This window comes from Micromonospora sp. NPDC023737, from assembly GCF_040639715.1.
Taxonomy (GTDB): domain Bacteria; phylum Actinomycetota; class Actinomycetes; order Mycobacteriales; family Micromonosporaceae; genus Micromonospora.
The window spans coordinates 341625-454063 of record NZ_JBFAAL010000002.1 but is presented as its reverse complement, the minus strand read 5'-3'; the positions used below and the strand labels follow the sequence as shown (position 1 = coordinate 454063).

At 72.4% G+C, this 112439-nt stretch carries 106 protein-coding genes, 2 tRNA genes and 2 pseudogenes (1 of these 110 only partly in view); 47 read left to right on the top strand and 63 right to left on the bottom strand.

Going from position 1 to position 112439, the window contains the following annotated elements; genetic code table 11:
* Nucleotides 1-353 (bottom strand): annotated as a pseudogene (locus AB0F98_RS07505) (hypothetical protein); the annotation flags it as partial.
* Nucleotides 354-586: 233 nt separating this feature from the next.
* Between AB0F98_RS07505 and pta the strand changes: the two are divergent.
* Together pta and AB0F98_RS07495 are read left to right on the top strand one after the other, a co-directional pair.
* Nucleotides 587-2662, top strand: a complete 2076-nt coding sequence (pta, locus tag AB0F98_RS07500) for a phosphate acetyltransferase (RefSeq protein WP_357730166.1) — start codon at nt 587-589, stop codon at nt 2660-2662.
* Complete coding sequence (locus AB0F98_RS07495) at nt 2659-3774, top strand: acetate kinase (RefSeq protein WP_357730163.1); 1116 nt, start codon at nt 2659-2661, stop codon at nt 3772-3774. Before pta ends, AB0F98_RS07495 begins: the two co-directional genes overlap by 4 nt.
* 4 nt (nt 3775-3778) lie before the next feature.
* On the opposite strand, the gene AB0F98_RS07490 is transcribed toward AB0F98_RS07495, so the two are convergent.
* Nucleotides 3779-3952 (bottom strand): hypothetical protein, encoded by a 174-nt coding sequence (locus tag AB0F98_RS07490; protein ID WP_357730160.1) that lies wholly within the window; start codon nt 3950-3952, stop codon nt 3779-3781.
* A 153-nt stretch (nt 3953-4105) separates the two neighbouring features.
* Here AB0F98_RS07490 and AB0F98_RS07485 point away from each other — a divergent pair, with 153 nt between their 5' ends.
* The 3 genes from AB0F98_RS07485 to AB0F98_RS07475 all read left to right on the top strand — a co-directional run bounded on the left by AB0F98_RS07485 (nt 4106) and on the right by AB0F98_RS07475 (nt 6835).
* Nucleotides 4106-4981: an alpha/beta hydrolase gene (locus AB0F98_RS07485; RefSeq protein WP_357730157.1), complete on the top strand. Its 876-nt coding sequence runs from the start codon at nt 4106-4108 to the stop codon at nt 4979-4981.
* A 37-nt stretch (nt 4982-5018) separates the two neighbouring features.
* On the top strand, nt 5019-5540 hold the full coding sequence (locus AB0F98_RS07480) for an aminoglycoside adenylyltransferase (protein ID WP_357730153.1): 522 nt from the start codon (nt 5019-5021) through the stop codon (nt 5538-5540).
* A 326-nt stretch (nt 5541-5866) separates the two neighbouring features.
* The gene (locus tag AB0F98_RS07475) at nt 5867-6835 is read left to right on the top strand and encodes a chlorophyllase (RefSeq protein WP_357730150.1); all 969 of its coding nucleotides are present in this window, start codon (nt 5867-5869) and stop codon (nt 6833-6835) included.
* A gap of 25 nt (nt 6836-6860) precedes the next feature.
* Here AB0F98_RS07475 and AB0F98_RS07470 read toward each other — a convergent pair whose 3' ends face one another.
* From AB0F98_RS07470 to AB0F98_RS07460, 3 genes are all read right to left on the bottom strand, one after another.
* Nucleotides 6861-7823: a zinc-binding dehydrogenase gene (locus tag AB0F98_RS07470; protein ID WP_357730147.1), complete on the bottom strand. Its 963-nt coding sequence runs from the start codon at nt 7821-7823 to the stop codon at nt 6861-6863.
* Nucleotides 7824-7920: 97 nt separating this feature from the next.
* Nucleotides 7921-9099, bottom strand: coding sequence for an NADP-dependent malic enzyme (locus AB0F98_RS07465; protein WP_357730144.1), 1179 nt, complete (start codon nt 9097-9099; stop codon nt 7921-7923).
* A gap of 143 nt (nt 9100-9242) precedes the next feature.
* Nucleotides 9243-9593: a S24/S26 family peptidase gene (locus tag AB0F98_RS07460; protein WP_357730141.1), complete on the bottom strand. Its 351-nt coding sequence runs from the start codon at nt 9591-9593 to the stop codon at nt 9243-9245.
* A gap of 82 nt (nt 9594-9675) precedes the next feature.
* Between AB0F98_RS07460 and sodN the strand changes: the two genes are divergently transcribed.
* The 3 genes from sodN (at nt 9676) to AB0F98_RS07445 (ending at nt 11041) form a co-directional block, all read left to right on the top strand.
* Nucleotides 9676-10080 (top strand): superoxide dismutase, Ni, encoded by a 405-nt coding sequence (sodN, locus tag AB0F98_RS07455; protein WP_357730138.1) that lies wholly within the window; start codon nt 9676-9678, stop codon nt 10078-10080.
* Between the two features lie 65 nt (nt 10081-10145).
* Nucleotides 10146-10601, top strand: coding sequence for a GNAT family N-acetyltransferase (locus AB0F98_RS07450; RefSeq protein WP_357730909.1), 456 nt, complete (start codon nt 10146-10148; stop codon nt 10599-10601).
* A gap of 32 nt (nt 10602-10633) precedes the next feature.
* Entirely contained in the window at nt 10634-11041 is a 408-nt protein-coding gene (locus AB0F98_RS07445; protein WP_357730135.1) for an ATP-binding protein, read from the top strand.
* A 16-nt stretch (nt 11042-11057) separates the two neighbouring features.
* Here AB0F98_RS07445 and AB0F98_RS07440 read toward each other — a convergent pair whose 3' ends face one another.
* On the bottom strand, nt 11058-11450 hold the full coding sequence (locus AB0F98_RS07440; RefSeq protein WP_357730132.1) for a hypothetical protein: 393 nt from the start codon (nt 11448-11450) through the stop codon (nt 11058-11060).
* Nucleotides 11451-11493: 43 nt separating this feature from the next.
* Here AB0F98_RS07440 and AB0F98_RS07435 point away from each other — a divergent pair, with 43 nt between their 5' ends.
* Together AB0F98_RS07435 and AB0F98_RS07430 are read left to right on the top strand one after the other, a co-directional pair.
* Nucleotides 11494-12444: a diacylglycerol kinase family protein gene (locus AB0F98_RS07435; RefSeq protein WP_357730129.1), complete on the top strand. Its 951-nt coding sequence runs from the start codon at nt 11494-11496 to the stop codon at nt 12442-12444.
* Between the two features lie 443 nt (nt 12445-12887).
* Nucleotides 12888-13145: a WhiB family transcriptional regulator gene (locus tag AB0F98_RS07430; protein ID WP_076472094.1), complete on the top strand. Its 258-nt coding sequence runs from the start codon at nt 12888-12890 to the stop codon at nt 13143-13145.
* Between the two features lie 134 nt (nt 13146-13279).
* Here AB0F98_RS07430 and AB0F98_RS07425 read toward each other — a convergent pair whose 3' ends face one another.
* Genes AB0F98_RS07425 through AB0F98_RS07410 form a run of 4 tightly spaced genes read right to left on the bottom strand, consistent with a single transcriptional unit; the run spans nt 13280 to nt 16756 of the window.
* A complete protein-coding gene (locus tag AB0F98_RS07425) occupies nt 13280-14119 on the bottom strand; it encodes a CbiX/SirB N-terminal domain-containing protein (protein ID WP_357730125.1) in 840 nt (279 codons plus the stop codon).
* Nucleotides 14101-14889 carry a phosphoadenylyl-sulfate reductase gene (locus AB0F98_RS07420; RefSeq protein WP_357730122.1) on the bottom strand — a complete coding sequence of 263 codons (789 nt, stop codon included), beginning with the start codon at nt 14887-14889 and terminating at the stop codon, nt 14101-14103. Before AB0F98_RS07420 ends, AB0F98_RS07425 begins: the two co-directional genes overlap by 19 nt.
* A complete protein-coding gene (locus AB0F98_RS07415) occupies nt 14886-15047 on the bottom strand; it encodes a hypothetical protein (protein ID WP_355141034.1) in 162 nt (53 codons plus the stop codon). The genes AB0F98_RS07420 and AB0F98_RS07415 overlap by 4 nt, the downstream gene beginning before the upstream one ends.
* On the bottom strand, nt 15044-16756 hold the full coding sequence (locus AB0F98_RS07410) for a nitrite/sulfite reductase (protein WP_357730119.1): 1713 nt from the start codon (nt 16754-16756) through the stop codon (nt 15044-15046). Before AB0F98_RS07410 ends, AB0F98_RS07415 begins: the two co-directional genes overlap by 4 nt.
* Nucleotides 16757-17130: 374 nt before the next feature.
* On the opposite strand from AB0F98_RS07410, the gene AB0F98_RS07405 reads away from it, so the two are divergent.
* On the top strand, nt 17131-18579 hold the full coding sequence (locus AB0F98_RS07405) for a glycosyltransferase family 39 protein (protein ID WP_357730906.1): 1449 nt from the start codon (nt 17131-17133) through the stop codon (nt 18577-18579).
* A 109-nt stretch (nt 18580-18688) separates the two neighbouring features.
* Here AB0F98_RS07405 and AB0F98_RS07400 read toward each other — a convergent pair whose 3' ends face one another.
* Both AB0F98_RS07400 and AB0F98_RS07395 read right to left on the bottom strand, forming a co-directional pair.
* A complete protein-coding gene (locus AB0F98_RS07400; protein ID WP_357730116.1) occupies nt 18689-20284 on the bottom strand; it encodes a histidine kinase N-terminal domain-containing protein in 1596 nt (531 codons plus the stop codon).
* A gap of 25 nt (nt 20285-20309) precedes the next feature.
* Nucleotides 20310-21341, bottom strand: coding sequence for an SIS domain-containing protein (locus AB0F98_RS07395; RefSeq protein WP_357730903.1), 1032 nt, complete (start codon nt 21339-21341; stop codon nt 20310-20312).
* 189 nt (nt 21342-21530) lie between these two features.
* On the opposite strand from AB0F98_RS07395, the gene AB0F98_RS07390 reads away from it, so the two are divergent.
* A complete protein-coding gene (locus AB0F98_RS07390) occupies nt 21531-23354 on the top strand; it encodes a tetratricopeptide repeat protein (protein WP_357730112.1) in 1824 nt (607 codons plus the stop codon).
* 169 nt (nt 23355-23523) lie between these two features.
* Here the strand turns inward: AB0F98_RS07390 and AB0F98_RS07385 are convergent, their stop codons facing one another.
* From AB0F98_RS07385 to AB0F98_RS07355, 7 genes are all read right to left on the bottom strand, one after another.
* Complete coding sequence (locus AB0F98_RS07385) at nt 23524-24030, bottom strand: GNAT family N-acetyltransferase (RefSeq protein ID WP_357730110.1); 507 nt, start codon at nt 24028-24030, stop codon at nt 23524-23526.
* Nucleotides 24027-24248: a biotin/lipoyl-binding carrier protein gene (locus tag AB0F98_RS07380; RefSeq protein WP_357730901.1), complete on the bottom strand. Its 222-nt coding sequence runs from the start codon at nt 24246-24248 to the stop codon at nt 24027-24029. Before AB0F98_RS07380 ends, AB0F98_RS07385 begins: the two co-directional genes overlap by 4 nt.
* 432 nt (nt 24249-24680) lie before the next feature.
* The gene (gene rsrA, locus AB0F98_RS07375; RefSeq protein ID WP_357730107.1) at nt 24681-24968 is read right to left on the bottom strand and encodes a mycothiol system anti-sigma-R factor; all 288 of its coding nucleotides are present in this window, start codon (nt 24966-24968) and stop codon (nt 24681-24683) included.
* 1 nt (nt 24969) lies between these two features.
* Nucleotides 24970-25782, bottom strand: coding sequence for a sigma-70 family RNA polymerase sigma factor (locus AB0F98_RS07370; protein ID WP_357730103.1), 813 nt, complete (start codon nt 25780-25782; stop codon nt 24970-24972).
* A 438-nt stretch (nt 25783-26220) separates the two neighbouring features.
* The gene (locus AB0F98_RS07365; protein ID WP_357730100.1) at nt 26221-26835 is read right to left on the bottom strand and encodes an alpha/beta family hydrolase; all 615 of its coding nucleotides are present in this window, start codon (nt 26833-26835) and stop codon (nt 26221-26223) included.
* Between the two features lie 157 nt (nt 26836-26992).
* On the bottom strand, nt 26993-27385 hold the full coding sequence (locus tag AB0F98_RS07360; RefSeq protein ID WP_357730097.1) for a WhiB family transcriptional regulator: 393 nt from the start codon (nt 27383-27385) through the stop codon (nt 26993-26995).
* Nucleotides 27386-27583: 198 nt separating this feature from the next.
* Nucleotides 27584-28291 carry an SOS response-associated peptidase gene (locus AB0F98_RS07355; protein ID WP_357730094.1) on the bottom strand — a complete coding sequence of 236 codons (708 nt, stop codon included), beginning with the start codon at nt 28289-28291 and terminating at the stop codon, nt 27584-27586.
* 92 nt (nt 28292-28383) lie between these two features.
* Here AB0F98_RS07355 and aroA point away from each other — a divergent pair, with 92 nt between their 5' ends.
* The 4 genes from aroA to AB0F98_RS07335 all read left to right on the top strand — a co-directional run bounded on the left by aroA (nt 28384) and on the right by AB0F98_RS07335 (nt 32544).
* On the top strand, nt 28384-29685 hold the full coding sequence (aroA, locus tag AB0F98_RS07350; protein WP_357730091.1) for a 3-phosphoshikimate 1-carboxyvinyltransferase: 1302 nt from the start codon (nt 28384-28386) through the stop codon (nt 29683-29685).
* 120 nt (nt 29686-29805) lie between these two features.
* Nucleotides 29806-30783, top strand: a complete 978-nt coding sequence (gene rsgA, locus AB0F98_RS07345) for a ribosome small subunit-dependent GTPase A (RefSeq protein ID WP_357730088.1) — start codon at nt 29806-29808, stop codon at nt 30781-30783.
* Between the two features lie 28 nt (nt 30784-30811).
* Entirely contained in the window at nt 30812-31630 is an 819-nt protein-coding gene (gene hisN, locus AB0F98_RS07340) for a histidinol-phosphatase (protein ID WP_357730084.1), read from the top strand.
* A 26-nt stretch (nt 31631-31656) separates the two neighbouring features.
* Nucleotides 31657-32544, top strand: coding sequence for a hypothetical protein (locus AB0F98_RS07335; protein WP_357730081.1), 888 nt, complete (start codon nt 31657-31659; stop codon nt 32542-32544).
* 63 nt (nt 32545-32607) lie between these two features.
* On the opposite strand, the gene AB0F98_RS07330 is transcribed toward AB0F98_RS07335, so the two are convergent.
* Nucleotides 32608-33807 carry a glycosyltransferase gene (locus AB0F98_RS07330; protein ID WP_357730078.1) on the bottom strand — a complete coding sequence of 400 codons (1200 nt, stop codon included), beginning with the start codon at nt 33805-33807 and terminating at the stop codon, nt 32608-32610.
* 231 nt (nt 33808-34038) lie between these two features.
* Here AB0F98_RS07330 and AB0F98_RS07325 point away from each other — a divergent pair, with 231 nt between their 5' ends.
* The 4 genes from AB0F98_RS07325 (at nt 34039) to AB0F98_RS07310 (ending at nt 37179) form a co-directional block, all read left to right on the top strand.
* Nucleotides 34039-35040 carry an SDR family oxidoreductase gene (locus AB0F98_RS07325; protein ID WP_357730074.1) on the top strand — a complete coding sequence of 334 codons (1002 nt, stop codon included), beginning with the start codon at nt 34039-34041 and terminating at the stop codon, nt 35038-35040.
* Nucleotides 35037-35804 carry an ATP-binding protein gene (locus tag AB0F98_RS07320; RefSeq protein WP_357730071.1) on the top strand — a complete coding sequence of 256 codons (768 nt, stop codon included), beginning with the start codon at nt 35037-35039 and terminating at the stop codon, nt 35802-35804. Before AB0F98_RS07325 ends, AB0F98_RS07320 begins: the two co-directional genes overlap by 4 nt.
* A 103-nt stretch (nt 35805-35907) precedes the next feature.
* Entirely contained in the window at nt 35908-36480 is a 573-nt protein-coding gene (locus AB0F98_RS07315; protein ID WP_357730068.1) for a DUF5709 domain-containing protein, read from the top strand.
* A gap of 237 nt (nt 36481-36717) precedes the next feature.
* Nucleotides 36718-37179, top strand: a complete 462-nt coding sequence (locus AB0F98_RS07310; protein WP_357730065.1) for an ATP-binding protein — start codon at nt 36718-36720, stop codon at nt 37177-37179.
* A 14-nt stretch (nt 37180-37193) separates the two neighbouring features.
* On the opposite strand, the gene AB0F98_RS07305 is transcribed toward AB0F98_RS07310, so the two are convergent.
* Nucleotides 37194-38132, bottom strand: a complete 939-nt coding sequence (locus AB0F98_RS07305) for a ribose-phosphate pyrophosphokinase (RefSeq protein ID WP_357730062.1) — start codon at nt 38130-38132, stop codon at nt 37194-37196.
* A 124-nt stretch (nt 38133-38256) separates the two neighbouring features.
* On the opposite strand from AB0F98_RS07305, the gene glpK reads away from it, so the two are divergent.
* Nucleotides 38257-39741 (top strand): glycerol kinase GlpK, encoded by a 1485-nt coding sequence (gene glpK / locus AB0F98_RS07300; RefSeq protein WP_357730059.1) that lies wholly within the window; start codon nt 38257-38259, stop codon nt 39739-39741.
* A 44-nt stretch (nt 39742-39785) separates the two neighbouring features.
* Nucleotides 39786-39941: a hypothetical protein gene (locus AB0F98_RS07295; RefSeq protein ID WP_357730056.1), complete on the top strand. Its 156-nt coding sequence runs from the start codon at nt 39786-39788 to the stop codon at nt 39939-39941.
* 75 nt (nt 39942-40016) lie between these two features.
* On the opposite strand, the gene AB0F98_RS07290 is transcribed toward AB0F98_RS07295, so the two are convergent.
* Nucleotides 40017-40577, bottom strand: coding sequence for a hypothetical protein (locus tag AB0F98_RS07290; protein WP_357730052.1), 561 nt, complete (start codon nt 40575-40577; stop codon nt 40017-40019).
* Between the two features lie 115 nt (nt 40578-40692).
* Nucleotides 40693-41526, bottom strand: a complete 834-nt coding sequence (locus AB0F98_RS07285) for a phosphoribosylaminoimidazolesuccinocarboxamide synthase (protein WP_357730049.1) — start codon at nt 41524-41526, stop codon at nt 40693-40695.
* A gap of 168 nt (nt 41527-41694) precedes the next feature.
* Here AB0F98_RS07285 and AB0F98_RS07280 point away from each other — a divergent pair, with 168 nt between their 5' ends.
* Nucleotides 41695-43023 (top strand): extracellular solute-binding protein, encoded by a 1329-nt coding sequence (locus tag AB0F98_RS07280; protein ID WP_357730046.1) that lies wholly within the window; start codon nt 41695-41697, stop codon nt 43021-43023.
* Nucleotides 43024-43063: 40 nt separating this feature from the next.
* Here the strand turns inward: AB0F98_RS07280 and AB0F98_RS07275 are convergent, their stop codons facing one another.
* The 5 genes from AB0F98_RS07275 to AB0F98_RS07255 form a co-directional block, all read right to left on the bottom strand.
* A complete protein-coding gene (locus AB0F98_RS07275) occupies nt 43064-43312 on the bottom strand; it encodes a hypothetical protein (protein WP_076472205.1) in 249 nt (82 codons plus the stop codon).
* Nucleotides 43313-43407: 95 nt separating this feature from the next.
* The gene (locus AB0F98_RS07270) at nt 43408-43971 is read right to left on the bottom strand and encodes a hypothetical protein (protein ID WP_357730041.1); all 564 of its coding nucleotides are present in this window, start codon (nt 43969-43971) and stop codon (nt 43408-43410) included.
* 120 nt (nt 43972-44091) lie between these two features.
* Nucleotides 44092-44165, bottom strand: a tRNA-Met gene (locus tag AB0F98_RS07265).
* Between the two features lie 344 nt (nt 44166-44509).
* A tRNA-Met gene (locus AB0F98_RS07260) sits at nt 44510-44583 on the bottom strand.
* A gap of 96 nt (nt 44584-44679) precedes the next feature.
* A complete protein-coding gene (locus AB0F98_RS07255) occupies nt 44680-45114 on the bottom strand; it encodes a hypothetical protein (protein ID WP_357730038.1) in 435 nt (144 codons plus the stop codon).
* A gap of 94 nt (nt 45115-45208) precedes the next feature.
* Between AB0F98_RS07255 and AB0F98_RS07250 the strand changes: the two genes are divergently transcribed.
* Nucleotides 45209-45421: a hypothetical protein gene (locus tag AB0F98_RS07250; protein ID WP_357730035.1), complete on the top strand. Its 213-nt coding sequence runs from the start codon at nt 45209-45211 to the stop codon at nt 45419-45421.
* 180 nt (nt 45422-45601) lie between these two features.
* On the opposite strand, the gene AB0F98_RS07245 is transcribed toward AB0F98_RS07250, so the two are convergent.
* From AB0F98_RS07245 to AB0F98_RS07235, 3 genes are all read right to left on the bottom strand, one after another.
* On the bottom strand, nt 45602-46111 hold the full coding sequence (locus AB0F98_RS07245) for a SigE family RNA polymerase sigma factor (protein WP_357730032.1): 510 nt from the start codon (nt 46109-46111) through the stop codon (nt 45602-45604).
* Between the two features lie 167 nt (nt 46112-46278).
* A complete protein-coding gene (locus AB0F98_RS07240) occupies nt 46279-49296 on the bottom strand; it encodes a UPF0182 family protein (protein WP_357730029.1) in 3018 nt (1005 codons plus the stop codon).
* A gap of 237 nt (nt 49297-49533) precedes the next feature.
* Complete coding sequence (locus AB0F98_RS07235; RefSeq protein ID WP_357730026.1) at nt 49534-50547, bottom strand: PDZ domain-containing protein; 1014 nt, start codon at nt 50545-50547, stop codon at nt 49534-49536.
* A 113-nt stretch (nt 50548-50660) separates the two neighbouring features.
* Between AB0F98_RS07235 and AB0F98_RS07230 the strand changes: the two genes are divergently transcribed.
* Nucleotides 50661-51959: a zinc-dependent metalloprotease gene (locus AB0F98_RS07230; RefSeq protein ID WP_357730023.1), complete on the top strand. Its 1299-nt coding sequence runs from the start codon at nt 50661-50663 to the stop codon at nt 51957-51959.
* Between the two features lie 120 nt (nt 51960-52079).
* Here the strand turns inward: AB0F98_RS07230 and AB0F98_RS07225 are convergent, their stop codons facing one another.
* Nucleotides 52080-52685 (bottom strand): hypothetical protein, encoded by a 606-nt coding sequence (locus tag AB0F98_RS07225; protein WP_357730020.1) that lies wholly within the window; start codon nt 52683-52685, stop codon nt 52080-52082.
* A gap of 228 nt (nt 52686-52913) precedes the next feature.
* On the bottom strand, nt 52914-53441 hold the full coding sequence (locus AB0F98_RS07220; protein ID WP_357730017.1) for a M48 family metallopeptidase: 528 nt from the start codon (nt 53439-53441) through the stop codon (nt 52914-52916).
* 524 nt (nt 53442-53965) lie between these two features.
* On the opposite strand from AB0F98_RS07220, the gene AB0F98_RS07215 reads away from it, so the two are divergent.
* The 3 genes from AB0F98_RS07215 (at nt 53966) to AB0F98_RS07205 (ending at nt 56995) form a co-directional block, all read left to right on the top strand.
* Nucleotides 53966-54133, top strand: a complete 168-nt coding sequence (locus AB0F98_RS07215) for a DUF5679 domain-containing protein (RefSeq protein ID WP_007072829.1) — start codon at nt 53966-53968, stop codon at nt 54131-54133.
* Between the two features lie 239 nt (nt 54134-54372).
* A complete protein-coding gene (locus tag AB0F98_RS07210) occupies nt 54373-55425 on the top strand; it encodes a hypothetical protein (RefSeq protein WP_357730014.1) in 1053 nt (350 codons plus the stop codon).
* A 223-nt stretch (nt 55426-55648) separates the two neighbouring features.
* Entirely contained in the window at nt 55649-56995 is a 1347-nt protein-coding gene (locus AB0F98_RS07205; protein ID WP_357730011.1) for an AarF/ABC1/UbiB kinase family protein, read from the top strand.
* Between the two features lie 364 nt (nt 56996-57359).
* On the opposite strand, the gene AB0F98_RS07200 is transcribed toward AB0F98_RS07205, so the two are convergent.
* The 3 genes from AB0F98_RS07200 to AB0F98_RS07190 all read right to left on the bottom strand — a co-directional run bounded on the left by AB0F98_RS07200 (nt 57360) and on the right by AB0F98_RS07190 (nt 60401).
* Nucleotides 57360-57725, bottom strand: a complete 366-nt coding sequence (locus AB0F98_RS07200) for a WhiB family transcriptional regulator (RefSeq protein WP_357730008.1) — start codon at nt 57723-57725, stop codon at nt 57360-57362.
* A 133-nt stretch (nt 57726-57858) separates the two neighbouring features.
* Nucleotides 57859-58113, bottom strand: coding sequence for a hypothetical protein (locus AB0F98_RS07195; protein ID WP_355141150.1), 255 nt, complete (start codon nt 58111-58113; stop codon nt 57859-57861).
* 122 nt (nt 58114-58235) lie between these two features.
* Nucleotides 58236-60401 (bottom strand): ATP-dependent DNA helicase UvrD2, encoded by a 2166-nt coding sequence (locus tag AB0F98_RS07190; RefSeq protein ID WP_357730004.1) that lies wholly within the window; start codon nt 60399-60401, stop codon nt 58236-58238.
* 92 nt (nt 60402-60493) lie between these two features.
* Here AB0F98_RS07190 and AB0F98_RS07185 point away from each other — a divergent pair, with 92 nt between their 5' ends.
* Complete coding sequence (locus tag AB0F98_RS07185; protein ID WP_076467261.1) at nt 60494-60739, top strand: mycoredoxin; 246 nt, start codon at nt 60494-60496, stop codon at nt 60737-60739.
* Nucleotides 60740-60793: 54 nt separating this feature from the next.
* Here AB0F98_RS07185 and AB0F98_RS07180 read toward each other — a convergent pair whose 3' ends face one another.
* The gene (locus AB0F98_RS07180) at nt 60794-62176 is read right to left on the bottom strand and encodes an MFS transporter (RefSeq protein ID WP_357730898.1); all 1383 of its coding nucleotides are present in this window, start codon (nt 62174-62176) and stop codon (nt 60794-60796) included.
* A 191-nt stretch (nt 62177-62367) separates the two neighbouring features.
* Here AB0F98_RS07180 and AB0F98_RS07175 point away from each other — a divergent pair, with 191 nt between their 5' ends.
* From AB0F98_RS07175 to AB0F98_RS07165, 3 genes are all read left to right on the top strand, one after another.
* The gene (locus AB0F98_RS07175; protein ID WP_357730001.1) at nt 62368-63348 is read left to right on the top strand and encodes a helix-turn-helix transcriptional regulator; all 981 of its coding nucleotides are present in this window, start codon (nt 62368-62370) and stop codon (nt 63346-63348) included.
* A gap of 72 nt (nt 63349-63420) precedes the next feature.
* Nucleotides 63421-63660: a DUF397 domain-containing protein gene (locus AB0F98_RS07170; RefSeq protein ID WP_076466497.1), complete on the top strand. Its 240-nt coding sequence runs from the start codon at nt 63421-63423 to the stop codon at nt 63658-63660.
* Nucleotides 63661-63872: 212 nt separating this feature from the next.
* The gene (locus tag AB0F98_RS07165; protein WP_076466498.1) at nt 63873-64136 is read left to right on the top strand and encodes a hypothetical protein; all 264 of its coding nucleotides are present in this window, start codon (nt 63873-63875) and stop codon (nt 64134-64136) included.
* Between the two features lie 147 nt (nt 64137-64283).
* Here the strand turns inward: AB0F98_RS07165 and nudC are convergent, their stop codons facing one another.
* The 9 genes and pseudogenes from nudC to AB0F98_RS07120 form a co-directional block, all read right to left on the bottom strand.
* On the bottom strand, nt 64284-65246 hold the full coding sequence (nudC, locus tag AB0F98_RS07160) for an NAD(+) diphosphatase (RefSeq protein WP_357729996.1): 963 nt from the start codon (nt 65244-65246) through the stop codon (nt 64284-64286).
* 55 nt (nt 65247-65301) lie between these two features.
* On the bottom strand, nt 65302-66633 hold the full coding sequence (locus AB0F98_RS07155) for a pitrilysin family protein (protein WP_357730895.1): 1332 nt from the start codon (nt 66631-66633) through the stop codon (nt 65302-65304).
* Between the two features lie 94 nt (nt 66634-66727).
* Nucleotides 66728-68038: a pitrilysin family protein gene (locus AB0F98_RS07150; protein ID WP_357729993.1), complete on the bottom strand. Its 1311-nt coding sequence runs from the start codon at nt 68036-68038 to the stop codon at nt 66728-66730.
* A gap of 210 nt (nt 68039-68248) precedes the next feature.
* Nucleotides 68249-69580 (bottom strand): DEAD/DEAH box helicase, encoded by a 1332-nt coding sequence (locus tag AB0F98_RS07145; RefSeq protein ID WP_357729990.1) that lies wholly within the window; start codon nt 69578-69580, stop codon nt 68249-68251.
* Between the two features lie 193 nt (nt 69581-69773).
* Nucleotides 69774-69977: a cold-shock protein gene (locus AB0F98_RS07140; RefSeq protein ID WP_076466503.1), complete on the bottom strand. Its 204-nt coding sequence runs from the start codon at nt 69975-69977 to the stop codon at nt 69774-69776.
* Nucleotides 69978-70174: 197 nt separating this feature from the next.
* Complete coding sequence (locus AB0F98_RS07135; protein ID WP_357730893.1) at nt 70175-73558, bottom strand: ATP-dependent DNA helicase; 3384 nt, start codon at nt 73556-73558, stop codon at nt 70175-70177.
* Nucleotides 73559-73596: 38 nt separating this feature from the next.
* The gene (locus AB0F98_RS07130) at nt 73597-77013 is read right to left on the bottom strand and encodes an ATP-dependent DNA helicase (protein WP_357729986.1); all 3417 of its coding nucleotides are present in this window, start codon (nt 77011-77013) and stop codon (nt 73597-73599) included.
* A gap of 471 nt (nt 77014-77484) precedes the next feature.
* Complete coding sequence (locus AB0F98_RS07125; protein ID WP_357729983.1) at nt 77485-78030, bottom strand: TIGR00730 family Rossman fold protein; 546 nt, start codon at nt 78028-78030, stop codon at nt 77485-77487.
* A gap of 117 nt (nt 78031-78147) precedes the next feature.
* Nucleotides 78148-78966: pseudogene (locus AB0F98_RS07120) on the bottom strand (TIGR00730 family Rossman fold protein); the annotation flags it as partial.
* Nucleotides 78967-79142: 176 nt separating this feature from the next.
* Between AB0F98_RS07120 and AB0F98_RS07115 the strand changes: the two are divergent.
* Nucleotides 79143-79310, top strand: a complete 168-nt coding sequence (locus AB0F98_RS07115; RefSeq protein ID WP_357729980.1) for a hypothetical protein — start codon at nt 79143-79145, stop codon at nt 79308-79310.
* A gap of 73 nt (nt 79311-79383) precedes the next feature.
* Here AB0F98_RS07115 and dapE read toward each other — a convergent pair whose 3' ends face one another.
* The gene (dapE, locus tag AB0F98_RS07110; RefSeq protein ID WP_357729977.1) at nt 79384-80457 is read right to left on the bottom strand and encodes a succinyl-diaminopimelate desuccinylase; all 1074 of its coding nucleotides are present in this window, start codon (nt 80455-80457) and stop codon (nt 79384-79386) included.
* A 78-nt stretch (nt 80458-80535) separates the two neighbouring features.
* On the opposite strand from dapE, the gene dapD reads away from it, so the two are divergent.
* Nucleotides 80536-81495 carry a 2,3,4,5-tetrahydropyridine-2,6-dicarboxylate N-succinyltransferase gene (gene dapD, locus AB0F98_RS07105; RefSeq protein ID WP_357729972.1) on the top strand — a complete coding sequence of 320 codons (960 nt, stop codon included), beginning with the start codon at nt 80536-80538 and terminating at the stop codon, nt 81493-81495.
* 53 nt (nt 81496-81548) lie between these two features.
* Here dapD and AB0F98_RS07100 read toward each other — a convergent pair whose 3' ends face one another.
* Complete coding sequence (locus tag AB0F98_RS07100) at nt 81549-84881, bottom strand: S8 family serine peptidase (RefSeq protein ID WP_357729969.1); 3333 nt, start codon at nt 84879-84881, stop codon at nt 81549-81551.
* 137 nt (nt 84882-85018) lie between these two features.
* On the opposite strand from AB0F98_RS07100, the gene AB0F98_RS07095 reads away from it, so the two are divergent.
* On the top strand, nt 85019-85576 hold the full coding sequence (locus AB0F98_RS07095; protein WP_357729966.1) for a sugar O-acetyltransferase: 558 nt from the start codon (nt 85019-85021) through the stop codon (nt 85574-85576).
* A gap of 22 nt (nt 85577-85598) precedes the next feature.
* On the opposite strand, the gene AB0F98_RS07090 is transcribed toward AB0F98_RS07095, so the two are convergent.
* Genes AB0F98_RS07090 through fdxA form a run of 5 tightly spaced genes read right to left on the bottom strand, consistent with a single transcriptional unit; the run spans nt 85599 to nt 89436 of the window.
* A complete protein-coding gene (locus AB0F98_RS07090) occupies nt 85599-86246 on the bottom strand; it encodes a nucleoside/nucleotide kinase family protein (RefSeq protein WP_357729962.1) in 648 nt (215 codons plus the stop codon).
* A complete protein-coding gene (locus AB0F98_RS07085) occupies nt 86246-86887 on the bottom strand; it encodes an SIMPL domain-containing protein (RefSeq protein ID WP_357729959.1) in 642 nt (213 codons plus the stop codon). Before AB0F98_RS07085 ends, AB0F98_RS07090 begins: the two co-directional genes overlap by 1 nt.
* Nucleotides 86888-86941: 54 nt before the next feature.
* Nucleotides 86942-87955 carry a prephenate dehydrogenase/arogenate dehydrogenase family protein gene (locus AB0F98_RS07080; protein WP_357729956.1) on the bottom strand — a complete coding sequence of 338 codons (1014 nt, stop codon included), beginning with the start codon at nt 87953-87955 and terminating at the stop codon, nt 86942-86944.
* A 48-nt stretch (nt 87956-88003) separates the two neighbouring features.
* Nucleotides 88004-89113, bottom strand: coding sequence for a succinyldiaminopimelate transaminase (dapC, locus tag AB0F98_RS07075; protein WP_357730890.1), 1110 nt, complete (start codon nt 89111-89113; stop codon nt 88004-88006).
* Complete coding sequence (gene fdxA / locus AB0F98_RS07070) at nt 89110-89436, bottom strand: ferredoxin (protein WP_076466513.1); 327 nt, start codon at nt 89434-89436, stop codon at nt 89110-89112. Before fdxA ends, dapC begins: the two co-directional genes overlap by 4 nt.
* A 79-nt stretch (nt 89437-89515) precedes the next feature.
* Between fdxA and AB0F98_RS07065 the strand changes: the two genes are divergently transcribed.
* Nucleotides 89516-90619, top strand: coding sequence for a GNAT family N-acetyltransferase (locus AB0F98_RS07065; protein WP_357729952.1), 1104 nt, complete (start codon nt 89516-89518; stop codon nt 90617-90619).
* 63 nt (nt 90620-90682) lie between these two features.
* On the opposite strand, the gene AB0F98_RS07060 is transcribed toward AB0F98_RS07065, so the two are convergent.
* The 3 genes from AB0F98_RS07060 to mshB form a co-directional block, all read right to left on the bottom strand.
* A complete protein-coding gene (locus AB0F98_RS07060; RefSeq protein WP_357729949.1) occupies nt 90683-91147 on the bottom strand; it encodes a hypothetical protein in 465 nt (154 codons plus the stop codon).
* A gap of 78 nt (nt 91148-91225) precedes the next feature.
* Nucleotides 91226-91660 carry a hypothetical protein gene (locus tag AB0F98_RS07055; RefSeq protein WP_357730887.1) on the bottom strand — a complete coding sequence of 145 codons (435 nt, stop codon included), beginning with the start codon at nt 91658-91660 and terminating at the stop codon, nt 91226-91228.
* Between the two features lie 17 nt (nt 91661-91677).
* Nucleotides 91678-92601 carry an N-acetyl-1-D-myo-inositol-2-amino-2-deoxy-alpha-D-glucopyranoside deacetylase gene (gene mshB / locus AB0F98_RS07050; protein WP_357729946.1) on the bottom strand — a complete coding sequence of 308 codons (924 nt, stop codon included), beginning with the start codon at nt 92599-92601 and terminating at the stop codon, nt 91678-91680.
* A gap of 85 nt (nt 92602-92686) precedes the next feature.
* Between mshB and AB0F98_RS07045 the strand changes: the two genes are divergently transcribed.
* Nucleotides 92687-94834, top strand: coding sequence for a prolyl oligopeptidase family serine peptidase (locus AB0F98_RS07045; protein ID WP_357729943.1), 2148 nt, complete (start codon nt 92687-92689; stop codon nt 94832-94834).
* A gap of 103 nt (nt 94835-94937) precedes the next feature.
* Here AB0F98_RS07045 and AB0F98_RS07040 read toward each other — a convergent pair whose 3' ends face one another.
* The 5 genes from AB0F98_RS07040 to AB0F98_RS07020 form a co-directional block, all read right to left on the bottom strand.
* A complete protein-coding gene (locus AB0F98_RS07040; RefSeq protein ID WP_357729940.1) occupies nt 94938-96680 on the bottom strand; it encodes an ABC transporter substrate-binding protein in 1743 nt (580 codons plus the stop codon).
* A gap of 167 nt (nt 96681-96847) precedes the next feature.
* The gene (locus tag AB0F98_RS07035; RefSeq protein ID WP_357729937.1) at nt 96848-97834 is read right to left on the bottom strand and encodes an ABC transporter permease; all 987 of its coding nucleotides are present in this window, start codon (nt 97832-97834) and stop codon (nt 96848-96850) included.
* Between the two features lie 69 nt (nt 97835-97903).
* Complete coding sequence (locus AB0F98_RS07030; protein WP_357729935.1) at nt 97904-98908, bottom strand: ABC transporter permease; 1005 nt, start codon at nt 98906-98908, stop codon at nt 97904-97906.
* Nucleotides 98905-99957, bottom strand: coding sequence for a dipeptide ABC transporter ATP-binding protein (locus AB0F98_RS07025; RefSeq protein ID WP_357729931.1), 1053 nt, complete (start codon nt 99955-99957; stop codon nt 98905-98907). The genes AB0F98_RS07030 and AB0F98_RS07025 overlap by 4 nt, the downstream gene beginning before the upstream one ends.
* Before the next feature lie 169 nt (nt 99958-100126).
* Nucleotides 100127-101233 carry an ABC transporter ATP-binding protein gene (locus tag AB0F98_RS07020; RefSeq protein WP_357729928.1) on the bottom strand — a complete coding sequence of 369 codons (1107 nt, stop codon included), beginning with the start codon at nt 101231-101233 and terminating at the stop codon, nt 100127-100129.
* A gap of 238 nt (nt 101234-101471) precedes the next feature.
* On the opposite strand from AB0F98_RS07020, the gene AB0F98_RS07015 reads away from it, so the two are divergent.
* The 6 genes from AB0F98_RS07015 (at nt 101472) to AB0F98_RS06990 (ending at nt 109119) form a co-directional block, all read left to right on the top strand.
* Nucleotides 101472-102020, top strand: coding sequence for a Uma2 family endonuclease (locus AB0F98_RS07015; protein ID WP_357729925.1), 549 nt, complete (start codon nt 101472-101474; stop codon nt 102018-102020).
* A gap of 62 nt (nt 102021-102082) precedes the next feature.
* Complete coding sequence (locus AB0F98_RS07010) at nt 102083-103519, top strand: TldD/PmbA family protein (RefSeq protein ID WP_357729922.1); 1437 nt, start codon at nt 102083-102085, stop codon at nt 103517-103519.
* 58 nt (nt 103520-103577) lie between these two features.
* On the top strand, nt 103578-104972 hold the full coding sequence (locus AB0F98_RS07005; RefSeq protein ID WP_357729919.1) for a metallopeptidase TldD-related protein: 1395 nt from the start codon (nt 103578-103580) through the stop codon (nt 104970-104972).
* A 317-nt stretch (nt 104973-105289) separates the two neighbouring features.
* Nucleotides 105290-106096 (top strand): hypothetical protein, encoded by an 807-nt coding sequence (locus tag AB0F98_RS07000; protein WP_357729916.1) that lies wholly within the window; start codon nt 105290-105292, stop codon nt 106094-106096.
* Nucleotides 106097-106107: 11 nt separating this feature from the next.
* The gene (locus tag AB0F98_RS06995; protein ID WP_357729913.1) at nt 106108-108021 is read left to right on the top strand and encodes a fumarate reductase/succinate dehydrogenase flavoprotein subunit; all 1914 of its coding nucleotides are present in this window, start codon (nt 106108-106110) and stop codon (nt 108019-108021) included.
* A gap of 3 nt (nt 108022-108024) precedes the next feature.
* Nucleotides 108025-109119, top strand: coding sequence for a succinate dehydrogenase/fumarate reductase iron-sulfur subunit (locus AB0F98_RS06990; RefSeq protein WP_357729910.1), 1095 nt, complete (start codon nt 108025-108027; stop codon nt 109117-109119).
* Nucleotides 109120-109282: 163 nt separating this feature from the next.
* Here the strand turns inward: AB0F98_RS06990 and AB0F98_RS06985 are convergent, their stop codons facing one another.
* The gene (locus AB0F98_RS06985; protein WP_357729906.1) at nt 109283-109723 is read right to left on the bottom strand and encodes a (deoxy)nucleoside triphosphate pyrophosphohydrolase; all 441 of its coding nucleotides are present in this window, start codon (nt 109721-109723) and stop codon (nt 109283-109285) included.
* A gap of 183 nt (nt 109724-109906) precedes the next feature.
* On the opposite strand from AB0F98_RS06985, the gene AB0F98_RS06980 reads away from it, so the two are divergent.
* The 4 genes from AB0F98_RS06980 to AB0F98_RS06965 all read left to right on the top strand — a co-directional run bounded on the left by AB0F98_RS06980 (nt 109907) and on the right by AB0F98_RS06965 (nt 112030).
* Nucleotides 109907-110212, top strand: a complete 306-nt coding sequence (locus AB0F98_RS06980; protein WP_357729903.1) for a 4a-hydroxytetrahydrobiopterin dehydratase — start codon at nt 109907-109909, stop codon at nt 110210-110212.
* Between the two features lie 147 nt (nt 110213-110359).
* The gene (locus AB0F98_RS06975; RefSeq protein WP_076466532.1) at nt 110360-110722 is read left to right on the top strand and encodes a PH domain-containing protein; all 363 of its coding nucleotides are present in this window, start codon (nt 110360-110362) and stop codon (nt 110720-110722) included.
* A gap of 66 nt (nt 110723-110788) precedes the next feature.
* The gene (locus AB0F98_RS06970; RefSeq protein WP_357729900.1) at nt 110789-111538 is read left to right on the top strand and encodes a class I SAM-dependent methyltransferase; all 750 of its coding nucleotides are present in this window, start codon (nt 110789-110791) and stop codon (nt 111536-111538) included.
* Between the two features lie 114 nt (nt 111539-111652).
* Complete coding sequence (locus AB0F98_RS06965) at nt 111653-112030, top strand: carboxymuconolactone decarboxylase family protein (protein WP_357729896.1); 378 nt, start codon at nt 111653-111655, stop codon at nt 112028-112030.
* 40 nt (nt 112031-112070) lie between these two features.
* On the opposite strand, the gene AB0F98_RS06960 is transcribed toward AB0F98_RS06965, so the two are convergent.
* Nucleotides 112071-112439, bottom strand: the final stretch of a protein-coding gene (locus tag AB0F98_RS06960; protein ID WP_357729893.1) for a beta-eliminating lyase-related protein. 735 nt of this gene lie beyond the right edge of the window; only the last 369 of its 1104 coding nucleotides appear in the window; its start codon lies off the right edge, out of view — the gene reads right to left on this strand; it ends in the stop codon at nt 112071-112073.

Genomic DNA, 112439 nt, shown 5'->3' with positions numbered 1-112439 from the left:
ACTGTCGCGTCGTCGGAGACCGACGGCACGACCACCGGAGTCCGCACCGACGACGACACCACGGGCTTGATGATGACTGTCGCGTCGTCGGAGACCGACGGCACGACCACCGGAGTCCGCACCGACGACGACACCACGGGCTTGATGATGACTGTCGCGTCGTCGGAGACGGACGGTTCGGCCGGCGTCCGGGCCAGGGCAGGTACGGCGGGCGGGGGCTGTCCGGGGGCGGAATCTCCGGCCGCCTCCCCGGTCGAACTCTCCGGCGTGCCCTGCACCACCTTCGAACTCTCGGCCGCGGCCTCGATCGGATTCCGGGTCACGGCCTGGACGAGGGCGGGGCGGTCGGTCACAGGTCGCGAGTCTAGCGAGGGGCCTTCACGTCTCTGCCGGCGTACCGCCCCCGTTCGTCGATCCCGCCGCCGCGGCTTCGCGGCCCGCACCGGATCGGCCCGCCGCCGCCCCCCGGCGTTCACCGTCGGTCCGCATGGTTCCCCCTCCGACCAGCGCGGATGCGCATGCGCCCGCCGGAGCCGACCCGGGACACGAACCGACGGGCGACACCGCGATCTTGTAGCGTGAGGTCGTGGCGCAGAGCGTGTATTTGACCAGCGTGGGGTCCGGCGGCGGGAAGTCGACCATCGCGCTCGGGCTGGCCGAGCTGCTCTCTCGCCAGGTCGGCCGGATCGGCGTGTTCCGACCACTGATCGCCGGCACCGGCCCGGACCCGATCCTCGCTCTGCTCAGCGAGCGCTACCGCGTCGACCGGCCGCTGGCGGACCTGGCCGGGGCGACGTACGCCGAGGCCACCGCCCTGGTCTCCGACGGCCGCCGCGAGGAGCTGATCTCCCTCATCGTGGAGCGGTACCGGGCCGTCGAGCGGCACTGCTCGGCGATGGTCGTGGTGGGTAGCGACTTCGACGACACGGGGGACCCCGCCCGCCCACGAGAGTTGGCGTTCAACGCCCGGCTGGCCACCGAGTTCGGCAGCGTCGTGGTGCCCGTGGTGGACGGTTTCGGCCAGGAACCCGCCGCCATCGCGGCGGCCGCCCGTGGCGCGTACCACGACCTCGCGGACCTGGGCGCCACCGTGCTCGCCGTGATCGCCAACCGGGTGCCCGAACCGATGGCGCTGCCCGAGTTGCCCGTGCCCGCGTACGCCATCCCGGAGGTGCCGAGCGTCTCGGCGCCGACGGTGGCCGAGGTGGCGGCGGCGCTCGACGGCACCGTGCTCGCCGGTGACGAGGCCGCGCTCAGCCGGGACGTGCTCGACTTCGTGGTGGGGGCGGCGCAGGTGCCGATCCTCCTCGACCACCTGACTCCCGGAGCCCTGATGATCACCCCGGGTGATCGGGCCGACCTGCTCGTCGCGGCGAGCGCCGCGCACGTGGCCGGGCAGGTCTCCCTGGCCGGCCTGGTGCTCACCCTCGGCGAGCGGCCGGACCCACGGGCGATGCGGTTGGTGGAGCAGCTGAACACCGGCCTCGCGGTGCTCTCCGTGCGGACCGACAGCTACGACACGGTCGCCGCGTCGAGCCGGATCGAGGGGCGGCCGAGCACGGACAACCCGCGAAAGGTGGAGGCGGCGCTCGGCGCGTTCGAAGCGAACGTGGACACCGCCGACCTGGCCAGCCGGCTACGGGTCAGCCGGTCCGAGCGGGTCACCCCGCTGATGTTCGAGAACGAGCTGATCGACCGGGCCCGCACCCGGCGCCGTCACCTGGTGCTGCCGGAGGGCAGCGAGGAACGCATCCTGCGCGCGGCGGAGATCCTGCTGCGCCGGGGCGTCGCCGAGCTGACCCTGCTGGGCCGCCCGGACGAGATCGCCCGGCGTGCCCGGGAACTGGGCGTCGACGTCGGCGACGCGCACATCGTGGACCCGACCGCGAGCGAATGGCGGGACGAGTTCGCCACCGAGTACGCGCGGCTGCGTGCCCACCGGGGTGTGACCGCGGAGCTGGCGCACGACATCGTGGCCCAGCCCAACTACTTCGGCACGCTCATGGTGCGGGCCGGCTTCGCCGACGGCATGGTTTCCGGGGCGACCCACACCACCGCCGCCACCATCCGCCCCGCCTTCGAGATCATCCGGACCGTGCCCGCCGTCTCGGTCGCCTCAAGCGTGTTCTTCATGCTGCTCGCCGACCGGGTGCTGGTCTACGGCGACTGCGCGGTGAACCGCGACCCGGACGCCGCTCAGCTCGCCGACATCGCGATCTCGTCGGCGGACACCGCGGCCCGGTTCGGCATCGAGCCCCGGGTGGCCATGCTGTCCTACTCGACCGGCAGCTCGGGCGCTGGCGAGGACGTGGAGAAGGTCGCCGCAGCCACCGAACTGGTCCGGGCGCGCCGCCCGGAGCTGCTGGTGGAGGGCCCCATCCAGTACGACGCGGCCATCGATCCCGCGGTGGCCGCCACGAAGCTGCCGGGCAGTCCGGTCGCCGGCCGGGCGACGGTGTTCATCTTCCCCGACCTGAACACCGGCAACAACACGTACAAGGCGGTGCAGCGCTCCGCCGGTGCGGTGGCCGTCGGGCCGGTCATGCAGGGTCTGCGCCGCCCCGTAAACGACCTTTCCCGGGGAGCCACCGTGCCCGACATCGTCAACACGGTGGCGATCACCGCGATCCAGGCCGCCGCGTCGGCCGAGGAGGCCGAATGAGCCGGGTGCTGGTGCTCAACTGCGGGTCGTCGTCGGTGAAGTACCGGCTGTACGACGGTGACGAGGTGCGGGACAACGGCACGGTCGAGCGGATCGGCGAGCCGGGCGGTGGACCTGCGGACCACGAGACCGCCGTCCGGCAGATCCTCGCCGGTCTGGACCTGACCGAGCTGACCGCTGTGGGGCACCGGGTGGTGCACGGCGGCACACGCTTCGGCGAACCCGTACGGATCGACGAGGCGGTGCTCGCCGCGATCCGTGACCTGGTGCCGCTGGCACCGCTGCACAACCCGCCGAACCTGGCCGGCATCGAGGTGGCCCGCGAGGCGCTACCGGGCGTGCCGCAGGTCGCGGTCTTCGACACGGCGTTCCATCGCACGATGCCGGAGGCCGCCGCGACGTACGCCATCGAACGCGACACCGCGAAGCGGTACGGCATACGACGGTACGGCTTCCACGGCACCTCGCACGCGTACGTGTCCCGGCGCACCGCCGAACTGCTCGACCGCCCGTACGACGAACTGAACACGATCACCCTGCACCTGGGTAACGGGGCGAGCGCCTGCGCGGTCGCCGGCGGCCGTAGCGTGGCGACCTCGATGGGCATGTCACCGCTGGAGGGCCTGGTCATGGGCACCCGCAGCGGCGACCTCGACCCGGCGGTCGTCTTCCACCTGCGACGCGAGGGCGGGCTCTCGGTGGACGAGATCGACGACCTGCTCAACCACCGCAGCGGCCTGCTGGGGCTGGCCGGCGCCAACGACATGCGGGAGGTGCTGGCGCGCCGGGCGGCCGGCGACGAGGCCGCGGCCCTCGCCTTCGACGTCTACTGCCGCCGTATCACCAGCTACGTGGGGGCGTACTACGCGCTGCTCGGCCGGGTCGACGCGATCACCTTCACCGCCGGTGTCGGTGAGCACGCCGCACCGGTGCGCGAGTCGGCCCTGGCCGGCCTGGACCGGCTCGGCATCGCCGTCGACCCGGCACGGAACGCCGGGTCGGGTGACCGGGTCATCTCACCGGACGGGGCCGAGGTCACGGTCTGCGTGGTCGCCACCGACGAGGAGCGCGAGATCGCTCGCGCTGCCCGTCAGGTGGCCGAGGCGGCCTGAGCGCTCAGGCGACCGCGAGCCAGACGGCCACCGCGACCAGCACCACGGCGACCACGGCCGCGCCGACGATCATCGGCAGCCGGCTGGGGGTCGCCGCCGGCACCGCCGGCTCGGGCGTGTGGGCGAAGGCGCGGAAGGCTTCGGTGTTGCCGCTCGGATCTGTGTAGTTCTCAGGCATGCGGTGACCCTAGCTAAGCCGGTCCAGGCCGGCCGGTCCGCCATGGCCGGCGGCTGGGGCGGACCGCGCGGTGGACGTCATCCGGCCGAGGGTCGTCCGGCGGAAGCCGGACGACTGGGACGATGGCCGGGCCCGGCCCCCTACCGTGGAACCGTGGGGACGAGGCGTCTGCTGGGAGCGGTGCTGACGATGCTGCTCGCCGGCTGCGCGCCGGCCGGCGCCGTGACCGAGGCGGCGGCTCCGGCGGGCCGGGCCCCCGAGGGCACGTACGCCGTCGGCGTGCGTACGTTCACCCTCGACGCGGGCTCGGCGCGTCCCCTGCCGGTGACCGTCTGGTACCCGGCGAAGGGCGGGGCGGTGGCCATCGGGCGGTTCCCGGTGGTGATCTACAGCCACGGGCTGGACAGCCTGCCCGAGTTCCACACCGGGCTGACGAGCCGCTTGGCCGCCACGGGCTTCGTGGTGGCCGCCCCCGCCTTCCCGCACACGCGACGCGGCGCGGCCCGGTTCGACAGGGCGGACGTACGGAACCAGCCAGCCGACTGCTGGCGGCTCATCCGGCACCTGGTCCGGTCGGACGCGCGTCAGGGCGACCCGCTGGCCGGGCACCTCGACGTCGCCCGGTTCGCGGCGGCGGGCCATTCGGCGGGCGGCTACACCACCGCTGGAATGTTCACCTCGGGCCATGCGTCCCGGCTGCGCGCAGGTGTGATCCTCGCGGGCGGCGGGATGGCGGGCGGCCTCGCGGGGCAGCCCGCCCCGCTGCTCTTCGTGCACGGCACCGCCGATCCGATCGTGCCGCTGAAGGTGGGCCGCGCGGCGTACGACCGAGCTCCCGGCCCGGCCGCTTTCGTCAGCGTGCTCGGGCAGGGCCACGGCGAATACCTGATCCCTGGGAAGCCCGGCTTCGAGCAGGTCTTCGCCACCATGGCGGACTTCCTGCGGTGGACCCTCTACGGTGACCGGCAGGCCCGGGACCGCCTCGGCACCGACGCACGATCGCCGCTGACCCGCTACGAGTCCCGCTAGGCCCGCACAGGGGCGGACGGGCGGGTACGGTCGGCGAGTGGACGGGCTCGCGGAGCGGCAGTTGCAGAGCGTGGACGAGGTGGTCGCGACGGCCGGTGCGGCCGGTATCGAGGTGTGGCTGCGCGGCGGCTGGGCGATGGACTTCCACCTCGGGCGGGTGACCCGGCCGCACGTCGACGTCGACTGGTACTGCTGGCGCGCGGACGTGGACCGCCTGGCCGCGTCGCTGACGGGTCGTGGCTGGCGGCCCGACCCCCGGATGCCGGCCGAGTTACAGCTGGACCTGTTCCGAGGGGACGTCGAGGTGAGCTTCGCCTACCTGGCGCGCGACGCCAGCGGCCAGGTCACGGTGGGCGCGGGCCCATGGGCGGGCACGCAACTGCCGACGGGAATGTTGGACGGCCCGGCCGGAAGGATCGGCTCGCACACCGCACCGGTCATCTCGGTGGCCGCACAGATCGAGTTCAAGGAGATGTTCCCGGTCTGGATGCCGGAGCGCCCCCGCCGGCCGAAGGACGCCGACGATCTCGCTCGGCTGCGCGCGTCCTTCATCGCTTAGCGCACCGCCCGGCGACGAGCCGTCGCGGATCAGTTCTTCCGTACCGCGAGGGCGGCGCGGTCGGATGGCGCGGCCGGCAAGGTTTCAACTGAGCTTGATGACTGTGAGGCATTTTTATACCTCACAGTCATCAAGCTCGGCGACGTCGGCCGTCCCCGCGGGCAGTGCCGGCGTTGTCCTCGTCGGGGCGGGTCTGTCCGCCGGACCGTACAAGGCCGATGGCCGTGTCGAGCCGGACCGAACCGACGGCGACCGCGACGGCGGACGGCGGACGGCGGTCGGTTGTTGGCCAGCCCACACACCAGCGGTCGGGCACAATCGGACTCATGTCCCGTCGTCGGCGCGCCGCCCTGCTCGCCGCCGCCCTGTTCGCGGCCGGAACGGCGGGTTGTTCCGGCAAGGCGCCGATTCCCGAGCGGCCGACCACCCCGGTGGACCGTTCGGCGAGCGCCACGCCGGCGCCCCGGGTACCCGAATCCACGGCACCCACGCGGGACTTCGGGGTCGGCGTACGACAACTGGAGCTGAACCGCGACGGCGACCGCCGCCTCCCGGTGACCCTCTGGTACCCGGCGGCCGGGCCGCCCGGGGCCGAGCCGGAACACGCGGCCGCGGCGGCCGACGGAAGGTTCCCGGTCGTGATGTTCAGCCACGGCCTGGGTGGCCGGCCGGACGACTACGAGGCCCTGTTGACCCGCTGGGCGGCGGCGGGCTTCGTGGTGGCCGCGCCGACCTTCCCGCACACCTCCCGGGACGCCGACGGAAACGTTCTCGACGTGCTCAACCAGCCCGCCGACGTGTCGTACGCGCTGACGGAGGTGCTCGCGCTCGACCGCAGGGCCGGTGACCAGCTGCGCGGCCGGCTCGCCACCGATCGGGTGGCGGCAGCCGGGCACTCGGCGGGCGGGGTGACCACGATCGGCCTCTTCACCGCCGGGCGGGACGAGCGGTTGGACGCAGGCGTGGTCTTCGCCGGCACGTCGCTCGGCGTGGGCACGGCGTTCGCCGGAACGGCCGCCCCACAGCTCTTCGTGCACGGCGAGCTGGATGAGGTGGTCGAGTACGCGGCGGGCAAGGCCGTCTACGACGCCGTGCCCTGGCCGAAGGCCATGCTCAGCCTCACCAGGGGCGACCACGGAAGGGCGCTGCTCTCCGACGGGGCGGCGATGCGGGTCGTCGCGGACACCACTGTCGAGTTCCTCCGCTGGTCCCTGTACGGCGATTCAGCCGCCAAGAAACGCATCCCCACCGACGCCACCCGCGGCAACCTGGCCACCCTGGACAACCACCTCTAACTCCCGCGCGACCCCCCGAGGGGGGTCAGGCGGTGTGGGTGATGACGATCTTGCCGAAGGCGTCACCGGACTGCAGGCGGGCGAAGGCGTCCTCGACCTTGCTGAACGGCACCACGCTGTCCACCACCGGGCGGACCTGCCGTTCGGCGCAGAAGGTCAGCAGGTCGTAGAGCTCCCCCGGGGTGCCCATCGAGGTGCCGAGGATCTCCAGCTGCATGGCGAAGACCCGGCGCAGGTTGACCTTCGGCTCGTGCCCCGCGGTGGCCCCGGAGACCACGATCCGGGCACCCGGGGCCGCGGACTTCAGCGAGTGGTCGAAGGTGGCCGCGCCGACCGTCTCGATCACCACGTTCACCCGCTCCGGCAGCCGGGCCCCCGGTTCGACCCCGGTCGCGCCCAGCGCCGCGATCCGCTCGCGTTTGCCGGCGTCCCGACTGGTCGCGTACACCCGCTTGCCCATCGCCACGGCGAGCACGACGGCCGCGGTCGACACCCCGCCGCCGGCGCCCTGCACCAGCACCGAGTCGGCCTCGTCCAACCGGCCCTTCGTGGTCAGCATCCGCCACGCGGTGAGCCAGGCGGTGGGCAGGCAGGCGGCGTCGGCCAGGGACAGCCCGTCGGGCAGGGGCACCAGGTTCGCCCGCGGTACGGCCACCCGCTCGGCGAGGGTGCCCGGGAAGTACTCGGAGAGGATGGAGGATCCGCGCGGGTCGCCCGGGGTCGGCACGACCGGGTAGACGACCACCTCCCTACCCTCGGGGTCCACGCCCGCCGCGTCGCAGCCGAGCACCATCGGCAGCTGCGCCTCAGTGAGGCCGACACCACGCAGCGACCAGAGGTCGTGGTGGTTGAGCGAGGTGGCCCGCACTTCCACGGTCACCCAGTCGTCGGCCGGGTGGGTCGGCTCCGGCCGCTCCCCGACGGCGAGCGCGGCGAGCGGGTCGGTGTCATCGAAACGGGAGGCGAAGGCGGCACGCATGGTCGGCACCGTAACAAGCTGAGCGGCCGTTAAGAAGGCCCCTACCTGTGCCGAACACGACAGAAAGGGACTCCTCCGCACCGCGTGGGCGGGCCGGGCGGTGCGTTCAGGCGCGGGCGACGCCGTCCCGGCGGGCCGCCTCGGCGACCGCTTCCGCTACCGCGGGCGCGACCCGCGGGTCCAGCGGTGACGGCACGATCGCGTCGGCGGTGAGCGTCTCGGCGACCACTCCGGCGATGGCGTCGGCGGCGGCCACCTTCATCCCGTCGGTGATCCGGGTCGCCCGGGCGTCGAGCGCCCCCCGGAACACTCCGGGGAAGGCGAGCACGTTGTTGATCTGGTTGGGGTAGTCACTGCGTCCGGTGGCGACCACGGCGACGTGCCGGGCAGCCACCGCCGGGTGCACCTCGGGGGTGGGGTTGGCCAGGGCGAAGACGATGCCGTCCGCCGCCATGCCGGCCACCGCCGCCTCCGGGATCTGCCCGCCGGAGACACCGATCAGCACGTCCGCGTCACGCAGCGCCTCGGTGATGTCGCCCGTACGAGCGTCGGCGTTGGTCGTCGCGGCCAGCTCGGCCTTCGTACCGGTCAGGTCGGTGCGGTGCCGGCCGATGATCCCCTTGGAGTCGCAGACCACCACCTGGTCGGGGTTCACCCCGCCCGCGATCAGCATCTTCGTGACGGCGACGCCGGCCGCGCCGGCCCCGCTGACGGCCACCCGCAGGTCGCCGAGCTTGCGGGTGAGCAGCGTCGCCGCGTTGCGCAGCGCGGCCAGCACCACGATGGCGGTGCCGTGCTGGTCGTCGTGGAAGACCGGGATGTCCAGCGCCTCGTCGAGCCGGCGTTCCACCTCGAAGCAGCGCGGCGCGCTGATGTCCTCCAGGTTGATTCCGCCGAACGAGGGCGCGAGCGCCCGCACGGCCGCCACGATCTCGTCCACGTCCTGGGTGTCCAGGCAGACGGGGACCGCGTCCACGCCGGCGAACTGCTTGAACAGCACCGCCTTGCCCTCCATCACGGGCAGCGCCGCTCGTGGACCGATGTTGCCGAGCCCGAGCACCGCCGAGCCGTCGGTGACCACCGCGACGGTGTGCGCGGTCCAGGTGTAGTCGGCGGCCAGGCCCGGGTCGGCGGCGATCGCCTCGCACACCCGGGCGACCCCCGGGGTGTACGCGAGGGAGAGGTCCTCCCGGCTGGTGAGCGGCACCGTCGAGGCGATGGCCATCTTGCCGCCGCGGTGCAGCTGGAAGACGGGGTCAGCGGGGTCCACGGGGGACGTAGGCATTGGTGACTCCAGAACTCTGTCGAGCAGACGGGGCGGCCCGCTCGGTGCGCGAGGTGGGCGGCGAGCGGCGACGCGCGGTGCGGGGGGTCACCCGGGCACTTTTCGAGCATAGTGTCGGAGGCGCTCTCCGGACGGGCGCAGGGTCATAACGGTCGCGCGCCGACCCGGCCGGGCCGGGGCCAGTAGCGGACCAGCACCCGACCCCGCACGTCGGCCACGCCGTACGCCCGAGAGTCGTCGGTGATCAGGTCGTTGTCCCCGCGCAGCCACCAGCCGCCGTCCTGTTGCCGTACCGCGCGCTTGACCACCAGGAGGTCCGGGCGGCTGCGGAAGACCGCCACCACGACGTCGCCGGGGCGTACCGGTCGGCCGCCCCGGCGCACCAGCAGCGCGTCGCCGTGGCGCAGCGTGGGCGCCATGGACGGGCCGGTCACCAGGACCGCGGTAAGCGGCCAGCGGAGCCGGTGCGGCTCCGCCGGGTGACTGGGCGGCATGGTTTCACCTCCACCGGGTCGGGGAGCCGGTCCAGGAGTAATGTCGTCTTGGATCATCGCAAACTTCCCATGGAGGATCCCGATGCGACTTCCACGCATCCTTACGCCCCGCGTCACGGCGAGCGCCCACTGCGACCTGCCCTGCGGCGTCTACGACCCGGCGCAGGCCCGCATCGAGGCCGAGTCGGTGAAAATGATCTGCGAGAAGTACCAGGCGAACACCGACCCGGAGTACCGCACTCGCGCGATCATCATCAAGGAGCAGCGCGCCGAGCTGGTCAAGCACCACCTCTGGGTGCTCTGGACGGACTACTTCAAGGCCACCCACTTCGAGAAGTACCCGCAGCTGCACCAGCTCTTCAACGAGGCCACCAAGCTCGCCGGCTCCGGCGGCGTCAAGGGCAGCCTCGACCCGGCCACCGCCGACCAGCTGCTGCAGAAGATCGACGAGATCGCCAAGATCTTCTGGGAGACCAAGAAGGCGTGACCCTCGGGGCTCAGGCACCGACGATCCGGCCGGTACGTCCCGAGGACGTACCGGCCGTCGTCGCGATGGTGCACGAACTAGCGGCGTACGAACGCGCTCCCGACCAGTGCCACCTCACCGACGAGCAGCTGACCACCGCGCTGTTCGGCCCGGCGCCCGCGCTCTTCGGCCACGTTGCCGTGGACGCGCAGGACGAGCCGATCGGGTTCGCGCTCTGGTTCCTCAACTTCTCCACCTGGGCCGGCGTGCACGGCATCTACCTGGAGGACCTCTACGTCCGTCCGGCGGCCCGGGGCAGCGGTGCGGGCCGGCTCCTGCTGGCCACCCTCGCATCGATCTGCGTCGAGCGGGGCTACCGCCGGCTCGAGTGGTGGATGATCAACTGGAACCCGGCGGCCGGCCTCTACGCGGCGATCGGCGCGGAGAAGATGGACGAGTGGGTTCCGTACCGGCTCAGCGGCGAGGCTCTGCACGGACTGGCCGCCCAGGCGGTGGCGGCCCCCACGCGCACGACCGTCTGAGCGGGTAGAGTCCCCGACCGGGGGGATGAGTGGTGACTCAACTGACCGGCCAGGCGGCCACCGGCGACGATATCGTGCACCTCACCGTGCCCGCTGACGGCGGTTACCTGGGTGTGCTCCGCACCGCCACCGCCGGCCTCGCGGCCCGGCTGCAGTTCGCCCTCGACGAAATCGAGGATCTGCGGATCGCCGTCGACGAGGCCTGCGCGATGCTGTTGGCCGTCGCCACGTCCGACGCCGAGTTGGAGTGCCGGTTCTCGGTGACCGAGGACGCCCTGACCGTCGAGGTGACCGTCCCGACCGTCCGCGGCGCGGTGCTCCCCGCCGAGTCGTCCTTCGCCTGGAAGGTGCTCACCGCGCTGACCACGTCCGCCAGCGCCACCGCCAGCGACGGGCGGGCCACCATCTCGCTGCTCACGCGACGGTCCACCGGCTACTGAGCTGCCGCCGGCCGGCTCAGGAGAAGCCCAGGGCCCGGTTGCTCGCGGGCGCGACCAGCAGCACGCTCACCCCGACCCCGAGCGCCATCAGCGGTACGCCCAGCCAGCCCATCCCGCCCTGGATCATGTACCAGCCGATCGGCAGGAGCATCAGCTGGAGCACGATCGCCGGGGCGCGCGCGCCGGCGCGGCGACGGTGCAGCGCCGCGCCGAGCGCCCAGAGGGCGACGGCTCCGGCGACCGCGAACGCCGTCACCAGCAGCGCCGAGGTCAGGCCGACGGTGGTTTCCGCGGTCAGGTCGGCCCACACCAGCCAGAGGGCGATCAGTCCCACGGCGACCGCTTCGCCGCGCAGCAGCCACACGGCCCAGCGGAGCGTGACGGGAATCGGGTCGGAGTCGGTGGTCACGGGCGCCACGATACCTGGGCTACCGAGAGGTACAGTGCCGCCCATGCGGGCCGTCCTGGTGGTCAATCCGAAGGCCACCACCACCAGCGAACGCAGCCGGGACGTCCTGGTCCGGGCTCTGCGCAGCGAGGTCGACCTCACCGTGCGCTACACCCGTCGGCGGGGACACGCGACCACGTTGGCTCGGGAGGCGGCCGAGGAGGGCGTCGACGTCGTCGTCACGCTGGGTGGCGACGGCACGGTGAACGAGGTGGTCAACGGCCTCATGACGGCGCAGCCGCCGACCGTGCCCGGCGCGGTGTCGTCGGCCGAGCGGCTGCCCGCGCTGGCCACCGTGCCGGGCGGGTCGACGAACGTCTTCGCGCGAGCACTGGGCCTGCCCCGGGAGTGGCCGGAGGGCACCAGCATGATCCTCGAAGGGCTGCGTCTCGGCCGCTACCGGACCATCGGTCTGGGCCGGGCGGACGACCGCTACTTCACCTTCTGCGCCGGTTTCGGGCTGGACGCGGCGGTCATCCACCGGGTGGAGCAGGCGCGTCGCCGGGGACGGGTCTCCAGCCCCGGCCTCTACCTGCGCGCGATTCTGAGCCAGTACTTCTTCGCCTCGGACCGGCGGCGTCCGGCCATCCGACTGGAGCGGCCGGGCGAACTGGTGGAGGGCGGCCTGTCGACCGCGATCATCCAGAACACGGCGCCGTGGACGTACCTGGGCGACCGGGAGGTCAACCCCAATCCGAAGGCGTCCTTCGACCTCGACCTCGACGTGCTCGCGCTGCGCCAACTTCGAGTGCCCAGCACGACACGGACGGTCACCCAGTTCTTCTCTTCGCGGCCGGATCCGACCGGGCGGCAGGTGCTGCGCCTGCACGACGTGGCGGAGTTCACGCTGGTCTCCAGCCGCCCGCAGGCCTTCCAACTCGACGGGGACTACCTGGGCGAACGGGAGAAAGTCAGATTCACATCCGTTCCTGCCGCACTGAGAGTAATCTGCTAGGTCTCGGGTACCACCGCAGGTTGACGCGGCGCTCACACCAGGACGAGCCGCCGCCACGCCGAAGGAAGGGTGCCGGAAATGTCAGCGTTGACACAAGATCCGTACTATATTGATCCTCGACTGTGGCACTCCGGGTAACCAGAGCGCTTAAGAATCCGGACAAATGGGTTGTGGGCTTGCTCACCGCACGGAGTTTTTCCGAGCGTCACCCTTGACATTGCGTGAGTTCGTGAAAGTATTCACAAGCGAACTTGAGTTACCGGGACATCGCCTGGACATGCTCACCATGTTGAGCCGTTCCAGCAGGTCCGCGGGGCCAGCAGCCTGCTCACGCAGTGCCGAATAGTCGAACGCGAACCGTTACGACCGGCAGTGCGGACGCATATAGGAAAAGCACCAAAAGCGTTATCTGCCACCCATCCAGAATGAGGAGTGTTGCCGCCATGGACTGGCGTCACCATGCTGTCTGCCGCGACGAGGACCCGGAGCTGTTCTTCCCGATCGGGACGTCTGGCCCGGCTCTCCTGCAGGTCGAGCAGGCCAAGGCCGTCTGCCGGCGCTGCTCCGTGACCGACCAGTGCCTGCAGTGGGCGCTCGAGTCCGGTCAGGACGCCGGCGTCTGGGGCGGGATGAGCGAGGAGGAGCGGCGCGCCCTCAAGCGTCGCGGTGGCCTCCGGGTGCTGCGCGCCCACTCCGCCTGACCAACGACACAGCAGAACGCCCCGCGGGTCACCCCGCGGGGCGTTCTGCCGTCCAGGCCCGAGCGCCCGGGCGTCGTCACGCACCGGCATCGTCCGGTCACGCCGACCCTGTCGGAGAGTGACGGCGCTCGCCATCACGCAGCGTCAACTCGCGGCCCCGCGGCGGGCACATCCAGTCCGCCGATCAGGCGCCGGGTCGAAGCGGCGCACGCGGCGTCGACCCGACGCAACACCAGACCCGCCAGCTCCGGCGCGTCGGTGAGCGGGGCCGAGACCGCCGCCGCTCCCGCGTCGCGCGCGGCCGCCGTGACCGCGTCATGGAAGAGCCCCGGTGCCAGGAAGTACGCCGACACCGCGACCCGGCGGGCCCCCTTCGCACGCAGCCGCGCCACCGCCGCACCGACCGAGGGCGGGGCCGCCGAGGCGTACGACACTCGGACCGGCACCCCCAGTTCACGGCCGAGCGCGGCCGCCACGCGACCCACCGAGCCACGGGCCCGCGCGTCACGGGTGCCTGCCGCCGCCAGCACCAGCGCGTCGAGCCGCCCCGGATCCGCCTCGGCCAGCCGGCGCAGCAGGGCGGCCAGGAGTGCCCCGTCCACCTCCGCCCCGGTCGGCCCCAGCACGTCGGTCACCCGTACCGCGAGTTCCGGCTCGGCGGCCCGGGCCGCGGCCACCGCCGCCGGAATGTCGACCCGACGGTGGTACGCGGCGGTGAGCAGCAGCGGTACCAGCACCGCCCGGTGCCGGCCGGCGCCGGCCAGCGCCCGCAACGCCTCGGTCGGCCCCGGCTCCGTGTGGTCCAGCCAGCTCGCAGAGACCGGAACGCCGGGCCGGGCGGCGCGTACCGCCCGGACCAGTGCCCGGGTCGCCGCGCCGGCTCGCGGGTCACGGCTGCCGTGCGCGACCAGGACCACGGGGTCGGCTCGCGCCACCACCGCCCGGACCGGCCGGGTCAGGTGTGCAGCCCGCATTCGGTCTTCTCGAACATCGCCCACCGGCCGGCGCGGGGGTCCTCCCCCGCCCTCGTCCGGCGGGTGCACGGCCAGCAGCCGATCGAGCCGTACCCCTGCTTGAACAGTTCGTTGACCGGCACGTTCCAGCGGGCGATGTAGTTGTCCACATCCGTCTGGGTCCAGGTGGCGATCGGGTTCACCTTCACCTTGCCGCGACGGGCGTCGAACGCGACCACCGGCGTGTTCGCCCGCGTCGGCGACTCGTCCCGGCGCAGCCCCGCGGCCCACGCGTCGTACCCGCTGAGCGCCCGCTCCAACGGTTCGACCTTGCGGAGCCGGCAGCAGTCGTCCGGGGACCGGTTGAACAGCCGCGGACCGTACTGGCCGTCCTGCTGCCCCACGGTCAGCCGAGGCCGCACGGACCGAACGTTCACCGGCAGCGTCCGGGCCACCTCGTCGCGTACGCGCAGCGTCTCCGGGAAGTGCAAACCGGTGTCGAGGAAGACCACGTCCACCCCCGGCGCCGCCCGGGACACCAGGTGGGCCAGGACCGCGTCGGCCATCGAGCTGGTGACGCAGAACCGGTCGCCGAAGGTCTCCGCGGCCCAGCGGGCGATCTCCAGCGCCGGAGCGTCCTCCAGCTCCCGACCGGCCGTCTCGGCGAGCGCCCGCAACTCCTCCGGGTCACGCCGGGCAGGGTCCACCGGCGCGGACGCGCCGGCACTCACCAGGGCGAGGTCCACCGCCGACACGAGAGACGTCGCCGCCGGCGCGACCTCGGCGCTCACCGGGTCACCGCCCGGCCGAGCAGGCCGGTGAACCTGACCGTGAAGACCCGCGCGCAGGCGTGGCACTCCCAGGCGCCGTGGCTCGCCTCGTTCGGCCGCAGGTCCTCCTCTCCGCAGTACGGGCAGTACAGAGGTGCCGCTCGGTTCGCGCTGCTCATCGCAGTTCCTCCTCGTCGACTCTGATCACCCACTGGGCGAACGCCTCGCCCTCGCGCCGACCGGCCAGATAGCGGCGCGCCAGCCGTTCCACGTACGCCGGAAGCTCCTCCGCGGTGGTCTTCAGGCCGCGTAGCTTGCGGCCGAAGCCGGCGGTCTGCCCCGCCGCCATGCCGAGGCCGCCGCCGAGGTGCACCTGGAAACCCTCCACCTGCCGGCCGTCCGGGCCGACCACGAGCTGGCCCTTGAGCCCGATGTCGGCCACCTGGGTGCGCGCGCAGGCGTTCGGGCAGCCGTTGAGGTGGATGGAGATGTCCGCGTCGAAGTCGCGCAGCCGCTCCTCGAGTCGGGTCACCAGTTCCTCGCCGCGGGCCTTGGTCTCGACGATGGCGAGCTTGCAGTACTCGATGCCGGTACAGGCCATCGTGCCGCGCCGCCAGGCCGAGGGCCGGGCCTCCAGCCCGATCTGGCGCAGGGCGGCGACCAGGGACTCCGCCCGATCCGGCGCCACATCCAGCACCAGCAGCTTCTGGTACGGGGTGAGCCGCACCCGGTCGCTGCCGTGTGACTCGACCACGTCGGCGAGGCGGGCGAGCTGCCCGCCGGAGACCCGACCGACGATCGGCGCGGCGCCCACGTAGCTGAGCCCGTCGCGCTGGGTGTGTACGCCGATGTGGTCGATCGGCTTCTCGGGCAGTTCCGGGGCGGGGCCGTCGAGCAGCGTCCGGCCCAGGTACTCCTTCTCCAGCACCTCCCGGAAGCGCGCCACGCCCCAGTCGGCGACGAGGAACTTCAGCCGGGCCCGGTTGCGCAGCCGGCGGTAGCCGTAGTCGCGGAAGATCCCGACCACGCCGGCCCAGACGTCGGGCACCTCGGCCAGCGGCACCCAGACGCCCAGCCGCTGCGCCAGCATCGGGTTGGTGGAGAGGCCGCCACCGACCCAGAGGTCGAAGCCGGGGCCGTGCTCGGGGTGCTCCACGCCGAGGAACGCGACGTCGTTGGCCTCGTACGGGGTGTCCACGAGCCAGGAGATCGAGGTCTTGAACTTGCGCGGCAGGTTGGAGAACTCGGGGTTGCCCACGTACCGGCGGACGATCTCGTCGATCGCCGGGGTCGGGTCGATCACCTCGGCCTCGGCCACCCCGGCGACCGGGCTGCCCAACACGATCCGGGGGCAGTCGCCGCACGCCTCGGTGGTCTGCAGGCCGACCGACTCCAGCCGCCGCCAGATCTCCGGCACGTCCTCGATCCGGATCCAGTGGAACTGCACGTTCTGCCGGTCGGTGATGTCGGCGGTGTCCCGGGCGAACTCCTGCGAGATGGTGGCGATCGTCCGCAGCTGGGCCAGGGAGAGCTGGCCGCCGTCGATCCGCACCCGGAGCATGAAGTGCTCGTCCTCCAGCTCGTGCGGTTCCAGGACGGCCGTACGCCCGCCGTCGATGCCGGGCTTGCGCTGGGTGTAGAGGCCCCACCAGCGCAACCGCCCGCGCAGGTCGGCGGGGTCGATGGAGGCGAAGCCGCGGTGCGCGTAGATGTTCTCGATCCGCGCGCGGACGTTCAGCGGATCGTCGTCCTTCTTGGTCCGTTCGTTGGCGTTGAGCGGCTCGCGGTGACCGAGCGCCCACTGCCCCTCCCCGCGCGGGCGGCGCGGGGCTCGGGCGGGGCGGGTCGGCGGATCCTCGGGCCGGGTGGAGATGCTGCTGACCGCCATCGCGGCCTCCTCCGTCGTCTGCTGGACCTCGGTGGGAGCGCGTACGCGACGGCGACCCGTCAGGACGGGTTGAGGACAGCGATGTCAGGAGAGCCGGCGCGGAACGCGCCCGAGATGAATGAGTCGGGCGTCGTCAGTGGGCCGGACAGATCGCGCTGCGCACGCGGCCGTAGTCGACGTGGCGGCGGGCCACGAATCGACGCACGACGGCGGCAGTCATGCCCGTCATGCTGCCATACCCGACCGGGCCCGGCCAACGAGCGCGTGCCTGATCCCACATGACGGGCCGACCCCGTCGATAGGCTCGACCCGTGGGCGAAGAGTCCGATAAGCGGCATCGGGCGACCCCGGCCGCGAGCGACGCGGCGACGCCCGTGGCCCGGCGTGGCCTGCCCGGAACCGCGATCTGGCTGGCACCGGCGCTGCTGACCCTCGGGGTGACGCTCTCCGGGCTCACCGGCGCACAGTTGTGGCGCGACGAGCTGGCGACATGGAGCGCCGCCACCCGCTCGGTACCGGACCTGGTGCGGCTGGCGGGCAACATCGATGCGGCGACCGGGCCGTACTACCTGCTCATGCACGGCTGGGTCGCGCTGGCCGGCGACTCGATCGTCGCGCTACGGCTTCCGTCGGTGCTGGCGATGACCGGGGCGGCGGCGCTGACCGCGCTGCTCGGCCGGCGCCTCGCCGGAGCCCGGGCCGGTTTGCTCGCCGGGCTGCTCTTCGCGCTCCTGCCCAGCACGTCGCGGTACGCCCAGGAGGCCCGCCCCTACGCGCTGGCCACCCTGCTCGCCGTACTCGCCTCGCTGCTCCTGGTCGACGCCCTGCGCCGGCCGGGCTGGGGACGTTGGGCCGGGTACGCCGTGGCCCTCGCCGCGCTCGGGCTGACCCACCTGATCGCGCTCACCCTGCTCGCCGCGCACGCGGTCGCCGTGCTCGTGGCACCCCGGGTCGGGCTCACCGACGACGGCGGGGGCACCCGGGACCGGCGGCGCTGGTTCTGGCTGCCGGCCGTGCTGCCGGCGGTGCTGCTGGTGGCCCCGCTCGCACTGGTCGCCCGCAGCCAGCGTGGACGCCAGTTGCAGTGGGTGGACATCGTCCGGCCGACCGATCTCACCACGTTGCCGGTTGGGGTCGCGCAGAGCAGCGTGGTGGGCGGGCTGCTGGTGGGGCTCGCCGTGCTCGGTGCCGCCCGGCTCGGCCGGCGTGCCCTGCTGCCCGGCGCCGCGGTGCTGCTGCCGGTGTCGCTGCTCTTCGTCGCCGGGTTGGCCGTCCCGCTCTGGGTGCCCCGTTACCTGTTCTTCGTCGTACCGTTCGCGTGCCTGCTGGCCGGCGCGGCGCTGGCCGCGGTGGCGCTGCCCGGCGGGCTCGCCGTGGTGGTGCTGGCCGGGCTGCTCGGCCTGCCGGACCAGACCGCGCTGCGGTACACGCACGAGTGGCCGCGCAGCGCGCCGATCGACTATCGGGCGGTGGCCGAGGTGATCGGGGCCGGTCAGCGTCCCGGCGACGCGATCGTCTACTCGCCCCGGCACAGCTGGCTCTTCCTCGACTTCGGGATCGAGTACCAGCTCGGTGACCGGCGTCCCCGGGACGCGCTGCTCATCGAGAGCGCGGCCCGGCGCGGCGACCTCTGGGCCGCCGAGTGCGGCCGGCCCGCCGACTGCCTGGCCGGAGTATCCCGGGTCTGGCTGGTGCTCTCCGGTCGGCACACCGATCCGCTGGCCGCGGTGTCCGGCGCGAAGGGCGCCGCCCTGCGGGACGGCTTCACCGTCACGCAGGTCTGGCAGCGTCCGGGTCTCACGCTCGCCCTGCTCACCCGTTGACCCGGCAGCGCGCGAGCGCAGGCAGCGCAGCGGGACGCAGGTGGCGCAGGTGGCGCGCGGCGCACAGGCCGCACGTGGCGCGTCGGCGCGGTGGCCGGAAGCGCGACGGTCAGGCCGAGCGGCCGTCCGCGCCGCCGCGCGCCAGCGGTACGACCAGCACGGCCTCGGTGCCCCCACCGGAGGCGTCGCGCAGCTCGATGCTGCCCCGCAGCTCGCCGGTGACCAGGGCCCGGACGATCTGCAGCCCGAGGTTGCCCCCGCTGTCGGCGTCGAACCCGGCGGGCAGCCCGCGCCCGTTGTCGGTCACCGTGACGTGCAACTGCTTCCGGAACCGGTGCGCCGACACCACCACCTCCGGCTTCGCCGGCGGATCGCCGTCCTCGGTCGCGGCGCTCACCAACGCCGGCGCGGTGAATCCGGCCCCGCCCGCGTCGTCGCCCGCGTCGGCCGAGGCGAAGCCGTGCTCGACGGCGTTGAGGAGCAGCTCGTTGAGGACCATCACCAGGGACGTGGCGATCTCGGCGGGCAGCACACCGAAGCTTCCCGTGCGACGCATGCCGACCGGCACCTCGGTCGCCGCCACCTCGGTCGCCGCGCTGGCCACCCGATCGACGATCGTGTCGAACTCGACCGCCTCGTCGCTGGACATGGAGAGCGTCTCGTGCACCAACGCGATCGAGGCGACCCGGCGTACCGAGTCCTCCAGGGCGACCCGAGCTTCCGGCATGGCGACCCGGCGGGCCTGGAGGCGCAGCAGCGCGGCGACGGTCTGCAGGTTGTTCTTCACCCGGTGGTGGATCTCCCGGATGGTGGCGTCCTTCGTGATCAGGGCGCGGTCCCGGCGACGTACCTCGGTGATGTCGCGGACGAGCACCAGCGCGCCGATCGGCACGCCGGCGGGCATCAACGGCAGCGCCCGGGTCAGCACGGTGGCGCCGCGGGCGTCGATCTCCCGGCGCGGTGGCGCGTCGCCCCGCAGCGCGGCCAGCACCGCGTTGGCCGCGTCGGTCCCCTCCAGCGGGTCGTTGGCGAGCCGGCGGTGCAGCGCCGCCAGGTCCTCGCCCACCAGGTGCGAGGCGTAACCCAGCCGCCGGTACGCGGACTGGGCGTTCGGGCTCGCATAGGTGACCTTGCCGTTCGCGTCCAACCGGACGAGGCCGTCGCCGACGCGGGGCGCGGAGGTCGTCTCGCCCGGGTGCCGGGGCGGCGGGAAGGTGCCGTCGGCGATCATCTGGGCCAGGTCGTCGGCGGTGGTCAGGTAGTTGAGCTCCAGTTGGCTGGGCGTACGCGCGGTGGAGAGGTTGGTGTCCCGGCCGACCACGGCCACGACCTCACCCGCCTCGCCGTCGGCGGTACGCAGCCGGACCGGGATCGCCTCGTGCCGGGCAGGCACGTCGCCATACCAGACGGGGTCGCCCTCCCGCCAGATCCGGCCCTGCCGGTAGGCGACCTCCAGGTGCGCAACCTCCGGCCCGCCGACGATCCGGCCCACCTGGTCGTCCTGGTAGGCGGTGGGCGCGGTGGTCGGGCGTACCTGGGCGACGCAGAGGAACGTGCCGTCGGCGTCCACCGGCGCCCAGAGCAGCAGGTCGGCGAAGGACATGTCGGAGAGCAGCTGCCAGTCTCCGGCGATCCGGTGCAGGTGGTCGATGTCCGCCGGGCGGAGCTGGGTGTGCTCCTCGGCGAGGTCGCGCAGCGTGGACACGCTCACCAGCGTGCCACGCGCCTCCTCACATCGTCGCGGTGACCTTCTTGAGTCCGCGCGGGGCGTCCGGATCCTCGCCCCGGGTCAGGGCCAGCGCCAGGGCGAGCCGCTGCAGCGGCAGGATGTCCAGCAGCGGGGCGTACCGCTCATCGACCTCGGGAACGGCGATCCGCGTGGCACCTTCGACGTCGGCCGAGCCGACGACGACCACGTCCGCGCGGCGCTCACCGAGCCGGGGCAGCACCTCGCCCATCGAGCGCCCGCCGGGCCCGGAACCGACCACGGCGAGCACCGGCACGTCCGGGTCGGTCATCGCGAGCGGGCCGTGCAGCAGGTCGGCGCCGGAGAAGGCGAGCGCCGGCAGGTACGACGTCTCCATCAGCTTGAGCGCGGCCTCCCGCGCGGTCGGATAGGCGTACCCGCGGCCGGTGGTGACGAGCTGGGCGGCGAACCGGTAGCGCGGTGCCAACTGCGCCGGGGTGGGGTCGGCGAGGGTACGGGCGGCCAGCTCCGGCAGCGCCGCGATGGCGGCCCGCTCCTCGGCCGGCAGCACCCCGTCGCCGGCCCGGATCCCCTCCACGAGCAGGAGGAGGGCGAGCAGCTCGGAGGTGTACGTCTTGGTGGCCGCCACCGCGCGCTCGTGACCCGCGGCGATGTCCACGCTGAGCTCCGCGGCGTCGGCGAGCGCCGAGTCGGGCGCGTTGGTGACCGCGACGGTGAGCGCGCCGGCGGCTCGGGCCTCCCGCAGCACCTCGGTGAGGTCCGGCGAGCCGCCGCTCTGGCTCACCCCGACCACCAGCGCGTCGGAGAGGTCCGGTCGGCCGCCGTAGAGCGTGACGACGCTGGGTGAGGCGAGCCCGGCCGGCAGGCCGAGCCGGATCTCGGCGAGGTACGCCCCGTAGAGCGCCGCGTGGTCCGAGGTGCCCCGTGCGGTGAAGACGACGTGCCGTGGCCGACGCTCGGCGATCGCGGCTGCGACCCGGGCGATCGCCCGGGCGTGCTCGGTGGAGAGCAACCGCTCGTAGCCGGCCGGCTGCTCGTCGATGTCGGCCGCCATGCCAGCCCCTGCACGCGTCACGGAAACTCCTCCCACTGCGCGATTGCCGCGCGTTTCTTGCTCAGTCTTGCATCTTTGATCTGACATGAGCAATTGAACGAGCAGTAGTGCGCAGATGATCACCATGTCGCTCCAACATCACCTAGGCTGTCCCGGCTCGATTCCGCCACCGGACGACGAGAGGACGACGTGCCCGAGGACGACGCCGCGCTCTCCGCCGCGGAGGAACTCGCCCTGGCCCGGCTGGCGTTGGAGGAGGGCGACCTGCAGCACGCGGCCGGGCACGTGGCCGGCGCGCTCGCGCAGGCGCCGACCCTGCCCGAGGTGCACGAGACATTGGCCCGGCTCGCCGCGGTGAGCGGCGGCGGGGTGGAACTGTTCCCCCTCGACCAGCACACCTACGTCGGCGCCGCGGTCGCCCGCGCCCACCTGCTCGCCGCCACCGGGCACCCGGGCGACGGGCTGGATCTGCTCGCCGCGGCGACCGGCTACGCACCGCAGACCGACTGGGCCGGGGTGCCCTGGGTGACCGCGCCCGAACTGACCGAGCGGATCACGCCGGAGCACGTGGCCCGGATTCTCATGCAGGTCTGCGCGGCGGTTCCCGACCCGGTGCCGCGCGCCGGGCGGCCGGCGCTGGCCGCGTACCTCACGCTGGCCCGCAACGCGGTCACCACCCATCCCGAGCACGCGCTGCTGCTCGGCGCGGCGTCCGCGCTGGCCCGGCGCCTCGGCGAACCGGCGCTGGCGATCGACTGGGCGGGGCGAGGCGTACGTGCCGAACCGACGAAACTCGGTGAGGTCTGGCTCGGGTACGCGTACCGCAGCGCCGGCCGTACCCGGGAGGCGCTCGCGGCGCTCGGCCGGGCGGTCGAGCACGATCCCGACGACCTCGCCGTCTACGCCGACATCGCCGGCACCCTGGCCGACACGGGCCGGCTGGACGAGGCCCTGGACTGGATCGATCGGGCCCTGGATCGGGACCCGACCTTCGACTGCGCGGTGCACACGGCGCATCGACTGCGCTACCTGCGGGACGGCGACGTCGCGCACCTGGTCGCGCTCGCCGACTTCGCCCGGGATCACCCAGACGACACGCACGAGCACGGCGACCTCGCCGAGTGCTGCCGCGGCCGACCCTGGCTCGGGCAGTTGACCCCTGCCGGCGGGCCGGTGGCCGACGCGCTGCGCCAAGCGGTCGCGGCGGAGCACCCCGGTATCGGCGCCACCGTACGGTCACCGACGCCTCCCCCGCCAAGCGCGCTGCGGGCGGGCACGGCGACGGGAATGCGGGTCGAGGTGACCGGAGGCGGCTCGCCGGACGCGCGCGAGCCCCGGCGGGCCGGCACCCGGCGGCTCTGGCGCTACGACGGCACGATCCCGGTGCCCACGGTGCCGGCCCCCTCGGCGGGGGCCGCCGACCGGCTGCGCCAGCTCGCGCACCCGGCCTGGCCGCACCCGCCGGCCGCGTACGACGCGGCGGTGGGCCTGGCCACCCTGGAGCTGGCGGACCTGGTCAGGCTGCTGGTCCACCCGCCGGAACCGCCGGCCACCGCGGTCGGTCGGGTGCTGGCCGGTCAGGATCCGACGATGTGGGTGCGCTGCGTGCAGGTCTGGGCCTGCCTGGGGTTGCTGCACCATCGCACCGACGAGCCGTGGATCGAATCCACCCGTCGCCAGGTGCTGCTCGACCTGGTCTGGGGCGTAGAGGACTGGATCACCGAGGCGGCCCTGTTCGCGATGGTCACCGCCGCCTGGGTCGACCCGGCCGTACGCCCCGACGTGGCCCGGGTGGTCGCCGAGCGGCTCGCCGACGCGGCGGCCGTGGCTCGGACCCGCCCGGTGCCCATCGCCACGTCACTGGCCCACCTGGCGCTGACCACCCCGGCGCTGGACGCGGAGACTCGCGGGCTCGCCACCGTCCTGCTCCGTGCCGCCGCTGCGGTCCCACGCCCCCGCAACCCGCTCACCCGCCTCTGGCGCCGCCTCACGGCCACCCTCCGCCGCCCCTGACCCCACCCCACCAGAGGGTTGATCATGAAGTTGTTGCCGCGCGCCTCGGCGTGTCACGACAACAACTTCATGATCACCGGGTCAGGTCAGTGGTCGAGGCGAGCTGCTCGACCGAATCGGCCAGCCGGACCGCGCGGACGGGGAGCCGGGGGCGTGGCGGCCGGGCGCGTCAGGCCCGGGCCAGCTCGAGGCGAAGAGCCAGCAGTCGGACCCCGGGTAGTGGCGACCAGTCCTTCTCCGGGGTACGGACGAAGCCGAGCCGCTCGTAGAGACGCTGCGCCTTCTCGGCCATCCCGTCACGGACGCAGATCACCACGGCCGAGCAGCCGAGTTCAGCGGCACGGTCGATGCACGCCCGGGCCAACGCGACTCCGGCGCCGAGCCCCTGCGCCGCAGGATCGACGGCCAGCATGCGGAACTCCGCCTCGCCGGGATCGGCGAGTTCGGCGTACCGGGTGCCGGGCAGCACGAAGGTGACCGAGCCGAGCACCCGGCCGGCCGCGTCCTCGACGACCAGCACCGTGCCGTTCTCCGCTCGGGCCGGTACGTCCGCCAGCACCACGCCGTAGCCGTTCTCGCCCTTGAGCTGCCCGTCCGCCTCGTACGCGGCAACCGTCAGCCGGGCGATCGCGGGGAAGTCGGCGGGCGTGGCGGGCCGGACTTTCAGCCCGGTCAAGCGATCACGGCGATGAGGTCGCCGTCCTGCACCACGTCGCCCTCGTTGACGGCGAGCTGCTGCAGGATCCCGTCGGACTCGGCGACGACCGGGATCTCCATCTTCATCGACTCGAGGATCACCAGGGTGTCCCCCTCCGACACCGAGTCGCCCTGCGACGCGACGACCTTCCAGACGTTCGCCACCATCTCGGCGCGGATCTCCTCGGCCATCTCCAGGCCCCTCCCTCTCGTGGTTGCCTGACGACGTATCCAATCATGCGGCCGCGCGGGCGTGATCGCCGAGCGCTCGGGTAGGCAGCCCTACGCGGACGGTCACCACGCACTCGCCGGGTGGCCGACGCCCCGGCGCGGCGTGGGCGACGCGGGCCGCACTAGCATCAGCGGGTCGGACCCGGTGCCGGGCGGCCGGTGACTGCACCGGCGCCGAGGTCGTCAAGCCGGATCCGACCATCACAAGGAGGTCACCATGGCGAAGAAGGCCCGTAAGAAGAAGGCTCGTAAGAAGAGCGGCGCCAACCACGGCAAGCGCCCCAACTCCTGACCTCGCGGCGGGTGACCCCGCCGACGACCAGTCAGCTGACCCGGCCCCGGCCGGGACGCCGGTGGCCCGGGTCGAACATCGACCCGGGCCACCGTGCGTATTGGTTCTCAGTCGGCCAGTTCGCGCGACTCGGTGCTCTCGAAGACGACCAACTCGGTGAGCTTGAGGCGGAGCCGCTCACGCAGCTGCTCCGGCGCGGTCTCGTTGCCGCAGCAACGCGCCACCAGCGCCTTGACCTCCTGCTCGATGCCGTACTCCTGCAGGCAGTGCCCGCATTCGTCGAGATGGTGCCGGATCAGCGTGCGCCGCTCATCGGCGCACTCGAGGTCCAGGTAGAGGTAGACCTCCGCGAGGACCTCACGGCAATCCGTTTCGTGCGGCTCTCCACAGCTCACGTCACACCTCCCGACCGGCAGGAGCGGTCGAGCCCTTGGTCGCGGCGCTGAAGCCGCGCTCCTTGGCGTACTGCTCCAGCAGCTTGCGCAGATTACGCCGACCGCGGTGCAGACGCGACATCACCGTGCCGATCGGCGTACCCATGATGTCGGCGACCTCCTTGTAGGAGAAGCCCTCGACATCCGTCAGGTAGACCGCCAGGCGGAACTCCTCCGGCAACTGCTGGAGGGCCTCCTTGACGTCGCTGTCCGGCAGCCGGTCCAGCGCCTCGGTCTCCGCCGAACGCAGCCCACTGGACGTGTGCGACTCGGCCTCGGCAAGCTGCCAGTCGGTGATCTCATCGGTCGGCGCCTGCACCGGCTGGCGCTGCCGCCGCCGGTAGGAGTTGATGTAGGTGTTCGTCAGGATCCGATAGAGCCAAGCCTTGAGGTTGGTGCCCTGCTCGAACTGGTGGAAGGCGGCGTACGCCTTCAGGTAGGTCTCCTGGACCAGGTCCTCGGCATCCGCCGGGTTACGCGTCATCCGCAACCCAGCAGCGTAGAGCTGATCGACGAATGGCATCGCGTCCCGCTCGAAGCGGGCCCTGCGCTCGTCCGTCTTCTCGGTGGTCAACCGCACATCCCCTCGCGTCGGATGCTTTCCCGCCGAGGATACGCGTACGGACCTGCCCGCAGATTCACTTCCGGCCGGTGTGCTCGTGCTCACCACTGACGTTGAGCCCGATGTGACGGGCCACTCGGGTCCGGCGAGCAGCTGGCGTAGCTGCCGCACGTCCCGATCGTCCCGCTCCCGGCGCCGTGTCTCGATCGGCACCCCGGTCCCCCCTCCGCGAAGAAAAGTCGTCCCGGGGTTAGTAACGCGGGTGTGCGGTGGGGCATTCCGGGAGCCTCAGCTGATCGCCTCGGGTCCGGCGGAGTCCGGCCGTCCCGTCGGGTCGGCACCGCGATCCGGCGAGGTCGGGTCGGTCATCGTTCGCCACCCGCCCCCTTTCCTGGTCCCGGCGTCGGCGCGACCGGCGCTGGGACCAGGAAGGGCCTGGGAGGATGGTTCCGCCGTCCGAACCGGGCGTCGGCACCATCCGATGCAACGACCCTCCTCGGCCGCCGGAAACGGCTCCTTCCGGACACGGCGCCCTCTCCGCAGCTCTGCCCCTGGGTGGTCGGACAGCCGGTCCGACCTCGCTGATCCGCGGCGCCGTCAGGTGGCCGACGTGCCGTCGCGGCCGCCGGCCGTCCCGGCCGGCCGCACCGGTCAGCCCTTCGCCCAGCCCTGCCCGCGCAGCCAGTCCCGCACCACGGCGGCCACGCCCGACGGGTCCTTCCGCAGGTCGTGCACTTCTCCGGGACGGGTCACCACGGTTACGCCCGGGCTCGCCTCGGGCACGCCGAAGGGGTCCCGGTCGCCGTTGACCACCAGGGTCGGCAGACCGGTCAGCAGCTCTGCCGCTCGGGACCGCTCCGGCCGACCCGGCGGGTGCAGTGGAAAGGCCAGGGCCACGATCCCGGCCGCGCCGACCGTGCCGGCCGTCCGGCAGGCCACCCGGGCGCCACTGGACCGCCCGCCCACGAGCACGGGCACGCCCTGGTGCCGCTCCCGCAGTACGGCGAGCACCGCGGTCCACGCCTCGTCGAGGTGCCCGGCGGGCGCGGGCGCGCGTCGACCGGCCACCCGGTACGGCTGGGTCACCCGGGCCACCGTCACGCCGGCGGCCACCGCCTCGTCCCGTACCGCGAGCAGGTCCGGGGCGTCGACGTCGCCACCGGCGCCGTGGCCGAGTACGAGCAGGGACGCGACGGGGCCGGCGGGCAGGTCGGTGTCGACCCGCGCCGGCCCGCGGGGCGTGCTGATCTCGTCGTGCTGTGTCACCGGCCCATTCTCGTCCCTGACGACCGGTGTGACGCCCGGATCGGACCCGACGGAGCCGACGATCGGTTCGATTCACCTGGCCCCGGGGGGTGTGTGGGCGATCAACCCGACGGCGGGGTATCCGGTCCGAGCACGGCGAGAGCCCCGTCCCGGTGGCTCAGCTGAGCGGGACGAGAGTGAGCAGGCGGTCGCGGACCGGCGGCCCGGCCTCCTCGGCGGCATCCGGATCCGGTTGGACCTCGCCACGCCAGGCGACCAGCATGGCTCGGCGTTCCCGGGGCGTCGTCCCGCCCCACACGCCGTGGCAGTCGCCCACCTCGAGCGCCCAGGCGAGGCACGAACCCTGCACCTCGCAGCTGCGGCAGAGCGCGACCGCCGCGTCGGCGGGCTCGTTCGGCGCGGGAAAGAACGTCTCCGGATCGACAGTCTGGCAGGTGCCTCTGGTCCGCCACGCCTCGTCCTCACGTCGCTCGCGCAGCGCGCGGAGCAGACGCGGATCTCGTCGTGCGGCAGCAACCTCGTGCGGGCGGGGCATACGCGCCCGGGTCATCCACCCACCTCCCCCGTGGGACCGGCAAGATCGATGAATGTCGTCCGCCCCCTGCGGATCGACACTCACCACCGGCGCTGTGTTCTACCGCACTTGTGGAGGGGGTCACAAGGGGCTATCGGGAAGATGGCTGAACGGCCGGGAGACGTTTCCCCCCGAATACCGGCAAATCGGTGCACGACAATGCGCAAGCCGCTATCAGAACAGGGTCGGCTCCGCCACGTCGACGCCGCGGGCGAGCGGTACCCGCGCGGTCAGCTGCGGGCCGTCGTTGCGTACGTCACCCACCGCGGCGCCGACCGGACGGATCTCCAGCCCGGCGAGCCACTCGGGTGTCGGTGGGGCGAGCAGCTCGGTCGGATCCTCCGCGGAAGCCAGCCACGACGCCCAGCGCTCCCGCGGCAGCAACAGCGGCATCCGGTCGTGCACCTCGGCCAGCTCGCCGAGCGCGGCGGTGGTGAGCACACTGAACGTGAGCCGCTCCCCGGCACCGGAACCCCAGGTCGACCAGATGCCGGCGAAGGCCAGCACCGAGCCGTCCGCGGGGGTCATGTAGTAGGCCTGCCGGCCCTCGGGGGAGCGCACCCACTCGTACCACCCGTCGGCCGGCACCAGGCAGCGGCGCCGGGCGAAGGCGCCGGCGTACGCCCGGCTGGTCGCCACCGTCTCGGCGCGGGCGTTGATCATCCGTGCGGCCCCGGCGGCGTTGCGGGCCCAGTGCGGCAGGAAGCCCCAGCGGCCCACGCAGAGGGCACGATGCCCCTCCGGGCTCAACCGCACCAGCGGGACCGGGTCGGTGGGCGCCACGTTGTAATCCGGGCCCACCTCTCCGGCGGTGTCGTCGGACGACTCGAAGATGGCGCTCAGCTCGCCCGAGCTCCGAGTCGTCGCGTACCTGCCGCACATGTCGCACACGCTAACCCGCCGGACACCACTTCGGCTGTCCCGACTGCCGGGCGGCCGGCGTCACCGGCCGGCGGACACGGCAGAATGTAACCGTGGGGAATCCGACCGCGACCCGGCCGCTGCAGCCGTGGACCGCACCGACCGCCTCCGACCCGGTCGCGGCCACGCTGCGCCTGCCCGGATCCAAGTCGATGACCGCCCGCGCGCTGGTGCTCAGCGCGCTGGCCGGCGGTCCGTCGACGCTGGCCGGGCCGTTGCGCGCGCGGGACACCGAACTGATGGCCGCCGGCCTGCGCGGCATGGGCGCACACGTGTCGATCAGTGACGACGAGCGCTGGCTCGTCCGACCGCACCGGCTCGTCGGCCCCGCGCACGTCGACGTCGGCCTGGCCGGCACGGTGATGCGCTTCGCGCCGCCGGTCGCCGGACTGGCCGACGGACGGATCACCTTCGACGGCGACCCGCACGCCCGGACCCGCCCGCTCGGCCCGCTGATCGGGGCGCTGCGCTCGCTCGGCGTCCGGATCGACGTCGAAGGCCCCGAGAGCCTTCCGCTCACCGTGCTCGGCGCCGGCCGGGTCGTCGGCGGCGAGGTCGTCATCGACGCCTCCGCCTCCAGCCAGCTGGTCTCCGGCCTGCTGCTGGCCGCACCCCGCTTCGACCGCGGGGTGGTGGTCCGGCACGTCGGCCCGCCGGTGCCCTCCGCGCCGCACCTACGGATGACCGTGCAGATGCTGCGCGCCGCGGGCGCCGCGGTCGACGACACCGTCGCCGACGTCTGGGCGGTCGAGCCGGGGCCGCTCGCCGGCCGTGGCTGGCAGATCGAGCCCGATCTGTCCGGTGCCGTGCCGTTCTTCGCCGCCGCTCTGGTCACCGGCGGTGAGGTCACCCTCCAGGGGTGGCCGCACAGCAGCGCCCAACCGGTCGAGCGGCTGCGGGAGCTGCTGCAGCGGATGGGCGGCGAGGTGACCCTCTCCACCGACGGACTGACGGTACGCGGCACCGGCTCGGTGCACGGCCTGGAGGCGGATCTCTCCGACGTCAGCGAGCTGACCCCGGCGCTGACCGCGCTGGCCATGCTGGCCGACTCGCCGTCCCGGTTCACCGGGGTGGCGCACATCCGCGGCCACGAGACCGACCGGATCGCCGCGCTGGCACGGGAGTTCACCGCGCTGGGCGCCGACCTCACCGAGTCCCACGACGGGCTGCGGATCCGGCCCCGCCCGCTGCGCGGCGGTACGTTCCGCACCTACGCCGACCACCGGATGGCGCACGCCGCCGCGGTGGCCGGGCTCGCCGTGCCCGGCATCGAAGTCGACGACGTCGCCTGTACCTCGAAGACCATGCCCGAATTCCCGGCACTATGGTCAGCGATGGTAACGGGCAAGAGCTGACGCGACGGAGGGGCGGTCCTGGCGACCAAACGGCGAGAGTACGACGAGGACGACGTACGGGTCCGACCCGGCAGGTCCTCGCGCCCGCGTACCCGCACCCGGCCCCGGCACGCCGACGCCGTGGAGGGCTTCGTCGTCGCCGTGGACCGGGGGCGCTACACCTGCGTGCTCGACGACGCCGAAGTGGAGGCGGTCACCGTCACCGCGATGCGCGCCCGCGAGCTGGGCCGCAAGTCGGTGGTGGTCGGCGACCGGGTGGCCCTGGTCGGCGACACCTCCGGCGTACCCGGCGCCCTGGCCCGGATCGTCCGGATCGCCGAGCGGTCGTCCGTGCTGCGGCGTACCGCCGACGACGACGAGACCACCGCCGAGGGACGGCTGGAACGGGTGGTGGTGGCCAACGCCGACCAGTTGGTGATCGTCAGCGCGCTGGCCGACCCGCCGCCGCGCACCGGGTTCATCGACCGCTGCCTGGTGGCCGCCTACGACGCGGACATCGAACCACTGCTCTGCCTCACCAAGGCAGACCTGGCCGGGCCGGAGGCCGTGCTCGACTACTACGCCGAGCTGGAGTTGCCGTACGTGCTGATCCGGCCCGATTCGGAGCTGGACGCACTGCGGGCGCTGCTCGCCGGGCGGATCTCGGTGCTCGTGGGGCACTCCGGGGTGGGCAAGTCGACGCTGGTCAACCGGCTGGTCCCGGAGGCGGCCCGGGCGGTCGGCACGGTCAGCGCGATCGGCCGCGGCCGGCACACCTCGTCCAGCGCCGTCGCGCTGCGTCTGCCGCAGAGCGAGGATGGTGACGGTGACGGCTGGATCATCGACACGCCGGGCGTACGCAGCTTCGGGCTGGCGCACGTCTCCGCCGACAGCCTGCTGCACGGCTTCCCCGACCTGGTCGAGGGGACGGTCGACTGCCCGGCCAACTGCCCGCACACGGCCGACGCGCCGGAGTGCGGGCTGGACGCGTGGGTGGCCGCCGGCAAGGCCGATCCGCGGCGGCTCGCGTCGTACCGCCGGCTGCTCGCCTCCCGGGCCGGCGACGGCGACGCGCGCGGTGAACCGGAGCCCCGCGGCGAGCCGCCCGCCCTCGGATGATCCGCGCCTGGTCGGCTAGGTTGCCCGCATGACCGGGTACGCCGACGATCTCGCCCTCGCCCACCGGCTCGCCGACGCCGCGGACGCCATCTCGAGCGCCCGGTTCCGGGCGCTCGACCTGCGAGTCGAGTCGAAGCCGGACCTGACGCCGGTCTCCGACGCGGACACCGCCGTCGAACGGGCGATCCGCGCTCTGCTGGCCGAGCACCGCCCGGCCGACGGACTGCTCGGCGAGGAGTACGGCGACACGCCCCCCGCCGGGCCGGATGGGCGGCGCTGGGTGATCGACCCGATCGACGGCACCAAGAACTTCGTCCGGGGCGTGCCGGTATGGGGCACCCTGATCGCCCTGCTCGAGCAGGACCGGCCGGTGCTGGGGCTGGTCTCCGCCCCGGCGCTGGGACGCCGCTGGTGGGCCGCGGCCGGCGCGGGCGCCTGGGCCGGACCGGACCGGGACAGCGGCGAGCCGATCCGCGTCTCCGCGGTGCGGAAATTGGCCGACGCCAGTTTCTGCTACTCCTCCTTGACGGGGTGGGAGGCCGCCGGCCGGCTGGACGCGATGCTCGACCTCATGCGTGACTGCTGGCGCAGCCGCGCGTACGGCGACTTCTACGGCTACGTGCTGCTGGCCGAGGGGGCGCTGGACGTGATGGTGGAACCGGAGCTGTCGCTCTGGGACGTCGCGGCGCTGGTGCCGATCGTGCTCGAGGCGGGCGGAGCCATCACCGACCTGGCGGGCGCGCCGGCCCCCGGGGGTGGTCCCGGCACCGAGCACAGCGTGGTGGCGAGCAACGGCGCCCTGCACCCCGACATCCTCGCCCGGCTCGGTCGACCAGCCGAGCGCTGACCCTCGTCAGCCTCTATCCTCGCCAGGTGGTCTCCTCCGGCTGGTGCTTCCTCGCCGCCATGATCGTCGCGTACGGCGTGGCCAACCTGCTCCAGTCGGTAGCCGCGGTGCGTACGACGGTGCACCACACCTTCGATCCCGGGCTGCTGTTGCGACTGGCCGGGCACCGCACCTACCTGGTCGGCGTGGCCTGCCAGCTCGGCGGCTTCCTGCTGGCCTTCCTGGCCCGCCGCGACCTGCCGCTCTTCCTGGTGCAGTCGAGCGTGGCCGCCGGGCTCGGCGTGACCGCCATCCTCGGCGTGTCGGTGCTGAAGTGGCGACTACCGGTCGCCGAGGTGGTGCTGCTGGCGCTGCTCTTCGCCGGGATCAGCGCGCTGGTGCTGGCCGCCCGCCCGGCGCCGTCGCGGCAGCTCGGTCCCGGTGCCCTGCTCGGCCTGCTGCTGGTGCTCGGGCTCATCGCCGTCCTCGGCTTCTTCGCGGTCCGGCTGCACGGGTCGCCCGGCTCGGTGGCCCTCGGGTCGCTGGCCGGGCTGGCGTTCTCCGCCGCCGCGGTGGCCGCCCGGCCGCTCGCCTCCACGCCGTCGGCCGAGGCGTTCGTCCGCAACCCGCTGCTCTACCTCCTGGTCGCGCACTCGATCGTCGGGCAGCTGCTGCTCGGCCTGGCGATGCAGCGCGGCTCCACGACCGCGGCGGTGGCGGCAATGGACGCGGCCGGCGCGGTACCCGCGGCGATCGTCGGGTTGTTGCTGCTCAACGACAAGATCTGGCCGGGCCGGGAGTGGCTGGCCGGCGTCGGTTTCCTGATCACCCTCGGCGCGGTGATCGGCCTGACCCGGTACGCCGAGCCGCAGCACCACCCCGCGTCGGCCCGGGCCGACGAGCCTGCCATGGCCGGCGTCGCACGCCCCCGCTGAAGCCACCGGCCGGGAAGCCGAGCCCGACCGGCCGCAGCCGCCGCGCGGGTGTCTGACGGGTTCTCAGGCCTCGACCGGCTTGCGCCGGCTCATCACCCGCTCGTAGAGGCGCTCGAGTGCGCCGGCGGTCCGCTCCCAGGTGTAGCTGCACCGCACCCGGTCCACGGCCGCGTGACCGTACGCGAATCGGCCCGCGTTGTCGGTGAGCAGCCGCCGGAGCGTCACCCCGAGGGTGCGTACGTCGCCCGGCGGCACGAGCCGCCCGGTCACCTCGTCGACCACCGCGTCGGCGATCCCGCCCATCGCGTAGCCGACCACGGGCACACCGCAGGCCATCGCCTCCAGCGAGACCCGCCCCGCCGAGGAGTAGTGCGGGGTGCAGGCCACCACGTCCGCCGACCGGTACCAGGTGGCCATCTGGTCGTGCGGTACCGCCCCCACCAGGCGTACCTGCTCGCCCACTCCGTTGCGCTCGGCCAGTTCGCGCAGCCGGCGCGCCTCGGCGTGGTTGTCCAGCTCTTCGAGCGGCGGCCCGCCGGCGATCACCAGCTCGGCGTCGCCGACCAGCCGCATGGCCTGGATCAGGTCGTCCTGACCGTGTCCGGGGGCGAGCCCGCCGACGGAGAGGATCCGAGCCCGCTGGTCGCGGGGAGCCGCCTCGCCGTCGGGATGGAACTGTTCGACGTCCACCCCGGTCGGCACCATCGCGACCGCAGTGCGTTGCAGTCCCATCCGGGTCAGCTCGTCGACCTCGTCGTTGCACTGGGCGACCGCCACGTCCACCGCCCGGGTCAGCGCCCGCTCCAGGGGGATCCGTTCGCCCGGGCCGTCGTACGCCCGGCCGAGGTGGCGCAGCTGCTCGATGCCGAGCGAGTGGAAGGTCTGCACGACCGGGATGTCCGTCTCGCGCACCGCGTGCGCCGCGGCCAGCCCACCGACCCAGTAGTGACCGTGCACCACCTCCGGGGATCGTTCGCCGGTCCAACGGTCGGTCAGCCAGCCGCCGAACTCCGCCACGTAGGGGATCAGTTCGGCCGTGGGCAGCGGTTCGGCCGGCCCGACGGGGACCCGCTCCACCTGGTAGCCGTCGAGGTCGAGGGTCGCCGGCAGCGCCGGGTCGTCCCGGCGTTCGTAGACCCGGACGTCATGGCCTCGTTTGGCGAGTTCGGCGGCGACCCGTGCGATGTGTTGATGGGTGCCGACGGTCGGGCCGTCGGTCGTCCTGGACGGGCCGGCGTGCGCGCAGACGAGGCCGACGCGCATGGGTCACCTCCATGCGATGTATCCAACGGTGGTCCTCCCGGTCAGAGGGTCCCATTAACCACGGCCCCAGAAGCCGAAACCTGGCAGATCAGGAAGAGCCCGACGAGTCACCCGGACACTTGCGCCACGAGGCCACCAAACGTCCCGGTCATCGTCCTGTTGATCAATCTCGGTGGTGATCCGACGGCCTTCGTCGGCATGACCCACCCCGGGCGGGGGTACGGGCGTGAAATGCCACTCACGCGCAGCCTCGACGCCGCCACCGTCGTGATAACTGGCGCCTCCAGCGGCATCGGCACCGCCACCGCGTACGCGCTGGCTCGCCAGCGGGCCGCGGTGGTGCTGGCGGCGCGGAGTGAGGGCGCCCTGGTCCGGGTCGCCGAGCGGTGCCGGGAACTCGGTGGCCGTGCGCTGGTCGTACCGACCGACGTCACCGACGCGGCCTCGGTCGAGCGGCTGGCCGACCGGGCGGCGGCGGAGTTCGGTCGGATCGACGCGTGGATCAACAACGCGGCGGTGAGTGCCGTCGGTCTCTTCGACGAGATCCCGGTGGCCGAGTTCCGCCGGGTACTGGAGGTCAACCTGCTCGGTGCGGTGCACGGCATCCGCGCCGCGCTGCCCCACCTCGGTGCCGCCGGGGGCGGGGTGGTGGTCAACAACGCCTCGGTGCTGGCCGAGGTGGCGATGCCCTACCAGTCGGCGTACAACGCCACCAAGCACGGCCTGCGCGGCCTGGCCGACACGGTCCGCCAGGAGCTGCGGGTCACCGGGCGGGCCGCCATCTCGATCTGCACGGTCCTGCCGGCCAGCATCGACACCCCGTTCTTCCGGCACGTCGCCAACCACAGCGGGCGGGAGGTGACGCCGCCGCCGCCGGTCTACCCACCGGAGACGGTGGCGACGACGATCGTGCGCCTGCTGCGCCGGCCGCGCCGCGAGGTGTACGCCGGCAGCGCGGCACGGCTGATCGGCCTCCAGTGGCGGCTGGCGCCGGCGCTCGCCGAGCGCACGCTCGGCTGGTACGCGCACAAGACGCAGTTCGGGCCGGGTGCCCGACCGGAGACCGTGGGGAACGTGTTCCGGGCCGACGCGGACGGCCGGCGTGACGGCGGCTGGCACGGCCGGCGCCGGCAGCTGATCCGGATGACCGCCGCCTTCGGTCTCGCGGCGGCCGGTACGGCCGTCGGCACGATGGCCGCCCGGACCCGGCGCTCGCGGACGGACCGCTCATGACGCGGATCGAGCGGCCGACGGCCGGGCACGAGACGACGATCGACTCGGCCGGAGCGTCCTGGCGCCTGACGGCCGACGAGTCCTCGGCGGTGGTCCGGCTCACCGGGGTGCTCGAACCGGCCGGCGTTCCCGCCGTACGCGACGCGCTGCTCATCCGGCTCTGCGAGCGTCCTGGCCCGGTGGTGGCCGACCTGACCGAGCTGCGGGTCGCCGATCCGGCCAGCCGTTCCGTCTTCGCCGAGGTGCAACGCCAGGTCGCCGACTGGCCCGCGGCGGGTCTGCTGGTCTGCGACCCCGGGGCCGACCGGCTGGATCCGGCTCTGGCCGGGGTACCGGTCCTGCCCGACCTGGATGCGGCCATGGACGCGCTCGCCCGGTCACCGATGGCTGCGGTGCTCAGTGCCGACCTCGCCCCGGCGGTCGGCTCGGCGCGGCAGGCCCGTGAGCTGGTGACCGACGGTTGCGTACGGTGGGGCGTGCCGGCGCTCGCCGAGCCCGGCGGCATCGCGGTCACCGAACTGGTCAACAACGTGGTCGCGCACGCCGGTACGCCGATGACGGTGCGGGTCGCCCCGGACGGCGAGGCGCTGCACCTGGCCGTGCGTGACCACTCGACGCATCCGCCCGCCTTCGCCGGGCCGGCCTCGCCGACCTCGATCGGCGGCCGGGGTCTACTGCTGGTGGACGCCCTCGCCGACCGTTGGGGGAGCACTCCCCTCCCCGGCGGCAAGCTGGTCTGGTGCGTCCTCGCACCCTCGGCCTGAGCCTGCGGCCCGGCAGTTCCCGGTGGGGGCTATAGCCGGTTACGCGGCCTTTGAGGGGCAGCCCAACTGCATGATCGACGGATCGAGTGGGTAGAGATCCGTCATGCGCGACGACGAGTACCCGACCCCCGTGTCCGACCCGGAGGCCAACGGCCTGCCGGGGACCGCCGACGACGACTCGACCGCGAACGACGACGTGCTGACCGGTCGCGAGGCGGACGGCCCGGACCCGGCCCAGTTGCCCGCCGACCGGACCCCGGTCGCCGTGGACGACTACGGGACCACCGCCGACGAGCAGCTCGACGGCGAGTCGCTCGACTACAAGCTCCAGCGTGAGCAGTACGAACGACCCGTCGACGACCCGCTGGCCGGTCCGGTGGACCCGGACATCGCGGCCGAGGCGGACAGCGAGGAGGCCGCGGCACAGGCCCAGCTCGACGCCGACGTGATGGATCCGGGCCCGAGTTCGGACCCGAAGTCGCCGGTCTCGCTCTACGACCACGGCCAGCTCGGCACCGTCGCCGACGCCCAGGTGGGCCGGATCGTCGAACCGGACGAGGGGTCGCACACCGACCAGGAGACCGACAACGTGGCGTACGACGCGGGCTCGGCCGGCGGCGGGGCCACCGCCGAGGAACTGGCCGTGCACGAGACGCGACCACCGCACTCGGTCTGACCGTCCGGGTCGACACGGCACGGTCACGCAGGCCCACGACGCTCACCGGCGAGGCCACCCGGAGAAACGCGACGGCGGGCCACAGCGGCAGCACGAACCTTCCCGGCGACGACAGCCACGGCGGCTTGCGCGGCCACGGCCGTCGCACCGCGCACGGGGTGCTGATGCACGTCAGCAAACCCTGACGTACGGTGGAAATGCCGCGAAAAACTCCGAGATCCGCTGCCGGGACGGGCCATGACGAACGTCGACCCTCGCGTACCGCGTACCGTTGGGCCCATCGAACCTGCCCTCCTCATCGCCGAAGCCTTCGACCGGGGCCGGGTGACCGAGTTGCGTCACTCGGTCACGTCCTGTGCCCACGAGGCGGGCCTGCGCGACCAGCGGCTCGACGACTTCATTCTCGCGGTCAACGAGCTGATCACGAATGCGGTGCGGCACGGCGGCGGCCACGGCTCGCTCCGACTCTGGCGACGGGACGGAAGGCTGATCTGCGAGGTCGCCGATCAGGGGCTCGGCATCAGCACCCAGCGGCTGGACGACCGGAGCCGGCCCGCACCGGACACCGCCGGCGGCTGGGGCCTCTGGCTCGCCCGCAAACTCAGCGACAGCATGGAGGTGGTCAGCGGCGACACCGGCACGGTCGTCCGGATCACCACCGCCGTCCCCGCGCACACCCCGGCCAGCCGGCCCGACTGACCGTACGAGGCAGCTCAACCGAAGAGCGCACTGACCGACTCGCCGTTGTGGATCCGCCGCATCGCCTCGGCCAGCGCCGGCGCCACCGACAGCACCTTCAGCTTCGGCCCCCGCTTCCCGGCCGGGATCGGCACGGTGTTCGTGCAGACGATCTCCAACACCCCCGGCTGCTCGCTGAGCCGGGCCAGCGCATCGCCCGAGAAGAGCCCGTGCGTGCAGGCCAGCCTGATCGACCCGACCTCCAGCTCGCGCAGGTGGTCCATCAGCTCGATCATCGTGCTGCCCTTGGCGATCTCGTCGTCCAGCACGATCACGTCCCGGCCCGCCACGTCACCGATCACCGCGCTGATGGTGACCTTGTCGTCGCTGAACCGCTGCTTCGCGCCCGCCGCGACCGGCGTGCCGAGCATCCGGGCGAAGGCCGCCGCCTGCTTGGCGTTGCCCAGGTCGGGTGAGACCACCACGGTGTTGGTCAGGTCGTAGCGCTTGAAGTGACCGGCCAGCTCACGCAACGCGTGCAGGTGGTCGACGGGGACGCTGAAGAAGCCGTGCACCTGCGGCGAGTGCAGCGTCATCGCCAGTACCCGGTGCGCCCCGGCGGAGGTGAGCAGGTCGGCGACGAGCCGACCACCTATCGAGATGCGCGGGGCGTCCTTCTTGTCCGACCGGGCGTACGCGTAGTGCGGCAGCACCACGGTGATCCGGCCGGCCGAGGCACCCCGGGCGGCGTCGATCATCAGCAGCAGCTCGACCAGGTGCTCCTGCACCGGAGGCACCAGCGGCTGGATCAGGAAGACGTCCCGCTCCCGGCAGTTGGCCTGTAGCTGCACCTCGAGGCAGTCGTTGGCGAACCGGGACACCCGCGCCGGACGCAGTGGCACGCCCAGCTGGGCACAGATCTCGGCGGCGAGTTCCGGATGGGCGGATCCGCTGAAGACGGCGATGTCACGCACGTCTGCACATCGTACGGCCGTGCCCGGCACGCGTGGTGCGACGGGCCGTGACGGGTCGTCGCACCCGAGACGCCGGAGTCGATGGTGGTCGGCGCGAACGCGCCGCTGCGGGTACGGTGCTGCCGTGACCGGAGAGTACGTCGCCGCCATCGATCAGGGCACCACCTCCTCGAGGTGCATCGTCTTCGACCGGGCCGGGGAGATCGTCTCCGTGGCACAGCGCGAGCACCGGCAGATCCTGCCGCGCCCCGGCTGGGTCGAACACGACGCCGAGGAGATCTGGGCGAACGTCGAACACGTCGTCCGCGAGGCGTTGCGGCAAGCCGGCACGGACCCGACCGCCCTCGCCGCCGTCGGCATCACCAACCAGCGGGAGACCACAGTCGTCTGGGACCGGGTCACCGGCCGCCCGGTGGCGAACGCGATCGTCTGGCAGGACACCAGGACCGCACCGCTGCTGCGCGAGCTCGACCAGGCGTACGGCGAGCAGCGGTTCCGCGAGCGCACCGGGCTGCCGCTGGCGACCTACTTCGCCGGACCGAAGCTGCGCTGGCTGCTGGAGAACGTCGACGGGCTGCGCGCCCGCGCCGAGGCCGGCGAGGTGCTCTTCGGCACCATGGACAGTTGGCTGATCTGGAAACTGACCGGCCGCCACGTCACCGACGTGACCAACGCGAGCCGCACGATGCTGATGGACCTCTCCACTCTCGACTGGGATGCCGAGCTGCTCACCGCGATGGGCGTACCGGCGGCGATGCTGCCGGAGATCCGCAGTTCCGCCGAGGTCTACGGGACGGCCGGCGGGGTGCTCGCCGGGGTGCCGGTGGCCAGTGCCCTCGGCGACCAGCAGGCCGCGCTGTTCGGACAGACCTGCTTCCAGCCGGGCGAGGCCAAGTGCACGTACGGCACCGGCAGCTTCCTGCTGATGAACACCGGGGCGAGCGCGGTCGCCTCGGCGCACGGTCTGCTCACCACTGTCGCCTACCGGATCGACGGACAGCCGGCCGCGTACGCCCTGGAGGGGGCGATCGCGGTGACCGGGTCACTGGTCCAGTGGCTGCGGGACAACCTGGGCCTGATCTCCAGCGCGTCGGAGGTGGAGGAGTTGGCCGGCACGGTCGAGGACAACGGCGGCTGCTACGTGGTGCCGGCCTTCTCCGGGCTCTTCGCCCCGCACTGGCGCAGCGACGCGCGCGGGGTGATCGCCGGGCTGACCGGCTACATCACCAAGGGGCACCTGGCCCGGGCGGTGCTGGAGGCCACCGCCTGGCAGACCCGCGAGGTGGTCGACGCGATGAACGCCGACTCGGACGTGGCCCTGCGACGGCTGCGCGTGGACGGCGGCATGACCGCCAACACCCTGCTCATGCAGTTCCTCGCCGACGTGCTCGACGTTCCGGTGGTCCGTTCCCGGATCACCGAGACCACCTGCCTCGGCGCCGCGTACGCGGCCGGCCTCGCGGTCGGGTTCTGGCCCGATCTGGCCGCGTTGCGCGCCCACTGGCGCTCTGACGCCGAGTGGGTGCCGCGGATGGATGGGGCGCACCGCGACCGCGAGCTGCGCAACTGGCGTAAGGCCGTGCAGCGCACTCTCGACTGGGTCGACTGACCGGTAGCCTCCTGCCGAGCTTCCCGCACTGTCGGGCCCGAGCCGTGGACGACCGGCTGGCCTTCGTCAATGGTCAACCGTCGGTCGAGTGCCGGCTGCGCGTCAACGGCCAGGTCGTCGAGACGGAGACCAGCGCCTCCCCGCAGTGCGACTTCAACCTCTCCGCGACCCCGCCGGCCCCGAGCACCAGTGCCGGCTGACGTCTCCCGGGAGCGTCAGCCCGGACGCCGCAACACCGTGTCATAAGGCGGCGGCGGTACGGGCCGCGAGCGCGGTCACGACGGACTCCAGGGCATGTTGTTCAGGTAGAAGTCGCGAATCGCCTCGAGCCGTCGCCGGCGGAAGCGGCCCGGGTCACGCTGGTAGACCGTACGACCCCGGGTCGACCAGAACGCCGACTCGGGCACCACGTCGCCCTCGGCCGGGACGAACTTGCGGACCTCCTCCATGGCCGCCACCGCGGTCCAGCGCAGATCCGCCGCCTCGGCGTCGTCGCCCTGCCGTTCGGCCACCTCCGACGCCTCCCCGCACCAGTCGGCGACCAGCAGCCACTCGCCCGGGTCGAGCAGCGCCGAGGGCTGCGGCCCACCGAAGCGGGTGGTGGGATGTGGGCCGGGAGAGGCGGGGGCGCGCTGCCCCTCCGGCAGCGCGAAGACGAACTCGCGCCGGTCACCGCAGTCCGCGCAGTGGCCGCTGTACCGATACGCGGGCCGGGTTCCCTGCGTGGCGGGCGTCTCCTCCCAAGCGGCCTCCATCGACCCGCACCGCGGGCACGGATGCAGCTCCAGGTAGAGGTCCGCCTCGTCCCGACTGCGTACCGCGGGCAGCAGCGTCATCATGCCTCCCGGTGGTGCCCGGCGTCCGGCCGAGTTCCATGATCTCCCGTGCCCGGCGCGTGTATTCGCGCCCGGCCCACGGCGAGGGTGGTCGACGGTGTCGGCCGGGAAGACATCACTCCCAGCTGTTGCCGGTGAGCTTCTCGTAGACCTCGACGTAGCGGGCCCGGGTGGCCTCGACCACCTCGGTCGGCACTTCCGGCGCGGGCGCCTGCTTGTTCCAGCCGCCGCTGGTGGCCCAGTCCCGCACGTACTGCTTGTCGTAGGAGAACTGCACCCGGCCCGGCTGGTACGACTCGGCCGGCCAGAACCGGGAGGAGTCCGAGGTGAGCAGCTCGTCGCCGAGGAGCAGGCTGCCGTCCGGCGCCCAGCCCAACTCGAGCTTGGTGTCGGCGATCAGGATCCCCCGGTCGGCGGCGATCTCGGCGCCGCGCCGGTAGACGTCGATGGTGATCTGGCGCAGCCGCTCGGCGGTCGCCTCGCCGACCTTGGCCACCACATCGGCGTACGTGATCGGCTCGTCGTGCTCGCCGAGCGGCGCCTTGCTCGACGGCGTGAAGATCGGCTCGGGCAGGATCGACGCCTCGCCCAGGCCCCGGGGCAGCGGGACACCGGAGACCGCGCCGGTGCGCTCGTACTCCCTCAGCCCGCCGCCGGTGAGGTATCCGCGGGCGACGCACTCGACCAGCACCATCTCCAGCCGTCGGCAGCGGATCGCCCGGCCGGCGAACTCGGCCGGTACGTCGGTGGCCGAGATGACGTGGTTCGGCACCAGGTCCGACAGCTGCTCGAACCACCAGAGCGAGAGCGCGGTGAGCAGCTTGCCCTTGTCCGGGATGGGCGTCGGCAGCGCGACGTCGTAGATCGAGATCCGGTCGGAGGCGACCAGGATCAGGTCGTCGCCGTCGGCGTAGACGTCCCGAACCTTGCCTGAGTGCAGAAGTTCCACGCGGCCTAGTACATCACGCGGCCCGTGTACGGCGGTAAGGGTGGCCGCGCGCACCGATCCGTACGTCCGTGGCGTGGGCGTGCTGTGCCCGGACGGACGTTGACAGCTTCGGGCGGTCCCTGCGTGAATGGGCCGACTGTCCGCAACGCCTCGTCCCGGGAGTCCCGTGTGCCCGTTTCCGGACCGCCGCCACCCGTAGCCGACCCCGGTCGGCGTCGCGTGCTCGCCGCGCTACTGGGTGCGCCGCTGCTCGCGGCCGGCGGCCTCACCGGCTGCAGCTCCGGGTCGACCGCCGCGCCGACCCGGGAGGGGCCGGTCGAGTTGTCGGTCTTCTGGTGGGGCGGGCCCGAGCGGGCGAAGCTGACCGAGCAGGCGCTGCGCCGCTACAGCGAGCGCAATCCCCGGGTGAGTTTCCGGGTCACCTGGCAGGGCCTGGACGGCTACTACGGGCGGCTGGCCACCCAGGCCGGCGGCGGCAACGTGCCCGACCTGATCCAGCTCGACGACAGCGTGCTGACCGAGTACGCCGAACGGGAGATCATCCTCGACCTCACCGACCACGTCGCGGACAACCGGCTCGATCTGCGCGACCTCCCCGAAGGACTGGCCCGGTACGGCCAGGTGGAAGGCCGGACCATGGCGGTGGCCGCCGGGCAGACGGCCGCGGCTGTGATCTTCAATCGGGACCTGCTGCGCGACCTGCGGATCCCCGAGCCGCGCGCGGGTATGACCTGGGAGGAGTACGTCGACTGGGCCGAGCAGGTCACGGATGCGAGCGGCGGCCGGGTGGCCGGCACCATGGACCCGTCCGGCGACCACCGGGCGCTGTGGCTGTGGCTACGGGGACGGGGCGGGGAGTTCTACCGCGGCCGGCAGCTCGCCTTCGGCGTGGACGAGCTGATCGGCTGGTTCGAGCTGTGGCGCCGGGCACGCGCCGCGCGAGCCACCCCGAGCGCCGCACTGGTGGAGCAGGCCGACAGCGGTGAGCCGGCCCAACAGCTCGTCGTGTCGGGGCTGACCGCCGCGTCCTTCGCCTGGTCGCACCAGCTGCCCGAGCTGCAACGCCTCACCCGGGCCGAGCTGGGACTGACCACCTTCCCCGGTTCCCTCACCAGCCAGTGGCCACGGGCCTCGATGTACTGGGCGGTCTTTCGCGGCAGCCGGGACCCGGAGACGGCGACAGACGTGATCAACTTTCTGACCACCGATGTCGCGGCCGGTGCCATCCTCGGGCACGAGCGCGGCCTCACACCGAGCCAGGCCGTCCGGCGGGCCATCGAGGGCAGCATCACCGATCCGGGGCAGCGGCGAGCCGCGGCCCTCGGTGACCTCCTGGGCTCCAGCCCCGGCTCCGCCCCGCCCCCACCCCCGAGGGGACACGCCCGGGTCCGTTCCCTTCTGGTCGCGGCCGCCGAGAGCGTCCGTGTCGGTGACAGCGGCGTCCGCGCGGCCGCGAGCCGCTTCCTGGCGCAGGCCAACGCCGCGCTGACCAGCTGACCCGGCGCGCCGTGCCGTCAGCGTCGTCGCGACGTCACCGTCAGCGCGGCGGGCCGCCGCGACGGTTGCGGGTCAGGCGCAGCAGCAGAAGGACGATCACCACGACGACCACGAGACAGCAGAGCAGGCCCAGGAAGCCGAAGCCGCCCCGGGAGCGCCGCCGTGCGGCCTCCACCACCAGCTCGCCCGTCCCGGTCGACGCCCACGCCGCCACCGGCACGAACACCGAGAGCACCACCGCACCGAGGACCGCGCCGAGGCGGCCCCACCACTTGCCGAAAGAAGACATGCTGACATCCTCGCCGAGGACCGCAACCACGGCAGATTCGGCATCCGACGAGCCCCCGGTCGTGGCGCGGCTTCGACAGGGCCCGTCCCGCACCGTCAACGGCAGGAGAGCCCGTCGAAGTCCTCCTCGTCGGCGCGAGTCATCTCGAACGTCACCGGCGGCGAGTCGGACCCGGTGGCCGCGCCTTCGCCGTTCAGCACGATCAGAGAGGTGCTGATCCGCACCAGATCGCCGTCCCACTCTCCGTGGAGTTCGTTCAGGCGCGGACCGGGGCCGTCGGCTCCGGAACGGGTGTGCAGAGCGAATCGGGTCCCGCGATAGTTGCGGGCGTCTCCCCACAGTTCGTAGGTCTCGATCTGCCCCGCGTCGCAGACCTTGGCGGCACCTTCCATGCCCGGACAGTTGCCGCAGCGGTCGGTGGCGCTCGGGGGGTCGTCGGCCAGGTGCAGCACGATCCTCCGGTCGTCGCTCGGACCGTACGGCACCGTCCCCTGCCAGTAGCCGGTCAGGGCCGGCCGGCCCGGCAGGGAGAGAGCCCACGGATTCGCGGCCCAGTGCAGGCCGTACACGACGCCGACACCGACGACGATCAGCGCGATGAACAGGGCGAAGAAGCGCGGCTTGCTGACCTTGCGACGCCCCTGCGGTCGGACTGCCATCCGGATCTCCCTGAGGTTGCTCACACCGTACGCGCGCCGTCCTCATCGCGCCGCCCCGCACGCGGCCCGGATACGAAACAACCCGGTGCCCCTGCCGGGACACCGGGTTGTTCGTTCTCGTAGCGGGGACAGGATTTGAACCTGCGACCTCTGGGTTATGAGCCCAGCGAGCTACCGAGCTGCTCCACCCCGCGTCGGTAAACAGAACTCTACCCCATGCTCCTTGGGCCTGTTCGACGGGCCCACGATTCGCTCGAAGGGCCGCAGCAACGGCCCGCCACCTGCGGAAACACGCCTGAGGCACACCGAGGGCCGGGTCGACCCACCTGTCGCGCCCACCCGTCGGGTCGGCCTGGCCGTCACGTCAGCCCGACCACCGCCCTCGCCGACGGAGCTTCGACGCCCACATCTCAGGGCGGCCAGGTCGACCGCATCCGCCATCGCCTGCACACCCTTGTCGTTGGTACAGCGCCGCGCGCCCAACGCAATCGAGCCCGCCCCCGAGAACGGGGACGGGCTCGATCTGATGTTTCTCTCGTAGCGGGGACAGGATTTGAACCTGCGACCTCTGGGTTATGAGCCCAGCGAGCTACCGAGCTGCTCCACCCCGCGTCGGCTCGATAACCGTAGCGCACGGCACCCGTCTGTCGCAAAACGACGCGGTCCAGTCAGGCGGGCCGGTGCCGAAGCACCGGCCCGAGCGGCTGATCAGTCCAGCCAGTTCGAGATGGCCCGCTCCGCACGTCGGCTGTAGTCGTCCACCTGCCGCTGGTCGCTGGACGTACCCTCCCAGCCCATCTCCCAGAGCACCGTCACCACGTCGCCGATCCGAATCACCCGGATCAGCCGCAGGACCTCGCCCTGCGCCGGTTCGCCCGCCTCCCAGGCCGGTTCGCGTACCTCGACGAGCACCGCCTCGTCGCCGAAGTCGCCGCCGGGGAGCAGTCGGTGCCGGTTGGACCGTCCCGGTACGACCTCCTGCTCGGGGCACTCCCGCACCGCCCGGCGCAGGTCGGCCATCCAGTCGTCGGCCCGCTCGGGTCGGTGAATGGAGATGGAGTTCCGGTAGGCGCCGTACGGCACCGTCGTCTCCGCCGGGTTCGGGGTCAGGTGATAGGTGAGTACGCGACTGCGGGTCTGCACCACCTGACCATCGAGGTCCGCACCGCAGAAGTCCGGCAGAACCTCGTCGCCTGGCCGGAAAGCGGGTGGTGCCGCCATCGTCGACGCGGGCTGCGTGAAGAACGCTCGGTCCGGGATCGAGGTCGGCGTACGCGGCTCCCCCGTACCGCTGCTCGTCGTCGCGGACGGCCGGCCGGTCGGCGTCGGCCCCGGCGACGAGGTGGCCGGTGACGAGGTGGCCGGTGACGAGGTGACCACCGACGGCGACGGGCTGGGCGCGATCACCGTCGGGACCGGTGGGCCGCCCGGCGGCCCGACGGTGCCCTGATCGGCTGCCAGAACCAGCCGGGTGCCGGTGGCCGCACCGGCGACCAGCAGGGCCACCAGGAGCAGCCCCCCTGTCGCCCGCGCCCGGGCCCGCCGATCGGTTCGGCGGCGCAGCTCGCCCGGGCCGTCCAGCGGGCGGCCATCGGCGTCCGCGGCGAGCGATCGGTAGAAATCGGACACGTCACGCGACATCATTGGCCTCCAGTTCCTCCGTGGCAACGCCGGGCAACAGCGCGGCCAGGCGTACCCGCCCCCGGGACAGCCAGGACTTCACGGTGCCGACCGGCACCTGCATCTCCCGAGCGATCTCCTCCACCGACAGGTCGACGAGGTAGTGCAGAGCGAGTGCCTGCCGCTGCACGGCCGGCAGCTGACGCAACGCGTCGAGCAGCAGCACGCCGTCCTCGCCAGGTGGCTGCACCACCTCCGGTGGGCCGCTGCGGATGAGCGCGGCGCGCCAGCCGTGGAGCCGGCGCCAGCGGTCCGTGGCCAGCCGCGCGACGACCAGCCGCAGCCACGCCTCCGGTGCCGGGTGGACCGACATCTGCCCCCACTGCCGCCAGGCCCGGGCGTACGCCTCCTGCACCAGGTCCTGCGCCTCGGTGTAGTCACCCGCGACCGCGTAGCCGTACCGGAGCATCCGCCGCGACGTGCTTCGATAGAAGTCGTCGAAACTGCCCGCGTCCCTCATCTCGCCACCACGCTCCCCCCACATTCATCGCCCCCCGTATGCAGACAGGACGATCGGGGAGTAGGGACGGTTGCAGTCAGTGATGGGTCGGAGAGACGACAGAGCCCCCGGGCACCGGGACCGGAGTCGGTCCACGGGCCGGGGGCCGGGCTGTCGTTCCGCGCGGGTCAGCCGCCCGAGGGCGCGCTGCCGTTCGGTGACGGTGGCGGGCTGCTGCCGCCGGGCGTCGGGGTTCCGCTCGGCGTCGGAGTGGCCGCCGGCGTACCGGCCGTCGGCGTGGTCTGCGCCTGAGCCGCCTCGAAGGCCTTCATCGCATCGTCCAGCGCCTTGAGCGCCCGCCCGTACCGTTCGAAGTCACCGGACGTCTGGGCGGCGCGAACCTCGGCGATGGCCGTCTGCACCCGGTCCGCCGCAGCGGCGAGCTCGCCGGTGAGCGGCGGAGTGTCGTCGCCGGTGGGCGGTGGCACGGACGGATTGTCTCCGGTGGGCGGAGTAGGCGCGTTCTCCGCGGCCCGCTTGCCCTGCTCGACGAGCTGCTTGATGCCGTCGGACAGGCTGTTCGCCAGCGCCACGAACGAACTGCCGTCGCCGTAGGAGACGAGCACCCGCTGCAACTGCGGGAAGGCGTCCTGGTTGTTGCTCTTCACATAGACCGGCTCGACATACAGCATCCCGTTGCCGAACGGGAGGGAGAGCAGGTTGCCGTACAACACCTGGGCCTGGCCAGAGGCGGCGAGCAGGTTGAGCTGCTGCCGGATGTCACCGTTGTTGGTCATCTGTTGGTGCACCTGCACCGGCCCGGAGATCCGGGTCTGGTCCGGCAGCTCCAGCACCTCCAGCCGGGGCTCGCCGTCCACGTACGACCCGGAGATCAGCGCGGCGAGGTTCTCCCGCTTGTTCGGGGTGACCGCCGAGGTGAGCTGGAACCGCGGCCCCTCCTGCCCGGGGAACTGGGTGAAGAGGTAGTACGGCGGCTGCTTCTGCCCGCTGTCCGGGGCGTCCGGCACGTTCGGCACCTGCCAGAAGTCCTGCGCGGAGTAGAAGTCGCCCGGGTTGGTGACGTGGAACTTGGTCAGCAGGTTGCGCTGCACTTTGAACAGGTCCGCCGGGTAGCGGAAGTGCTCGGCCAGCTCGACCGGGATGTCCTTCTTCGGCAGCACCAGGTCACCGCCGAACGCCTTGTTCCAGGCCTTGAGCACCGGGTCGTTCTCGTCGAACTCGTAGAGCCGGACGGTGCCGTCGTACGCGTCCACCGTCGCCTTGACCGAGTTGCGGATGTAGTTGACGTTCTCCCGGGCCAGCTGGAAGGTGCCCCGACCGGTCAACTCGTCGGTGGTCTCCTCACGCAGGTTCACCCGCTGGGCGTACGGGTAGCTCGCCGACGTGGTGTAGCCGTCGACGATCCACTGGACCCGGCCGTCCACCACCGCCGGGTAGGGGTCACCGTCGATCGTCAGGAACGGGGCGACTTTCTCCACCCGGTCCCGCGGATTGCGGACGTAGAGCAGCTTCGAGCCGTCGTTGACCGCGCCGGAGAGCAGGAAGTTCGACTCCTGCTCCTTGATCGCGTAGAGCAGCCGCCGGGCGAACGAACCGATCTCCACGCCGCCGGTGCCGGTGTACGTGTAGAACTCGCCGCCGCCCTCGCCGACGGGCCGGTCGAACTCGGCCTTCTTGTTCGGGTCGGTCTGACCGACGATCGCGTAGTCGTCCTCGCCCATCCGCTCGCCGTAGTAGATCCGCGGCTGGTCGGCCGGGATCTGCTCGGTCTGCGAGGCGCACCCCTGCCCGGCCTTGTCGCCGAGGAAGCCGGAGACGAAGAACGGCTGGCCGCTGCACACCTGGTTGGCCGGCGCGGCCACCAGCCCGTAGCCGTGGGTGTACACGGTGTGCCGGTTGATCCAGGTGTTCTGCTGGTCGGTCAGCTCGCCGTAGTTGATCTCCCGGACGCCGACCACGTAGTCCGAGGTCTTGCCGTTGACGCCGTACCGGTCGATGTCCAGCTTCGGACCGAAGTCGTAGAAGCCGCGCACCTGCTGGAGCTGGGTGTACGTCTCGCTGACCAACTGCGGGTCGAGCAGCCGGATGTTCGGCACCACCGAGGTGTCGGTGGCCAGGCTGGCCGGCGGGGTGAGGTTGTTCGCCGCGTACGCCGTGGTCTTGGTGTCCCCGAGTTCGAACGCGGCCCGGGTCGCCTGGATGCCACGCTCGATGTACGGCGCCTCCTTCTCCTTGGCGCTCGGCTTCACCTCGAACGTCTGCACCGCCCACGGGTAGATGCCGCCGATGGCGACCGCGGACACGCCGAGCAGGGCGAGCGAGATGCCCGGCCAGACCAGGTTCCGCATCCAGGCGTTGGAGAAGATGATGATCGCGATGGCCACCACGATCGAGATGTAGGCCAGGATCTCCTTCGCCGGCAGCAGCGCGTTGACGTCGGCGTAGCCGGCGCCGTAGAGCTTGGCGCCCTCGTTGTACTCGAGCAGCATCGCCCGCCGGTCCAGCACGTACGCGATCGCCTTGAACGCCACGAAGATCGCGACCAGGGTGCTCAGGTGGGCGCGCGCGGCATTGGTCATCCGGTCGCCGACGCCCTGCAAGCGGACGCCGCCGAAGATGTAGTGCATGGCGAGCGCGCCGACCACGGCCAGCACCACCGCGGTGAAGCCGACGCCGAGCAGGTAGCGGTAGAACGGCAACTGGAAGACGTAGAACCCGACGTCGACGCCGAACTCCGGGTCCTTGACGCCGAAGTCGCCGCCGTTGCGGAAGAGCAGCCACTGGTTCCACCGGCCCTGCGCGGAGAGACCCGCGAAGATGCCGACGATCGCGGCGACGATCGCGATCCAGGTGCCGAGCCGCGGGGTGAGCGCCATCCGGTAGCGCTCCAGCGTCGCCTGCTCGACCGAGTGCGGGCGCAGCCGGGGACGCAGCCGGTAGGCCAGCCAGAGGTTCCCGCCGATGACCAACGCCATGGCGAGGCCGACCACCAGGAAGAGCAGCAGCCGGGTGACGAGCACACCGGTGAAGACCTCGGTGTAGTGGACCTCGTCGAACCACAACCAGTCCGTCCAGGCCCGCACGCCCCAGCCGAGCAGGGTGAAGAGCGCGAACACCCCGACCAGGACGGCGATCGTGACGCGACCGCGCCGACTCATCCTCGGCAGAGGGCTGCTGCTTCGCATGACCACTGTTGGCTCCGCACGCTCGATTGATCGGCTCCGACCAGGCACCCAGAGTACGGGGTGTTCCTGAATGCGGCGTCCCATGGTCGCGCCGTGCCGTCGGCGGGGGCGTCGCCGGGGCCCGCGCGACCCGCCGCGGACGTCGACCGAGGTCCGGGTCGGCGGCGGGGCTCGCGCGACCCGCCGCGGACGTCGACCGAGGTCCGGGTCGGCGGCGGCGCGGCCGACCCCGGGCGGTCAGCAGCGGGTCGGCTGACCGTCGGCGCGCAACGTCTCGAGCGCGGTGAGCGCCTCGTCCAGCGACCCCACCCTGATCAGCGGCAGGTCGGGCTGCGGATTCCGGACGGCCTCGGCGCAGTTGTCGGCCGGCACCAGGAAGACCTTGGCCCCCGCGTGCTTCGCGCCGACCAGCTTCTGCGCGATCCCGCCGATGGGCCCGACCTTCCCCTCGTCGTCGATGGTGCCGGTGCCCGCGATCACGATGCCACCGGTCAGGTCGGCCGGAGTCAGCTTGTCCACGATGCCGAGGGCGAACATCAGGCCGGCGCTCGGCCCGCCGATGTCCTCCAGGTCGATGCTGAGGTTGAACGGATGCGGCTGCTTCTGCTCGATCTCGACCCCGATCCGCGGGCTGCCGTCCTGCTCGCGGCTCGTGATCCGAGCGGTGGCCGGCACACCGTCACGGGTGTAGCCGATGGTCAGCGTGCTGCCCGCCGGCTTGGCACGGATCAGCTCGGTGAGCCGGACGGCGACCGGCACCGGCTGGCCGTCGACCGAGGTCAGCACGTCACCGGGCTTGAGCATGCCGGCGGACGGGCCACCGCCGGTCACCGCCTTCACCACCACCTGCACCGGGAAGCCCAGTTCCCGCAGCGCGGCGGTCTCGGCGCTGGTCTGCGAGGCCTCGAAGTCCTCGGCGTTACGCTGCTCGACCTGCTGCTGCGACTCCCCCGGCGGATAGATCAGCTCTCGCGGCACCACCGCCTCGTCCTTGGAGAACCATCCGGTGATGGCCGAGCGGAGCTTCACCGACGGCTGGACGCCGACCGTGGTGAGCCGCAGCTGCCCGGCCGACGTGGAGGTCGCCCGGCCGGAGACCTGGATGACCTCCTTGCCGTTCTCCGCGCCGAGCGTGTTGACCGTCGGTCCGGGGCCGAGCACCACGTACGGAATCGGCGCGCCGAGCACCCCGATGCTGAGCAGGGCGGTGAGCAGGGCACCGAGCAGGACGGTCAGGCCACGACGTCTCATGCGGCAGAGCGTACCGACCGCGCCGGGTCGACCCGGCGCTGCGCGGGCGACTTCGCCCTCAGCGCAACGCCAGCGGCGCTACCTGGGGGCGCGGCGCGCGTACCGTAGAGGTCGTGCCTGATATTCCGTTCGGTTTCGCGCTACCGGGTGGGCAACCACCAGACCCCAACGACCCCGCGCAGATGCAGCAGTTCATGTCGCAGTTGCAGCACCTGCTCTCCACGTCGGGCAGCGGGCCGGTCAACTGGGACCTCGCCCGGCAGGTGGCCGCCAGCCAGCTCGCCGCCGCCGGCGACCCGGCGGTCTCGCCGTACGAGCGCAACGCCGTGGAGGAGGCCCTGCGCCTGGCCGACCTCTGGCTCGAGCCCGCGTCGGCCCTGCCCTCCGGCATCCAGACCTCGGTGGCCTGGAACCGCAACGAGTGGATCTACAAGACCCTGGACGTGTGGCGGAAGCTCTGCGATCCGGTGGCCAGCCGGATGGTCGGCGCGATGGGTGACCTGGTGCCGCCGGAGGCCCGCGCCCAGCTCGGCCCGATGCAGTCGATGGTCGCCACCCTCGGTGGCGCCCTCTTCGGGGGCCAGTTGGGTCAGGCGCTCGGCTCGCTCGCGGCCGAGGTGCTCTCCGCCGGCGACATCGGGCTGCCGCTCGGCCCGGCCGGCACCGCCGCGCTCATTCCCGCCAACATAAAGGCGTACGGCGAGGGCCTGGAGCTGCCGGAGGACGAGGTCCGCCTCTACGTGGCCCTGCGCGAGGCCGCCCACCAGCGGCTCTTCCAGCACGTCCCGTGGCTGCGCGGGCATGTGCTCAATGCCGTCGAGACGTACGCCGCGGGCATCCGGGTCAACCGGGAGGCGATCGAGGAGGCGATGGGTCGGGTCGACCCGACCGACCCGGAGTCGATGCAGGCGATCGCCCTGGAGGGCATCTTCACCCCGGAGGACAGCCCGGCGCAGAAGGCGTCGCTGGCTCGCCTGGAGACCGCGCTGGCCCTGGTCGAGGGCTGGGTGTGCCATGTGGTGGACAGCGCTGCCGGCGGCCGGCTGCCGGACGTCGTACGCCTGGCCGAGGCGTTCCGCCGTCGCCGCGCCGCCGGCGGGCCCGCCGAGCAGACCTTCGCCGCTCTGGTCGGCCTGGAACTGCGCCCGCGCCGGCTGCGTGAGGCGGCCGCGCTCTGGGCGGCACTCACCGAACATCGCGGCATCGCCGGGCGGGACGCCCTCTGGGGTCACCCCGACCTGCTCCCCTCCGAGGACGACTTCGCCGACCCGGTGGCGTTCGCGATGGCCGACTTCGACGTCATCGGCGAGCTGGAGAACTTCGACTTCACCGCCCCCGGCGGGCCGCACGAGCAGGCGCCGGGCGAGCCCGAGCAGCGCCGCGACGAGGGCGACGACGACACCCGTTCCTGACCCTCCCGTCAGCCGGCTACCGACGCGGGCGTGATCAAGAGGTTTGCGTCATCCGGATCCCGGCCGGTGCCGCAGAGCTCTTGATCACGCGAGCTGCCCTCGGCCGCGGGTGGGCCAGGGTCAGCTGGGGTGACCGGCGCCGGAAAGCAGGGCGCGGGTGGCTTCCCAGCCCTCGACGGCCGGGTCGAGGGCGGCCAGGTCGGCGGGCCCGCGCAGCCGGCGCCAAGCCGGCGTCACCGCGAGGTCGCCGGGCCGGGGTGCGGCGGCGCGCACGGCTGCCGGCAGCGTCCCGTCCAGGTCCACGGGTGGCAGCCACGAAGGTACGGGCAGCCGCGCGGCGACCCCGAGCAGACCTGGGCCACCCTCGGCGGGCGCGACCGCGACCGGGCGGCTGGTCAGCGGGCGAAGCAGCTTTCCGATGGTCAGCCCGGGCAGGTCGGGGGCGTCGGCGGCGATCACGGCCGCCTGGTCGTAGCCGGACAGTGCCGCGAACACCGCGCTCGGCGTCGGCTCCGGCACCTCGTACACGGCCGTGTCCGGCCACGTCACGGCGTCGGCGACCGCCCGGTCGGCGGGGGTGACCGCGACGGCGGTGTCCACCTCGGTCAGCATGGCGAGCAGGTCGACGGTGTCCTCGGCGAGCGCCGTACGCCACCGCACCGGGTCGACGCCCGGCGGCGCCCACGTCACGGGCCCGAGCAGGGCCACCACCACCCGCCGTACCATTCCCCGACCTTAACGCCGCACCCCGCCGACGCCCACCCGTGCCGCGCCTGTGGAGCCCTACCCGTTCGGCCGGATGGTGCCTTCCGGGATCATGATCGCGCAACGTCAACGAAGCAGTGGCTTCAACGGTCGGCTGAGGGCACTACTTCCGGAATGCTGCGCGGTCTTCGCGGGTCGGGCCAGGGGACGGCGGACGCGGGACGGGTGGGCGATCCCCGGCGACGGCGGTCAGTCGGTCAGGGCGGGGACGGCCGCGGCGATGCCCTCCAGGTAGCCGCGGGCCCGCTCCGACTTCGGGTAGCGGGCGACCAACGCCCAGAAGGCGGCGTTGTGGCTCGGCACGATGAGGTGCGCCAGTTCGTGCAACAGCACGTAGTCGATCACCCAGTCCGGCATCTCCTGCACCCGGTGCGAGATGCGGATCGTCCGGTCGGCGGGAGTGCAGGAGCCCCAGCGGCCGTTCTGGTTGGTCACCCACCGGACGCTGGCCGGGACGGCCTGCGTGCCGTAGTCGGAGAGGTAGGCGTCCATCAGCCGGGTGGCCCGGGCGAGCAGCTCCGCGTCGGACCGGGCCAGTCGCCCCTCGCGGGCGGCGAGCCGGGCGAGCATGCGGTCGACCCACTCGCTCTCCTCGGCCCGGGAGAACTGGTCGGGAATCAGGACGACGACCCGCTCACCGTCGCGGTACGCGGACACCGTACGTCGTCGGCGCTGGCTGCGCCGTACCTCGACGACCGGCTTACGCGCCCCTGCCATCACAGACCCGCGCAGCCTCGATTTGCTGCCACGAAGGAAAGCTACTGCCTAGTGACCAGGGGTACGCAAGGGTCAACCCTCCGACACGCGCCCGGAAGATGGTGATTGGTCGCCAGGAGTCCTGAAAAATTTCTGGCCGGCGGGTCGAGACACACCCGTAACCCTTCGTGGCGGCCGCCGACCCCGCCACCTGGGAAGAACGCCGGCCACCCCCACGGTAAGTGATCAACCGGCTCGCCCACCTCACGGGGGCGCCTCGAAGGGACGTCTGTGGCGGTTCGGTCGGCGTGTCCCCGCCAAACTGACTTATCCGACGTTATTCGCCGTGCACACTCTCGTGGTCGGCTTCCTCACAGTGTCGACGCGCAGCTGACATGGAACTGCCCAGACCTGGGTAGGGTCCGCGGACCAGCGGCCACGTGGGTGGCCGCAGGAGTTAGACCCAGCGCGGCGCCTCTCACGGCCCGCCGCCGGGAACCCCGCCGGAACCGGTACCGGCCGGCGGACGAGACGAGGAGGGCACCGTGGCCGACCAGGCCCAGACCTACAACGGTTACTGCGTCAAGTGCAAGGAGAAGCGGGACTTCGAGGGACACATCGAGGTCTCGAAGACCGGGATGAACATGGCCAAGGGCAAGTGCCCGGTGTGCGGCACAACAGTGAACCGCATCCTGGGCAAGGCCAAGGTCTGACCCGTACGTCAACGGGCGGGGCGCGGCTCTTACGGTCGCGCCCCGCCCGTTGTGTCGGGCAGGGCGCGGCCCGCGGGATGTGCCGAGCCAGCCCGATGGGGAACCGTGTCGGGTCGCCGACAGCACGCCACCAGGCCTGTGGATAACTCAGGACTTTTTGTGGACAGCCCTGGACAGGGCGCTCCGAACCTGTGGACAACGATCGACGTAGCGCATGGATGCGGTCACGATTCGTTCCCATGAGCCGTGTCCCGCTCCCCCGTCCCACGCTGCTTCCCGGCCTCACCCGGCTCTGGCGCGACCGGCACACGCTTCAGCTCGGGGTCGGGCCGGAGCGCGCCGTCCTGCTCGAGATCGCCGACCCGCGGACCGCCCGACTGCTCGACCTGCTCGACGGCACGCGCAGCGAGCGCGGTGTGCTGACCCACCCGCTCACCACCGACGTCGGCGCCGAACCGGCCCGTACCCTCATCGAAGCCCTGCGCACCGCCGGTCTGCTCGTACCGGGACACACCCTGCTGCCGCGCGACCTGGCCGGACCGACGCGGGCCCGGCTCGGCGCGGAGGCCGGTGCGCTCGCGCTCGCCGCCGCCCGGCTACCGGCCACGCCGGCCCAGGTGCTCCGCCGCCGGCTGGCCGCCCGGGTGCTGGTGACCGGGACCGGCCGGCTCGGCGCCGCGGTGGCGGTGGCGCTCGCCCAGGCCGGCGTCGGACAGGTAACCGCGGAGCTCAGCGGCCCGGTACGCCCGGCCGACCTGGCCGGCACCGGCATCCCGGCCGCGGACCTCGGGCGGCCGCTCGCCGCCGCCGTACGGGAGGCGATCGCCCGGGCCGCCCCCGGTACCGCCGGCTCCACCGGTCGGCGCGGCCGAGCCGACCTGGTGGTGCAGCTCGGCACCGACCGCCCGGCCGCTCTGCTCGCCGCCGGGTACGCCCAGCACCGCCAGCCGCACCTGCTGATCACCCTTCAGGAGGGCGTGCCGGTGATCGGGCCGCTGGTGCGCCCGCCGGCCGGCCCGTGCCTGAACTGTGTCGACCTGCACCGCACGGACCGGGATCCGGACTGGCCGCGGCTCGCCGCCCAGCTCGCCGGGGACGAGTCGCTCCCCGCGGGCGCCACCGCGACCCTGCTCGTCGCGGCCGGGTTCGCCACCGCGGAGGCGCTGGCCCAGCTCGACGGGGGCACGCCGGAGACGGTGGGCGCGGCGGTGGAGGTCACCGCCGCCGGCAGGTTCCGGCGTCGCGGTTGGCCACCCCACCCCTCCTGCCGATGCTCGCGGGGCGGTCGCTGAGAGATCGCCGGCAGGCCGGGGCGAGCGATGCGGAGTCCGGGTGGCGATCCGGCGAGGCGGTCGTCCGCTGGGCCCGCCGCAGCCGCTGCGGGGTTTCGCGGCACTCGCTCAGGCCCGCCGACATGCCCGCTGATGCCCCATGTCCGACCTCACGTCCGGAACGAACGACGGGTGACGAGGCGCTCAGCAGCCGCGCGCCCGCCGAGTCGGTAACAATGACCGGGTGACCGACATCCCGCGCCGGGCCGTGTCCCGGACCGCCAAGCTCGCCGCACTGCCGCTCGGCTTCGCCGGCCGGACCGTCCTCGGCATGGGAAAGCGCGTCACCGGCCTCGCCTCGGACGTGATCTCCGCAGAGATCCAGCAGCGCACCGCCGAGCAGCTCTTCAGCGTCCTGGGCCAGCTCAAGGGCGGCGCGATGAAGTTCGGGCAGGCGCTGTCCGTCTTCGAGGCGGCGCTGCCGGAGGAGATCGCCGCCCCGTACCGGCAGGCATTGACCAAGCTTCAGGAGGCGGCGCCGCCGCTGCCCGTCGCCAGCGTGCACAAGGTGCTGACCGAGCAGCTCGGCCCGGACTGGCGGGACCGTTTCGTCGAGTTCAACGACACTCCGGCCGCGGCTGCCAGCATCGGGCAGGTGCACCGCGCGGTCTGGCGGGACCCGGGGTACGACCCGGCCGGCGCCCCGAAGCACCGCGACGTGGCCGTCAAGATCCAGTATCCGGGCGCCGGGGACGCGCTGCTCGCCGACCTCAAGCAGCTCTCCCGCCTCGGCGGGATGTTCCGGGCGATCCAGCCCGGGCTCGACGTCAAGCCGCTGCTGGTCGAGCTACGGGAGCGGATCACCGAGGAGCTCGACTACGAGCTGGAGGCCGAGTCGCAGCGCGCCTTCGCCGCCGCGTACGCCGACGACCCGGACATCTACATCCCGGCCGTGGTCTCGGCCTCGCCGCGGGTGCTCATCACCGAGTGGGTCGAGGGCACACCACTGGCCGAGATCATCCGCAACGGCACCGAGGAACAGCGGGACGAGGCGGGCCGGCTGATGGCCGAGCTGCATCTCTCCGCGCCGATGCGGGCCGGACTACTGCACGCCGACCCGCACCCGGGCAACTTCCGGCTGCTGCCCGACGGCCGCCTCGGCGTGATCGACTTCGGCGCGGTGGCCCGGATGCCCGACGGCACCCCGGAGCCGATCGGCCGCCTCGCCAGCATGGCGCTGCGCGGCGAGGCGGACGCGGTCGTGGAGGGCCTGCGGACGGAGGGCTTCGTCAGCGAGACCGAGGAGATCGACGCGCAGGCGGTACTGGAGTACCTGCGGCCGATGCTGGAGCCGGTGGCCGCCGACGAGTTCCGGTTCACCCGGGCCTGGCTGCGCGGCGAGGCCGCCCGGCTGGCCAGCCCGCGCTCGCCCGCGTACCAGCTGGGCCGTCAGCTCAACCTGCCCCCGTCGTACCTGCTCATCCACCGGGTCACCCTCGGGTCGATCGGAGTGCTGTGCCAGCTGGAGGCCAAGGCGCCGTACCGCCGCATCCTCGAACGCTGGCTGCCCGGCTTCGCGCCGGTCGGCTGAGCAGCGCGCCCCGAACGCCGCTGGGCGCAAAGGGCGCCCCGTCGGCCGGGGTCCTTTCGCCGTTGACGGCCATAGTTACGCCGAGGGGCGGGTGGCCGGAATCCGGCCGCCCGCCCCTCGTATCAGTGGGTATCAGCGAAGGCCCAGGTCGCGCGCCGCCTGCCGGCGGCCGTTCATCGCGACGGTGAGGGCGGAACGGGTTGCCTCAGTGCTCGTGGTGGTGCCGGCCTGAGGCTGACGCATTCGAGCCCTGGACAACGCTTCGTGAAGTAGTTGCATCTCAACTCCGTTGGGTACGTGCAGCATGCTGTTTCCAGTCATCGCCGGCGTGGTGCCGGCGTAGTTGGTTCGGATCGGGTTCATGTCAGGCCGCCAGCCGGACCGCGTTACGCCCCTGGGACAGCCCACTGGCCGCCAGACGCGCCTCGGCCTCGACCCGAAGTGCGGCGTCACGGGCGACGTCCTCCTTGCGCGGACGGCCACGGGGCCGCTTGCGCGGGACGACCGCGCCACGCTCGAAGATCTCGCCGCCCCAGACGCCCCAGGGCTCGGCCCGCTCGACCGCGCCGGCGAGGCACTCGACGCGCAGCGGGCAGTCCCCGCAGAGCGACTTGGCCAGCTCGAGCTCGGTGGGCGAGTCGGAGAACCACAGGTCGGGGTCGAACTTCCGGCAGGGGAGTTTCGCCTCGAGCTCGACGTCTACGTCGAGCGAGGCCAACGCCAGACTCATCACCCGGTCACCTCTCTCTCACTTCGATCTTGTGGATCGCTACTTCCGACTACATGGGCGGAACAAAAAACTGAGGCCGCGGATCCCGGTTTACGGGTTCCGCGGCCTCGAGGTGAGCCGGTCGGTCTGGTGATCAGACCGGTCTACCTCGAGGTGGAACGCCGCGGACATCGGTGCGCTTCTCGACGCCATCGATGCCCATGCCCGTGAAGCCACTGGTCCCGCGGAGTCCGTTCGGCGCGGCGGCGAGGATCAGCTCGGCCTGAGCCTCGACCTGGTGCACCTGCGGAACCGACGGTCGCGTGACCGCGAGGGCCACCCGGACAGCCGACAGCGGAGCGCAGGCAGCTGGCATCGCCGCCAGACGCTCATAGGTGAAGATCTTCACGGGTGCCACCTCCCTCACGTTCCTCGAATCGACTAGTCAACCCCTCGTGAGCAGCCCGAACAGCGCCGCTCGCGAGGTGCGCACTGAGGCTATTCCTCGCCAGAGGGCGAGGGCAAACGAATTTACGGGTCGATTTCGAAAGTTTTCTCGGGGCAGATCTCGTCGACCGCGGCGCCACCCACGAGCGCCAGTACCGATTCGCCGTAGAGGCCCAGTTTGCGCGGGCCGATCCCGGCGATGGCGATCAGGTCCTCGGGGCGGCTCGGCCGCCGCTCGGCCAGCGCCGTCAGGGTGGCGTCGGTGAAGACCACATAGGCGGGCACCCGCTGGTCACCGGCGACCCGCCGCCGCCACTCACGCAGCCGCTCGTGCAGCTCCTCGTCGATGTCCGACGGACAGGTCGCGCAGCGCCCCAGCTTCCGCTCCGGGCCGGCGAGCAGCGTCGCGCCGCAGATCCGGCAGGAGACGATCTGCGTCCGGCGCCGCTCCGGCCGGGGCGTCGCCCCAGTGCCGCGGGCCCGCTCACCGCTGCCGCCCGAACGGTCGAGCTGCGGCAGGAAACGTGAGGGCCGACGCGCGCGCCCACCCGGCGAGCGGGCCACCGCGTACGACAGCCACAGCCACTCGCGGGCGCGGGTGACTCCCACGTAGAGCAGCCGACGCTCCTCCTCGACCTGCTCGGCTGTCTTCGCGTACGTGGTCGGGAGGGTGCCCTCGGAGAGCCCGACGAGGAAGACCGCGTCCCACTCCAGCCCCTTCGCCGAGTGCAGCGAGGCCAGGGTCACCCCGTCCAGGGTCGGCGCGTGCTGCTGGCTGGCTCGGCGCTGCAGCTCGTCGGTGAACTCGACCAGGGTCACCGGCCGCTCGACGGTCGCCGCCTCGCCGATCGGCACGACGGCCGGCGTGGCCGCGTACTCCTCGGCGAGCTGGACCAGCGCGGCGAGCGCCTCCCAACGCTCCCGGGCGGCGCCACCGGCCGGGGGTGTCTCCGGCGACCAGCCCACGGCGGCGAGCGCCTCGACCACAGCGGCCGGCAGCGGGGTCTCCCCCGGGATCGAGCGGGTGGCGGCGCGTAGCGCGACCATGGCCTGCCGCACCTCGGCCCGCTCGAAGAACCGCTCCGCCCCCTGCACCACGTACGGCACCTCGGCCTCGGTGAGTGCCTTCTCGTACGCCTCGGACTGCGCGTTGGTGCGGAACAGCACGGCGATCTCCCGGGCCGGGGTGCCGGCGTCGATGAGCGCCCGGGCACGTGCCGCCACCGCGTTCGCCTCGGCCGGCTCGTCGGTGAAGATCCGCAGTTCCGGTTCGGGGCCGGGCGGACGCTGTCCACGCAGCTCCAGCCGCAGCCGGGCCTCGGTGCCGCGAGCCTGGGAGATGACGGCGTTGGCCAGCCCCACGACCTGCGGTGTGGAGCGGTAGTCCCGCACGAGCCGGACCACCACGGCGTTGCGGTGCCGGCGTGGGAAGTCGACCAGGTACGCCGAGGTCGCCCCGGTGAAGGAGTAGATCGTCTGGCTGGCGTCACCGACCACGGTCAGGTCGTCCCGCCCGCCGAGCCAGGCGTCCAGCAGGCGCTGCTGGAGCGGGTTGACGTCCTGGTACTCGTCGACCACGAAGTGCCGGTACTGCGCCCGCACCTGCTCGGCGACGTCCGCGTGCTCCTCGATCCCCCAGACCGCCGCGCGCAGCATGTCCTCGAAGTCGATCACACCGTTGCCGCGCTTGATCTTCTCGTACGCCGCGAAGACCTCGGCGACCTTCCCCGGCTCGTGCGGGGTGTCCCGGAGGGCCTTGGCCGCCGCCACCACGTACTCGGCCGGCTCGACGAGCGACGACTTGGCCCACTCGATCTCACCGGCCAGGTCCCGGGCGGCGGCCCGGTCGGTACGCAGACCGACCCGGGCTGCGGCGAGCGTGACCAGCCGGACCTTGCTGTCCAGCAGTTCGGGCATGGCCCGCCCGTCGAGCAGCCTGGGCGCGAAGTAGCGCACCTGGCGTAAGGCCGCCGCGTGGAACGTACGTGCCTGCACGCCTGGGATCCCGAGCGCGGTGAGGCGGCTGCGCATCTCGGCGGCGGCCCGGGCGGTGAAGGTGACGGCGAGCACGTGCCGGGCGGAGATCTCACCGGTGAGCGCCCGGTACGCGATCCGCGAGGTGATCGCCCTGGTCTTCCCGGTGCCGGCGCCGGCCAGGATGCAGACCGGCCCGGCCGGCGCGGTGACCGCGCCGCGCTGCTCCGGATCCAGCCCGGCGAGCACCCGTTCCGCCCCAGAGTGATCCGCCACAGCAAGGAATTCTCTCAGCTACCTCGAGTGTTACAGCAGACAGCCTCGGCTTGATCGGCAAGCCGCCGGCGGAGCAGTGGGAGGAACTGACCATGCTGACCATGTACTCCACCTCGTGGTGCGGCTACTGCCACCGGCTGAAGTCGCAGCTGGACCGGGAGGGCATCGGGTACGAGGTGGTCGACATCGAGCGGGAGCCGAAGGCAGCGGAGTTCGTGATGAGCGTCAACGGCGGCAACCAGACCGTCCCGACGCTGCGCTTCGCCGACGGCAGCGCGCTCACCAACCCGTCCATCACCCAGGTCAAGAAGCACCTCGCAACCATCGCAAACGCCTAACCCCCCGCCCCCTCTCCCCCGCCCTCGCCTCGCCTCGCCTCGGTGATCATGAAGTTATCGATTCCGGCGTCGGCGTGTCGCGCCGATAACTTCATGATCGGCCGGACGGGATGAGCCGGGGCGGGGCGAGTCGGGTCGGGGCTGGGCCGGGCGACGCGGGGACGGGATCCGCGGGATTCGGTGCAGGGGCGCCCCGGGGCTGGGCCGGTGGATCGCGGCGGGCGGGGTCAGGTGCCGGGCGCGCCAGAGGTAGCCGCCCGCGAGCAGCGTGACCACGCCCGTCAGCAGGAAGAGCAACCGGTAGTCGAGCGCACCGACCAGTAACGCGCCGCCGCCGATCGAGGCGGCCTGCGGCCCGCTGACCACCGCCTCCGAGGCGGCCGTGACCCGGCCGATCAGCCTTGGCGGCGTACGGCGCTGGATGAGCGTGTTCAAGCCGACCATGGTCAGCGGAAGCGAGACACCGGCCAGCAGCACCGCCGCCACACCCAGCCGGAGATCGGGGTACGCCAGCGCCAGCGCGGCCGGCCCGAAGAACGCCACCCCGGTCGCGAGGGTGCCCACCTCGCCGAGGCGGCGTACCGTGCCGGGCGAGCAGAGCCCGCCGACCAGCCCGCCGATGCCCTGCACGGTGACCAGCACTCCCACGAACGCGGCATCCCGGCGCAGCCCCTGGTCGACGTACGCGAAGATCAGCGATTCGGTGAAGCCCATCACCAGCGATCCGAGCCCGTAGCCGAGCAGCGCCCGACGCAACGCGGGCTCGCCGGCCAGGTGCCGCAGGCCGGCGCTCACCTCGGCCGGCCAGCGCGGCCCCGGGCCGGTGGGCCCCTCCTCCCGGGTGCGCAGCATGCCCACCACCCCGGCGGCCGTCACGAACCCGAGCATGCCGACCGCGGCCAGTGCCGGGCCGCCGATCGTGGCGTAGAGGCCTGCGCCGGCCAGCGGGCCGATCAACCGCAGTCCCTGACGCACCGTCTGGAGCGCGCCGTTCGCCTCGGCCAGCAGGTCGACGGGGACCAGTTGCCGGATCAGCCCGCTGAGCGCGGCGCTCAGTGTGAGGTAGGAGAGCCCGTACAGGGCAGCCACCCCGTACACGATCCACACGTCGTCCCGGTCCCGCACGAGGAAGAGCGGGCTCAGCAGCACCGCGGTAACCAGGTTCGCCACCACGAAGAACGGTCGTCGCGGGTAGCGGTCGACGAACCATCCGACGAGCGGCGCCAGCACCATCGGCGCGATGACGGCGAAGATCGTGGCACCGGCCAGACCGTCCGACCCGGTCAGGTCCTTGACCCAGATGGCGAGCGCGAGCAGCAGGATGGACTCCGCACTCATGCTGGCCAGCAGCCCGCAGAAGAGCAGGCGGAACTCGGGTCGGCGCAGGACGTGGCGCATGGATCCTCCGGCTGGCGGTGGCGTGCCCGTGGTGGGCACGATCTCGGGGGTGGCGGGACCGGTTCCGACGCCGTCATCAGGCTGTCGCACGTTCCACGGTCCTCTTTTCTGCGAGACACGCCCCCGCCGGAACCTCCGACGCCGGTCGCGACGTCCATACTGACCGTGGGGGGCGAACTTCATACAGTTACCGTCGTGTCTTGCGGCGGTCGATGGGAAAGAGGACACTCTTGCCTCCTGCCTCACCCAGCCCGATCCTGCGTCGCCGCAGGTTGGGCACCGAGCTGCGCCGACTGCGCGAGGCCGCGGGTCTCACCGGAGACCAGGTCATCGAGCGGATCGGCTGGGCATCCGCGTCCAAACTGTCCCGTCTGGAGAACGGCCGCAGCCGGCCGGACCCGGAAGACGTCCGGAGCCTGCTCGACCTCTACGGGGCCGACGAGTCGCTGCGTGACGAGCTGCTCGGCATCACCCTGGAGGCCGGCGACATGCGCGGCTGGCTGAAGAACTTCCCGGTCATGACCCAGCAGCAACGGAGCTTCGCCGAACTGGAGGCGGGCTGCGCCGAGATCTCGGAGTACAACCCGGTGCTCGTTCCCGGGCTGCTCCAGACGGCCGGCTACGCGGGCGTCCGGATCGTCTCGGCCCGGCAGGTCGGCAACCAAGCCGGCGATCCCGAGCCCACAGAGGACCCGGAGACCGAGGTGCAGGCCCGGCTCGCCCGGCAGTCGTTGCTCGTGCGGGAGTACGACGCCCCCCGTTACACGGCGGTCATCGAGGAGGCGGCGCTCGGCCACCGGGCCGGACCGCCCGAGGTGCTCCACGAGCAACTGGTCCAGCTCTGCGAGCTGGCCATGCTGCCGAACGTCACCCTGCACGTGCTGCTCCGCGAGGCCCGGGTCGGCGACTGGTACCTCCCGCCGACCGCGTTCTCCCTCTACCGGTTCGCCGATCCGCTCGATCCGGAGACCGTCGCCATCGAAGGTGGCTTCACCGACGTCATGTCGACCGACGCAAAAACCCTGAATCGCTATAAAGTGGTGTTCGAGTGGTTATGCACGGCGGCGCTTCCCGCCTCGGACACCCTCTCCTGGCTGATCGAGGCGACGGGACGGCTGACCGGGACGGCATCCCCGTCCAACGTGGCGTACGGGTCGGCAACGGCGCCGGTCCAACGCCGCCGGCAATCGGGGCGACTGACGGACAGGTGATTTACGGGGGACCCTCCGTCGGTGCGTGCGGCACCACTCGTCCCATCGGAGCGGTTCGAATGGAGCAGAACCATGAACGAGATCCGCAACAACCTGTCCGTCCCCGCCCGACAGTTGGCGGACGCCCCGTGGCGCAAGAGCACCCGTAGCCAGACCTCCAACTGCGTGGAGGTCGCCCCGGTGGGCAGCGGCCCGGCTGCCATCGCCCTGCGGGACAGCAAGGACCCGCACGGTCCCGTGCTGCTGTTCAACCGTGCCGGTTGGCTCGGCTTCATCGCGGGCGCGAAGGAGGGCCAGTTCGATCTGAACTGATCTGACGCACGAAACGGGGCCGCCGGCAGGACGCCGGCGGCCCCGTCGCGTTACTGCCCGACCCGCCGCTGACCAGGCATCCCCTGATCGGACGACACTCCGGACCAATCGTCGAGTTTCACTTGCTGAGACGAACACGGGGCGTAACATGACGACTGAGTGACGTGGAACTTCCACACCGGCTCACCAGTCGCGGTTCATCGGAGACCCCCATGCGGTTCCTGATCGTTCGCACCGACATCCGTACCGTCGCCGACGGGGACATCGCTGCCGCGTGGGCCGGCGGCCACCGGTTGCGGGACGAGACGACCGCGCCCGAGCCACGCCGGCAGGTCGTCCACGCCGAGGACCGCGAGGCCGCCCTGCACCTGGCCCGCGCCCTGGCCTCGGTCGGGGCGGTCCGCGCCGGCAGGCAACGAATCAAGGTGCTGCCGCTCGCCGACTACCGACCCGCCTACCGAGCCCGGCAAACCTGAAGCGTCCGTCGTGGCCGGACCGGCTCCCCCGCCGCGTTCATCGCCCACCGACCACGACGGCCCGTGTTCCCGGCCCGTGACCGCCGCGGCAACGACGGTCACGGGCCGGGACCGCATCCGGCACCACCGGGACGACAGCTCCAACGCTCAACGCGGCTCGGTCTCCACCCAGCCGTCCAGCCAGCGGTGGATCAGGAACAGCGCGATCGACGCGGCCGGTGGCAGCACCAGTTGCGCTCCGCCGCCCACGTCCACCGCCCGGCCGGCCAACGCCGCGCCGATCTCCGCCCGAGTGAACCAGCGGGCGTACGCGATCTCGGTGGGGTCGACCCGCACCGGACGCTCCGGGTCGGCAGTGGCCAGGAAGCCGAGCATCAACGAGCCGGGGAACGGCCAAGACTGGCTCCCGACGTACGTGATGTCGTCGACCCCGACATCGACCTCCTCGCGGACCTCGCGCAGCACCGCGGCCTCGGCCGACTCCCCCGGCTCGATGTAACCGGCGAGGCAGGAGAAGCGCCGCTGCCCGGGACTACTCGGCCAGGCGGCGTTGTTGCCCAGCAGACACCGCCCCTCCAGGCCCGGCACCCCGTCGTGCACCAGCACGATCATCGCCGGGTCGGTGCGCGGCCAGACCCGATCGCCGTCCCGGTCGATCCGGGACCAACCCGCCTCGTCCATCTCGGTCGGCGCGCCGCTGACCGACGAGTAGATGTGCCGGATGTGCCAGTTGAGCAGCGCCAACGCGGTGGTGTACAACCCGGCGTCCCGGTCGTTGAGCAGATGGCCGACGTCGCGCAGACCGACCACCCGGGTACCGGCCAACTCCGGCAACGGGACATCCACCGCGAAGATCGGCACCCCGTCCTCCTCGACCCCGAGGAACATCGCAGCCGCCTCGCTGCCGGCGGGAAGCTCGTCGGCGCCGAGCAGGACGAGCGCCGGCGGGTTCGCGTCCGTACGCACCAGCGTCCGGCCCTCCGCCGTGGAGTCCAGCACCAGCACCAGGCCGCGCAGCCACGCCTCGGCCAGCCAGACCCGGTCGGTACGGCGGTGCGCCGCCCGGTCCAGCGTGGAGCGGGCAAGTGGTGGTGCGGTCTCCCCACTCATGCCGTCGGCTCCCCTCGGTCGGCAGCGGCCCGAGGCTGCACGGTGCTGCGCCCGCTCATGCCGTCTCGACCGAGGTCAACGCGGCCAGCGACGGAGCGATCCGCTCGGCATCGCCGAGCACCACGGTCACCGCGTTCGACGGGGCGAGGTAGCGGGCCGCCGCCTCCGCCACGTCCGTCACAGTGGCCTTCGCCAGCCGGGCGGCGTGCTCGGCCAGGAAGTCCAGCCGCAGGTCACTGCCGGCGTACGCGCTCACGAGGGCGGCCAGGCCGGCCTGAGTGGACATGCCGAGCTGGAGCGTGCCGAGAGCGTACTGGCGGGCCTGCTCCAGCTCCTCCTCCTTCGGCGGCAGCGAGGCGAGCCGGCCCAACTCGTACATCGTCTCGAGCAGGGCCGGGCCGGTCACCTCGGTAGCCACCTCGGCGGCGGCGACCAGCACCGACCCGGCCACCGAATGTTCGACCAGCGAGTGCGGACCGTAGGTGTAACCCTTGTCCTCACGGATGTTCTCGACCCAACGCGAGGAGAAGTAGCCGCCGAAGATCAGGTTGGCGAGCTGCAGAGCCGCGTGGTCCGGGTGGGTGCGAGGCACCGCCGGCAGCGCGACCCGCAGCGACGACTGCACCGACCCCGGCCGGTCGACCAGCAGCAGCGGGCCCGGCTCGAGTGCCGGAGCGGGCGGCAGCTCGGCCGGCTGCCCGTCACCCTTCCAGCCGGACAGGGCCTGCTCGGCGGCGTCCAGCGCACGGTCGGGGTGCACGTCGCCGACCAGCACCAGCACCGCGCCGGCCGGGTGCACCCGCTCGGCGTGCAGCCGGCGCAGGACGGGCGGGCGGACCGCGCGGACCTGGTCCGGCTCCGGCGTCTGCTCCGCGTACGGGTGCCGGCCGTAGATCCGCTTGAGCAGCGCGGTCCGGGCCAGGTGGGCGGGCTGGCTCTGCGCCACCTGGATCCGGTCGACCAGCCGGTCCCGCTCGGTCTCCACCCAGTCACCCGGGTAGGTGGCTCCGGTGAGCACGTCGGCGAGCAACTCCAGCATCCGGCCCAGGCCGGAGACCAGACTCGCTCCGGACAACATGAGCCGGTCCGGATCGACTCCGGCGGCGAGACCGCCACCCACCTTCTGCAACTCCGCGGCGATCTGGGTCGCGGTGTGGGTCTCCGTACCGGAGAGGACGGTCTGCGCGAGCATCGCCCCGCGGGCCAGGTGCGTACGCCCGAAGGGCACCCACAGCCGGAGCTCGACCAGGGGCACCGCCGGCCGGCGTACGGCGATCACGGTGAGGCCGTTGGCCAACGTGCGCTCCGCCTGCCTCGGCAGCTTGAGCTTGCGCGTCGGACCGAGCGGCGGCAGGGTCCGCTGCGCGGACTCGACAGTTGCCGTCACCGCGTTCTCCTCACTCCTCGCGTCACTCCTCGCGCTCACCGAGCCTCCTTCGTTCGCGACTGCGGGGCTCGCAAACCCGGCTCACTCCTCGCGCTCACCGGGCGCCACCGGCGATTACCTCGATCGAGGCGCGGCGCCCCGGCCGCAGGGTGGCGGCGGCGGCGCGTACCTGCTCGTCGGTGACCTCGCCGACCAGCCGGGGCAGGTCGTTGAGCAGGCCCGGCTCACCGCGCTGCTGCTCCAGCACCGCCATCCGCAGGGCCCGGCCGAGCACCGCGTCGGTGTCCCGCAACAGGTGGGTGGCCATGCGGGCCTGGGTCCGGGCCAACTCCCCCTCGGCCAACCCGTCCGTGGCCAGCCGGTCCAGTTCCTCGTCCACGGTGCGCAGCACCTTGTCCACGTCCCCGCCCGGCGGCAGGTGGGATTGGAGCAGCAGCGCCGTCGGGTCGCGTACGTCGAAGGGGTCGCCCATGAAGCCGAGGTAGCCGCCCACGCTGGTGACCGTCCGGTCGCGCTGCACCAGTCGCTCGACCAGCCGGGAGGCGTCACCGTCGGTGAGCACCTCGGCCAGCACCACGTACGGCAGGTAGCCGAGGAAATCGGTGATCGGGTCGGGTACCCGCCAGGCGCTGGCGACCGCCGGCAACGGGGCGAGCTTGTCGGTGTACGAGGTGCGCCGCTCGGCGGTCAGGTCGGGCTCGTTGAAGTCGGGGCGCTGCGGTGCCGGCCGGGCCGGCACGTCGCCGAAGTGCCGCTCGATGAGCCTGGTCGCCTCGGCCACGTCGATGTCGCCGCTGACGGCCAGCACCGCGTTGCCGCTGGCGTAGTAGCGCCGGAAGAAGTCCGCCGCGTCGGCGACCGTGGCCGACTCCAGGTCGTCGAAGGAGCCGTAGCCGTCGTGCGCGTTCGGGAACGTGTCGAACATGACCGGCGGCAGGGTCAGCCAGGGAAACCCACCGTACGGCCGGTTGAGCACGTTGACCCGGATCTCCTCCTTGACCACGTCCACCTGGTTGCGGAGGTTCTCCTCGGTCAGCCGGGGGCCGCGCATCCGGTCGGCTTCCAGGAAGAGCGCGCGCTCGAGCGCATTGCTCGGCAGCGTCTCGAAGTAGTCGGTGTAGTCGAGGTGTGTGGAGCCGTTGAAGGTGCCGCCCGCGCCCTGGACGTGCCGGAAGTGAGCCAGCTTCTCCAGGTTCTCCGAGCCCTGGAACATGAGGTGCTCGAAGAGGTGGGCGAAGCCGGTGCGCCCCTCCGGTTCGGAGCGGATGCCGACGTCGTAGACGACGGCGACCCCGATGACCGGGGCGCTCCGGTCCGGGGTGAGGACCACCCGCAGGCCGTTGTCGAGGTTGAACCGCTCGACTGGATATTTGGTCGCTGGAATTCTCGATCTCCGCGCCGCCACGTGACCGACCCTAGCGCGTCGGCCCGTCCGCCACCTGTGACCTTCGACAGCCGCCGCGACCGGGGTATTTCACCGTGCCGTCAGGGGTTCCGGCGGCACTCCGGCCCGCCGACCACAACCAGCACCGACCTGGCTCACCGGCCGGACGGGTGGGCGTGGCGGCGGTGCGGGGCGAGGCCGGCGGACCCGAACGCGAGGGCCGGCGGGGTGTCAGGCTCCGCGTGGACGGCGCGGGCGACGCGACCGCCCCGACGCGCGGTGCGCGGAACGGCCCGGCCGCCCACCCTCGTCCGTCGCTCCGGCCGTTCCCCGGCCGGCGGAACGGTTGGCCGGCACGGGTGCCGGCGGCGGGGCGATCGTCACCGGCACGCCGGATGGTTCCCGCGCCCCGGTCAGCCGGTCCAACGCGTCGTCGCCGGGGCGTACCTGGACGGACTCGGGACGGATGCCGGCCGTGGCCATGAGACGGGAGACGTCCCGGCGCTGTTCCGGCACGACCAGGGTCACCACCCGGCCGGACTGCCCGGCACGGGCGGTACGACCACCCCGGTGCAGGTAGTCCTTCGCCTCGGTGGGCGGGTCCACGTTGACCACCAGGTCCAGCCCGTCGACGTGGATGCCGCGGGCCGCCACGTCCGTGGCGACCAGGGCGCTCACCTGCCCGGTGCGGAACTGCTCCAGGATCCGGGTCCGTTGGGGCTGCGACTTGCCGCCGTGCAGCGCCGCCGCGCGTACCCCCCTGGACAGCAACTGACGGGCGAGCCGGTCGGCGCGATGCTTGGTGCCGAGGAACAGGATGGTGCGCCCCTCGCGGGCGGCGATCCGGGTGACCGCGGCCGCCTTCTCCGCCGCGTCGACGTGCAACACGTGGTGGGTCATCGCGGTGACCGTGGCGGTCCCCGGGTCGACCGAGTGCGACACCGGGTCGCTCAGGAAACGGCGGACCAGCCGGTCCACGCCACCGTCCAGCGTGGCGGAGAAGAGCATCCGCTGCCCGTCCGGAGCGACCTGCTCCAGCAGCTTGGTGACCTGCGGCAGGAAGCCCATGTCGGCCATCTGGTCGGCCTCGTCGAGCACGGTGACCCGGACCTGGTCCAGGCGGGCGTCACCGCGGTTGATCAGATCGTGCAGCCGGCCGGGCGTGGCCACCAGCACCTCCGCCCCGGCGCGCAGCGTGTCCGCCTGCCGCTGCAACGACAGCCCCCCGACCACCGTCGCGCAACGCAGACCCAAGGCGCGGGCGTACGGGACGAGCGCCGTGGTCACCTGTTGGGCGAGCTCGCGGGTCGGTACCAGTACCAGCGCCAGCGGACGGCCCGGACGGGCCCGGTGGCCGGCGGTCCGGTGCAGCAGCGCGAGCCCGAAGGCGAGGGTCTTGCCGGAGCCGGTGCGGCCCCGGCCGAGCACGTCCCGGCCGGCGAGCGAGTCGGGCAGGGTGGCCGACTGGATGGGGAACGGCTCGGTGATGCCCTGTGCCGACAGGGCGGCGAGCAGGGCCGGAGCCAGGCCGGTACCGGCGAACGACGGAATGACGGCAGTCAAAGGAAGCCTTCCTCGAGGCGGCACGTGTCGAGGAAGGCGCCTGGACGGCGCTGTCGCCGGTGCGGCGGAGCCGCCGGCGGTCGCAAGCACGAACCGAATGGAGTACGGAGCCGGCCCGCCGCGCACGGCGGCGGGCCGGTCACCGTCACCGTGCCCCGATGGGCGCGGTGGATGGTGCGGTGTTACCCGACGATCAGAGCGGGCGGATGTTGGCCGCCTGCGGGCCCTTCTGGCCCTGCGTCACCTCGAACTCGACCCGCTGGTTCTCGTCCAGGCTCCGGTAGCCGGAGGACTGGATCGCCGAGAAGTGCGCGAAGACGTCGGCGCCGCCGTCGTCCGGGGTGATGAACCCGAAGCCCTTGTCAGCGTTGAACCACTTGACCGTGCCAATTGCCATGTTTCGTCTCCTTGACGGAACGTCGGACCCGCACCTGCTGCGGGCCCGGAGGAGCGCCCCACGCCGAATCGCGTCGAGTGCCTGTCGCTGCTGGTCGCCCCGCCCGGAGAACTCCGGACACAACAAAGTGCGCCTGGGGCCACAATCCACCAGGCGCACACAGAGTCTCTGGTAACCAAAACTGCAACAACCCCAACCTACCACGAACGGGCGTGCGGCGTACCACCTTCCACGCCCTCCGGTACGGCGGCGATCAGCGCCGCCAACCCGGACACGTCGAGCAGGTCCGCGGGCCGGGCCGTCACCCCGTCCCGTACGTAGTGGAACGCCGCGCCCACCCGGTCGACCGGCACCCCGGCCAGCTCCGCCCAGGCCAGCCGGTAGACGGCCAGTTGCACGGCCGCCGCCTCCGCCGCCGCACCCGTGGGCTGTGCGCCGGTCTTCCAGTCCACCACGTCGTACCGCCCGCCCGGGCGGCTGAAGACCGCGTCCATCCGCCCCCGGACCACCACCCCCGCGATCACCGTGGCGAACGGAACCTCCACCTCGACCGGCACCCGCTCGGCCCACTCACTCGCCAGGAAGCGCTCCTGCAGCTCGGTGAGCGCCTCGTCCGGGGCGGCGTCCGCGTCGGCCGCGCCCGGCAGCTCGTCCAGGTCGAGCAGCCGGTCCGCGCCGAACCGCTGCTCCAACCAGGTGTGGAAGGCGGTGCCCCGGCGGGCGTACGGGTTCGGTGCGCTGGGTGTCGGGCGGCGCAGCGTACGGGCCAGCCCGGCCGGGTCACGGCGCAGCGCCACCAGTTGGGTGACCGTCAGGTGACCGGGCAGGGCCACCTCGACCACTCCCGTGGCCCGAGTCAGCTCGGCCCGCTCGGCCAGCAGCAGATCGACCTCGCGCCGCCAGCGCGCCACCTCCGGATCGTCCGCCACCGGATCCGGCCCGGCGTCACTCCCGGCCACACCCTCCGGCGCCTCGGCCAGGAACCGCCGGACCATCGCGGCGGCCTCGGCCAGCGCCGGCCGGCGCGCACCCAACGGGTCGGCCGGCCATTCCGCCCGGAGCACCACCTCGGTGGTGGGGTTCACCGCATCCGGTGCCGGCTCGGAGGCCCAGACGTCGACCAAATGGCCCGGCCCGCCGTCCAAACAGGCATCGTGCACCTCGCGCAGGAAGACCGACGGGCCGCGCGCCCGTTTGGTCCCCTCCCCCCACCAGTAGCCGGAGCAGAGCAGCAGACGGCGGGGACGGGTCACGGCGACGTACGCCAGCCGCCGTTCCTCACGCTCGTCGTGCGCCCGCCAGTCGTCGGTGAAGTCGGTCAACGCCCGGGCCACGCCACGCTGGTCGGTCACCTCGGTGAGGTCCAACCGGGGCAGGCCGTCGGCGTCACCGCGCAGCGGGAACGGCAGTACGCCCAGCCCACCGAGCCAGTGGTCGGAGTTGCGGACCAGACCCGGCCAGACGCCACGGGTGAGGCCGGCGACCGCCACCACATCCCACTCGAGACCCTTGGCCGCGTGCGCGGTGAGCACCTGCACCGCGCCCTCGACGACCTCGACCTCGCCCGGGCTGAGGCCACGCTCCTCGTCCTCCGCGGCGGCCAGGTACGCCAGGAACGCCGAGAGCGTCGCCCCCGGCGACTCACCGCTGAACCGGGCGGCCACGTCGCCGAGCGCGTCCAGGTGACCGCGGGCGAGACCGGCGTCACCGGTGCCGTCCCGACCGGCCCGGACCGCCACCTCCACGTCCAGGCCGATGGTCCGCTCGACGTCCGCGATCAGATCCGGCAGCGACTGGTCGAGCCGGTAGCGGAGCAGCGCCAACTCCCGGCCGTACGCGCGCAGCCGCGCGTAGCCCTCCGCCGAGTACGCCTGCGCCGGGCCGAGGTCGGCCAGCGCCTCGACGAGCGTCGCCTCGTCCAACTGGTCCGGCGTGATCTCGGGCGTACCGTCCGTGGCGAGCTGACGCCGGGCCCCCGCGATGGCGCGGGCCCGCCGGTGCAGCGCCACCAGGTCACGCGGTCCGATCCGCCAGCGCGCGCCGGTGAGCAGTCGCAGCAGCGCCGCACCGTCGGTCGGGTCGGCCAGCACCCGCAGAGTGCAGACCACGTCCCGCACCTCCGGGGTGTCCAGCAGACCACCCAGGCCCACCACCTCGACGGGCAGGCCCCGTTCACGCAGCGCCGACTCGATCGCCGGGATCTGGCTGCGCACCCGGACCAGCACAGCCGTCGTCGGCCGCTGCGCCACCGGAATGTGCTCGGGCAGCGCTTCGGGCATCCGGGCCGCACCCCGCCAGGCCGCCAGCACACTGTCGGCGATCCACGCCGCCTCGTCGGCGTACGTCTCGAGCAGCGCGCAGTGCACGGTGCCGCCGGCCGCGCCGCGGGGGCTGCGGTGCGGAATCGGGTCGCGTACGGTGTGCGCGGCGTGCAGCTCCGGGACCCGCGCGCCCGCGGCCCGCAGCGGCGTGGCCAGCGCGTTCGCCACCCCGAGGATCTCCGGACGGTTGCGCCAACTGGTGGTGAGGCCGAGCGCGGGAGCGGGCGTACCGTCACGGCGCGCGAACTCGGTGGGGAACCGGTCCAGCGTGCCCGCCGACGCTCCCCGCCAGCCGTAGATCGACTGGCACGGGTCACCGACCGCCGTCACCGGATGCCCGCCGCCGAACAGGGCGGTGAGCAACACCACCTGGGCATGGCTGGTGTCCTGGTACTCGTCGAGCAGCACCACCCGGTAACGGTCCCGCTCGATCACCCCGACCGCCGGGTGGTCCCGCGCCACCCGGGCGGCCCGGGCCAACTGGTCGGCGAAGTCCATCGCCTCGAAGTCGTCCTTGCGCCGGGCGTACGCGCGGACCAGGGGAAGCAGCTTGAGACGCGTCTGCTGGAGTTGGAGCGCCTTGCGCACGTCGGCGTAGACCCGGCCGGGGCGGGTCTGTACCTCCGCGAAGAACCGGCCGGTCCAGGCGGCCAGTTCATCCGGATCGACCAGGTGCTCGTCCAGCTCACCGGCGAGCGCCAGCACCGCGTCGGTGACGGTGCTCGGCATCCTGTCCACCGCGGACATGTCGCCGTCGAAGTTGCGCACCAGCAGGTCCACCAACTGCCAACGGGACGCCTCGGTGAGCAGCCGGGTGGACGGCTCGTAACCGGCGCGCAGCCCGTGCTCGGTGACGATCCGCCCGGCGTACGAGTGGTAGGTGGCGATCGTCGGCTCACCGGCGAGCGGGTCGTCCAGCGGATCCCGCTGCCGCCGCCCGATACGCCGGATCAGCTGGTCGAGCCGGGTACGGACGCGGTGGGCCAGCTCCCCGGCGGCCTTACGGGTGAACGTCAGCCCGAGCACCTGCTCGGGGCGGACGTACGAGTTGGCCACCAGCCAGACCACCCGGGCGGCCATCGTCTCCGTCTTGCCGGACCCGGCGCCCGCGACCACCAGCAGCGGCTCCACCGGCGCGGAGATGATCGCCGCCTGTTCCCGGGTGGGTGCCGGCAGCCGCAGCAGCCGGGCCAGCTCGACCGGGGTGTAGCGGGGGCCGGCGTCGGCCACCCTGGGTGCCGGGGTGGCGGTGCCGAACAGGGCGGTTTGGCCCTCGTTCGCGACTGCGGGGCTCAAGCTCACTCCCCACGTTCCGGTTTCCCCTGGCGACGGACGGCCGGCGGTTCGACGACCTGGCGTCCCTGCCCGGAGACCGGGCAGCTGGTACGCACCGGGCAGACCCGGCACTTCGAGTTCGCCACCGCGGCGAAGGTGGCGGCAGCCATCGTATCGGCGGTACGTCGCACCAGCGCGGTCGCCCAGCCGGCCTCGGGTCCCTGCGCGGCCGGCGGCTGGCTCTGCTCCTTGGCGTCCTTCGCCGTCGTGCCCAACTGCACCAGGGCGGCACCGCCGGACTCGTCACCGAAGTCGGCGAACGCCCCGGCCTCGACCGCCGCCTGGTAGGCGCCCAGCTGCGGATGCTCGGCCAGGTCGCTGCCGGTCACTGCGGTGGACTTACCGGTCTTCAGATCGACCACCACGAGCCGCCCGTCGGCGTCGACCTCCAGCCGGTCCACCCGGCCGACCAGGTCGACCGGGTGGTGCGGGTCGTCCAGGCGTACGGCGAACTCGTGCTCGATGGCGAGCAGCCGCCGCGGATTGCCGGCCAGCCATCGCAGCAGCTTGTCGACCATCGCCTCGGCACGCGACCGCTCCGGCCCGGCCATCCAGCGGGCGGCCAGCTCGATCGCGTCGAATCGGGCGGCCACGTAGTCGAGCAGCGCGCCCCGGTCGGCGCTGGCATCCTCGGCGAGCATCGCGGCGGCATGCACCAGGTTGCCCACTCCCTGCGCGGTACTGGCCGGCGCGCTGCCGCCGTGCCGCTCCAGCAGCCAGCGCAGGCTGCACCGCAGCGCGCTCTCCATCGCCGAGGGGGTCACCCGGACCGGCTCTCCCTCGTCCACCAGCGGCCGGTCGTCGGAGAGCCCGCGAAGCCCCCACCAGTCGTCCGGGTGCGCGCCGGACACCCCGGCGGCCGCCAGCCGGGCCAGCTCGGCCGCCGCGGCGCGCCGCCGGGCGTACTGGGCCGCCGGGTCGACCACCACCGTACGCAGTTCGGCGACGAGAGCCGGCAACGTGAGCGCCCGGGGGGGCCGGGTGATGGGCAACTCCGCGGGTCGCGCGCCGGCCGCCGCACGGACACGATCGGTCTGGTCCTCGCCCGACGCACGATCGTCCGGGCCGTCCTCCGGCGTGGGTCGCGGGCCGGGCGGGGCCGGGTCCTCACCGGACGGAGTCGAGTCGAGGCCCGGCGGGGTCGGGTCAACGCCCAGCGGGGTCGGGTCAACGCCGGGTGGGTCGACCGGCCCGAGCTCGTACAGGAACCGGCTCGGCTGCTCCTCGTGGTCGTCCCCGCCCACCGCCGCCGACGCGACCGCGCTGACCAGCAGCCGGCGCCGGGCGCGGCTCACCGCGACATGGAACAGCCGCCGCTCCTCGTCGAGCAGCGCCGAGGTCTGCCCGACCACGGTGGCCACGCTGCCCCCGTCGACGGCGCGGCCGGCGAGCACGTCGACCAGCCGCTCGGAGCCGAGCAGGCTGCCCCGCAACCGCAGGTCGGGCCAGACCCCCTCCTGCACACCGGCGATCGCGACCATATCCCACTCCAGGCCCTTGGCCGCGTGCGCGGTGAGCAGCCGGACGGCGTCGCCCCGGTCGGCGGTCGGGGCCAGGGTGTCGGCCGGCAGCTCCTGCCCGAGCACGTGATCGAGGAACACCTCCGTACGCGCGCCGGGCAACCGGTCGGTGAACCGGGCCGCCGCGTCGAAGAGCACCATCACCGCGTCGAGGTCCCGGTCAGCGGCCTCGGCGCGGCGCCGCCGGGCGACGTCCCCCTCGCCCGGCACCGGTCGTCCCCGGGTGATCGCGCCGGCCCACCGTTCGGCCAGCCCGCTGGCCTGCCAGACCGCCCAGAGCACGTCCTCAACCGTCGCGCCGGGACGCTCGGCCGCCTCCCGTGCGCCGGCCAGCAGCCCCGCCACGGTCTGCGCCGGTTCGGCCCAGCGCCGGTCGATACCGGCCAGCTCCGCCGGGTCCCGCAGCGCATCGACGAGCAGCTCGCCGGAGGGACGCCGGTCTCCGGTGGCCAGCGCCAGGGCGCGCAGGCCCTGCCGCAGCCGACGCTCGGCCAGCGGATCGGCTCCGCCGAGCGGCGAGTGCAGCAGCGCGACCGCCGCCTCCTCGTCGAGCCGTTCCGGCTCGAGCGCGCAGCGCAGCAGCAGGAGCAGCGGCGCGACCGCCGGTTGCAGGTGCAGCGGCAGGTCCTCGCCGTGCACGACCGTCGGCACCCCGGCGGCGTGCAGCGCCCGTCGCAGGGTGGGCAACTGCAGCGCGGTCGACCGGAGCAGCACCGCCATCTCCGACCAGGGCACCCCGTCGAGCAGATGCGCCGTACGCAACGTGTGGGCCAGCCAGGCCGCCTCGCTGGTCGCCGAGCGGAACGTGTGCACCTCCACCGCCCCGGGCGGAGCCTCGGGCAAAGGCCTCATCCTGCGGTGCGCGGCCGGGCCACGCAGCCGGCGGGCGACCCGACCGGCCGCGGCCAGCAGCCGGGAACCGGCCCGGTAGGAGGTGCCGAGCAACACCTGTGCCGCCGGCGCGCCGGACGCCGTCCGGAACCGGTACGGGAACGTGGTCACCCCGGCCGGGTCGGCGCCGCGGAAGGCGTACGTGGACGAATCCGGGTCGGCGAAGGCGATCAGGGACTTGCCATCGCCGGCGATCACGGCGAGCAGGTCCAGCTGGGCGGGGTCGGTGTCGGCCAGCTCGTCGACGTAGACGTACGCCAGCCGGCGCCGCTCGGCCGCGAGCAACTCCTCGTCGTCGCGCAGCAGCCCGGTGGCGGCCCGGACCAGCTCGGCCGGGTCGTACGCGATCGAGCCGCGGTTGCTCACGTCTCGCAGCGCCAGAACGGCCACGTACTCCCGCAGGAACCGTGCGGCGGCCGGCCAGTCGGCGCGGCCGAGCCTCTCGCCGAGGCGGGCGAGCTCGACCGGGCCGACCCCGCGTTCCGCGGCGCGCATCAGCAGGTCCCGCAACTGGGCGGCGAAGGCGCGCGTGCGTAGCGCCGGTCGTAGGTCCTCCGGCCAACCGACCGGGTCGTCCTCCGGCTCCTCGCCGACCACGTCCAGCAGTTCCCGGATGATGAGATCCTGCTCCGGACCGGTGAGCAGCCGGGGTGACGGCTCGCCCCGCTCGGCGGCGGCCCGGCGGAGCAACCCGAACGCGTACGCCGGGAACGTGCGGACCAGCGGCTCACGGAGCACCCGGTGGCCGTCGCGGGCCACCCGGGCCTCGATCCGGTGGCGTAGCGCGGTGGCCCCCCGGCGGCTGAAGGTGAGCACCAGGATGCGCTCGGGGTCGACGCCCTCCGCCACCCGCGCCGCGACCGCTTCGATGAGTGTGCTGGTCTTGCCGGTGCCCGGACCGCCCCGCACCAGCATCGGCCCGTCGGTGTGCCCGATGACCTCCGCCTGCACCGGGTCGGCCCGCCACATCGACCCGTCGCCCGGGCGCCACGGCCGGCCATCCGAGCGCTCATCCGCGAACGACCCCGGATCTGCGCCATCGCCCTGAGCTCGGCCCGGCCGATCACCTGCCGGCCGCGCCGACGTGCCGTCCCCGGCAGCCACACCGGACGCAGTCAGCTCGCCCCCGTGACCCGACCCCCCGGGCAGGGCGCCCCCGTCACCCGACCCTCCGGGCAGGGCGGCCCCTTCAGCCGACCCCCCGGGCCGGCTGAGCCCGTCGGTCGGCCCTGCGGGCCGACGCACCAACCGGTACGCCTGCATCAGCTCATCCCACCACGCCCCTACGACACCCCCACCCCCGCCACCCCACCACCCATCCCGATGCCGGGTGATCATGAAGTTATTGCGCCGACACGCCGATGCCACGAGCAATAACTTCATGATCAACAGGGGCCGGGGGTCGGGTAGGGAGGGGAGGGAGAGGGGGAGGGGGGGTGGTCAGGCGAGGTGGGACTCGAGGACGTCCAGGGCGGCGGGGACGGAGTCGACGACGGTGAGCAGGTCGAGGCCGGCCGGCTTGAGGAAGTGCTGATCGGTGAGGTCGGCGAGCCAGGCCAGCAGTGGCTGGTAGAAGCGGTCCGCATCCACGAGCACCATCGGCTTGGCGTGCATGGTGAGGGTGGCGGTCGTCCAGACCTCGAAGAGCTCGTCCAAGGTGCCGAGCCCACCGGGCAGCGCCAGGAACGCGTCCGACTTGTCGATCATCAGGGTCTTGCGGCTGGCCATCGAGTCCGTGACCAACAGCTCGTCCGATCGCAGGTCGGCGACCTCCAGGTCAACCAGTGCCTGCGGTATCACCCCGACGGTCGGCCCGCCGGCCGCCCGCGCGCCGTCGGCGACCGCGCCCATCATCCCGACGCAGCCGCCACCGCTCACCAGGGTGTGCCCGCGCCGGGCGATCTCCGCGCCGGTGTCGGTGGCCAGGTCGAGCCAGCGCTGGTCGAGCGTTCGAGAGGAGGCGCAGAAGACACAGATCGCAGCCACTGCTCAGCTCTCCCCCGCCCCGCGGGTGTCGTCGAGTCGGCCAGCAGCCGGCGCCGCGTCACGCTGGTCGGCAGCCACCGCGGCGTCACGCTGGTCGGCAGCCGTGGCCGCGTCCAGCTGGTCGGCGGCGACGCGGGCCACCGCTTCCTCCCGGACCGCCTCCTGCTCGGCGGAGAGCGCCGCCTCGGCCTCGACGATGTGCCGGACCGCCGCGTCGACGGAGTCGGTGAGGCAGATGAGCTCCAGGTCGACCGGTCCGATCTTGCCGTCGGCCGCCATCGTGTCGCGGAGCCAGTCGATCAGTCCGCGCCAGTACTCCGTGCCCATCAGCACCACCGGGAACCGGGTGACCTTGCCGGTCTGTACCAGGGTGAGCGCCTCGAAGAGCTCGTCCATGGTGCCGAACCCGCCGGGGAGCACGACGAACCCGTGGGCGTACTTGACGAACATGGTCTTGCGGGCGAAGAAGTAGCGGAAGTCGATGGCGAGGTCGACCCAGTCGTTGATGCCCTGCTCGAAGGGGAGCTCGATGCCCAGCCCGACCGAGAGGCCGCCGGCCCTGCTGGCGCCCCGGTTGGCGGCCTCCATCACGCCCGGGCCACCGCCGGTGATCACCGCGTAGCCGGCGCGGGCAAGCGCCTCGCCCAGCTCCTCGGCCAGCCGGCACTCAGGGCTGTCCGGACCGCTGCGGGCGGAGCCGAAGACGCTGACCGCCGGGGGAAGATCGGCGAGGGTGTCGAAGCCCTCCACGAACTCCGAGAGGATGCGCAGCGCCCGCCAGGCGTCCCTGGTCTTCCAGTCGCTCCGCCCCCGGGAATCGAGCAACCGCTGATCGGCGGTGCTACTCGGGATTGCCTGCCGACGCAGGGTGACCGCGCCCCGGTGTCGTTCCCGCCCGGGTTGCCGGTCCGCCTCCCGCCCGTTGCTCTGACTCATGCAAGCAACCGTAGTGGAGCGGCTTCGGCCGGGTGCGCGGGGCGAGAACGCGAGAAGCGCGTGGCGAGACAGCGGAGAAATAGTTCGCGATCTTGGGCAACTAAAACGGTCGCCCGCACGTCTTACTATTCACATACCGGGTATGCCCGGCGCGCGCCTTCGGGGGAGGAGCCAGCGTGATCAGCAACAGCGAGATGATCCGGATCCGTCGTCAGATGCAACGGCGGATCCGCGACGTGGTGGCCGAGCGCCGCCGCGCCCGCCAGATGGAGCCGGCCGGCGGCGAGCCGACCGGCGAGGACGTCCGGCAGACCTCCGACCCGTCCCTCACCGCTCAACTCTGACCACCAGCCCAGGCCGGAACCGATCAGGAGGCTCGCGCCATCGACCGCGAGCCTCCTGATCCCGTGTACGAGCTCAGACCGCGGCCAGCCAGCGGTGCAGGGTGGCCGCTCCGTCCCGGATCTTGCTGATCTCGACGTGCTCGTCCTTGTGGTGGGCCAGGTTCGGATCGCCGGGACCGAAGTTCAACGCCGGAATGCCCAGCGCCGCGAAACGGGCCACGTCGGTCCAGCCCAGCTTGCCGATCGGTGCCGCACCGACCGCCGCCAGGAACTCCCTCGCCGGGGGCGCCTCCAGCCCGGGCAGAGCGCCGGCCGCCGCATCGGTCACCGCCAGGTCGAAGCCGGCGAAGACCTCCCGCAGATGCGCCTCGGCGGCCGCCGGGTCACGGTCCGGGGCGTACCGGTAGTTGATCTCGATCTCGCAGCGGTCGGGAATGACGTTGCCGGCCACCCCGCCGTTGATGCGTACCGCGTTGAGCCCCTCGCGGTAGTCACAGCCGTCGATGGTCACCCGTCGCGCCTCGTACGTGGTGAGGCGGCGCAACACCTCACCGGCACCGTGGATGGCGTTCACGCCGTGCCAGGACCGGGCCGCGTGCGCCCGCTCGCCGTGTGTGGTGACGATCGCCCGCATGGTCCCCTGGCAACCGGCCTCGACGATGCCGTACGTCGGTTCCAGCAGCACCGCGAAGTCCGCCTGGAGCCACTCGGGGTGCGCCTCGCCGACCAGGCGCAGCCCGTTGTACTGCGACTCGATCTCCTCCGCCTCGTAGAAGAAGTACGTGACGTCGTAGCAGGGGTCGGGCAGGGTCACCGCCAGGTGCAGGGCGTACGCCACACCCGACTTCATGTCCGAGGTGCCGCAGCCGTACATCAGATCGCCACGCATGGTGGAGGGGAAGTTGTCGTTCAACGGCACCGTGTCGAGGTGCCCGGCCAGCACCACCCGCTGCGCACGGTTCAGCTCGGTCCGCGCCATCACCGTGTTGCCGTGCCGGTACGTGGTCAGGTGCGGCACCCCCCGGAGCACCTCCTCGACGCAGTCCGCGATCGCCTTCTCGTTGAGGGAGACGGACTCGATGTCGACGAGGGCGCGGGTCAGCGCCACCGGATCGGCGAGGACCTCGGGGGTCAACGGGTTCTCCATGGTTCGCACGGTACCGTCAGAGCCGGTGGGGGGCCGAGCGAGCTTGCGTCCCCGCGACCGCGAACGAGAGGTGAATCAGTGACGTCCGCGCAATCCGCCTGGGGCATCGGCCTGGCCACGGTCACCGCCGACGAGCAGGTGCTCGACACCTGGTACCCGACCGGCAAGCTGGGGCTCGGCGAGCTTCCGCTGGTGCCCGGCGAGGAGAAGGCGGACGTGCTCGACCTGCCGCCCTCGTCGGTCGGCGAGCGGACCCTGCCCGGTCTGCGTACCGTCCAGGTGATCACCGTCATCGGCTCACTGGACGATCCGATCAAGGACGCGCCGGACGCGTACCTCCGGTTGCACCTGCTCTCCCACCGCCTGGTGCGGCCGAACGGACTCAACCTCGACGGCATCTTCGGCAAGTTGGCGAACGTGGCCTGGACCTCGGCCGGGCCGTGCCCGCCGGAGCGGGTCGACGAGCTGCGGGTGATCGAGCGGGCCGCCGGTCGCCACCTGACCGTGTACGGGGTGGACAAGTTCCCCCGGATGACCGACTACGTGGTGCCCTCCGGGGTGCGCATCGCCGACGCCGACCGGGTGCGCCTCGGCGCGCACCTGTCATCCGGCACCACCGTGATGCACGAGGGGTTCGTGAACTTCAACGCCGGCACGCTCGGCACCTCGATGGTCGAGGGGCGGATCGTGCAGGGTGTGGCGGTCGGCGACGGCTCCGACATCGGTGGCGGCGCCTCGATCATGGGCACTCTCTCCGGCGGCGGCACCGAGAGGATCCGCATCGGTGAGCGGAGCCTGATCGGCGCGAACGCCGGCGTCGGCATCTCCCTCGGCGACGACTGCGTGGTCGAGGCCGGCTGCTACATCACCGCCGCCTCGAAGATCACTCTGCCGGACGGCCGGGTCGTCAAGGCCCGTGACCTCTCCGGCGTGGACGGTCTGCTCTTCTGGCGCAACTCGGTCACCGGCGCGTTGGAGGCCAAGCCGCGCACCGGCCGGGGCATCGAGCTGAACGCCGCACTGCACGCCAACGACTGACGCGGTGACTCCTCCGGGCCCGCGGTCGCCCGCCGGCCCGGAGGAGCCCACCCTCACCTCAAGCGGTACGCCTGGATGATGTGCTGGGTCACCGTGTCACCGGCGTTGTCCCGTGCGGTGGCCCGCAGCGAGGCGTACCCGGGGCCGGCCGGGTGCCGGACCGTGGCCTTCCAGCCGTCGCGGGTCTGCTGGACCTTCGCCCGCTGCCAGGTCGAGCCACCGTCGTAGGAGACCTCGACGGCCAGCGCGGCGACGCGGGCCGAGGGCGTCCCCGGCTGCCGCTCCACCTGGACCGGGATGACGAAGCTCCGGCCGGCGGGCGCGCTGTTCGCCGCGTCCAGCGGTGGCGCGAAGCGGACCGCCATCGCGGGCAGCCGGGCGAAGTCGTCACCGGGTACGTGCCAGGAGCGGAACGTCCACGCCGCACCGACCTCGGTGCTCAGATCGGTGAAGCCGCGTCGCGTCACGGTCTCCAGCCGGTAACCGGCGGCGGCCGCCGGGACCTCGAACATGCCGAACCCCGGGTCGGTGTTCTCCCCGATCAGTTTCCCGTTGCGGTAGAGAGCCGTCCGGGCGCTGTCGGGAAGCGACCCGCCGGCGTGACCGGACGCGTCACTGTGCAGCGGCACGTCGAGTACGAGCAGGTCGCCCTGGCGGGTGATGCCCTGCCCCGGCCAGCGCGGCTCCGGGAAGGACGGCCCGTACGGTGCCGTGTTCCAGCTCTCCCGCAGGTGTCTGCCGGCCCGGTAGGACGCGACGTCGCTGGACAGGACGGCACGAGGTTCGAGCCACCCGTCCTCGGCACGCACGCCGAAGTTCAGCTCGGAGTTCCAGCGCACGCCGCGGGTGTTGTAGTGCTCGACGCGCTGTCCCGGCACCGCGGTCGGCAGCACGACGGCCCAGCCACCCCCGGCCGGCCCCACCTGCGGATAGACCGCCCGCTCCGCCTCCAGACCGGGGTACCCGCCGCGGAACGTGTGGGTGACGGTGGCCAGGTCACTGGGGCGGTAGCGCCGGTCGAAGCCGGTCGGCATGCGGCCGGGGAAACCCTCGCTGACCGCGTAGAGATACGGGCTGCTGGCGGCGTCCCGGTCGGCCCACTGGCTGCTCACCGTGCCGACGAAGCGGTCCGCGTCGCCGTCCGGGCCGATCTGGCCACTGAACAGGCCGGTGAAATCGAAGCTCAGCAGGCTGAAGCCGTACGAATTGCCGTTGACGGCGAGGACGTTCGCTCCGATGTCGATCAGCTGCGGGGTGGCCTTCCGGTCCGGCACCGTGGTGCTCACCGGCTTCGCCCGCCGGGCGTCGACGGTGAGCTCGGTGTCCCGGTCGAGCACCAGTTCCGGGCGGGCGAGCAGCGCGGTACGGGCATCCTGCTCGTCGCCGCCGTACAGGTAGCTGACCAGGGCGTACCGCCCCTTTGGCACGCGGACCTGCGCGGTGCCGTCCGGGTCGTACAGGTCGTGGCTGCTGGTGTCCGCCAGGTCGACCAGCGTGGTGCTGTGGCCGGCCGTCGCCGCACCCGTGTCGTCCAGGTGCCGGACGGTGAGCGTGTAGCTCTCCACCTCCCGGTGCACGGCGACCGGGGTGACCGCGACCGTGTCACCGGATCGGGCGACCACCCGGCCGGTGTAGTACCCGTCGGTGTCGCCGACCCGGGTGTCGGCGGTGACCGTGGCGGTCGCCGTACCGCCGGCCGGCACGGTCACCTGGCCGGCGCTCAGGGCGAACATCCCGCCCGGCGCGGGTGCCCCGTCCGGGCCGGTGACGTCGAGGGTGAGGTCCAGGGTGAGCGCGGCCGGGCCGTCGTTGCGCCAGGTCACCTGCCGGCTGATCGGCGTGTCGTCGTCGTGCGGCCAGACCGCCCGCCCGAACGAGACGCTCACCGGGTCGCTGGTGACGGTCTGACCGATCGCCCGGGCCACATCGACCCGCCCGGCACCCTGCTCGTACGCGGTCCGCTCCGGGTGCGGCCTGGCCGAGGCCATCAGTGTCGCCTTGAGCTGACCGGCCGTCCAGTCGCCGTGCTGCTGGGCGAGGAGCGCGACCGCGCCCGCGACGTGCGGCGCGGCCATCGACGTGCCGGAGATGGCGACGTACGACTCACCCACCGGCTCGCCGATCTGGCCGTCCGCGGCCCGGGCCGCGACGATCTCCACTCCCGGGGCGGTGAGGTCCGGCTTGATCGCCTCGTCGCCGACCCGCGGCCCGCGGCTGGAGAAGTCGGCGAGTTCGTCGTCGCGATCAACGGCACCGACCGCGAGTGCCGCGTCGGCGGTGCCGGGCGAGCCGACCGGCGCGAAGCCGCCGTCGTTGCCGGCGGAGACCACGAAGAGGGTGCCGGTCTGCTCGGTGAGCTGGGTCACCGCCTCCTCGAGCGGATCGGTCTCCGGCGTGTCCGGGCCGGTGAGGCTCATGTTCACCACGTCCGCCTGCTGTTCGACGGCGGCCCAGTGCATGCCCGCGAGGATGGCCGAGTCGGTGCAGAAACTGGTCTCGCAGACCTTGCCGGAGAGCAGTGTCGCGTCCGGTGCGACCCCCCGGTAGCTACCGCCGGAGGCGGCGCCGCTGCCGGCGATGATCGAGGCGACGTGGGTGCCGTGCCCCACCAGGTCGCCCGGGGCCGGGTCCTCGGTGAAGTTACGTGCCTCGGCCACCCGGCCGGTCAGGTCCGGGTGGTTGGTGTCCACACCGGTGTCGAGCACCGCGACGCGTACGCCCGCGCCGGTGTAGCCGGCCGCGTGGGCGGCCGGTGCCCCGATCTGCGGGACGCTGTGGTCGAGCGTGACCCGACGCCGGCCGTCGAGCCAGATCCGGTCGGCACCCCCCGCGCCGGCTCTGGCGCCGGACCGGCCGGTGACCGTCGCCCAGAACTCGTCCGCCCGATCCTTGTCGACCGTGCCGGCCACCCCGTCGATCGCGGGCAGGTCCCGGGTGACCGTGACGTCCGCCGGGGCGGCGGCGCGCCGATCGGCGCCACTGCGCTGGCGCAGCAGCACCGGCAGGTCGTCGCGCCGGGTGTCGTCGTAGCCGGCGGCGATCAGCCCGGTGACGTCGAAGAGCCGCGGGTCGACGCGGCCGCTGCCGATCAGCGGTAGCGCGTCCTGCGGCACGACCGAGAGCCGCCCCTGATCCCGTCGGGTCAGGAAGCGTACGTGCTCACGCCCGGGGGCGGGTCGCACGCTGGCGCCACCGGACGAGGAGACGGTCACCTTGTCTCCGGTGAGCAGGGTGACGGTGTTCGGGTGGTCGGTGGGCGTCGACGAGGCCGGCTCGGCCGTTGGCGCGGGCGGGACGGCCGCCGGTGCGGCCACCGCGACCGCCGGCGCGGCGAGCACGAGGGTGAGCGTGAGAGCTGCTCCGGTCAACTTCCGTGTTCGGTGCAACGGGTCCTCCTAGCTGAGGCGTCGTAACCGATGGAGACATCGACGTCGGTCAGCATTGCATACGCGGTATACAACGAAGAGTCGGAAAATTGACGGACTTACCGGCAGTAGGTGTGAAAGATCGGGATGATCTGCCGGTGACGTCCATGAAGCAACGTATGCTCGCCGGCGAGCTGTACCGGGCCGACGACCCGGAGATCGCCGCCGACCTGGCCCGCGCCACGCGGTTGATGGAACGCTTCAACACCAGCCCGGCCGACGACCCCCAGGCCCGGCTCGCGGCCCTGCGGGACCTGCTCGGCGCGGTGGGCGACGACACCTGGATCCGGCCACCGTTCTACTGCGACTACGGCTCACGGATCCGGATCGGGCCGCGCTGCTTCGTCAACTTCAACGCGGTCTTCCTCGACGTCGCGCCGATCTCCATCGGTGCCGACGTCCAGGTCGGGCCGAACGTCCAACTGCTCACCCCGACACACCCCGTCGAGCCGGAGCCGCGCCGGACGAAGTGGGAATCGGCCAGGCCGATCACGCTCGGCGACAACGTCTGGCTCGGCGGGGGCGTCATCGTGCTCGCCGGGGTGAACGTCGGGGCGAACACGGTAGTCGGCGCGGGCGCCGTGGTGACCCGCGACCTACCACCGAACGTCGTCGCGCTCGGCAATCCCGCTCGCCCCGTACGCCCCGTCGAATGACCCGATCAGGCCTGAGGTGCCGTCACCCCGGAGGTGCCTCGGTCAACCGCACCACCAGGTCCGCCCGGTCGGCGGTGCCGGTCACCAGCGCCGCGTTCCGCTCGTCGCTGCCCATCGCCCACGCCCGCGCCTCCGCCTCGGACCGGCCGTACGCGACGTGCCGGGCGGTGAGCCGGCGCAGCCGCAGCTCGGCGTCCAGGTCGAGGAACCAGGCCTGATGCAGCAGAGACCGCACCTCGTCCCAGGGGCTCTGCGACAGCAACAGGTAGTTGCCCTCGGTCACCACCAGGCGCACCGCCGGCGGCACCTCGATGGCTCCGGCGATCGGCTCCTCCAGGTCTCGGCGGAACGCGGGCGCGTAGACGGAGGTCGGTTCGAGCCGGTGCAGCCGACGCAGCAGGGAGACGTACCCGTTGGCGTCGAAGGTGTCGGCCGCGCCCTTGCGGTCGGCGCGGCCGAGCCGCTCCAGCTCCGACTGGGCGAGGTGGAAACCGTCCATCGGCACCAGCCGGGCGGCCGGCCCGACCTCGGCGACGATCCGCTCGGCGAGGGTGGACTTGCCCGCCCCCGGGGCGCCCGCGATGCCGAGCAGCTGGCGGGGACCCTCCTCGGCCAGCGAGCGCGCCCGCTCGATCAGCTCCTCGACCGGGAGCACGCGTGCCTGCGCCATCAGCTCAGGACCGCCTCGGTGATCGCGAACCGCGCCTGCACGGCGGCCTGCACGCTCTGCGGCTGCGGATCGAGGTCGAGCTCCGGCCGTCCGCCCGCCTCGGGGCCGCCGGCGTACGCCATCCGGGCCATCATCGGCCGCTCGACGCCGGTGTCCGCGAGCTCGATCAGCGCGGTGACGCGTGCACCCAGCGCCTCGGCGTACTCCCGGCCCCGGGCCAGCGCCTCGGCGATCGCGGCGTGCCGCACCTGCCGGTACGCCGGGCTGTCCGGCCGCAGCGACCACCAGGGCCCGGCGATCTCCACCTGATCCTGCTCGGCGAGGCGGAGCATGAGCTCGCCGAGGGCGGTGAAGTCGCTGACCGTGACGGTGGTGGTGACAGCGCCGTGCCAGGCGACCACCCGCTCGGTGGTACGCCGGGTCTCCGGTCGCACCCGCAGGTCACCGGTTTCCCTCCGGTCGATCGCCGTGCCCTCGCCGTCCAGCAGCACCCGGACGGCGGCGGCCCGTTCGGCCAGCCTGGTCAGGGTGGTCTCACGGTCCCGGTCGCGGGCCGTCACGGTGACCGTGAACGTGGCCAGCTCCGGCGCCACCTCCCGGTATGCCTCCCCGCGTACCGTCACCACCGGCCCGTCCACCATGCCCTCACCCTAGTCGTGGCCGCCGCCGGACGTCGGGCAGTGCTCAGCCCACACTCACGCCTGCGGCCGGCGACCGACGTACTTCACCACGTCCGCACCGGTCTCGCAGCCGGTCAGGTAGCCGCCGGCGGAACCCAGCTCCAGCAGGTACGCCAGCTCGGTGGTGTGATCCCCACCGGCCGGGAACTCACTGCGGCACTCGTCCAGCGTCCGAGCGAACAGCGCATGGCGCAGCTCCTGTGCCTGCCGATAGCGCTCGACCAGCCCGTCCTGGTCGTCCCGGCGCATGGCGTCGACCAGCCCGTCGAGTACCGCGCGGACCTGCTCCAGCTGGCGGAGCACCTGGTCCCGGTTCTGGAAGAGCATGTCCGCGATGCGTTCCGCGGGCGTGCCCACCACCCGGGTGCCGTCCCGGAAGCTCCCGGCGGCCAGGCCGAGCACGGCGTCCCGGACGTCCACGTCGGCCGCCGCTCCGGCGAGGCTGCCCGCAAGCAGGTGAGGGACGTGGGACGAGAGGGCGACCACCAAGTCGTGCACCATCGGCGCCATCGGCACCACGCGGGCCGAGAACACCGTCACGAGGAGGCCGGCCAGCAGCCGGAAGGGCCCGATCCCCTCGGACGCCGGGCAGAGGACCCAGGCCGCGCCGTCGAAGAGTTCGGGCACGGCGGCCGCCAGCCCGGAGCGCTCGGTGCCCGCCATGGGGTGGCCGGGCACGAACCGGCCGGCCAGACCCTGCTCGACGGCGAAGCGGGTCACCGCACCCTTGGTGCTGCCGACATCGGTGATCACACAGTGGTCACCGGTCTGCCTGGCCACGGTGAGCAGGGTCTCCGGCAGGCTCGAGAGCGGCCCGGCGAGGAACACGACGTCCCGGTCCCGGACCGCGTCCGCCAGCTCGTCGGGGAAACGAACGCCCTGGTCACGGCCCAGGGCACGGGTCGCCGGATCCTGGTCCCAACCGGCGACGTCCGGGTACGCCTCGCGCAGCCGGAGCAGGATGGAACCGCCGATGAGGCCAGTGCCCACCACCGCGACCTTCGGCGGCCCGACTGATCTGTCCACCATCACGTCCCTCGGCGTCCCGGTCGTGCCGCCACGGATGACGGCACGACCTCAGCCCTCGGCGAGCCGGCCGGCCACCGCCGCGACGCGCTCGTCGGACTCGGTCAGCGCGATCCGGATGTGCTGCTCACCGGCCGGGCCGTAGAAGGCGCCCGGGGCGACGAGGATGCCCCGGCGGGCCAGCCAGTCGACGGTCTTCCAACAGTCCTCACCGCGGGTCGCCCAGAGGTAGAGGCCCGCTTCCGAGTGCTCGATGGTGAAGCCGGCCGCGTCGAATGCCTGGTGCAGCGTCTCGCGCCGCGCCCGGTAGCGCTCCCGTTGCTCCTCGGCGTGCTGCTCGTCCTGCAGGGCTGCCACCATCGCCGCCTGCACGGGTGCGGGCACGATCATGCCGGCGTGCTTGCGCACCGCGAGCAACTCGGCCACCAGCGCGGGATCCCCGGCCACGAAACCGGCCCGGTAGCCGGCCAGGTTCGAACGCTTGGAGAGCGAGTGCACCGCCAGCACGCCGTCGTACGAGCCGCCGCAGACCTCGGGCGACAGCACCGAGACCGGCTCGGCCGACCAGCCCAGGGGCAGGTAGCACTCGTCACTGGCGACGACGGCGCCCCGTTCACGTGCCCAGTCGACCACCTTGCGCAGGTGGCGGGCGGGCAGAACCTTGCCGGTCGGGTTTCCCGGCGAGTTGACCCAGACCAGCCGGACCCGCGAGTTCGGGCCGACCGACGTCAGCGAGTCGCTGCGTACCGCCGTGGCGCCGGCGAGCCGGACACCGACCTCGTACGTCGGGTAGCTCACCGACGGCACCACGACCACGTCACCGGGCCCGATCCCGAGCAGGGTCGGCAGCCAGGCGACGAGCTCCTTGGAGCCGATGCTCGGCAGCACGCCCAGACCGTCCACCCCGGCGCCGCAGGCGCGGGCCACCCAGGCGCTGATCGCCGCCCGCAGTGCGGGGGTGCCGGCGGTCAGCGGGTAGCCGGGGGCGTCGGACGCGTCAGCCAGCGCCTGCCGGATCACCTGGGGCACCGGGTCGACCGGCGTGCCGACGGATAGGTTGATCAGACCGTCGGGGTGCGCCGCGGCCACGGTGGCCGACGCGTCCAGGGTGTCCCAGGGGAACTCCGGCAGGCGCGCCGAGACCGGCGCGGGGCGGTTCAGTGTCCCTCGCCGCGGGGCGGCTGCGCGGCGACGAACGCCGCGTCCTTCTCCACCTTGCCGATCTTCGAGGCGCCACCGGGCGAGCCGAGGTCCTCGAAGAACTCGTAGTTGGCGCCGGTGTAGTCCTTCCACTGCTCCGGGACGTCGTCCTCGTAGAAGATCGCCTCGACGGGGCAGACGGGCTCACAGGCACCACAGTCGACGCACTCGTCGGGGTGGATGTAGAGCATCCGGTTGCCCTCGTAAATGCAGTCGACCGGGCACTCCTCGATGCATGCCTTGTCGAGCACATCCACGCACGGCTCGGCGATGATGTAGGTCACCGGTCTTCTCCTCCGCAAGACGCGCCGCGATCTCCCGCGACGGTAAGAGCCTAGTATCTCGCCGGGGAGGGGGTCGATCGTGCTGGGTCAGCAGGATGTGGGACACCGGATCGTGATTCGGCGGATTGTAGGCATTCGCGAAGGCCGACCGCTCTTCTCCGACGCCCTCGGCGAGCTGGTCGAGCTGGACGAGACCCATCTCACGTTGGCCACCGCCCAGGGCCCGCTGCGGGTGCCCAGGTCCCAGGTGCACCGCGCCAAGCGGGTGCCACCGGCGCGCCGTCCCACCGCCGCAGCCGTGATCGATCTGGAGCTGGCCGCCGACGAGGCCTGGCCGGCGCCGACGCACGAACCGCTGGGCGGCTGGCTGCTGCGTGCCGCCGACGGCTGGACCGGCCGGGCCAACTCGGCGCTGCCGGTCGGCGACCCGGACCGGCCGCTGCCGGCAGCCCTCGACGCGGTCGAGCGGTGGTACGCCGAACGCGGGCTTCCCCCGATGGTGAACACCCCGCTGCCGCTCGCCGCTCCGGTCGGCGCCGAGTTGGACGCCCGGGGTTGGCGCAGCCGGCCACCGGTGCTGGTGCAGACCGCACCGCTGCCCCTGGCGCACGCCGCCTCGCCGGCCGGCGGCGCTGTTCGGCGGCAACCACACACGCCCGACGACGCCGCCGCGCAGGTGCCCGCCGCACCGGCTCAGGCCGCGCCGCCGCACCCGGAGCGGATGCCGGCGCCGGATGGTGGATCGGCGGACCCGGCGGCGCGGAAGGGGCCCGGCGAGCTGGCGGTGGTCCGGCTGATGCCCGCCCCCACGCCGGAGTGGCTGGCTGTCGTGGGCGACCGCAAGGCGGGCCTGCCGGACGCCGCCCGCCACGTGCTGACCGCCGTGGACCAGGTCCGTTTCGCGCACGCGTACGCCGACGGCACGCTGGTCGGGATCGGCCGGGGCACGGTGACCGGGCGGGGACGCTGGCTGGGGCTGACCCTCATCGAGGTGCTACCGGCGGCCCGCCGGCAGGGGTTGGCCGGCCGGATCGTCCGCGCGCTCGCCCAGTGGGGTGCGCAGGCCGGCGCCACGCACGCCTTCCTCCAGGTCGAACAGGGCAACACCGCGGCCGTGGCCCTCTACCGGCGCCTCGGCTTCACCACCCACCACACGTACCTGACCCGCGTCGCACCGCACTGACCCGTCCGGGGAGCGCGACCCGAGCCCGACCTGGCCGGGTCAGCTCGACCGCCCGGACCGGGTTCAGCGGCGGACGACCTTGGGGGGCTTGGCTGCCTTCAACTCGGTGTACCGCTTGAGGCTCTGCGACCGGTGATCGAGGCCGAGCGCGGTGGCGACCAGGTAGCCGACCAGCGTCCCCACCAGCGTGGCCCCGAGGTAGAGCCAGATCTGGGCGAAGAACGTGCCCGCGCCCCCGGCGAACGGGCTGTCGCCGACCAGCAGCGGGCCGACCAGCACGGTCAGCACCATCGCGACAAGCACCGCGCCCGCCACGTCGGCCGCCCAGTCGCCCAGCGGTCGACGCCGCGCCCACACGAAGGCGACCGCGGCGAGGATCACGCCGATCAGTACGAACATGCCGAGCGACACCCGGTCGGCGACGGTGTCGTCGCCGTCGAAACCGAAGTGGATGATCAGCCGGGCGACCACGTTGATCGCGAAGAGCACCCCGGCGAGCACCCCGATGTCGCGCCAACGCCTGTCCATCGCACGACCTCCCGCCACACCGTTCCCTCGAACGGTTTCCTGGCAGGAATATCTACCACTCGAACCTGTGTCTCGTCATCACCCGTGTGGGGACGGAGGCGGTGCGAGGATCTGGCGGAAACCCACCACGGCGAAGGTCATCGCGCCAGCAACGATCATGACGAGGCCGACCCAGTTGTCACCGGCGAGGAGCAGGTCCCCCTCGGACGTCCGGACCGCCGCGACAACCATCAGCAGGAACCACGGCACCGCCGGCAGCGCCACCGACCAGCGGCGCCCGACTGCCTGGTGGGCGAACCAGCCGAGCGCGATGTTCGCGGCGACCGCCACCAGCACCGACAGGCCGATGAGCTGGCCCGCCACCCGGAGCGTGGCGAGCAGCAACTCCAGCACCCCGGTCACCACACCGGCCACGATCGCCACGAGACCGCCGGCCACCCTGAGACCGAGGTCGAGCAGGTGCGGCGGCGGCCCCGCCGGCGGCGGGCTGGTCTCTTCCGGGGCGAGCGGCATCGGGGCGGCGGGCAGTGTCACCGCAGACCGGCCGCCGCTGCCGGGGCCCGGTCCGGGCGGTCGTCGACGAGGCCGGCGAAGAGGTCGTCCTCCCAGCCGTACGGGCCGCTGCCCGGCCCCTTCTCCCCCTTCGCGAGGGTGTAGTACTCCACGCCCATGAACTCGCCGCCGATACTGCCGGCGATCGTGTAGAGCCACGAGGTAGCCGGGATCTGGGTGGCGTGGGCGCGCATCGCGGCCTGCTTCGCGGCGTGCCGCTCGGTGGCGTCGATCCGGGCCGCGATCTGCTCGTCGGGAGTGCCGAACGGCAACTCCGAGACGTCGTCGATGCCGGCGAACGGGTTGTCGGACGACTCGACGAACTGGTTCATGCCGGCCTTGAGCACGCTGAGCGGCATGGCCGTCCAGTAGACCTTGGCCGGGGCGACGCCCTCGGCCTCGGCCAACTCGACCGCGCGCATCGCCACCCGGTTCGCCTGGATGTGGTCCGGGTGCCCGTAGAAGCCGTTCTCGTCGTACGTGATCATGACCTGCGGCCGGATCTCGCGCATGACCTCGACCAGGTGTCCGGCGGCCTCGTCCAGGTCGGCCTGCCAGAAGGCCCGGCGGTGCTCGTTGGTGGCCAGCCCCATCATCCCGGAGTCGCGGTAGCGGCCCGCGCCGCCGAGGAAGCGGTGGTCGGTGACGCCCAGCGCGGCGCAGGCGGCGTTCAGCTCGGCGATCCGGTAGCCGCCGAGCTGGTCGGCCTGGTCGGCGGCGAGCTGTGCCAGGGCCGGCACGTGGATCTCGCCCTCCTCGCCGAGCGTGCAGGTCACCAGCGTCACGTGCGCGCCGGTGGCGGCGTAGTGGGCCATCGTCGAGCCGGTGGCGATGGTCTCGTCGTCGGGGTGCGCGTGGACCAGCAGCAGGCGGCGGTCGGGCAGGGTCGTCACGCCCGTCACTCTAACCGGCGGTTCCGTCCGGCCGACGCCAACGCGTCCGCGCAGGTCGGCCACATCACCCCGAGAGCCGACTTACGATCTGGCCGTGGACTATCCGGAGCTGGCCGCCCGCACCCGCCGGTTCAGCCACGGCGCGCCGCGCGCCGTCTCCGTGGCCGACGACGGATCCCGGGTGATCTTCCTGCGCTCGGCCGGCCCCGAGGATCCGGCCGACGCGCTCTGGCTCCTGGACGTCGCCACCGGCGAGGAACGGCTGGTCGCCGACCCGGCGGTGCTGCTCGGCGCGGACACCGGTCCCACCGAGCTCTCCCCCGGCGAGCGCGCGCTGCGCGAACGGCTACGGCTCAGCGCCGACGGCATCGGCTCGTACGCCCTGGACGCCGCCGGTCGGGTGGCGGTCTTCGCGATCGCCGGCCGGCTGTTCCGCGCCGACCTGGTGCACGGCGACGTCGTCGAGGTGGCCGCCGTCGGACCGGTGCTCGATCCGCGTCCGGATCCGACCGGCGAGCGGCTCGCCTACGTCACCGACGCGACGGACGGGGTTCGCCGGGGCGAGCTGCGGATCGTCGACGCCGACGGCACCGACACGATGCTGGCCGGCGAGGACTCCGGGGTCACCTGGGGCCTGGCCGAACACATCGCGGCCGAGGAGTTCAACCGCTTCCGCGGCTACTGGTGGGCGCCGGACGGCCGCTCGGTGCTCGCGGCGCGGGTCGACGAGTCCCGGCTCGACCGGTGGCACCTGCACGACCCGGCCGACCCGGCCACCCCGCCGACGACCGTCGCGTACCCACACGCCGGCGGGCCGAACGCCGAGGTCAGCCTGCACCTGCTGGACCTGGACGGCGGCTGGGTCGACGTGCACTGGGACCGGGAGACCTACCCCTACCTGACCGCCGTGAGCTGGACCGACGGCGGCCCGCTGATCACCGTGCTGCGTCGTTCGCAGCAGCACGGCCTCGTGCTCGCGGTGGATCCGCGCACCGGTGAGACCCAGGTGCACGCCGAGCTGGCCGATCCACGCTGGGTCGAGCCGATCGCCGGCACCCCCGCCCACCTGCCCGACGGCCGGGTGCTGGTCGGCGGCGAGCTGGCGCACGACGGGTACGACGCGCGCTGCCTGTTCGCCGACGGCACGCTGCTCACCCCACCCTCGCTGTACGTGCGGCGGGTGGTGGGACGGCTGCCCTCCGTCGGCGCGGGCGCCCCCGATCTGCTGGTGGAGGCGAGTGACGGTGAGCCGAGCGAGCGGCACCTGTTCCGGGTACGCACGACGATCGGCGGCGGGGTCGACGCCCGGCGGTTGACCTCCGACTCGGGCTGGCACACCGCCGCCGTCGGCGGGGACGTGCTCGCGGTGGGCGTCGCCTCGCTCGACCATGCGGGAACGCGGTGGACGGTGTGGCGGGGCGACGAGGAGGTGGCGGTGCTCGAGTCGCACGCCGCCGTCGCGCCGTACTCGCCGCTGCCGCTGCTGGAGCGGGTGACCGACCGGCGGTTGCCCAGCGCGGTGCTCTACCCGAACAGCTACGTCACCGGCCGCAGGCTACCTGTGCTGCTGGACGTCTACGGCGGCCCGGGCCACCAGGAGGTGGTCGCGGCACGGGCGGCCTGGCTGGAGCGGCAGTGGTGGGCCGATGCCGGGTTCGCGGTCGTGGTCGTCGACAACCGCGGTACGCCGGGCGTGGCGCCGTCGTTCGAGAAGGCGATCCACCGGCGGGTGGCCGACGTGGTCCTGATCGACCAGGTGGAGGCGCTCACCGCGCTCGCCGACAAGCACCCGGACCTGGATCTGAGCCGGGTGGCGGTGCGGGGCTGGTCGTTCGGCGGCTGGCTGGCCGGGCTGGCGGTGCTGCGCCATCCGGAGCTGTTCCGCTGCGGCATCGCCGGCGCTCCGGTGTCCGACTGGGGTCTCTACGACACCGCCTACACCGAGCGCTACCTCGGGATGCCGGACGAGGGCGTGGACGTCTACGCGCACCATTCGCTGGTCGAGTTGGCCGCCGAGCCGGTGACCGGTCCGGAGGAGGCTCGCCCGCTGCTGCTGGTACACGGCATGGCCGACGACAACGTGGTCGCCGCGCACACCCTGCGGCTGTCGGCCGCGCTGCTCTCCGCCGGGCGACCGCACTCGGTGCTGCCGCTGACCGGCGCGACGCACATGGCCGCCGGCGGCACCGCGGAGCGGCTGCTCCGGCTGGAGCTGGACTTCGTCCGCACGCACCTGCGGTAGGTCGGGCCCGGTCGACGCCCGCGGCGGCGCGATCGACCCGGAGAAAGCAGCCGACCCCCGGTCGACGACGCTGTCGACCGGGGGCCCGTTCCGTGCGGCGGGACTACTGCTTGACGTACGCGTTCACGAACGCGGGGTAGCCGAAGACGCTGGAGATGAAGACGCCGCCGGCCTTGGAGCCGTGCACGTTGTACGCCACGTCGACGAAGAGCGGCACCACCGGGGCGTACTCCTTCATGATCCGCTCGTCGAGCTTGGCCCACTCCGGGCCCTGCTCAGCGGGGGACATGGCCAGGATCCGGTCCATCTCCGCGTTGATCGCCGGGTCGTTGAAGTACGACTGGTTGCTGTTGCCCTCGGGCTTGATGGTGCGCCCGTCGTAGAGCACCGGCAGGATCGACGCGCCGCTCGGCCAGTCCGCCGCCCAGTTACCGATGTACAGGTCCCAGGGGTTGTCCTTCTTCTTGATCTCGTCGAGCTTCGCGTCGTCCGGGATGTTCCGCAGCGTGATCTTGAAGCCGGCCCGCTCCAGGTTGGCCTTGAGCTGGGTGCCCTGCAGCTGCTCGGTCGCGCCGTCGGAGACACCGAGGACCAGCTCCGGGGTCTGACCGCCGAGCAGCTCCTTGACCTTGTCCAGGTTGCCACTGGCCCCGGCCGGGTACGCGTCGTACGCCTTGTAGCCGATGGTCGACGGCGGCATCAGCGTGGTGAGCGGCGCGGCGACGGTCGGCCCACCCATCGCCTTGATCAGGCCCTCACGGTCGATCGCGTAGTTGAGCGCCTGGCGGATCTTCAGGTCCTTGACCCGCTGGTTGTTGATGACGAGCTGGTTGGCGCTCGGCGTCGGCGAGAGGATCGTGCGGGACTTCAGCGCGGCGTCCCCGGCCACCTTGGCGACCAGCGAGGCCGGCACGGTGTTGAAGGCGAGCGCGCTCTGGTCGGGCCCGTTGTCGGCGATCACCCGGTTGCTGGCGGCGTCCGGGGTCGGGCCGAAGGTCCAGACGAACTGGTCCGGGTACTGGTGCCGGACCGGGTCGGTCTTCGGGTCCCAGTTCGGGTTCCGGTCCAGGGTCAGCTTCACGCCGACCTGGTTCTCGGCGATCTTGTACGGCCCGGACGAGAACGGCTTGTTGTCCAGGTTGACGCCGGTGTCCTTGGCCGCCGGCAGCGGCGCGGTGGTCGGCAACGAGACCGCGAACGGCAGGTCGCAGCGCGGCTTGGCGAACTCGAAGCGGAGCGTCTTCTCGTCCGGGGTGGTCAGCCCCGGCGGCAGCGAGCCCTTGTTCTTCTTGAAGTCCCACTTGGTGTCGAACTGCGGGGTGTCGGCCAGCCACTCCTGGATGTAGGTCGGGCCGCCGGTGAGGTCCGGGTCGAAGGAGCGGGCGATGCCGTAGGCGATCTCCTTCGAGGTGATCGGGCTGCCGTCCTCGAACTTGACCCCGTCCTTGATCTTGAATTCCCAGACCTTGCAGTCGTTGTTGACGTCGCTGCCGGGGGTCTCGGCGAGGTCACCGACGAGGACCAGGCCGCCCTTGCCGTCGTCCTTCCAGGTGGTGAGGTAGCGGGCGAACAGCGGGCTCGCCATCAGGCCGGCGAACGAGTACGTCCGCTGCGGGTCCAAGTGGGAGATGGGCGTCTCCCGGATGATGCTGAAGGTGCCGCCCTTGCTCGCTCCCGCCACCTCCGCGGCCGGGCCCTGCGAGTCCTTCGGGTCGGTCGCGATCACCCCGGTCTGCGTACGGTCGGTGTCCACGGTGGTGCCTTCGCCCGTGTTCTTCGAGCAGGCACCCAACGCCACAACCAGTGCGATCGCTCCGCCTGCGGCGGCCACCACGCGTGGTCGCATCTCCTACCTCCTCCACCCATCTGACCTGCGGTCCGCCGGAGGTGGAACCGCCGACGTCCCGAGGATCGTAAAGAAGAAAACCTACGAGTTGTGTAACAGTTGTCGATAACTTCCATCATCACCGGGCGGCCCGGCCCCGGCCGCGCCGCCGCCACGACCGCCCGGCGTCAGCGCAGCCGCACCCGCGGATCGATGGCCGCGTACAACAGGTCGACCAGCACGTTCGCGAGCACCACGAAGACCGCGGCGATCAACACGGTGGCCATGATGGTGGGCAGGTCACCGGCCCGCACCGCGTCGACGGCCGTACGACCCAGGCCCTGGATGCCGAACGTCGTCTCGGTGATCACCGTGCCGCCGAGCGCGCCACCGACGTCGAGCCCGGCGATCGTCACCACCGGCGTGATCGCCGCGCGAAGCGCGTGCCGTCCGTACACCTTGGGCTTGGCCAGGCCCTTCGCCCGTGCGGTACGGACGAAGTCCTCCGAGAGCGTCTCCAGCATCTGCGCGCGGGAGAGCCGCGCGTAGATGGCGGAGAAGAGGAAGGCCAGTGAGACCCAGGCCAGCACCAGCCCGCTCGCCCACTTGAGCGGATTGTCGAGGAGCGACGTGTAGCTGGGCACCGGCAGCAGCCGCAGGTTGTAGACGAACACCAGCAGCAGTACCGCACCGACGAAGTAGAGCTGCAACGAGGCGCCGGTGAGTGAGAAGCCGATGGCGAGCCGGTCCAACCAGGTGCCGCGGCGCAGTGCCGAGACCATGCCGAGCCCCACCCCGAGCAGCAGCCAGAGGACCGCCGCCGGGATCACGATGCTGAGCGTCACCGGCAACACCCGCGCGATCGTGTCCGAGACCGCCTCGTTGGTGACGTACGACCAGCCCAGGCAGGGCGCGTCGCAGTGGCCGCCCTGGGCGCTGCCCAGGTCCCGACCGGTGACGATGCCCTTCATGTAGCCGGCGTACTGCGTGATCAGCGGATCGTTCAGGCCCAACTCGTCACGGACCCGCTCCAGCCGCTCCGGGTTGCAGTTCTTCGGACACATGCCGGTGACCGGGTCCCGGGGCAGGGCGAAGAACATCAGGAAGGTCAGCACGCTCACCGCGAAGAGGGTCAGGACCGCGGAGAAGAGCCGCTTGACCAGGAATCGCGTCATCAGAGCTCTCCTCCGTTCACGGCCACCGGGCCCCGCTCCGCCGCACTCGTCGTGCTCATCTCGACACCTCTACCGGGACGACTTCGGGTCGAGCGCGTCGCGCAGCGCGTCGCCGAAGAGGTTGAAGGCGAACACGAGCGCGAAGATCGTGATGCCGGGGAAGAAGACGTACGCCGGGTCGGTCTGGAGGTAGTCCAGGCTGCGGTAGATCATCCGGCCGAAGCTCGGCGTCTCGTCGCTCAGCCCGACGCCGATGAAGGAGAGCGCGGCCTCGCTGGTGATGAACTGCGGTACGGCCAGGGAGAACGACACCAGGATCGGGGCCCAGATGTTCGGCAGCAGCTGCCGGAAGACCATGTGCCCCAGTCCGGCGCCACTGGCCCGGGCCGCCTCGACGAACTCCCGCTCGCGCAGCGCGATCACCTGACCGCGGACCAGCCTGGCGGTGCTCGTCCAGCCGAAGATCGCGAAGACACCGATCAGCACCGCCACCCCGAAGGCCGGCGAGACCGCCTCCCGCTCGCCGTAGAAGCGCAGCACCAGCGTCGGAGTCAGAGCCAGCGCGATGACCAGGAACGGCATGGCCAGCGTCAGGTCGGTGATCCAGTTGATCACCGCGTCCAGCCAGCCGCCGAGATAGCCGGCGAGCGTGCCGAGCACGACGCCGAGCGTCGCGGTGATGACCGCCGCGGCGAACGCGATGAACAGCGAGGTACGCAGTCCGTAGATCAGCCGGATGAAGATGTCCCGGCCGAGCCCCGGCTCCAGGCCGAACCAGTGGTCGCCGGAGACCCCGCCGGAATAGCCCAGCGGCATTCCGAAGCCGTCCAGCAGGCTCTGGAACTGCTCCTTCGGGCCGATGCCGTAGAGCAGCTCGACCAGCGGGGCGGCGAGCGCCAGCAGCATGAAGAAGACCAGCATCCCGCCGCTGACCATCGCCGTACGGTCGCGACGCAACCGGATCCAGGCGAGCCGGCCCGGTGACCGGCCGACGACGTCCTTGCGTTCCGGCGCCTCCGGGCCGCCGGACTCGATCTCGGCCAGCGCGACACCCTCCACCGGGGACAGGCTCACTTCGACACCTCCTCGACGGTGACGTCGGCCGGACCAACGCTCTCCCCCGGCACCGGTCCGGACTCCGGGAAGTGGCAGGCGGTGGCCTGCCCGCCACCCCGCGACACCAGCGCCGGCTCCTCGGCCGCGCAGATCTCCTGCGCCTTCCAGCAGCGGGTGCGGAAGCGGCAGCCCGACGGTGGGTCGAGCGGGGTCGGCACGTCGCCGGTGAGCCGGATCCGGCCGCCGGGGCCGAGCTTCGTGACGTCCGGGATGGCCGACAGCAGCGCCCGGGTGTACGGGTGCTGCGGCCGCTCGTAGATGTCGACCCGCTCGCCGATCTCCACGATCTTGCCGAGGTACATCACGGCTACCCGCTGGCAGAAGTGCCGCACCACGGCCAGGTCGTGCGCGATGAACACGAACGCCAACCCCAGATCGCGCTGCAACTCGCGGAGCAGGTTGACGACCTGCGCCTGGATCGAGACGTCCAGGGCGGAGACCGGCTCGTCGGCGACGATGAGCTTCGGCCTCAGCGCCAGCGCCCGGGCGATGCCGATCCGCTGTCGCTGCCCGCCGGAGAACTCGTGCGGGTACCGGTTGTAGTGCTCCGGGTTCAGCCCGACGATCTCCAGCAGCTCCTGCACCCTGGCCTTGACGCCGCCGGGCGGCTCGATGCCGTTGACCTGCAACGGCATGGCGATGATCCGACCCACCGTGTGCCGGGGATTCAGCGAGGCGTACGGGTCCTGGAAGATTATCTGCAGGTCCTGGCGCAGCGGACGCAGCTGCCGCCGGCCGGCGTGCGTGATGTCCCGCCCCTCGAACTCGATCGTGCCGGCGGTCGGCTCCAGCAGCCGGACCAGCATCCGCCCGGTGGTGGTCTTGCCGCAGCCGGACTCACCCACCAGGCCGAGCGTCTCGCCCGGCCGCACGTCGAAGTCCAGCCCGTCGACCGCGCGCACGAGGCTCTGGCCGCGGAACCCGGTGCGTACCGGGAAGTGCTTCGCCAGCCCCCGCACCCGCAGCAGCGGCTCGTCCGCTGCCGGCGCCACGCTCACCTCACTCATCGAGCCCTGCCTTCGTTCGCGACTGCGGTACTCCGCTGCGCTGCGTTCCTCGCGCTCACCGACCCGCCTTCGATCGCGACTGCGGTACTCCGCTGCGCTGCGTTCCTCGCGCTCACCCACCCGCCTTCGATCGCGACTGCGGTACTCCGCTGCGCTGCGTTCCTCGCGCTCACCGAGCGACCCCCACGTGTGCGATGTCCTCGCGGTAGAGCCGGGTCCGCTCCTCGGTGGACAGGTGGCAGGCGACCAGGTGGCCCTCCCCGCCGGCCGGGCGCAGCTGCGGCACCTCGGTGCGGGACCGGTCGCCGTTGCGGTCGGCGTACCGGCAGCGCGGGTGGAAGGAACAGCCCGAGGGCAGGTTGATCAGGCTCGGCGGGTTGCCCCGGATCGGCACCAGGTCCGCGTCCGCGTCGCCGTGCAGGGACGGCACGCTGGAGAGCAGACCCCAGGTGTACGGGTGCTGCGGCCGGCGCAGCACCTGCTCGACACTGCCCCGCTCGACGGCCCGGCCGCCGTACATGACGAGTACGTCGTCGGCCACCTGGCTGACCACACCGAGGTCGTGGGTGATCATGATGATCGCCGAGTGGAACTCCGACTGGAGGTCGGCGAGCAGGTCCAGGATCTGCGCCTGCACGGTGACGTCCAGCGCGGTGGTCGGCTCGTCGGCGATGACCAGGTCGGGGTCGTTGACCAGCGCCATCGCGATCATCGCCCGCTGGCGCATGCCGCCCGAGAACTCGTGCGGGTACTGGTCGAACCGACGTGCCGGTTGGGGGATGCCGACCCGGCCGAGCATGTCGACCGCCCGCTGCCGGGCCTCCCGCCTGCCCGCGCCCGGGTGGTGCACCCGGTACGCCTCGGCGATCTGCCGCCCCACCGTGTAGTACGGGTGCAGCGCCGACAGCGGATCCTGGAAGATCATCGCCATGTCCCGGCCGCGCAGCCGGCGTACCTCCTCCTCCGGCAGGCCGACCAGTTGACGGCCGCCGACCGAGATCTCGCCGGTGATCGTCGTCCGCTTGGCGTTGTGCAGGCCGAGGATGGCCAGCGAGGTGACGCTCTTGCCCGATCCGGATTCACCGACGATGCCGAGCGTCCGGCCGCGCTCGACCGTGAAGGACACCCCGTCGACCGCACGGACCACGCCGTCCTCGGTGTCGAAACGGACCCGCAGATCGTCCACCCGCAAGTACGGCCCGCTGGTGGAACGCTGCTCGGGCACGCTGGGGCGGTCGCCCGGTTGCCCGGACGGCACCGACTTCGGCCTGTCCACGACCGCCTCCCTCAGTGACGAAGAGAACTTACAGACAATCCCTGAGGGTGAAAATAAGCTACAGGTCCGGCGGCTGTCAGCGGCCGTCAGCGTAACGACTCGGCAACGTCCGTGAACAGCCCTCACCAGCACATTCACGAAGTCCGCTGCTTCACCTCGGCACGCCGACGCACTTCGGGTGCGACGATGACAGCGGCAGTCAGGCAAGCATTCCCGCCGACACGAGGTGGAGGTGACCATGACCGTGGCGGTGTTCGACCACGAAGGCCCGTGGACCGAAGAGGAGTACCTCTCCCTCGGCGAGACGTCCCAGCGCGTCGAACTCTTCGACGGGAGCCTTCACGTGACCCCAGCACCGACCCCACGACACCAGCGCATCTCCCGCAAGCTCGGAAACATCTTCGAAGCAGCGGCCGAAGCCGTGGGACTCGAACTGCTCGAAGCGGTGAACGTCCGACTGCGGCCGGGCCGCATCCCGATTCCCGACATCGTGATCACTTCACCGGTGAACCTCGACGAGCCGTACGTCGAGGCGATGAGCGTCCGCCTGATCTGCGAGATCGTCTCACCCGGTAATGCCTCGACCGACAAGGTGCTCAAGATGCACTACTACGCGGCCGCCGGCATCGAGTGGTACCTGCTGGTGGATCAGGCGGCCGGGACGCTGCGCCTCTATCGACGCCGCGGCCGCCACTACGTCGAACACTCGGCGGCCAAGCGCGGCGAGACGCTGGAGCTGACCGAGCCGGTCCGGGCCACGATCCGGCCCGAAGAGCTGCTGCCCTGACGCAGGTCGGGCCACTGGCCTAGGGTCGGTCGCATGAGCGATCAACAGATCGAAGTGCGGTCGTGACCGAGTTCGACGCGGCGACCGCCGCCGTGCAGGCCGCAGTGGACGCCGGAGCCCGGTACGCCGACGCACGCGTGATGCAGCGGACCTACGAGTCGATGTCCGCACGCAACGGCGAGATCGAGGAGCTGACCCAGCACGAGAGCATCGGCCTCGGTGTACGCGCCCTGGTCGGGTCGAGCTGGGGCTTCTACGCCGTACCTGATCTCTCCGACTCCGCGGCCCGTGACGCCGGCCGGCGGGCCGCTCGGATCGCCGCCGCCAGCGCCCGCGTGCCCGGCCCGCCGATCGACCTGGTGCCCACCGAGGCGGTGACCGCGAGCTGGGCCTCCGAGTGCCACATCGACCCGCTCGGCGTGCCGCTCTCCGACAAGGGCGACCTGCTGGTGCAGTCGACCAGGGCCATGCGGGAGCACGGCGCCGACCTGGCCGAGGGGCTCTACCAGATCTGGGACACGACCAAGTGGTTCGTCTCCAGCGAGGGGCACCGGATCGACCAGCGCATCCGCGAGTGCGGCGGCGGCATCTCGGCCACCTCGATCGGCGACGGTGAGACCCAACGCCGTTCCTACCCCAGCTACCGGGGCCAGTACGGCACCACCGGCTGGGAACTCGTCGAGTCGTTGGACCTGGCCGCGCACGCCGCCCGGATCGCCGAGGAGTCCCGCGAACTGCTCACCGCTCCCCCGTGCCCGGCGGGCGAGACCGACCTGATCCTCGGCGGCGAACAGTTGGCTCTGCAGATCCACGAGTCGGTCGGGCACGCCATCGAGCTGGACCGGATCCTCGGCTGGGAGGCCGCCTTCGCCGGCACGTCCTGGCTGGACCTCGCCCAGCTCGGCTCGTTGCGATACGGCTCCGAGCTGATGAACGTCACCATCGATCCGACCATCCCGGGCGCGCTGGGCAGCTTCGGCTTCGACGACGAGGGCTCTCCCGCGGTGAAGCGGGACGCGGTGCGCGAGGGGCGCTGGGTGGGCGTGCTCGCCGGCCGGGACTCGGCCGCCGTCGCGGGCCTGGACTACGGCGGGAGCGTACGGTCCGACGGCTGGGCCCGGCTGCCGATGGTGCGGATGACGAACGTCGGACTCGAACCCGGCCCACACACGTTGGAGGAGATCATCGCGGCCACCGACGACGGGGTGCTGATGGACCTCAACCGGTCCTGGTCGATCGACGACAAGCGGCTCAACTTCCAGTTCGGCTGCGAGGTCGGCTGGGAGGTGAAGCGGGGCCGGCGCGGCCGGATGCTACGCAACCCGACCTACACCGGCATCGGGCCGCTCTTCTGGCGGTCGATGGACATGCTCTCCTCGGAGACCGTCGCCTGGGGCACGCCGAACTGCGGCAAGGGCCAGCCGGGCCAGACCGGGCACACCGGACATCCGGCCGCGCCGGCCCGGTTCCGCAACGTTCGCGTGGGGGTGTCCGCGTGAGCGCGAGGAGTGAGCCGGGTTTGCGAGCCCCGCAGTCGCGAACGGAAGGTGGGTCGGCATGACCGAGCTGGAACTCGCCGGCCAGGTGGTCGAACTGGTCCGCCGCGTGGGCGGCCCGGGCGCGGAGGCCGAGGCGGTCGTCACCCGGGCCGATCTGGCGTTGACCCGGTTCGCCAACTCCTTCATCCATCAGAACGTCGCCGAGTCGGGTGTCGGCGTCCGACTGCGGGTGCACGTCGACGGGCGTACCGCCGCAGGCAGCGGCAGCGAGGTGAGCCCGGAGGGGCTGCGCGCGTTGGTCGAGCGGACCCTGGCCGCCGCCCGGCTCTGCCCGCCCGACCCGGCCTGGCCCGGACTCACCCCACCCACCCCGACATCGGCGAGCGGGCCGGTCGACGAGGCCACCGCGTACGCCGACCCGGACGAGCGGGCCGAACGGGTCCGCGCCTTCGTCGACGCGGCCGGCGGACTGGAGGCGGCCGGCTACTGCCGTACCACCCACCGGTCATCGGGATTCGCGAACAGCGCGGGGCACTCGGCGTACGGGCACGCCGTCGAGGCGGCCATGGACGGCATCGCCCGCGCCGGGGGCGCGGACGGGGTCGCTCGGCTCTGCGCCGACCGGCTCGCCGACATCGACGGCGTCGCGCTGGGCGCCCGGGCGGCGGCCAAGGCTCGCGCGGCGGTGGCTCCCGTCGAGTTGCCGCCGGGACGCTACGAGGTGGTGTTCGAGCCGGCGGCGGTGGCGGACCTGCTCCAGAACCTGTCCTGGTACGGCTTCAACGGCAAGCGGCACGCCGAACGACAGTCCTTCGCCGAACCGGGGACCGCGCAGTTCGATCCCGCCGTCACCGTGGTCGACGATCCGCTCGCCGCGGTCGACCTGCCGTTCGATGTGGAGGGCACGCCCCGCCGGCGGTTGACGCTGGTCGAGGCCGGCATCACCGCCGCCGTCGTGCACGACCGGAGAACGGCCGCGGACGCGGGGGCGCAGTCCACCGGGCACGGGATCACTGGCGGCGCGAGCTTCGGGCCGATCCCCCGTAACCTGCGGCTGCTCGGCAGCGACGGGACGGGCGGGGACGCGGACGGCGGCCCTGGGGGTCCGGCAGCCGGTGCGGTCGCCGACCGGGACACCGCTGCCCTGGTCGCACAGGTCGCGCGCGGGTTGCTGGTCAGCGATCTGTGGTACACCCGGGTGCTCGACCCGAAGAGCCTGGTGGTGACCGGGTTGACGCGGAACGGGGTCTGGCTGATCGAGGACGGCGAGGTGACCTCGGCGGTACGCGACTTCCGATTCACCGAGTCGTACCCCCGGGCGCTGGGACCTGGGCGGGTGCTCGGCCTCGGCCGGCGTCCGGTCCGTCAACCGGACCGGTTGGACGGTGTCTGGTGGGAGGGCCCACCGCTACGGCTGGCCGAGTGGAACTTCACCGGTGGCGCCTCCGGCTGATCCGGCGGCGACACACGATCCGGGGGTGCCGGTGCTGCTCGGCCACCCCGGCGTCACGACGGGACAACGACTTACTTAACATCGTCACATCGATCATCGTTCCGGGGCTCCTGGGCCGGCCGGACACACGGGACGCCGCCTTGGACGAACGGCAAGCGAAGATCGGCGTAACGTGTGTCACTTAGCTGCGCCGGCGCGCCGGCGTGGTCGTTGGTGTGCGCATGACGTGGCAGGCGGGTGCGGTTTCAACGGTCCGCGTGCCGACCGGAGGAAGTTCCGCCCGCGCGGGTGCGGGCCCCGTCGAGGAGACGACTCGAATGACATCAACGGCAACGAGGCCGCGGGGAGCGCGGGCGCGCGCCGCCATCGCGGCGAAGACGTTGCGCACCGACCGCTGGTGGTTCGCCCCACTGATCACCGTCGTCGGACTCACCGCCTGGGTGGCGTACGCGACGGTCCGGGTCTACATGCACAACTGGTACTGGGTCGAGGACTTCCACTACCTGACCCCGTTCTACTCCCCGTGCATCACGGACCGGTGCGTCGAGGGCGCCGCGCACTTCGGACGGGTCCTCCCCGACTGGTGGATCATCCCCGAGGCCGCCTTCACCCTGCCCTTCCTGCTGCTGTTCCGGCTGACCTGCTACTACTACCGCAAGGCGTACTACCGGTCGTTCTGGCTCTCGCCGCCGGCCTGCGCGGTCCCGGACGGGCACCAGGGCTACAGCGGTGAGACCCGCTTCCCGCTGCTCGGGCAGAACCTGCACCGCTACTTCTTCTACGCCGCCGTGATCATCTCGCTGATCAACTCCTGGGACGCGGTCCTCGCCTTCCACTCGCCGGAGGGCTTCGGGTTCGGGCTGGGCAACCTCATCCTGATCGGCAACGTGGTGATGCTCTGGGCGTACACCATCTCCTGCCACTCCTGCCGGCACATCATCGGCGGCCGGCTCAAGCACTTCTCCAAGCATCCGCTGCGCTACCGGGCCTGGACCGGCGTGTCCTGGCTCAACGTCAGGCACATGCAGCTCGCCTGGATCACGCTCGGCACCCTGGCGCTGACCGACTTCTACGTCATGGCGGTCGCGGCCGAGTGGATCCCCGACCTGCGGTTCATCAACTAGAGGGCCTGGACATGACGACTACCACTCGCATCGAACGACACCACTACGACGTCGTCGTGATCGGCGCCGGCGGCGCCGGCCTGCGCGCGGCGATCGAGGCCCGGCTGGCCGGCAAGAAGACCGCGATCATCTCGAAGTCGCTGTTCGGCAAGGCGCACACGGTGATGGCCGAGGGCGGCGCCGCCGCCGCGATGGGCAACGTGAACCCACGCGACAGCTGGCAGGTGCACTTCCGCGACACCATGCGCGGCGGCAAGTTCCTGAACAACTTCCGGATGGCCGAGCTGCACGCGAAGGAGTCGCCGCAGCGGATCTGGGAGCTGGAGACGTACGGTGCGCTCTTCGACCGCACCAAGAACGGCAAGATCTCGCAGCGCAACTTCGGCGGCCACGAGTACCCGCGACTGGCGCACGTCGGCGACCGCACCGGTCTGGAGCTGATCCGCACCCTCCAGCAGAAGATCGTCTCGCTGCAGCAGGAGGACAAGCGCGAGTTCGGCTCGTACGACGCCCGGATCCGGGTCTTCGCCGAGACCACCATCACCGAGCTGCTGCTCGACGGCGACCGGGTGGCCGGGGCGTTCGGCTACTACCGGGAGTCCGGCGAGTTCATCCTCTTCGAGGCCCCCGCCGTGGTGCTGGCCACCGGTGGTGTCGGCCGGTCCTACAAGGTCACCTCGAACTCGTGGGAGTACACCGGGGACGGTCACGCGCTCGCGCTGCGCGCCGGGGCGAACCTGATCAACATGGAGTTCCTCCAGTTCCACCCGACCGGAATGGTCTGGCCGCCGTCGGTCAAGGGCATCCTGGTCACCGAGTCGGTCCGCGGCGACGGCGGCGTGCTGCGGAACTCCGACGGCAAGCGGTTCATGTTCGACTACGTGCCCGACGTCTTCCGCAAGCAGTACGCGGAGACCGAGGAGGAGGCAGACCGCTGGTACACCGACCCGGACAACAACCGCCGCCCGCCGGAGCTGCTCCCTCGTGACGAGGTGGCGCGGGCCATCAACAGCGAGGTCAAGGCCGGTCGGGGTACGCCGGCCGGCGGGGTCTACCTCGACATCGCGAGCCGCAAGTCGGCCGACGAGATCCGCCGCCGGCTGCCGTCGATGTACCACCAGTTCAAGGAACTGGCCGACGTCGACATCACCAAGGAGCCGATGGAGGTCGGCCCGACCTGTCACTACGTGATGGGCGGCGTCGAGGTGGAGCCCGACAGCGGGGCGGCGGTCGGCCACGTACGCGGCCTCTTCGCCGCCGGCGAGGTCTCCGGCGGGATGCACGGCTCCAACCGGCTCGGCGGCAACTCGCTGTCCGACCTGCTCGTCTTCGGCAAGCGCGCGGGCGGTCACGCCGCCTCGTACACCGACGGTCTGGCCGAGCGGCCGAAGGTCGCGGTACAGGCGGTCGAGGCCGCGGTGGAGACGGCGCTGGCGCCGTTGCAGCGGGACACGGGCGAGAGCCCGTACACCCTCCAGCAGGACCTCCAGGCGGTGATGGGGGATCTGGTCGGCATCATCCGACGCGAGGGCGAGTTGGCCGACGCCCTGATCCGCCTCGCCGAGCTGCGCGAGCGGGTGGCGAAGGTGAGCGCGGCCGGCGGGCGGCGCTACAACCCGGGCTGGCATCTCGCGCTGGATCTGCGCAACATGCTGGTGGTCTCCGAGTGCACGGCCAAGGCCGCGCTGGAGCGCCGCGAGTCGCGCGGTGGACACACCCGGGAGGACCACCCGGCCATGGACCCGCAGTGGCGCCGGATCAACCTGGTCTGCTCGCTGGACGGCGACACGGTGACGCTGACCCGCAAGCCGCTGCCGAAGATCCGCCCCGAGCTGATCACGCTGTTCGACCGCGCCGAGCTGGCCAAGTACCTGACGGACGAGGAACTCACGGAGTTCGACGCCCTCACCGAGGAGGAGCGCTGAGGTATGGGCACTGATCCGAAGCAGACGGCCGGCAAGCCGGCCGCGAAGCGACAGTTCCGCATCTGGCGGGGCGACGAGAACGGCGGCGACCTGCAGGACTACATGGTCGAGGTGAACGAGGGCGAGGTCGTCCTCGACGTCATCCACCGGCTGCAGGCCACCGACGCGCCCGACCTGGCCTGCCGGTGGAACTGCAAGGCGGGCAAGTGCGGCTCCTGCTCGATGGAGATCAACGGGAAGCCGCGGCTGGCCTGCATGACCCGGATGTCGACGTTCGAGCCGGAGGAGACGGTCTCGGTCACGCCGCTGCGCACGTTCCCGGTCATCCGGGACCTGGTCACCGACGTCTCGTTCAACTACGAGAAGGCTCGGGAGACCCCCGCGTTCGCGCCGCCGGCGGACGTGGCGCCCGGCGACTACCGGATGCAGCAGGTCGACGTGGAGCGCTCGCAGGAGTTCCGCAAGTGCATCGAGTGCTTCCTGTGCCAGAACGTGTGCCACGTGATCCGCGATCACGAGGAGAACAAGCCGGCCTTCTCCGGGCCGCGCTTCTTCATCCGGGCCGCGGAACTGGACATGCATCCGCTCGACACCCGGACCGACCGCAAGGAGTACGCGCAGGCGGAGATGGGCCTCGGTTACTGCAACATCACCAAGTGCTGCACCGAGGTCTGCCCCGAGCACATCAAGATCACCGACAACGGGATCATCCCCATGAAGGAACGCGCGGTCGACCGCAGGTACGATCCCCTTGTGAGGCTTGGTAGCAAGATCTTCCGTCGGGGTGAGACGCCCCAGAACAGCGTGACCAGTGCGCGCGCGGCCGGCCCGGCGACGCCCAGCACCAGCGCGGGCTTCCACTCGCACGCCGGTGGCTCGCACGACTCGCGGGCCGAGACCCAGGCGCAGAGTGGGGTGAACTGGCACCGCGAGGTCCCTCACCCGACCGCGCCGGCGGTGGATGAGCGGGGCAAGCTGCCGCTCACGGAGCTCACGTTCGACCGGGCGGCCGCGCCGTCGCCCTTCGGTGACGACGTGAGCTTCCCGCTCCCTCCGGAGCACCTCAACTTCGCCCACCCGGAGCAGGACAAGCACTGAGCTCGTCGACGACAACGATGACGGGGGCCGCGGCACTTGCCGCCGGCCCCCGCTTCTATTCTGCCCAGATGCCCGCTTCGTCATCAGCACGGCCCATTCGGGCCGGCCAAGACGGTTACCGGATGACCGGTTTCGCAGGCCCGGCCGGCGGGACGGCGAACGGTCAGCCGGCGGCGAGAAGGGGACGCAGGGCGGCCACGATGGGTGCGTCAGCGGGTAGCCAGGTCACCGAGTCAAGCTCGGCGGCGGAGAGCCAGCGCAGCCCCGAGTGCTCCAGCGGCTGGGGCTCGGCGTCACCGAGCAGGCGCGCGGCGTACACCTTGAGCACCGAGCGTCCGTGGGCCATCTTGACGTCGCGGCCGACCCGGTCGCCGATCTCCACGCGTACGGCCAGCTCCTCGACGCACTCCCGGGCCAGTGCCTCGGGCTCGGACTCCCCCGGTTCGACCTTGCCACCCGGGAACTCCCACATGCCGGCCACCTCCGGCGGTGCGGAGCGGGCGCACGCGAGCACCCGCCCGTCCCGGATGATCGCCGCGCCCACGATCACCTTGAGGTCCCGCCGCGCGGCCTGCCCGCCGCCACTCGCCCGTTCGGTCTGCACGGCCGTCCAGCGTGCCAGATCAATCGGCGGTTTGGGTACCGGAACCGGCCGCTAGGTCAGCAAGACCCGGAAGTGTGGGCGTGGACACACGAACCGCAGGGCGAAAGACTAGAAGCCACCGACAAGACACGGGATGGCGACGATTTGGCCACAAGCCGGCAACGGCGCCTGGGAGGTGCGGTGATGCGTGCGCTGTTCAACGGCCGAGCGAAGCAGGACTACCTCTCCGACGCACTCACACTGCTCCCGGGGTGGACCCGCGAGGGCGAGCAGATCCAACGCACCCTCGTGATCGACGACAGCCAGCACGCCGCCCTGACGGAGCGGGTGAAGGTGGTGGCGGACGCGCTGCACCTGCGGCCGGAGATCAGCCGCCGGGCGGACCACACCCAGATCCGGGTGGGGCACGGCAACGTCCCTCTCAGCGAGGGCGAGGTGCTGCTCGCCGCCCGGATCGAGGACGCCTACCGCGCGGTCACCGAGTCCTGACGGCCCGGCGTACCCTTCCCGATCATGACGGAACGGGCGGTCGTCTTCGACCTCGGCGGCGTCCTGGAGATCACCCCCTCGCTCGGCACCATCGCCCGGCGAGAGCCCGAGTTCGGAGGTTGGCGCGCGCTTCCTAACGTGAGGCGCATGGCCAATGCGACGTACGACCGCAAGGAGCAGTTTCAGCAGATCCAGAGTGGGTTGCTCGACGGGGAGCAGATCATCGCTGTCTACGACGCCGTCGGCACCGGCACCGGATTCATCGGCCTCACCGACCGGCGAGTGATCATCCAGGACCGCTCGTTCATCGGCAAGCGGTACGCGATCACCAGCATCCCGTACTCGAAGATCACCAGCGTGAGCGTGGTCAGCAACAAGTCTTGGGGCGGCTCGTTCTTCTCGACGGGCGCGATCGCGATCCACGTCGGTACGCACACCTACGAGGTGGAATTCCGTGGCACGCAGAAGAGCCACCACGTTCACAATGTGATCCTGCACTACATCTCCTGACCGCGGACCACGCCGCGGGAACCGGCGAGTGAGGGGCGGCGACGTGGCGGGCGGGAGGTCGGCGCGGTGAGGCACGCGGAGTTCGAAGACCCTCGCCTGGTGCAGGTGTACGACGCCGAATGCCGCTGGGGCCCCGACGACGAATTCTTCCTCGACGTGGTCGGCGAGACGCCCGCCGCCCGGGTGCTCGACCTCGGCTGCGGCACCGGACGGCTGACCATGGCGTTGGCGGCGGCCGGTCACACCGTCACCGGCGTCGACCCGGCGCACGCCTCCCTCGCCGCGGCCCGGCAGAAACCCGGTGCCGACCGGGTCACCTGGATCGAGGGCACGTCGGCCGTGCTGCCGACCGACGCGTACGACGTGGCAGTGATGACCAGCCACGTCGCCCAGATCTTCGCCACCCGCGCCGAGTGGGCGGCCACCCTCGCCGATCTGCGCCGGGCGTTGGTGCCCGGTGGCCGGCTGGTCTTCGACTCACGTGACCCGGCGGACCGGCGCTGGGAGAAGTGGAACCCGGTCGACTCCCGGCGCCGGATCGTCCTGCCGGGCGGCCGGAAGGTCGAGGCGTGGACCGAGGTGACGGCGATCGCCGCGGGCGACGTCGGCTTCGAGCACCACTACGTCTTTCCCGACGGCGAGGAGCTGTGCAGCTCGGCCACGCTGCGCTTCCGCACCGAACGGGACCTGCGCGACTCGCTGCGGATGGCCGGGTTCTACGTCGAGCACGTCTTCGGTGGCTGGGGGCGTGAGCCGGTCGGTGCGGGCGACGGCGAACTCGTGGTCATCGCCCGCCACGCCGCGACGCCGGAATAACCGTCGACGGAACGGGAAGAGAAACCGACCGCTCCGCCGACCCGGCGCGGACACCGAAGAGCGCGGCAGCTGGTGCGCCGCCGCGCCGGAGCTCAGGTTTCGGGAGAGACGACGATGACCGACCAACCGGACAGCTACCAGCGGGCGCTCGACACGGCGGAACGGCTCCTGGGTGCCCCGCTCACCCTTCCGCTCGCTCCCGGTGAGCCGGAGGTCGGGCAGGACTTCCGCCGCCTCGCCACCCTGCAGACGTTCGGCGAGTCGTGGCCGCGCCCCGGACTGGACCTCCGGAGCCGGGCCCTCGTCTCCGTCGCCATCGCGGCCACGCTCGGCACGCACGAGCCGCTGCGCGGGCAGCTGCGGATCGCGCTGCACTCCGGCGTCAGCAAGGAAGAGATCGTCGAGCTCTTCATTCACCTCGCCGCGTACGCCGGTGCGGCCCGCGCCTTCGACTGCTACCAGGTGGCGCTCGCGGTCTTCGGCGAGGGCTGACGCGCGCTGCGGCGCCGCTGGCAGCCGGCCTGACGGCCGGTCAGTCCCGCAGAGCGCAGGCGACGTGGAGGAACCGTTCGCCGATCTCGACGACGTCTTCGGCGCTCCATTCGAGGCCGGGCCCGGCGACGGTGACCTCGGTTCTCGACACGCCCGGCACCTCGGTCTCCTGCCAGCCGGCGACGAACCACACCTTTTCCTCCTCGGCGAGCGCCAGCGCCGCGTCGTTGAGCGCCTGCGCCGGGTGGGGTAGCCAGAGCCGGAACTGGTGCGTGTGCGGTGGGTCCGGATGAACCCGCGCGCCGGGCAGCGCGGCGAGGGCCGCGGCGACCGTGCGGGCGTGTCGCACGTACTCGGGGACGCGCGGCAGCACTCTGTCGAGTCCGGCGAGGGCGCTGAGGGCGGCCGG

Coding starts and splice junctions, on each gene's coding strand:
- AB0F98_RS07495 (WP_357730163.1), top strand. CDS start 2,659: ATGAGCCGGGTGCTGGTGCTCAACTGCGGGTCGTCGTCGGTGAAGTAC.
- AB0F98_RS07490 (WP_357730160.1), bottom strand. CDS start 3,952: ATGCCTGAGAACTACACAGATCCGAGCGGCAACACCGAAGCCTTCCGC.
- AB0F98_RS07475 (WP_357730150.1), top strand. CDS start 5,867: ATGTCCCGTCGTCGGCGCGCCGCCCTGCTCGCCGCCGCCCTGTTCGCG.
- AB0F98_RS07465 (WP_357730144.1), bottom strand. CDS start 9,099: ATGCCTACGTCCCCCGTGGACCCCGCTGACCCCGTCTTCCAGCTGCAC.
- AB0F98_RS07460 (WP_357730141.1), bottom strand. CDS start 9,593: ATGCCGCCCAGTCACCCGGCGGAGCCGCACCGGCTCCGCTGGCCGCTT.
- sodN (WP_357730138.1), top strand. CDS start 9,676: ATGCGACTTCCACGCATCCTTACGCCCCGCGTCACGGCGAGCGCCCAC.
- AB0F98_RS07450 (WP_357730909.1), top strand. CDS start 10,146: ATGGTGCACGAACTAGCGGCGTACGAACGCGCTCCCGACCAGTGCCAC.
- AB0F98_RS07435 (WP_357730129.1), top strand. CDS start 11,494: ATGCGGGCCGTCCTGGTGGTCAATCCGAAGGCCACCACCACCAGCGAA.
- AB0F98_RS07430 (WP_076472094.1), top strand. CDS start 12,888: ATGGACTGGCGTCACCATGCTGTCTGCCGCGACGAGGACCCGGAGCTG.
- AB0F98_RS07425 (WP_357730125.1), bottom strand. CDS start 14,119: ATGCGGGCTGCACACCTGACCCGGCCGGTCCGGGCGGTGGTGGCGCGA.
- AB0F98_RS07415 (WP_355141034.1), bottom strand. CDS start 15,047: ATGAGCAGCGCGAACCGAGCGGCACCTCTGTACTGCCCGTACTGCGGA.
- AB0F98_RS07410 (WP_357730119.1), bottom strand. CDS start 16,756: ATGGCGGTCAGCAGCATCTCCACCCGGCCCGAGGATCCGCCGACCCGC.
- AB0F98_RS07395 (WP_357730903.1), bottom strand. CDS start 21,341: ATGGCGGCCGACATCGACGAGCAGCCGGCCGGCTACGAGCGGTTGCTC.
- AB0F98_RS07360 (WP_357730097.1), bottom strand. CDS start 27,385: ATGACCCGGGCGCGTATGCCCCGCCCGCACGAGGTTGCTGCCGCACGA.
- AB0F98_RS07355 (WP_357730094.1), bottom strand. CDS start 28,291: ATGTGCGGCAGGTACGCGACGACTCGGAGCTCGGGCGAGCTGAGCGCC.
- hisN (WP_357730084.1), top strand. CDS start 30,812: ATGACCGGGTACGCCGACGATCTCGCCCTCGCCCACCGGCTCGCCGAC.
- AB0F98_RS07330 (WP_357730078.1), bottom strand. CDS start 33,807: ATGCGCGTCGGCCTCGTCTGCGCGCACGCCGGCCCGTCCAGGACGACC.
- AB0F98_RS07325 (WP_357730074.1), top strand. CDS start 34,039: ATGCCACTCACGCGCAGCCTCGACGCCGCCACCGTCGTGATAACTGGC.
- AB0F98_RS07320 (WP_357730071.1), top strand. CDS start 35,037: ATGACGCGGATCGAGCGGCCGACGGCCGGGCACGAGACGACGATCGAC.
- AB0F98_RS07315 (WP_357730068.1), top strand. CDS start 35,908: ATGCGCGACGACGAGTACCCGACCCCCGTGTCCGACCCGGAGGCCAAC.
- AB0F98_RS07310 (WP_357730065.1), top strand. CDS start 36,718: ATGACGAACGTCGACCCTCGCGTACCGCGTACCGTTGGGCCCATCGAA.
- AB0F98_RS07290 (WP_357730052.1), bottom strand. CDS start 40,577: ATGACGCTGCTGCCCGCGGTACGCAGTCGGGACGAGGCGGACCTCTAC.
- AB0F98_RS07275 (WP_076472205.1), bottom strand. CDS start 43,312: ATGTCTTCTTTCGGCAAGTGGTGGGGCCGCCTCGGCGCGGTCCTCGGT.
- AB0F98_RS07270 (WP_357730041.1), bottom strand. CDS start 43,971: ATGGCAGTCCGACCGCAGGGGCGTCGCAAGGTCAGCAAGCCGCGCTTC.
- AB0F98_RS07245 (WP_357730032.1), bottom strand. CDS start 46,111: ATGAGGGACGCGGGCAGTTTCGACGACTTCTATCGAAGCACGTCGCGG.
- AB0F98_RS07240 (WP_357730029.1), bottom strand. CDS start 49,296: ATGCGAAGCAGCAGCCCTCTGCCGAGGATGAGTCGGCGCGGTCGCGTC.
- AB0F98_RS07235 (WP_357730026.1), bottom strand. CDS start 50,547: ATGAGACGTCGTGGCCTGACCGTCCTGCTCGGTGCCCTGCTCACCGCC.
- AB0F98_RS07225 (WP_357730020.1), bottom strand. CDS start 52,685: ATGGTACGGCGGGTGGTGGTGGCCCTGCTCGGGCCCGTGACGTGGGCG.
- AB0F98_RS07220 (WP_357730017.1), bottom strand. CDS start 53,441: ATGGCAGGGGCGCGTAAGCCGGTCGTCGAGGTACGGCGCAGCCAGCGC.
- AB0F98_RS07210 (WP_357730014.1), top strand. CDS start 54,373: ATGAGCCGTGTCCCGCTCCCCCGTCCCACGCTGCTTCCCGGCCTCACC.
- AB0F98_RS07200 (WP_357730008.1), bottom strand. CDS start 57,725: ATGAGTCTGGCGTTGGCCTCGCTCGACGTAGACGTCGAGCTCGAGGCG.
- AB0F98_RS07185 (WP_076467261.1), top strand. CDS start 60,494: ATGCTGACCATGTACTCCACCTCGTGGTGCGGCTACTGCCACCGGCTG.
- AB0F98_RS07170 (WP_076466497.1), top strand. CDS start 63,421: ATGAACGAGATCCGCAACAACCTGTCCGTCCCCGCCCGACAGTTGGCG.
- AB0F98_RS07165 (WP_076466498.1), top strand. CDS start 63,873: ATGCGGTTCCTGATCGTTCGCACCGACATCCGTACCGTCGCCGACGGG.
- nudC (WP_357729996.1), bottom strand. CDS start 65,246: ATGAGTGGGGAGACCGCACCACCACTTGCCCGCTCCACGCTGGACCGG.
- AB0F98_RS07140 (WP_076466503.1), bottom strand. CDS start 69,977: ATGGCAATTGGCACGGTCAAGTGGTTCAACGCTGACAAGGGCTTCGGG.
- AB0F98_RS07130 (WP_357729986.1), bottom strand. CDS start 77,013: ATGTGGCGGGCCGACCCGGTGCAGGCGGAGGTCATCGGGCACACCGAC.
- dapE (WP_357729977.1), bottom strand. CDS start 80,457: ATGGAGAACCCGTTGACCCCCGAGGTCCTCGCCGATCCGGTGGCGCTG.
- AB0F98_RS07090 (WP_357729962.1), bottom strand. CDS start 86,246: ATGGCGCAGGCACGCGTGCTCCCGGTCGAGGAGCTGATCGAGCGGGCG.
- AB0F98_RS07085 (WP_357729959.1), bottom strand. CDS start 86,887: ATGGTGGACGGGCCGGTGGTGACGGTACGCGGGGAGGCATACCGGGAG.
- AB0F98_RS07080 (WP_357729956.1), bottom strand. CDS start 87,955: ATGGTGGACAGATCAGTCGGGCCGCCGAAGGTCGCGGTGGTGGGCACT.
- AB0F98_RS07060 (WP_357729949.1), bottom strand. CDS start 91,147: ATGGACAGGCGTTGGCGCGACATCGGGGTGCTCGCCGGGGTGCTCTTC.
- AB0F98_RS07055 (WP_357730887.1), bottom strand. CDS start 91,660: ATGCCGCTCGCCCCGGAAGAGACCAGCCCGCCGCCGGCGGGGCCGCCG.
- AB0F98_RS07040 (WP_357729940.1), bottom strand. CDS start 96,680: ATGCGACCACGCGTGGTGGCCGCCGCAGGCGGAGCGATCGCACTGGTT.
- AB0F98_RS07035 (WP_357729937.1), bottom strand. CDS start 97,834: ATGACGCGATTCCTGGTCAAGCGGCTCTTCTCCGCGGTCCTGACCCTC.
- AB0F98_RS07025 (WP_357729931.1), bottom strand. CDS start 99,957: ATGAGTGAGGTGAGCGTGGCGCCGGCAGCGGACGAGCCGCTGCTGCGG.
- AB0F98_RS07015 (WP_357729925.1), top strand. CDS start 101,472: ATGACCGTGGCGGTGTTCGACCACGAAGGCCCGTGGACCGAAGAGGAG.
- AB0F98_RS07005 (WP_357729919.1), top strand. CDS start 103,578: ATGACCGAGCTGGAACTCGCCGGCCAGGTGGTCGAACTGGTCCGCCGC.
- AB0F98_RS07000 (WP_357729916.1), top strand. CDS start 105,290: ATGACATCAACGGCAACGAGGCCGCGGGGAGCGCGGGCGCGCGCCGCC.
- AB0F98_RS06995 (WP_357729913.1), top strand. CDS start 106,108: ATGACGACTACCACTCGCATCGAACGACACCACTACGACGTCGTCGTG.
- AB0F98_RS06990 (WP_357729910.1), top strand. CDS start 108,025: ATGGGCACTGATCCGAAGCAGACGGCCGGCAAGCCGGCCGCGAAGCGA.
- AB0F98_RS06980 (WP_357729903.1), top strand. CDS start 109,907: ATGCGTGCGCTGTTCAACGGCCGAGCGAAGCAGGACTACCTCTCCGAC.
- AB0F98_RS06975 (WP_076466532.1), top strand. CDS start 110,360: ATGGCCAATGCGACGTACGACCGCAAGGAGCAGTTTCAGCAGATCCAG.
- AB0F98_RS06965 (WP_357729896.1), top strand. CDS start 111,653: ATGACCGACCAACCGGACAGCTACCAGCGGGCGCTCGACACGGCGGAA.